Raw genomic sequence first — 108,345 nt, forward strand, 5'->3', positions numbered from 1 at the left:
TCATCCGCTCGCTCGCGGGCTCCGGCGCGACCCTCGTCGTCGTCACCCACGAGATCGGCTTCGCCCGCGAGGTCGCGGACCGCGTCGTGTTCCTCGACGACGGCCGGATCGTCGAGCAGGGGAGGCCCGCCGACGTGCTCGACAACCCGCGCGAGGAGCGCACCCGAGAGTTCCTGAGCCGCGTCCTGTGAGGGCGCGGTCTCTGAACGCAATCGCACCATCCCACCCACCAAGGAGAACCCGCATGTCATCCCATCGTTCGCTCCGACGCCGGCTCGGCGTCCCGGGCGCGGTCCTCGCGTCGGCCGCCCTCGTCGTCTCTCTCGCGGCCTGCTCGGGGCAGGCGTCAGCCGAAGACGGCACATCCACCTCCGGCAACGTGACCATCGCCGCGCACACCAATGGCGCCGGCACCGAGACCGCCATCCAGGTCGACAAGGTCGACTCCATCGCTGCCGAACTGCCCGACGCGGTGAAGAAGAGCGGCAAGCTCGTCATCGGCGTGGGCGCCCTGCCCGCCGGCTTCCCGCCTCTCGCGTTCACCGGCGACGACCAGAAGACCCTGACCGGCTCCGAGCCCGACCTCGGCCGTCTCGTCGCCGCCGTGCTCGGCCTCAAGCCCGAGGTCAAGAACGCGACCTGGGACAACCTCTTCGTCGGGATCGACACCGGCGCGACCGACGTCGGCTTCTCGAACATCACCGACACCGAGCAGCGCAAGGAGAAGTACGACTTCGCCTCGTACCGCAAGGACGAGCTCGCCTTCACCGTGCTCAAGAAGGACAAGTGGGAGTTCGACGGCGACTACAAGAACCTCGCAGGCAAGACCGTCGCGGTGAGCGCCGGTACGAACCAGGAGAAGATCCTGCTCGAGTGGAAGTCGAAGCTCGAGGCCGCAGGCAAGACGCTCGAACTCAAGTACTACCCGGACGCCAACTCCGTCTGGCTGGCTCTGAACTCCGGCAAGATCGAGGCCTACTTCGGCCCGAACCCGACCGCCGCGTACCAGAACACGCAGAGCGCGTCGTCCGCCAACCCGACCCGCACCGCGGGCACCTTCTCGGGAGCCGGCGAGACCCTTCAGGGCCTGATCGCCGCCACCGTCAAGAAGGACAGCGGCCTGGACAAGCCGATCGCGGACGCCATCAACCACCTGATCGAAGGCGGCCAGTACGCCACATGGCTGAAGGCCTACAACCTCACCAACGAGGGTCTGCCGAAGTCGGAGATCAACCCGCCCGGGCTCCCGCTCGACAACCAGTGACCGACGAGACGAACGGCTGAGAACATGACCATCGCATCCGACACGACAGCGCCCGCCTTCGCGGCGGAGTGGCAGGCCTGGCACGAGGCGCACGAGGCCGACCGCGCCTCCGCGCACGGCTTCCTCGCCATCACGGCCCAGCACTGGCTGACCGCGGAGCCCACGCGCTTCGACGGCCTGCCCGGCCGCTGGTCCACCGGCGAGGAGGGCGTCGCCGTCCTGCTCGACCAGGGCGAGACGCTGCTCGTGGACGGGGCGGAGGTCACCGGCCGGGTCGTCTTCGGCGCGATCCCCGAACGCGGCGGACTCACCGCCGCGTTCGGGGACACCCTCATCGAGATCGCCAAGCGCGGCGGGTACGACCTGCTGCGGCCGCGCCATCCCGGGCATCCCACCCGCGCCGGGTACCGCGGCACCCCCGCCTACGAGCCGTCGGAGAGCTGGGTGATCGAGGGACGCTTCGCGCCCTACGACGCGCCCGTCCAGGTGACCGTCGGCTCGGTCGCCGAGGGCCTGCAGCACGTCTACGCGGCTCCTGGCGAGGTCGAGTTCCGCCACGACGGCGACGTGCACCGGCTGATCGCCTTCAACGGCTCCGCGCCGGGGTCGCTGCTGGTGCTCTTCACGGACGCGACCAGCGGCGTGACCACCTACCCGGCGAACCGTTCGCTGTCGGTCGGAGCCCCGGACGCCGACGGTCGCGTCGTCCTCGACTTCACCCGGGCGGTCAACCTGCCCTGCGCCTACACCGAGTTCGCCACCTGCCCATTGCCGCCCGCCGGCAACCGGCTTCCCTTCGCCGTCGAGGCCGGGGAGCGCCTGCCCTACGAGAGGACCGCACGATGACCGGCTTCATCCTCGGAATCGAGCTCGACGGCGACGGCGCGCACCCCGCCGCCTGGCGGGCCGCGAGGCACGCACCCTCCGCCCTCCTCACCGGGCGCCTGCACGCCGAACGTTCGCAGGCCGCTGAGCGCGCCGGGTTCGTCTTCGCCACCTTCGCCGACGCGGCCGTGCCGCCGTCCGAGCCGGGCGGTATCCGCGCGCGGCTGGACGGCATCCAGCGCGCCGCCTTCGCCGCGCCGCTCACGGGAAGCATCGGCCTGGTGCCCGAGGCGGGGACCGTCTACACCGAGCCCTTCCACGTCGCGACGCAGCTCGCTTCGCTCGACTATGCAGCGCGCGGCCGCGCCGGCTGGGTCGCGACCGCCGCCGACGACGCGGGCACCGCGTCCCTTTACGGACGCGCCGGCAACCCGGGCTGCCCCGCCGACGCCATCGAGGTGGCGCGCCGCCTCTGGGACTCGTGGGAGACGGACGCGGTCATCCGCGACGTGCCGACGGGCCGCTACCTCGACCGCGACCGGGTGCACCACATCCGCTTCCAGGGCGACGACTACTCCGTGGTCGGGCCGTCGATCGTACCGCGGCCGCCGCAGGGTGCTCTTCCGGTGTTCGGGTCGTCGGCGCTCGCCGGAGACGCCGAGCTCGACGTCTCGTTCTTCGACGCGGTGGGCGGCGACCTCGTCGCGCGCGCCGCGTCCGAGGCGTCCCGCCTCCGCGGGCTCGGGCTGCTCGCCGTGCTCGACCTCGAGGTGGCACTCGACGCCGTGGGCGTCCCTGCCGCGGATCGGATCGCCACGCTCGACGCGCACACGCCGTGGACCGGCTCCCGCGCCCGCTACGCCGGCGCAGCCGGACCGCTCGCCGCCCTCCTCGCGGAGCTCGCCGGCGTGACCGACGGCGTCCGCCTCCACCCTGCCGTCCTCGACGTCGACCTGCCCGAGCTGGCCTTCGCCGTCCTCCCACTGCTGCGCGAGACCACCGCGCTCGCCGCATCCCACCCTGGAGGCACGTTGCGCGATGCGCTCGGCCTCCCCGCCGCCGTCAACCGCTATCAGGAGTCCGCATGACCGGCCCGACCGTCCTCCGCTTCGGCGTCTTCTTCCAGGGCGTCAACTTCTCGACCGTCTGGACCGAGCCGGAGAGCGGTTCGCAGACCGACTTCGAGTCGTTCCGCCGCGTCGCCCAGACCGCCGAGCGCGGCCTGTTCTCGGCGTTCTTCCTCGGCGAGGGCCTGCGCCTGCGGGAACACCTCGGCGCGCTGCACCAGCTGGATGTCGCCGGCCGCCCCGACGCGCAGACGCAGCTCGCCGCGCTCGCCGCCGTGACCGAGCGCATCGGCCTCGTCGCGACCCAGAACACCACGTACAACGACCCGCTCGACCTCGCGCACCGGCTGGCGAGCCTGGACCTGCTCTCCGGCGGCCGTGCGGCGTGGAACGTGGTGACCACCGACAACGCGTGGACCGGCGAGAACTTCCGCCGCGGCGGGTACCTCGACCACGCCGACCGCTACCGGCACGCCGAGGCCGTCGTCGTGGCCGCGAAGAGGCTCTGGGACGCGTGGGATGCGGAGATCGCCGACTCCACCGCCGCGGACGCCTGGACCGCAGGCACCCCATCGGAGGTGGTGGAGGTCGACACCGGCCACTACAGCGCGACCGGCCGCAGCCGCCTCCCGCAGAGCCCGCAGGGGCGCCCGGTCATCTTCCAGGCCGGGGACTCCGCCGAGGGCCGCGACTTCGCCGCACGGCAGGCCGACGTGATCTTCTCCGCGCACAGCGCCTTCGATGACGCCAAGGCTTTCGCCGACGACATCCGTCAGCGCACGCTCAAGGCGGGACGCCCGGCGGGTGACGTGAAGATCTTCCCCGGTCAGGAGTTCATCCTCGCCGACACGGACGCCGACGCTGAGGAAAAGGCGCGCTGGGTGCGCCGCAAGCAGGTCACCCCGCAGACCGCGATCGCGTTCCTTGAGAACATCTGGGGCACGGACCTCTCCGCCTACGACCCCGACGGCCCGCTGCCGGAGATCGATCCGGTGCAGGAGGTCTCCGGCGAGACCCGCGGCGCCGGCTTCCGCGCGGCCCAGGCGAAGACCACGGCCGACGCCTGGCGCGAACGCGCGGCGGCCGAGAACCTGAGCATCCGGGAGCTGGTCATCCGCCTGAACTCAGGCCGCGGCTTCGTAGGCAGCCCGTCGAGCGTCGCCGCCACCCTGCAGCGGTACGCCGACGCGCACGTGGTCGACGGCTTCAACATCACGCCGTGGCTGATCCCCGCCGGGCTCGACGACATCGTGGACACGCTGGTGCCCCTGCTGCAGGAGCGCGGCATCTACCCGACCGGGTACGCGGGCGACACGCTGCGCGAGAACCTGGGGCTCGCACCCGTCGCGCGGACGGAGGAGGCGCGTCGCACGGCGTGACGGGCCTTGGTCGGCCGCTTCGGGGAGGTTCAGCTCTCGCGTGAGCCGTGAGACTCGGTGGATGAAGCCCTGGCGGCAAAAATCGCAATCCGAACTCCCTTGCTTCCAGCCTGGGCCGCGCGCATTTGCATGCATACGGTCCAGCGCGGCGTCACGGTCGCATGGCTCCTTCGTCCTCATTAGTGGAGAGCATTCTGCTCGCCCGCTAGTGGAAGGGAGACCTCAGTGAAGAAGTCTCGGACTTTGGTGTCAGCCGCAACGCTCGCAGGAATCTGTGTTATCGGGGCAAGTCTGACCGGTTTCGCCTCGCTAGACGCAGCGGAAGTCAACGCGGCCGATGCGGTGGCCGCGATCCAAGGCGTCGCGCCGGAGTCGCTTTCCGATCTTGCGGCGGTGAGCCGCGATAGCGACACCGCCGCCGCGGCCACCGTCGAGGGCGGCAGGGTGGAAGTCCCCGTTGACCCTGCCGACGGGCTTTCGCTCGGGAATTCGGTTCAGATCGGGCTGCCGTTCGCTCAGCAGGCGTCCGACGCAACGGATTCGCAGTTGCCGGGCGTGGTGGCGTATGACAACAAGAACGGTTCGACCACCGTCCCGCTCATCAAGGCGGATGGTGCCGTGCAGATCAACACCGTCATCGACAACGCGAGCGCTCCAAAGCGGTACGACTACCCGATTGACGTGCCCGACTGGGCATCACTCACCCAGGACGCGAACGGCACGGTTGCGATTGTTGAAGCAGACGGGTCGCCGCTTCGGGTGCTCGGGGAGGCGTGGGCGAAGGACGCCGACGGCGAAGCCGTGCCGACCCACTATGAGGTGCGTGGCAACACGCTCACGCAGGTTGTCGACTTCACGGACCACACCGCCTTCCCTGTCGTCGCCGGTCACCTGGAAGAGCGGATGCATCCTCACCCTGGGCTCGATCGGCGCCGGACTGGTGTTCAGCCCACCCACTGGCGGTCTCGCCTGGTTCGTGACTGGTGCAATCGCTGCGGCGGGTATCTCGCAAAGTTGTAAAGGGTTCTGATGGCAGGGCGGCCCCGACGCCTGGCGTACTTCGCCACCCTGGCTCTCATCGTGGGAGCCACATTGCTCGGCACCTCGCTTCTCCCGCAGCCGCCGAGAGGGGTTGCGCTGACGGTGGGAGCGCTTGTCTGCGCGACCTTTGATCGACTGTGGAGTCGCGTCAGGGGTCCCGTCTTCCCGCCACCGCTGACAGCTGCCGTTCGCGTATACGTCGCCATCGTGGCGGTCGTCTTGCTCTCCACGCTGACTATGGTCGTGTTCGTACCCGGGAGCGGTCTGCTGACGTGGGCGATGTCCGTAGCCACAATGCTGGTTCTCTTGGCCGGGAGCTGGGTTCCGGACAGGGGGCTCCGATCCCCAAGACCTTCCCCACGGAGCGAGGACTAGACAGGCATCTGCAGCGATGTGCTCGCACGGCGTGACGGCGGTCAGCTGCTGAGGAAGATCACCGACAGCAGCATCGCGATCACGAACGTGCTGAACACGAACGCGATGATCGTCTGCCCGGTCACCACGCTGCGGCCGACCGTGGTGAGGATGGTCACATCCGACGACGAGAACGTCGTGGCGACCTGGGCGGACAGGTAGAAGTAGTCGAGGAAGATCGGGGGAGCGGTCCCCGGGAAGCCCAGGCTCTCTGCGGTCGCGTTCAGCCGTGCGTAGTGCACGGCGTAGGAGTACACGGTCACGATCCACGAGCATCCGACGACGAGGAACGCGAGCACGTTCGCGACGACGCTGTCGAGCAGGCCGGGCGTGAGCCAGACGGCGGCGACGGCGATCATCGCGAGGATCGACCAGTGCGCATTGGCGCTCGGGCCGCCCCCGCCGAGCGACGCCTCGATCCGCTGCGCCCGCCGCGTCGGCGTCGTCACCCGGAGCCAGTCCCGGAGTTCGGCGGCCGTCGCGTGCCGGAACGTGACGTGCGTCAACACCAAATAGGCGAGCGAGTAGAAGATCCAGAACGCGAACGAGGTGACGACGACCGATCCCCAGGTGAAGCCGAAGGGCCGAACCGCGTGGTAGACGACGAACGCGATGAGCGTCGGCACGACCGCGATCCCGAGCGCGACGAGGTTGCGTCGCGCGTCCCACGCCAGGGGAGGGTGCGAGACGCGACCGCGCCGACCGGGTCTACGGTCACGTCATCGTCGCCGAGAGGCGGTCGAGGCAGTCGTTCCAGCCGTCGACATGGTTCGCCGCCGCCTCCTCGTCGGGGAAGCCGTCGTGCTGCACCGTCAGGAGCGTGCCGTCACCCTCCGCGTCGAACCGGAGCGTCGCCTCCGTCTCGCCGTCCTCGCCGTCCCACCGCCAGGTGAAGGCGAGCAGTCGGGGTGCGTCCACGTCGGTGACCCGGCCGGCTACACCGAGGTCCGCGACGGCCGAGCGGATGCGAACGGCGCCGCCCGGGACCGCGTCGATGCGCGCCGTCGACTCCATCCGCGGCGGCCAGAACCACGCGCTCAGCTCCCGCGGATCCGTGAACCCGCGCCACACGCGCTGCGGCGGGACGGGGAAGGTGCGCTCGACGGTGAGGGAGACCATGCGCACATCCTGCACCGGGGGGCGGAGGGTGCACCACCAGTGCCGGGAGGTCGCCGTCCCTCCTGAGAGTGCTCTCACGTTAGCGCGTGGCTCGCCGCAGCGCGTGGCCCAGCGGGTCTCCGCCTGCCATACTCGCACTCGGCTCGCTGACGAGCTCGGAGATTCCTTGGGGGGACTGTGCTGTTGAAGAACAGTGTGAAATCCGTGCGGCTCGGTGCCGTGCTCGCGACCACCGCCGTAGTCGTCGCTGCCATGATCGGGTCGGCTCCGGCCGTCGCCGCGCCGGCGACGACGCTTGTGCTGGCGATCACAGGCTCGGTCACCGCGCCGAACGGCGGCGACGACGGCGCGACGGTGCCGTCGATGACCGTGGATGCGTCGCACCACACGCTCTACGCACTCGCGGGAGGCAGCGAGCACAGCAGCCTCGCCATCGTCGACGCCGCGACGAACGCCGTGACGGGAACGATCGGCCTGCCGAAGCTTCCGGAGGGCGTCGCGGCCGACCCGGCGCGAGGATTCCTCTACGTCACCGTGAGCGACATCAACGCCGGCACCTCCGTGCTGTGGGTGATCGACATCGCCTCCAAGAGCCACGTCGGGACCATCGACCTGGGCTCGTTCACGACGATCGGCTCCAGCGGCAACAGCGGCATCGCCGTCGACACGGCGACCGGTTCCGTCTACATCGGCGGTGCCGTGTCACACCCAGGGACCTCGACCCCGTCCATCCAGGTCGTCACGACGGCCCAGATCACGGATGCCGTGGGCGGCACTCCGGTCACGCCGACGGTCATCTCGCTGCCGAATCAGTACCAGGGCCTCAGTTACATCGGGGTCGACGCCGGCGCAGGCCTCGTGTACGCCGCGGCCCAGGGCCTGTCCGGCAGCTCCCTCTACGCGTACGACGTGGCGTCGAACACGCTCGCCTCGACCATCCCGCTGGCCGGTCTGCCCGACGTCCTGACGGTGGATCCCTCGAACGGCACCGTCTACGTCTCGCAGCGCTCGCTCGGTGGCGGTGGTTCGTCCCTCGCCGTCGTGCCGCGGGGTTCCTCCGCTCCGAGCGCGACCATCCCTCTTCCGGCGGGCCCCGAGTCGCTTGCGGTCGACGACAACGCGTCAATCCTCTATGCGGCGGTCGCCCAGCCTTTCGAGGGCGGCACGATCAACGAGCTTGTCGCCATCGCCACCGGCACGAACGCCGTCCTCGCGAGCACGGCGCTGCCCACCCCCGCCGACGTCGCCGTGGACACCACGACCCACACCGCGTACGTCTCGGGTGCGATGTCCGGCAACACCACCATCCAGGTGCTCCGCCTGCTGCAGTCCGGCCGGACGTACGGCGACGACCGCTACGCGACCTCGGTCGCCGTCTCGCAGCGTGAATTCCCCGGCACGGCACCCGTCGTCTACATCGCCTCCGGCGCCAATTACCCCGACGCCCTGTCGGCCGGTCCGGCAGCCGCCAAGCGCGGCGGCCCGCTGCTCCTCTCGACCCCGAGCGGCCTCACCGCGCCGGTCGCCGCAGAGGTGAAGCGTCTGAAGCCGGCGACCGTCGTCATCGTCGGCGGACCCAACTCGATCTCGGACGCCGTCCTCGGCCAGCTCCACTCGGCGGCGCCCGGTGCGACCGTCTCCCGCGCCGCCGGGAGCGACCGCTTCCTCACCTCGCGGACGGTCGTCTCCGGCGCGTTCACGACGGCCGACACGGTCTATCTCGCCGCCGGCGCGAACTTCCCGGACGCGCTCGCCGCCGGCGGTGCCGCCGGAGCACAGGGGGCGCCCCTGCTGCTGGTGGACGGGTACGCGAGCTCGGTCGACGCGCCCACCGCCGCGCTGCTGTCCTCGCTGAAGGCCAAGAACGTGGAGCTCGTCGGAGGGCCGACCGTGCTCTCCGCCGGCATCGCGACCTCGCTGACCCAGAAGGGCTACACGGTCGGCCGGCTCGCCGGATCCGACCGCTACGCCACCGCCGAGGCCGTGAACCAGCACGCCTACACGCACGCGACGACCGCGATCCTGGCCACCGGATTCGGCTTCCCGGACGCCCTCTCGGCGACCACCCTCGCCGCCACCACGTCCGCCCCGCTCTACCTCGCCCCGGGCACGTGCGTGCCGCGCGGGGTGCTCGCCGACCTCGGCCGGCTCGGGGTCGGGACGGTCACCCTGATCGGCGGCCCGAACGTGCTCACCGCCGGCGTTGCATCCCTCACGGCCTGCGCCTGGTAGCCGCCGCGGAACGGTGTCTTCCCGACCCCTCCCCTCGAGTGCGATAGTCCGACCGATCGCAGATGCGGTCGAGCGAGAGGAGAGGGAGATGGCTGACAAGAATCTGGTGCTCGTGGTCGGCGCCTACGACGACGAGAGCGCGGCGGAGTCCGACTACCAGTCCCTGAAGGAGGACCAGGCCGCGGGGCAGTTCGACATCGTCGGGGCCGTCGTGATGAGCAGAGACGACGACGGCAAGGTGGAGGTCAAGGAGCACGAGACCGGGACCGTCGGGAAGGGCGCGGCCTGGGGAGCCGGAGCGGGCGTCGTAGTCGGGCTGTTCGCGCCTCCGCTGTTGGCGGCGACCGCGGTCGGGGCCGGCATCGGAGCGGTGATCGGCGCCTTCCGCAAGCGCCACGACGAGAAGCAGATCGGGGTCGACGTCGACGAGTACCTGCCCAAGGGCTCGTCCGCCGTGATCGCGGTGGTGGATGACCAGTGGGCGGACCGTGTCGAGAACGCGCTGGTGAAGGCCGAGAAGCGCATCTCGAAGGCGATCGACTCCGGCGACTACGAGGAGCTGCAGAAGGCCATCCAGAAGTCGCAGGAGGACCTGGACAAGGCGTCCTCCTGAGCCGGTCGGGCCGCTGAGCGGGGAGGGCGGTCGTCAGGCGGCGACGACCGCCTCCTCCTCCGCAGGCGTCGCCGCGACCGTGTCGTCGGCCGCGCGGCGGCGGCGGACGGTCAGGAGGTGGCTCACGCCGATCAGGCCGAGTCCGACCGTCGCCCAGAGGGCGAGACGCAGTCCGTCGAAACCGAAGGCCTGGCCGGGGAAGTACGTGAGCGCCCGGACGGCGTCGAGCCAGGCAGCGCCGTTCCAGAACGTATTGAGCCCGGCGAAGAACCACGGCATCAGGTTCTGCGGGAAGATGCCGCCGCTGCTGGTCACGTTGAGCATCACGAACAGGAGCGTCAACGCGGGCGTCGTCCACCGTCCGATCAGGGGATGCAGCCCCACGCCGATCGTGACGATGCCGAACACGTAGAGCGACGCGAGCAGCCAGATGCTCCACTCGTTGCCGTTCAGCACGTGGAAGATCGGACCGGCGACCACCGCGCAGAGCCCGGCGACGAGGAGGGAGGCGGCGGTCGACACCGCGATGCGCCACCCGATCGCGAGCTTCGCGGTGACGGCCGCGATGGCGATCGCGCTCGAATAGCCGCCGACACTCAGCGCCACCATGAGGAAGAAGAGCCCCTGCCCGGTGCCGTCGTCCGCCGGGACCGGCCGCACGTCGTCGATCGTGACCGGCAGGTGCTGCACCTGCGTCTGCACATCCTGCGGCAGCTCGCTCGCGGCCACGTTCGCGGCGAACGAGGTGGACAGCGCGGCGATCATCACGGATCCGACCAGGGCTGTTCCGAGCGACGAACCCAGGTTCTGGAACACCCCCTGGATGCCCCCGGCCTCGCTGAGCTGGTCGGGCCCCACCGACGACATCGTCACGTTCCCGAGCTGCGACGCGAGAAGACCGAGCGCGGCGCCGGCGATGAACATGCCCGCGCCGAACTGCCAGGTGTTGAGGTCCGGGGTCACCGCGGCGAGGAGGACGAGGCTGGCGCCGACCAGGGCGAGCTGCCCGATCCGGGCGATGCGTCGCGGCGGCATCCGCCGCGCCAGCGCCGTCCCCACGATCGAGAACAGCACCAGCGCGACGGAGAGCGGGAAGATCCGCAGCCCGGTCGTGAGCGCATCGAGGCCGAGGGTGAGCTGCAGGTAGATCGGCACGACGAAGAACAGACCGGCCGTCACGGTGTACTGCAGGCCGAGGCTGCCCACTCCGGCGCGGAGGGTGCGGATGCGCAGGAGCGCCGGATCGAGCAGCGCAGGCCGCCCGCGCGCGAGAAGGGAGCGCTGCCGCAGGAAGAACAACCAGAGCACCACCGCTCCTCCGGCCACCAGGAAGGGGACGGGGGAGAGCCCCAGCAGGGACACGTCGGTCGTCGGAAGCAGCCAGCCCCAGGTCTTCGTCTGGAGCATGCCCCAGACGATCAGGACGAGGCCGACCGCCGACAGCACCACGGACAGCACGTCGACGGAGATCTTCTCGCGCTCGCCGCTGTCACGCACCACTCGGCTGAACAGGAGCACGACGGCCATGATGACGACCTCGCCGGCGAACACGTAGCGCCAGCTCGCGTAGGTGGTGAGGAAGCCTCCGATGAGCGGGCCCACCGCGACCGCCACCCCGGAGGCGGCGCCGATCACGGCGAACGCCGTCACGCGTGCGTGCCCCGAGTAGTTGTCCGCGATGAGGGCGGCGATCGCCGGGATCACCAGGACGGCGCCGAGCCCTTCCACGATCGACCAGCCGATGAACAGCACCGCGATGTTCGGACTGATCGCCGTGGTCCCCGACCCGATCGCGTAGACGATGGATCCGATCACCAGGGCACGTCGCCTGCCCCAGATGTCGCCGAGCTTGGCGCCGAGCAGCATGAAGGCCGCCATGGTCAGCGTGTAGAACGTGATGGCCGACTGCATGGCGGCGATCGTGGTGTCCAGGTCCTTCACGACCGTCGAGATCGACACGTTCATCACCGTGCTGTCGAGGACCATCACGAACTGGGCGGCGCCCAGCACCGTCACCGCGCCCCATCGTTCAGACATCCTGTCTCCCTCCGACCCGTTCGCCCGCCGACCAGGCGGCGATCTCCGACCTTCGCGTCGCGCCCAGCTTCGCGAGGATGTGCTCGACGTGGGTCGCGACAGTCCGGGACGAGATGTGGAGGGCGTCCCCGATCTCGCGGTTGGTCGCCCCCGTGGCGACGAGCGTCGCCACCTCGCGCTCCCGCGCGCTCAGCACGGTCGTCTCCGCGCCCTCCGCCAGCCGCGCCTCCAGCGCCGCCACCCGGGAGAGCACCGCGCCCGCGCCCGATGCCTCCGCGCGGCGACGCGCCTCGGCGACGAGTGCCGCCGCCTCTGCGGGACCACGGCTGCGGCGGGCGCACTCGGCGAGGTCGAGCAGCGCCTGCGTCCCCTCCCACCAGCGGCCGAGCGCGTCCCATCCGGCGGAGGCCGAGCCCAGCAGCTCCTTCGCGCGGCTGATCCCGCGTTCGGACAGCGCCACCAGGCCCTGCGCGTGCGCGACCGCGTGCTCAGTGCCCGGGATGCCGCGCTCGCCCAGCCGCGCCCCCGCCCGCTCCACCCACTCCCGCGCTCCCGTGACGTCTCCCGCGACGATCCGGGCACGTGTCGCCGTGACGAGGAAGGGGAACAGGTACGCGGCGTCGGCGACGCGCGCGGACTCCCGGTAGCCCCGTTCGGAGAGCTCGATGGCGGTATCGAGCTCACCGCGCGCCAGGGCGACCTCCGCCAGCCCCCAGAGCGCGGGCGAGAGCCGCTGCAGTTCGCGCATCCGTTCGCCGATCGCCGCCGCCTCGCCGAGCAGTTCGTGGGCCGTCACCAGCTCGCCGCGGCCCAGGGCGACGTAACCGAGGACGTGGAGTGCGGTCACCTCGGTCGTGATGCCGCCGCGGCCGTCGGCACGTGCCCGCTCCGCCCGCGTCCCTGCCGTGTCGAGCTGTCCGGTCGCCCACTCGACGTGGGCGAGGTGCGCCTGGAGGTAGTGGGCGTCGTTCCATCGCTCGATCCGCGAGGCATAGGCGATGCCCTCGTGCAGCCACTCCATCCCGCGGTCGTACACCAGGAGGACGGACGCGCTCGAACCCGCCATCCGGTAGGCGCGCGCAGCCGTCGCCTCCAGCCCGAGGGATGCGGCCTCGCGTGCGGAGGAGTCCAGGAGGTCCCAGCCCTCGTCCCCGCGGCCGGCGAACACGAGGACGGCGCCGCGGGTCACATCCACCGCCAGGCGCTCCGCCACGTCTCCCTCGAGCAGCGGTCGCGCCTCCGTGGCGAAGGCGAGCGATTCGTCGAGACGCCGGTCGAGCATGGCGGCTGCCGCGAGCGCGGCGAGCAGGGCCCCGCGGGCGAGCGCGGCGTGGCCTCCCGCACCCGGGTCCAGGCGTGCGAGCGCATCCTCCAGCGTCGCCGCGCGGGACGCGTAATCGGCGCCGAGCAGATGGCGCGCGGCCACGAGCGCCGGGACGACGGTCGCCGCCTCCACCTCGTCCCCGGCCTGGCGGAACAGCTCGACCGCCCGGGCGAACTCGCGCTCCGCATCCTCGTTGGCATCGGAGGCGGCCAGCTCCGACCCGAGGAGCCGGTGGAGCTCGGCGCGCTCGGCCACGGGGGTGCCCGACGGCACGGTCCGCTCGGCACGGCGGTACAGGCCGACCGCCTCGCGGTGGGCGGACAGCGCGGAGGCCCGCTGAGCGGCGGTGCGGGCGGCGCGGTAGGCCTGGTCGGCCCGGCCGGCCCGCTCCAGATGGGCGGACCGTACCGCCTCGGACAGCCCGGGCACAGCGTCGACGACGCGCGCGTGAAGCATCCGCCGCTGCGGTGCGGACAGGTCGGCGTACACCGCGTCGCGGATCAGGGCGTGGCGGAAGTCGTAGCCCGACGCCACCGGGACCACGAAGTGGCCGCGGACCAACTCGTCGAGGGCCGCCTCCACATCCCCGCGGGTCCCGTCCTCACCCGCGACGACCGCAGACAGCGTCTCCGCGTCGAACTCGCGGCCGATGACCGCCGCCGCCGCGATCGCCGCGCGCGCGTGCGGATCGAGGGTCGAGGTCCGCGCGACCACCGCATCGCCGACCGTGTCGGGCACCGTGTCCACCCCCACCGCCACCAGCTCCTCGACGTGCAACGGGATGCCGTCGGCGGCCGCGAACAGCCGGTCCACGTCCTCCTCGGAGGGCTGCTCACCGGTGATCGACACGAGCATCGAGCGGGTGCCCTCGCGACCGAGCCGGGTCAGCAGCAACTCCTCGGCCTGCCGCTGGGCAAGCAGTTCCAGCCGCCAGGAGGTGAAGGCGGCGTCGGCCGCGGGGTCGTCGGTCCGGTGGGTCGCCACGACGAGGGACGGCAGGCGGTCGAGGGCGGCGGCGGCCCGGCGCAGCGCGTCGAGACTCAGTTGGTCGGCCCAGTGGAGGTCTTCCAGGCGCACGAGGAAAGGCGTGGCGAGCGCACGCGTCAGCGCGTCGGCGAGTTCGGCCACCAGGAGCCGGCGGCGGGCGGAATCGGTCGTCGTGGCCGACACCGCCTCCGCCACCAGTTCGTGCAGTCGCCCGGCCGTCTTGTCGTCACCCGCCGCGCGGAACCCGGCGGCCAGACCGCCCAGCAACAGACCCGGGGTATCCCGGTCGCCGGCGAACGCCTCCGCCCGCACGACCCGGCCGCCGGCACGGGTGGTCAGCTCGTCGAGCAGCCGGGACTTGCCGATCCCCGCCTCCCCGCCGAGCAGCAGGAGCCCGCCGCGCCCGGCCGCGGCGTCGTCGCGCCGCCGCACGGCGAACGTCAGCTCGTCGTCGCGGCCGACGAGAAGCGGACACACCCGGGCCGTTCCACCCGGCGGCGACGCCGCGCGCATGGCCGCAGCCTAGCCGCGCACCGGCGTTCCCGGGCCTCCCGGGATCGGCAGGATGACGGATGCCGTGCGCCGCCTCCACGGGCACAGTGGAGACAAGGAAAGGAGCCGATCATGGCACAGTTCATCGACGTCCACGACGGATTCGTCGGCGTCACCCGGGATCAACTGCAGGAGGCGCACGACGCCGACGCCGCCATCGAGGGGGAGGAGGGGGTGCACATCGAGCGGGCCTGGCTCGACCCGGTCAGCGGCAAGGTCTTCTGCCTCTCCACCGGTCCGTCGAAGGAGGCGCTGATGCGCATCCACGAGCGCGCGGGCCACCCCACCGACCAGGTCTACGAGGTCAGCATCGAGGTGTGAGGGCGGATGCGCGGCGCGGACCGGTCCACGGGATGCGGATTGGCCCGCGACGCGCCCTAGCCGCCGCCGCTACAACGGGACGATGAGGATCCTGCGCTTCCGCGCCTTCACCCGCCCCGGAGACCGGGCCTCCGGCAATCCCGCCGGGGTGGTCCTGGATGCCAACCCGCTGTCGGACCCGGAGATGCTGGCCATCGCCGCGGACCTCGGCTTCAGCGAGACCGCGTTCCTGTCGTCGATCACGCCGGACGGCGCGCGGGTGCGCTACTTCACCCCGCGGGCGGAGATCGCCTTCTGCGGACACGCGACCATCGCGTCCGGCGTCGCGCTCGCCCGCGAGGGCGCGGGCGACACCGTCTCGTTCGCGACGAACGCCGGCGTCGTCCCGGTCGCCGTCTCACCGCAGCGGGCGACGCTGACGGCGGTGGAGACCTCCGTCGCGCCCCTGGACGGCGATCTGCTCGGCGAGCTCCTGGACGCGCTCCGGTTGGACCCGACGGACCTCGACCCGCTGCTGCCTCCCGCCTTCATCCGCGGCGGCAACCCGCATCCGCTCGTCCCGGTCGCGGCCGGCGTGCTGCAGCGGCTCGATCACGACGCCGACGCCGTCCTCCGCCTGCAGGACCGCGAGGGCTGGGACGGGACCGTCCCCGTCGTCCACCGTGTCTCGGCCGACCGCTTCGCGAGCCGCAATCCCTTCCCGCGCGGCGGCATCCGCGAGGACCCGGCGACCGGCTCGGCCGCGGCCGGGCTCGGCGCGTACCTGCGCCAGGGCGGCCACGTTGCGACGCCCGCGGAGGTGACCGTCGAGCAGGGGGCGGAAACCGGGCATCCGTCGTCGATCGTCGTCAGCATCCCGTCGGAGGGCCGGATCCGGGTCACCGGCACGGCGGACGTCCTCTGAACTTGGCGGCATCCCCTCAATCGCACCGTCGACGCGGCCGGAATTGGCGGGAAACCGGCGCGCGGCGGAGCCCGGCGGGCGCTACCGTCAGGCCTCATGAGCATCATCGATGAGGCGCTGGCCGCGAACCGGACCCTGGCGGACGGCTACGATCCGGCACACAGCGGCCGACCGGCGCCGAAGATCGCGATCGTCACCTGCGCCGACCCGAGACTGAGCGGCGTCGTCCGTCTCCTGGGGCTCCCGGACGCGGATGTGGACCTCATCCGCAACGTCGGCACGGTCGCGACCAGCGATGTGGTGCGATCGCTGATCATCTCCACCCGAGTCCTCGGCACCCGGGAGATCATGATCATCAATCACAACGAGTGCGGGCTCTCCGCGTTCTCGGGAGACGAGCTGGCGGAGAGCCTGCGTCGCGAGACCGGCCGGGTGACGGTGGCGCCAGAATCCTTCTTCAGCTTCACCGACGTGGAGGACAACACGCGCCTGCAGACGCAGAAGGTCCGGTCGCACCCGTGGATCGCTGCGGACATCCCCGTCCGCGGCTTCGTCTTCGACGTGCACACCGGCCGGCTGGCCGAGGTGACGAGCGACTGAGGCGGTCGTGCCGAGCCGGCAGATGGAGGCGGTCCTCGCGACGCTGTGGGAGCGGCGGCGAGCAGAGGCCGGTCGACCGCCCCGGCCGCTCGCCGAGGTGCGCGCGGGGTTCGTCCCCGCGGATGCGCTCCACCCCATCCCGGACGATGTCCGCGTCAGCGAGGTGGATGCAGGAGGTGCGCGCGCCTTCTGGCTCGACGCACCCGGAGCAGAGGACGGCCGGGCGCTGTTGTTCCTGCACGGCGGGGGCTTCCAGCTCGGCTCCCTGGCCAGCGACGGAGAGCTCGCGGCCCGCATCGGACGGGCAGCGGGGATGTGCGTGCTCTTCCTCGAGTACCGGCTGGCGCCGGAGAACGCGTTCCCCGCAGCCCTCGACGACGTCCGCGCAGCGTGGCGGTGGCTGACCTCGGACGTGGGTCTCGCTCCCTCGTCGCTCGCCGTCGCCGGGGACTCGGCCGGCGGGGGACTGGCCGTCTCTCTCCTCGTGTCCCTCCGGGACTCGGGCGCCGACCTCCCCGCCGCCGCGGCGCTGATGTCACCGACGGTCGACCTGACGAGCTCCGGCGCCTCCATGACCGAGCGCGTCGACCAGGACCCGATCTCGACGCCCGAACTGCTCCGCTCGCTGGCCGCCGACTATCTCCAGGGCGCCGACCCGCGCGACCCGCTGGCCTCGCCGCTGTTCGCCTCCCTCGTGGGCCTCCCGCCCCTGCTCATCCAGGTGGGCACCGCCGACCTGCTGCTCAGCGACGCCGAACGCCTCGCAGCGGCAGCCGGTGACGCGGGCGTGGACGTGACGCTCGAGGTCGGCGACGGGCTTCCGCACGTGTACCAGCTGAACGCGGGAACGCCGGAGGCTGTGGACGCCACCGACCGGATCGGGGCCTTCCTGCGTGCCAGAGTGAGGGCATGACCTTCACCCGCGATCAGCTCGCCGCGTTCACCGGCGCAACGCTGCCGGATCTGATCCCGCACCCGACGCGCCTGCTGATCGTCGGTATCAACCCCGGGCTCCTCACGGTGGCGGTGCAGGCGCACTTCGCGCGCCGAGGCAACCGTTTCTACAAGGCGCTCTACCTCGGCGGGATCACCGACCACGTGATCGACGCCTCGAACGGCTTCGACCCGGCCGACGTGCGCCAGCTGGAGGAGCTGGGCATCGGGATCACGTGCATCGTGCCGGAGGCCACGGCGCGCGCCGCCGAACTCCCGCCCGCGCGGCTGAAGGAGGGAGGCGTCGCGCTGCGGGATCGGGTCGCCGACCTCCGCCCGACCGTGGTCGCCATCCTCGGGATCAGCGCCTACCGCGTCGCCTTCGACGCGCCCACGGCGACGGTCGGACGACAGGCGGACTGGGGCGCTTCGCAGGTCTGGGTCGTCCCGAATCCGAGCGGCCTCAACGCCCACTCCACGCTCGACGACCTCGCGTCGGCCTACCGCGAGGTCGCGGTGGTGGCCGGCATCCCGGTGCGTCCCGAGCTCACCCGCCGATGACCGGTTCGGGATGGAAGAACGGCAACCACACGAGGCACAGCACCACACTGGCGCACATCCCGGCTACCGGTGCCACCCAGACGTAGCGAGCCCGAACCAGACGAAGGATCCACACGGCGAGTGCAGCGAGCGGCAGCGGGAGGAACGCGCCGGCCATCGCCCAGCGGAACGCCGGACCGAGCCGGTAGAGCTCGTCCCGCCCGATAGTGTCGTCGAGGCTCAGGGCGTACGCCAAAGTGATCACCATCAGCGCGAATGCGACGACGCCGTGCAGCAGGAGGAGCAGTACGGCCACCACCACCGGGCGCCACTGCCGAAGCGGCGCGTCCCCGGCATCCATCCCCACGCTCCGACGCTAGGAGCGGCCGGCATCCCGGTGCGTCCCTCCAACGGATGACCCGCGTGCGACGTCAGTCGCCCTCGCTCGCCGCCGTCGGGATCACCAGCGTGCGGTCGACGATTGCGGCCGCCACCGTGGTCAGACCCAGCTGGTTGCGACGCGCGTAGGCCCGGATCACGGAGAACGCGTCGTCGATGCTGACCTTGTGGAGCTGGGCGACGACGCCCTTGGCCTGCTCGATCACGATGCGGCTGGTCAGGGCGCTCTGCAGCTGCTCGCGGATGGTCTCGCTCTCGTGAAGGGTCCGCTGGTGCAGGATGCCGATGGTCGCGACGTCCGCGAACGCCTGGGCTGCCACCAGGTCGTTGTCCGGGAGCTCGCCCCGGGTGTCGCGAAGCAGGTTCAGTGTCCCGATCGTCGTTTCGCGGAGCCTCAGCGGGATGGCGGTGATGGACGCGAAGCCCTGCCCCAGTGCCTTGTCCCGGAACTGCTGCCAGCGCTTTGGAGCCGCGGCGATGTCCGGAACGGAGACGACCTCTCCCGTGGTGAAGCTCTCGATGCACGGGCCCGAGTACGCGCTCAGCTGGAAGACCTCCACCAGCCGGCTGGCCTCGCTCGTCGAGGCCAGGAGGTCGAGTTCGCCGGACTCATCCGCGAGCAGCACGCCGGAGGCGGAGACCTCGAGCAGATCGCTGCAGGTGTCCACGAGCCGCTGCATGAGGTCGACCACGTCGTAGCCCGCGACGAGGGTGTCGGCGAGGCCCGCGAAGGCCTTGAGCAGTTCGAGTTCGCGCGTCTCGTTCATCGGGCGTCGTCCTTCCCTTGCTCGTCCAGACTGAAGTCGAGGACTCCGTCGACGACGTCGCGGGAGACGTCCATCATCGAGCGACCGGTCGCGAAGGCGTGACCCTGGATGACGAGTCGCGCGTCGTCGGCGCTGATGTCCAGCTGGGCCAGGACCATCCCGCTCGCCTGGTGGACGAGCCGTCGCGAGAACGGGCTCTCGGGTTCCTCGGGGTCTTCGACGGCGGCGCGGATGAGCGCGCGGCGCAGCACCTGGCGTCCGACCAGATCCGCGAGGGAGGCGGCCTGACGGGTCTGAACGCGGGTCAACTCGAGGGCGTGCCGCGCGTAGAGGTCGACGGCGCCGATGCGGAGCGATCCGACGAGCATCGGGAAGGCGAACAACGCTCCCACGCCGTCGGCGGCGGCTGCTTCGCTGAAGACGGGCCACGTGTTGCGGGGATCGCCGCGCAGATCGGGCTCGAGCACGGGCCGCGCCGTGCGGAGGGCGTCCCAGCACGGTCCGATCCCGAGGTCGAACTGCAGTTCGTCGAGGCGCGCCGCCTGAGCGTCCGTGGCGTATACGGTCTCGGTTCCGAGCAGGTCGCCGATCGTGGAGATCGCCGTGCCCGCGATCGGGAAGAGGTCGACGAAGGGGAGGCCGAGCTGCCGGTCCGAGGGCAGATCGCCGCGGAGCTCCCGCATCGCCCGCGTGAAGCGCTCGTCCTGAGTGGCCATCATCTCGATTATGGCGGCATCCTGAGCGGACGGAGTGGAACCGTCATGCGGGGGCGACAGAAGCCCCTGATCTTCGTGCATCTCGACGCCTCCGATCCCGGCGCGCGCCGGGTCCACCCGAAACTGTGGACTGACGGGGACGGGATTTCAAGCGGGTGCGACCGACCTATCTGCGGAGCGTGTCCCGCGGGTTCTCGCCGAACTGCTCCCGGTAGGACGCGGCGAACCGCGGCACGTGCTCGAATCCCCAGCGGCGGGCGATCCCGGCGACCGTCGCGCCCTCGGCGGGATCGGAACGGAGCAGTTCGTCGCGCGCTGCCTCCAGGCGCAGCAGACGGAAGTGGTGCGTGGGCGTGCGACCCAGGAGCCGGCGGAAAGCGTCCTGCAGGCCGCGGGGCGACAGCCGTGCCGCGGCGGCGATGTCGGCGATCCGCACCGGCTCGGACAGGTGCTCCTCCATGTACGCGACGGCGCGCCGGATGGTGGATGGGAGCGCGCGGTCGCTGCGGTCCGACCCGGTGGCGCCGAGCGTCGAGTTGGGGAACGCCGTGAGCATCGCCGCGATGAGATGGCGTGCAGTCGCATCCCAGATCAGATCGTTGTGGAGCAGTTTGGGATCGGCGGCGACGTCCGTCCGTGCATGCCGTTCGATCGTCCGCCACAGCTGCTCGTGGCGTTGGTCGACCGGACGGGCCTCCGAGAACGACACCGGCGCCGCATGCGGGCCGATGACGTCGAGGGCGTAGGCGTCGATGGCGGAGCGGGCGAAGCGCACGACCCGCGCGCCGTGCGCTCCATCCCATGACGCCTCCAGACCCCCCAGCGGGAGGAGCACCAGCCCGGACACGTCGAGACGTCGGCCGCCCGCCTGGACCGCGAGGGATCCGGCGTACACGTCGCCGACGATCAGGAGGTCATCCGCTTCGGTGCGTGCACGGCCGCTTCCGCGCCAGGCGGTGCGCACGAGGGCGACTGCTTCGTCGCCCCGCTCGTCCGCCCGGACCCCGAAGCGCCCACGGTCGTCCGTCTCGATCGCGACCTTCCGGAGGGTCGCGCTCAGGCGCTCTGCGGCGTCCTCCGGGCGGTCGGCGGCCCACGTGAGGCTGTACTGCATGACCTTCGCCCCTTCCGGCCGGCAGGTCTGTTCGCGTGCCGCCGGGGTCTGGGGTGGTACGGACGATGCTAGGGCCGCACAGGCGTGGTGGAGAAGAGTTCGCGCTCGCTGCTCGGATTCACCGTGCCGCGGATGAAGATCAGCAGGATCAAGCCGGCAGCGATGACGGCGGGGTTGCCGAGGCCGCCGAGCGTCGCCGCGGCGCCCTGCGTGGGATAGAGCGTGGAGAGGAAGATCGACGGGTCCGTCGACGCGTGCAGCAGGATCGGCCAGATCAGGTTGCCCGTGACGCGCAGCGCCAGGTACATCAGGATGCCGAACGCGAACGTGTAGACGAGCTGGAACGCCGTCGCGAACAGTGATTGCCCGGTCAGCAGGTTGCCGGCGTGCAGCAGGGCGAACAGGGCGGCCGAGACGGAGGCGACGGCGATCTCCCGATAGCCGTGCTTGCGCATGAGGTTCACGACGAATCCGCGGGTCAGCGTCTCCTCGGCGAAGCCGATGCACAGTCCCGCGACCAGCCAGGCGATGACGACGCCGGCCCCGGCTTCGGCGTAGTCCACCGCCGCGAAGCGCACGACATTGAAGATCAGGACGACGGCGACGGCGATCCACATCCAGCCGCGGCCGCGGATCGGCTGGGGCCCGAACAGCTCGGTCAGCCACCCCAGCGACCAGGCGAAGACCACCAGCACCAGACCGCCGAAGGCGATCGGGATGATGGTGAAGAGCCAGACCGTGGCCGCCGGGTCGTGCGTTGTCGGGAAGAGGGGAGCGAACAGCAGCGGTACGCCCTGGTAGATCGCGAAGTAGGCGACGACGACGAGAAGCGACCGCCACCAGCCGCCCTTCTCCCAGAACCGGCGCCAGCCCGTGAACGACTCGTGTGCGGAGGTCATGCCCCAACGCTAGGGGACGCGATCCACCGGTGACTACGTAAGTGCATATCGCGGACGCTCGGCCGCGTCCTACCCTGTGGCCGAATCGCACGATGCGAAGAAGGTGTCTGCCATGACCGGTAACAAGCTCGCCGTTCTGCTGGCCTGCTTCTCGAGGACGGACGAGGCGGGGAAGGCCCGCAAGCAACTCGATTCCGAACTCCGCTCCACGGGCGCCCCGGTGCTCGACGCCGTGGTCCTCTCCGTCGACAAGCGGCACCGGGCGAAGGTCCACGACCCGGGCAGGCTCCTCGCCGGAACGCTGGTCCCCTTGGTCACCTGGGGGCTCTTCGGCCTGGTCGCCAACGGCTGGGTCGGGGTGGTCATCTGGGCTCCGCTGGGGGCGCTGTGCGGTTTCCTCAACACGTACTACAGCGTCCATCACGCCTCCAAGGCGGAGCTCGCGACGATCGGCAAGGAACTGCCGCCGGAATCCTCCGCTCTGTTGCTCTTCTCCGAGGTGGGCGACCCCGGGGACCTCCTCGCCGGCGCCGCGAAACTCTCGCCCACCACGGCCAGCGTCGTCGGTGTCGCGGACGACCTCAGCGTCGCCGGGTCGACCTGGGCCTCCGGTGCCGCGGTGCCGGAGGCGGGCCCTGTCCCTCGGGATGCGGCGGCCGCGCTGGCGAGCATGATCGTGGTGCGCTACCGCAGCCCCGGGACCGCCCGCACCATCGCCACGAAGGTGAAGTCGAACCACGCCGTGGCGACGGCGGTGCAGATCGAGCTCGTGGTCCGGACCGATCCGCGAGGGCGCAGGCACGTGGCCGATCCGACGTTCGGGGCCGCCGCCATGGTGCGGAGCAACATCGTCAGCTGGGGGCTGTTCGGGCTCGTGGTGGGAGCGATCTCCGGCGCGTTCGGCGGCGGCATCCTCCGGGTCGGCCTTCTCACGGGGATCGGCTGGGCCGTCTTCGGCATCTTCGCGGGCGCCCTCTACGGACTCTGGGCGGGGCGCAGCATCTCGGGCCGCCGCCTGCGCAGCGTCTCCTCGCTGCTTCCCGACGGGACGTCCGCGATCCTGGCGTGGACGTCCGGCCCTCCACCGGGCCCGGTCCTCGACGCACTGTCCGACATCACATCCGAGCACGCCATCGTCGCCTTCGTCCCGTCGGGATCGGGCGCCGTGGTCCGCAGCGGCGGGCTGTGAGGGAGTCCAGCGGGGTGACTATCGGAACCGCTCGTCGCGGTGCCATAGTCCGGCTGTTTCGAATTTCAAACGATCACACGAGCGATGAGAGTGAGGCGATGACATGGCTGACAAGCAGCCCAACATCGTGGTTTTCTTCTGGGACAACTTCGGCTGGGGAGAGCTCGGCTGCTACGGAGGCGGAGTGCTGCGCGGCGCGCCCACTCCACGCATCGACCAGTTCGCCTCCGAGGGGTTGAAGCTGCTCAACTTCAACGTGGAGGCGCAGTGCACCCCGTCGCGATCCTCCCTGCTGACCGGGCGCCACGCCATCCGCTCGGGCACCGGCGCCGTGTCGATCGGCCCGGACGGCCTGACCCAGTGGGAGATCACGATGGCTCGCGCCCTCTCCGACGCCGGCTACGCGACGGGCATGTGGGGCAAGTGGCATCTCGGATCCGACCCGGCGCACCGGAGCCCGATCGACTTCGGCTTCGACGAGGCCGTGTGGTCCCCCGGACGGCCGATGAAGTGTTCTGGCCGCACCAGTCCTACTTCCCGAAAGGGACGGTGACGGCGAAGCCGTACGCGGGGGACACGCAGGTGCCGATGGAGTACGAGACGATCTACTCGCGCAAGAAGGGCGAAGACCCACAACCGGTGTCCGTCTACGACAAGGACTTCCGGGCCGGATTCGACCGCAAGATCACCGAGTGGGCGATCGACTTCATGCGGCGCTCGAATGACGACGGCAAGCCGTTCTTCATGTACTTGCCGTACACGCAGACGCACATCCCGATCGCGCCGGACCCGGAGTACGCGGGCAAGACGAAGCGCGGGAACTGGGCCGACGTCCTGACCCAGATGGACGACTTCACGGGCATGATCCTCGATGAGCTCGACAGCCTGGGCCTGGCAGAGGACACCATCGTCGTGTGGGCGTCCGACAACGGCGCCGACTCCACGTACCATTTCCCGCACAGCGACCCCGATCCTCTGGGCGGCGTCTGGAACGGCTTCAACGGCCCCTGGCGCGGCTCCCTGTTCACCTCGCTGGAGGGATCGAACCGCACACCCTGCATGATCCGGTGGCCCGGGCACATCCCAGCCGGGCGCGTCAGCAACGAGATGGTGCACGAGGTGGACCTCTTCACCACCCTGGTGACGGCCGGGGGCGGCACGGTGCCCACCGACCGCCTGGTGGACGGGATGCTGATGACCGACTTCCTCCTCGGCGACGCGGAGGAATCCGGGCGCGAAACGGTGCTGTGCATCAACGGCACCCGACTGCAGGCCGTCAAGTGGCACCAGTGGAAGGCGCACCTGTTCCAGCAGGACGACTTCTACTCCACCTGGACGGCGTACAGCATCCCGCACATCTTCAACCTCGAATGGGATCCACGCGAAGAGAACCAAGTCGACTTCGCGCACTTCTGGGTCACCCACGTGATGGCGGCGGCGGTCGGAGCGTTCCTGAAGTCGCTGGTGATGGAACCGCCGATCAAACCGGGCACTCCGGATCCGTACACACCGCCCAAGCCCGGTGAGCTGCTGCCGCAGGAGCATCTGCAGATCGGGCCGATCATCCAATACGTCACGACGCTGCATCAAGCCAACCCGCCGCAGATGGACGTCAAGGACCACCAGCCCGACCATGGCCTGAGCCACCACGCGGGGGCGTGAGTGTCATGCTCGAGCAGGTAGTGGCCGCGTCGACGATCAACGTCGGCGGATGGAAATGGACAGGGGACTTCACTTCCCTCGATCTGATCGCCGCGTCCACCAACGCCCTCAACGGCGCCCTGCTCGCCCGGCGCCCCGATCACTACAAGAACTTCACGGTGATCGGGGTGCTCGGGATGGCGCTGCTGATGGGCCTCGGCGGCGGGATCACGCGCGACATCATCGTCAACCAGGTGCCCGGCGCGCTCAGCAACCCTGCGTACATCACGCTCGCGCTCATCTTCGGCATCATCGGGTACCTGATCGCCTACGGCCAGGGGCAGCTGTTCCGTGAGGGCATCTTCCAGTTCTTCACCTCGTTCTCCTTGCCGCTCTACGCGATCGTCGGGGCGCAGAAGGGGGAGTCGGTCGGGCTGCCGATCCTGGGCGTCCTCGCGCTCGCCGTGATCGGCCCGACAGCCGGGCGCTGGTACGTGGATGTGTCGAGCGGCGTGACGCCGAAGCACTTCATCCAGGGGGAGTGGTTCGTCAGCATCGCGGCCCTCACCGGCATCGTCTGGATCATCTGCACCGCGCTGGGCTTGAACACCTGGTGGGCGGCGGGGATCTCCTTCGTGATCGGGTACGTGCTGCGCATGATGGCGCTCTACTTCGGCTGGGAGGAGCCGTTGGCCAAGGAGCCCGCAGGCGTCTACAAGCACAGCGACGGCCGGCCGCTGCTCGGCCGGAAGATCGCCGGCAAGTCGGAACGGGAGCTGCGCGACCTCGGCCTGCTGGTCTAAGCCGACGGCCCCAAGGCCGGGCGAGGGGCCTGAACGCCGAGCCGGCTCGGAAGGACAGGACACGAGATGTCGAACAGCACTCTCAACACCCTGATCATCGCGTTCGGAATGCTGTTCGTCGTGACGAACAGCCTGGCTCTGGGCATGCGCGTCCACGTCGGCCAGGTGCTGGTCCACTTCGCGAAGAACTGGCGGTTCGCCGTGGTGGTCCTCCTGATCAACTTCGTGGTGCTGCCCATCCTGGTCGTCGGCTTCGCCGCGCTGGTGGACATCCCGCCCGACATCAAGATCGGATACTGCATCGTCGCTTTCGCCGCGGGGGCTCCTTTCGCCCCGCTGCTCACCGGCCTCGCGAAGGGCGACGTGGCGACGTCGACGACGTTGTTCGTCGCCCTCGTCGTCGGCACCGTCATCGTGGTGCCGCTCGCCCTGCCGGTCACGGTGCGTGCGATCGTCCCGAGTGCCGCCGACGTCTCCGCCTGGGCCGTCGCGTGGCCTCTGCTGGCCTTCTTGGCCGCACCCTTGGCCCTCGGCTGCGTCATCCGCCTGCGCTACCCGCGCATATCCGTGGGGGCGGCGAAGTGGCTGCAATGGTTCTCCATCGCGGCGCTGCTGCTGTACGTGAACGTCTTCATCGTCGGCTACCTTCAGCTCTTCGGCCAGGCGTGGGGCTCCGGCGCCTACATCGCGGCGTTCGCCGTGCCCATCCTCGGGATCCTGTTGGGCAGCCTCCTGTCGCGTCGGGACAGGAGGCGGCGGCACGCCGGCATCATCACCACCGCACAGCGCAGTGTCGGCGGCGCCATCGTCGTGACGGTGTTCGCGTACACCCAGCCGCTGGCGAACGTGTCGGTGACCATCATCAACACGGTCGGCATCCTCATCCTGCTCGTCTTCAGCCTGGAATGGGGGCGCGCTGCGACGGGAGCCCTCGCGAAGGCGCCCGCCGCAGAGCCGGGCAGCCCGCAGCGGAAGCCGGCCTGACGCGGGTCACCGGTCGCCTGGTCCCTTCCCCTTCCCGGGTGACGCCGCTCCTCGCGCCATCCCGATGCCCTGGCTGTCGGCCACCAGGGCGTCGGCGCGCTGAGAGAGCGGATAGGCGGCGGCGACGGCGTCGTCGAGCAGGGCGAGCTGCCGACGGAGTGCCGGCCGCCGCCGCTCGGGAAGGTCGTCCAGGAGGGCGTCGAGCATCGCGCGCAGCCGGCGCGCGATCTGATACTGCCCGGTGCCGAACTGGCGGATCTCATCCAGTGCCAGCTCGACCAGGTCGTCCCAGGTCGGCGTCGGGTACACGAGGCGGAGGGTGCCCGACCGGTCGGCGACGGCACCCGCGGACAGGTGCTTGGCGGCGGCGTACCGCAGCAGGTCCTCGATCCGGTCGATCGACTGGACCGCCGTCGTCGGGTCGTTCACGGCAGGCGACAGCGCCTTGATCGCGATGTCGACGAGCACCCGGAACGCGAAGGCGGGGTCGAAGTCGATGGTGCGCTCGTCGTCCAGAATCACGCAACGCCGCAGTCGCGCCTCCGGAAGCTTCGTCGGGCCGTAGACGTCGAGCAGCGGGGCGTTCGCCGGGATGTGATCGCCGACCGCGCGCCGCATCCGGATCAGCGCCCCGCGTTGGTGGGCGAGCGCCACCAGCGCGTCCTGGTCGAGCGTTGCCAGGACCGCGCCGACGTCACCCGAGTACAGCGTCTGGACCGGCGCGTCCTGGGGCTCGACGGTCGTTCCTTCGGACTCGGCGCCAGGCCGTGTGGACGGGTACACCGTGTCGAATACCTGCCGCGCCGCCGAGTCCACGCCCTGGACCACCTTGGCGACGCGCAGGCCGTTCTGCGTACGGGCGATGAGAAGGAGGAACATGAGGACGCTGAGCAGCGCGAGCACGGTGGCCGCGATCACCGATCGGGTCGGCGGGGGCGCCCCGCTGGACGTGTCGATCTGCGCGGTCGTGACCAGGGCGAAGAGGAAGGTCGCGATGAAGGTGCTCAGCGCGAGGTTCAACGTGCGGTCGCTGTTGAACCAGCGCACCAGCCGCGGCGAGAACTCGCTCGTGCCGAACTGGACGATGAGGAGCACGACCGAGGTCACGAAGCCGGTGAAGGCCAGCATCCCACTGGTGAGGGCCGACATCGCCGACTGGGCGCTGGCCGCGTCGATGTGCAGCCCGAGGGTCGTCGGCGCCGTCGCATCCCAGCGGACCAGCGTGAAGGAGGCGACCAGCGCCACGATCGCGTACAGCGTGGGGAAGAAGAGCGCGCTGACGAACAGGCGTCGCGCCAGCCGCCGGACCCTGATGTTGCCTGGGATGTTCACGCCGCAGAAGTTACTCGCCACGAGCCTCTGTGCGCGGGACAGCAGTTCGCCGTGCAAGTACTGCCTGTAGCGAGCCCCGACCGGCCTGCCATCATGTCACCGCGAGGAAGGAGAGAACGATGTCCGACGGCGCGACCGGGTCGACCCGCACGTTCGGCTACGGCCGCGACTTCTGGCGCCTGATGGCGTTCGCCTGCGTGCTCGGAGTGTTCGGGGGCGCGTTCTCCCTGATCCTGCTCGGCGTCCTCCATCTCGGCGAGTTCTGGTACCACTACTCGAGCCCGGGCTGGCTCGGCGGGGAATGGTGGTGGATCGCCGTCACCGCGGGGGCCGGCCTGCTGGTCGGGCTGCTGCGCGCGCTCACCCGGCTCCCCGAGAAGACGCCCGGCCTGATCGCCGACATCGAGACGGCGGAGGTCGAGCCGAAACTGGTGCCGGGCATCCTGCTCGTCTCCACGGCGTCGCTCCTGGGCGGTGCCAGCCTCGGGCCGGAGAAGGCCCTCGGCTCGGTCGGCGGAGGGGCCGGCTACTGGTGGGCGAAGCGCAGCCGGTTCAGCGCAGACGACCGCGCCGCCGCCACGCTGAGCGGGATGTCCGGGGCCTACGGGGGCCTCTTCTCCAGCCCGCTGATCGTGGTGGCGATGATGCTGGAGGTGAACCGGCCGGGCGGCGAGAGGCTGAGCAAAGTGCTCGTGTCGACGGTGTTGTCCTCGAGCATCAGCTTCGGCATCTACTTCGGGGTCGCGGGCTCGATCTTCGTCGGCGCCTACGACGTTCCGAGCTACACCTATCAGGACTGGTACCTGCTCGCAGGAATCGGGATGGGGGTGTTGGCCGCCATCATCAGCGTGGTGTTCGGTCTCGTCGTCCGGGGCTGCATGGGACTGTTCGGAAGGCTGCGCATCCCCATGATCGTGAAGTCGGTGATCGGCGGCGTGATCTTCGGCACCATCGGGGTGCTCCTCCCGCTGACGATGTTCACCGGCACCGACCAGCTCGACGTCATCCTGAAGGACGGCTCGTCGCTCGGTCTCGGACTGGTCGCCCTGCTGATGGTCGCGAAGATGGTGACGATGGGCGTGGGCCTCGGCACGGGTTTCGTGGGCGGACCGATCCTGCCGGCCCTCTTCATCGGAGGCTCGGCGGGCGTGGCGCTGCACCTCGCCATCCCCGCTATCCCGCTGGGTCTCGCCTTCGCGGGCATGCTCGCCTCCGTGGTCGGCGGCTTCGTGTCGGCCCCGTTCGCGATGGTCCTCTTCGTCGCCCTGACGACGCAGCTCGGAGCGCTGAACACCGCACCGGTGCTGCTCGCCGTGATCACGGCGTTCCTCGTGGTGCAGATCGTCATCCACCTGCGGACGCGGCGGCGCTCGCCGCAGCCGGCCTAGAGGCGATCGACGCTCGCACGCTGGCCCAGCGGCAATAGCACCGAATCGCGTTCGAGTGAACGGTCTATCCCTCACGCCGCGCGCGGGTACGTTTCCCGTCGTCAACGCGCAGCGGGCCGCTGCGCTCGGAGGGCGCGCACCGCGCCGGAAACGGAGCCGTAGATGAACGACGAGACCGCCAACGACCTCCAGCCGCTCTCCGCGGACGAACTCGCGGCCGAGGGCGTCACGCCTCTGCCGGACAAGGAGGTGGCCTCCATCCTCGATTTGAACGCCGACCTCAACCTCGGGCTCGGCCTGGTCGCGCCGGTCGACCTCGGCGTCGCCGCGAACGCGAACGTCGCCGCCCCGATCGAGGCGTCCGCGGGCGCCAACGTCCTCTCGGCCGGATCGACCGCCGTCGCGGGCGCCGACCAGTCGGCGGCCATCCAGCAGGGCATCGACGCCGACGCCGTGGCCAACTCCCACCAGGTCAGCGACATGGCGCCCGCCGCCGACACGACCTCGGCGCCGGCCCCGAGCGCCGGGGCGGCCGTGCCGGGTTCGATCACCGACGGCAGCCTCCTCAACGTGGACATCAACGCTGCTGCCGATGCCCACATCGCGGCACCGATCAACGGTGCCGTCGCGGCGAACGCGAACGTCGCGGCGCCGATCGACGCGAGCGTGGCGGCGAACATCGGCTCCATCGACAGTCAGGCCGCCGCCGTCTCCCACCAGGATGCGATCATCAACCAGAACATCACCGGTTCGGCGGATGCCACGGCGGGCCAGGAGTCGTCCATCGGCGAGGCGTCGGCCCCGGCCGGCGACGCGCCGGCCCAGACGCCGACGCAGCCGTAACCGAGGGTGACCGTCACACCGGACTCCCCTGCCGCAGCGGGGGAGGCACAACAGCCTGTCGGCCCCGCCGGACCGGCGCGGCTCTCCGAGGTCCCGGTCCGCGCATCGGGCGTCGAGCTCATCGGCGCGATGCGCGGCTCCGGGTACCGGGAGCCGCCCTCGCTTGCGCGACGCGGCGACGGGCAGACGCTCCAGCTGACTCCACTGCTGTTCGCCGTCCTGGACGAGGTGGATGGGCGGAGCGACCTGCGCGCGATCGCCGACCGCGTCACCGCGCGGACCGGCAGACTGGTGCGTCCGGAGGACGTCGCACAGTTGATCGACGCCTCCCTGAGGCCGCTCGGTCTGCTGACGCGCGCCGACGGCACAGAACCGGAGGTGAAACGGTCGAACCCGCTTCTCGGGTTGCGGTTCCGCAAGGAGATCGCCGACCCGGCGGTCACCCGACGCGTGACCACGCCGTTCTCGCGGCTGTTCCATCCGCTCGTCGTCATCCCGGTGGTCGCGCTGTTCGTCGCCGCGTGCTGGTGGCTTCTGATGGTGGAGGGACTGGCCGCGGCCACCTACCACGCGTTCCAGGACCCCGGCGTCCTCCTTCTCGTGGTCGCCGTGACCGTGCTCTCGGCCGCCTTCCACGAGTTCGGCCACGCGGCCGCCGCCCGGTACGGCGGTGCCACGCCGGGCCGGATGGGCGCCGGTCTCTACCTGTTCTGGCCGGCGTTCTTCACCGACGTGACGGACTCCTACCGGCTGGGACGCGCCGGGCGCGTGCGGACCGACCTCGGCGGGCTGTACTTCAACGCCATCGTCGCCGTCGTCATCGTCGGGATCTGGTGGGCGACCCGGTGGGATGCGCTCCTGTTGGTCGTCCTCACCCAACTGCTGCAGATGGTCCATCAACTGCTGCCGATGGTGCGTTTCGACGGGTACCACGTGCTCGCGGACATCACCGGGGTCCCGGACCTGTTCCAGCACATCAAGCCGACGCTCCTCGGCCTGCTGCCGTGGCGGTGGGGGCGGGCCGAGTCGCGGACGCTGCGGCCGTGGGTGCGCGCGGTCGTCTGCGTCTGGGTGCTCGTCGTGGTCCCGCTCCTGCTGTTCTCGCTCGTCATGATGGTGCTCACCCTTCCGCGGGTCATCGCCACCGCGGCCGTGGCGATCGCCGAGCGGGCCCAGCTGCTGACCGGTGCGTTCGGGCGGGGCGACGTCGGCGCCGGGATGGCCCAGGTCGTGCTCATGGCGGCCGTCGCACTTCCCGTCCTCGGGACCCTGTACATCCTCTTCCGACTCTCCCGCTCCGGTCTGACGCGACTCTGGACCGGGACGCGCGGGCGGCCGGCCCGCCGCGCCGCCGCGGGAGCGCTCGTGCTCGCCATGGTCGGCGGCCTGGCGTTCGCCTGGTGGCCGTCTCCGCAGGCGTACCGCCCGATCCAGTCGTACGAGCGCGGGACGATCTCCGACATCCTGACCCCCGCCTCCCGATCGGAGCGGATCTCCGCCGGCTCGACGGGTGAGCTGCAGACCATCTGGCCCGCAGGCGCGGCCCGCCCGACCGCGGACCATCCGCAGCTCGCGACCGTGCTCATCCCCCGGGACGGGAAGTCGCCGTCCTGGGTGTTCCCCTTCAACAAGCCGGCGCCGCCGAAACCCGGCGACAACCAGGCGCTCGCGGTCAACACCACGGACGGCTCGGTGCTCTACGACGTCGCCTTCGCTCTGGTCTGGGTGACCGGAGGCCAATCCGCCCTGAACACCAACTCGGCGTACGCCTTCGCCGACTGCGCGAGTTGCACCACCGTCGCGGTGGGGTTCCAAGTCGTGCTGATCGTCGGCCAATCCGACGTGATCATCCCGCAGAACCTCGCCGTCGCCGCGAACTCCGGCTGCGTGGACTGCGTGACGGCGGCCGTCGCCCATCAGCTCGTTCTGACGCTCGCCGCCGCACCGGACGCGCAGACGCTCGCCAAGCTGAACGCGCTCTGGGCCGAGATCATGGCCTACTCGAAGACGATCGAGGGTCAAGCGCTCTCGGATGTGCAGGCGAAGCTCCTGGCGTTCGAGCAGCAACTCAAGGAGATCGTCGGTCAGGATCCGTCTGCAACGCCCGTCGGAGGCTCGCCGGCAGCGCCGGATCCGACGGCCACTCCGCAGCCGACGTCAACGGGTCAGCCACGGCCAGAGGACGGCTCGACGCCGGGGCCGACGGCCACACCGCTGCCCGCGCCCATCCAGACGACGGCACCGACGGCTGCACCGACTCCCGAGCCTTCGACCCAGCCGACCGAGACGCCGACTCCGATCCCGACTCCGTAGGGGTGGCCCGCGTCACGCCGCCGGACGCAACCTCTCGACGAGCTCGCCCCGGCCGTGGACGCCGACCTTGGTGAACACCGACTTCAGGTGGTCCTGCACGGTGAAGGACGAGATGTAGAGTCGACGGCCGATCTCCGCGGTCGACAGGCCGAGGATCACCTGGCGGCATACCTCCCGCTCCCGGGGCGTCAGTCCGTAGGCCGCCTGCAGCAGCGTCCCCAGGTCGTCGGCCGCGGCGGGGGAGAGGAGCACGGCGACCTGGTCTTCCTCCGCGCCCACCAGCGGACTCGCCTCGAGCACCGCCCAGCGTGCGCGGCCGTCCCGGACGCGGGTGCGGAAGACGTGCGATGGCGACGACCGTGCCCCGATCCACATCAGGTGCAGCAGCAGCTCGAACCGTTCGGGGGCGATGTCGTCGAAGCGCTGCCGCCACTCCTGGACGCCCGGCGTCGCGGTCCGCACCTCGCCCGTCCCCCCGAGCACCACGATCGCGGGGACCGTCCCAGCCAGCAGCGACGACGCCTCGGACCGCACCGCGAGCCGGGCTGCGGAGGCGATGGCCGGGGCGACGGCGGTCAGGAACTCGACCTCCCGCTCGTCGAAGTCGTGACCGGACCGCACCATCCCGGCCGCTCCCCAGGACACCCCGTCGACGGTGAACAGCGTCCGCACCTCCTGGTCGAGCCCGAGCGGGCGCCACACGGTCCGCGCCCGGACACTGGCGTCCCGTTCGGCGGCGGACAACTCCGACAGCCGCGCCGACACCCGGCCCGACCGCGACAGGCCGGCGAAGGTGTGTGGCTCCGCCTGCCGGTATTCGGCGTCCGCCAGCAGCGGCTCGTATTCCGGCGGGATGCGGTCCTCGCCGCTGATCATCGTGCTGATCACGAGGGTGTCGGGATCGAGCGCCGCCCAGCACATCAACTCCGCGCCGACCGACCGCCCGACGACCGCGATGGCATGCTCGTACAGCTCGCTGAGGCCGTTGCCGTCGCCGGCGAGGGACAGGATCTCCTGACGTGCGTGGTGGGCGCGTTCCTCCCACATACCTTCAGTATGCGAGCCGTTTCGCCGGGCGAGAATCCCAGATTCACGGGATGGGTCCGGGTCGGCGGTCGTTCTAGCATCCTGAGCGTCGGGAGGAGGCGATCATGACCGTCGTGGTCTGGATCTTCGCGTTGCTCACCGCCGCCATCCACATCATGGTGTTCGTCTGGGAGGCGTTCCTGATCGGACGGCCGGCGATCCACCAGGGGATCTTCGGCGTGCCCACCGAGGACGTCGCGGCCGTGCGCCTGTGGGCCTTCGGCGTCGGGTTCTACAACCTGTTCCTCGGGTGCGGCCTGATCATCGGCGTCGTCGCCTGGTGGATGGGCGACGTCATCGTCGGCCGCACCCTGGTGACCTACCTCTGCTGGTTGCTGTTCCTCGCCGGCGTCGTGCTGTTCGTCGCCGACCGGATGGGTCTCAGCCGAGAACGCGGCAAGGGCGTCGGTGGGGCGATCGGCCAGGCGGGGCCGCCGCTGGTCGCGCTGATCGCGCTGGCGTTCGTCTGAGGCGTCCGAGACCCGGCCCGACGCGTAACCTGCTCCGGGTCCGCCCCCGCCCCCGGCAGACTGTCATCCATGCAACTCGCCGACGCCTTTCCGCCCTTCGGTCTGATCATCCGGTCCGGTCCGATCGTGCTGCGCCCGATCACCGACGATGTCCTGCCGCCCCTGATCGAGGTGGCGGCCGCCGGCGTGCACGATCCGGCGCTCATGCCCTTCTACTATCCGTGGACCGACGCGTCGCCAGACCGGCTGCCCGTGAAGTTCGCGCAGCATCACTGGCGGACGCGCGCCGGCTGGTCCCAGGATGCGTGGACCCTGGAGTTCGCGGTCGAGTACGAGGGCGTGATCGTCGGATGCCAGGGTTTCAGCACGCGGGACTACCTGGTCACTCGCACGGGCGAGACGGGCTCGTGGCTCGGACGCGCGCACCACGGGCGCGGCATCGGCACGCGGATGCGCCAGGCCATCTGCGCGTTCGTCTTCGACGAGCTCGAGGCCGACGAGATCACCTCGGGCGCCTTCACGGACAACCCGGCGTCTATCGGTGTGAGCCGCAAAGTCGGCTATCGGGACAACGGCACGACGCGCCTCGCGCGCCGCGGGGAACCGGCCGTGAATCAGCGCCTGGTCCTCACACGGGATGACTTCGTGCGGGGCGAGCCGATCGCGGTATCCGGCGCCGACGCGTTCCGTCGTTTCATCGGGTTGGTTTGAGGCCCGCAGGTGCCGTCGCTCACACGTCCCGCGCGAACAGGTCCGCCCACGTCTCGCGCCGGATGACCGCCCGGGCCTCCCGGTCGCGGGCGAAGACCACGGGCGGCCGGCGGTACCCGTTGTAGTTGTTCGCCATGGTGTGCGTGTACGCGCCGGTGGCCGGGACGGCGAGGAGGTCGCCGACCCGTGCGGGCGGGAGCCGGAGCGGGTCGATGAGCACGTCGCCCGACTCGCAGTGGCGTCCGACGACAACCACTTCCTCGGCGTCATCCTCGTGGAGCCGGCCGGCGAGGATCGCTTCGTAGCGCTGCTGGAAGAGGGCGGCCTCCAGGTTGTCGCCCATGCCGCCGTCGACGGCGACGAAGTTGCGGGCGTCGCGTTTCACCGTGGTGACCGTGTAGAGGGTGAAGGCCGAGCCGTTCACCATGCTGCGGCCCGGCTCGATGATGATCTCCGCCTCTGCCGGCAGGTGCTCGTCAGCCGCCGCGAGCAGCGCCTCGACGTATTCGTCGACCGAGGCCGGGTGGTCGGTCGTCGTGTAGCGGGCGCCGAGGCCGCCGCCGAGGTCGTAGACCGGGAAGGTCCCGAGGGCCGCGAGGGGGCGACGGCCGCCGCGAGCTCCGCCGGGTCCATGATCTGGGAGCCGACGTGGGCGTGCACACCCCGCAGGTCGAGGAGCGGGCTCGCCTCGATCCGCGCGATGACCCGGCGGGCGGCATCCGATGTCAGCCCGAACTTGGAGCCCACCTGGCCGGTCTGCACGTGCGGGTGCGTCGACGACTGCACGCCCGGGATGACGCGCACGAGCACGCCTTGGGGGCGTCCCGGCGCGACCAGCTGCTCGAGGCGGTCGACGTCGTCCTCGTTGTCCACCACGACGAGCCCGGCGCCGGCCTCGACGGCGAGCTGCAGCTCCTCGGTGGTCTTGGCGTTGCCGTGGACGACGATGAGCGCAGGGTCGACCCCGGCGCGCAGGGCGCTCAAGATCTCACCGCCGCCGGCGACGTCCAGCCCGAGCCCTTCCTCCACCATGACCCGCTGCACGGCGGTCGCGGGGAAGGCCTTCGACGCGAAGACGACCCGCGCGTTCGGTCGGTGCGATGTCAATGCCTCGCGATACTCCCGCGCCCGCATCCGGAGCGAGCCCTCGTCGACCACGATCGCGGGCGTGCCGAAGTCGCGCGCGAGGTCGTCGACGCGGCACCCCGCGATCACGAGGGTGCCGTCGGGGTCGACGGTCGCCCCGGCCGGGAACAGGTCGAGGAGGGGATGGGGCATGGTCACTCTCTTCCGTGTGGGACGACCACGACCGGCACGGGGGAGTGACGGACGATCTTGGCGGCGTGGGAGCCGAGGAACACGCGGGCGATCGCGCCGAGCGTGCTCGAGCCGACCACCAGCACCTCCTCCGGCTCCCAGTCGATGTCCGCGAGCGCCGACTCCCAGCTCTCCCCGATCCCCACCGCCACGCCGGACACGGCAGGCGCGTCCGGCAGCTCGGTGACCTGGCTCACCACGGCGGCGGCGTGCCGCTCGATGTCCGCCGCCCAGGCGTCGGCGATCGGGAGTTCGGCGTCCAGTCCGGCGCCGGACGTGCCGGAGTCGCGCGGGACCACGGCGAAGGAGGCGATGCGCAGTTCTGCGTCCAGCATGGCCGCCACCTTCGCTGCCCCGAGCACCAGCCCGGTCGAGGCGCCGGTTCCGCGGTAGGCGGCCGTCACCCGGCCGATGCGCGCGTCGTCCTCGGTGCGGTACCCGCTCGGCGCGATGGCGACGGGGATGGGGGAGGCGTGCAGGAGCGCGTCGCTCTCGGAGCCGAGCGCGATGCGGCCGGGATGCCCGGACACCCCCGAGCCGACGACGATGAGCGACGCCTCGCGCTGCTCCGCCAGTTCCACGAGTCCGCGCCGCGCGGACGGCGCCTCCTGCAGCAGGTATTCGGCACGGGCCTGGCCGCCGAGCACCGCCGCGGCGTGGTCGAGCGCGCCGTTCGCGGTGTCCCGGGTGTAGCCGCGCCACTCCGCGTCCGCTCCGCCCGCAGATGCAGGCCAGGCAGGCGGGACGACGGCGGCGACGAGGAGGTCCTGGCCGGAGGATCGGGCGAGCATCGCTGCGAGGTGCAGCGCGGACGCCGAGCGGTGGGCGGGGTCGACCCCGACGAGGATGGTCATCTGCGGTTCGCCTTCCTGCGCTCGGCCGCTTCGCGGATCTCGCTCTTGCTCGGGTGACCGAAGTTGCTCGTGTAGGGCGCCTCCGCGTCGGCGACCGGGGCTCCTGCCTGCAGGGCGGAGTGCTTGCGCCCGTAGAACCAGTAGAAGACGAGGAAGACCGCGGTCCAGATGAGGAACACCACGATCGTGATGACGCGCAGCTGCGTGATGATGGCGATGCAGCCGGCGATCGACAGGATGGGGATCGTCCAGCCGAAGGGCAGGCGGAAGCCGCGCTCGAGCTCCGGCTCGCGCACACGCAGGATGATGACGCCGAGCGACACCACGAGGAAGGCGACGAGCGTGCCGATGCTGGTCATCTCGGCGAGGAAGTCGATCGGGACGACGGCAGCGAGGATGCTCGTGGCGATCATCACGATGACCGTGTTCCGCACGGGGGTCATCGAGCGCGGGTTCACCTTCGCGAACACCGGCGGGATCATCCCGTCCCGCGACATCGCGAACAGGATGCGCGTCTGCCCGTAGAGCACGACGAGGGTCACCGAGAAGATGGAGATGATCGCGCCGATGGCCACGATGGTGCCCGGCCAGCTTGAGCCGATGATGTTCTGCAGGATCGCCGCGAGGCCCGCATCCTGGTTCTCGAACTTGTCGGGAGCCTGCGCGCCCAGCGCGGCGAGGCTCGTGGCCACGTAGAGCAGGATGATGATCACCAGCGCGAAGATGATGGCGAGCGGCAGATTGCGCTTGGGGTTCTTCGCCTCCTCACCGGCCGTCGACACGGCGTCCAGCCCGACGAACGAGAAGAAGATGATGCCGGCGCCGCCGACGATGCCCGCGAAGCCGGCGGGCGCGAAGTTGTGGAAGTGATCGGCGTTCCACCCGGTGAACGCCACCGCGCAGAAGAACACGACGACGGCGATCTTGATGACCACCATGATGCTGTTGACCGTCGTGGACTCGCGCGCCCCGCGGAGGAGCAGCAGCGAGCAGAGCACGATGACGATCACCGCGGGCACGTTGACGATGCCGCCCTGCTCGGGCGCCTGCGAGAGCTGCACGGGCAGCTGCCACCCGAAGAGGTTCTGAAGCAGCTGGTTCACGTACTGCGACCATCCGACCGCGACGGCAGCCGTCGAGACGCCGTACTCCAGCAGCAGACAGGCGCCGACGGCCATCGCCGTGCCCTCGCCGAGCGTCGCGTAGGCGTACGAGTACGTCGAGCCCGAGACCGGCACGGCGCCCGCCATCTCGGCGTAGCAGAGCGCGGTGAGCCCGGCGACGACGCCGCCGATGACGAACGACCAGATCACCGCGGGGCCGGCCACGGGGACCGCCTGGGACAGGATGAAGAAGATTCCGGTGCCGAGCGTGCCGCCGACGCCGATCATGGTGAGCGAGAAGAGGCCGATGCTGCGTTTCAGCTGCGCCTCACCGGCCGCGGGCGGCGTCGTGGGCTTTCTGCGCAGCAGCTGCTGGGCGATGGTGGGCATGTACCAGTCTCCTTCGAATGGTGGGGGGATGTGTCAGCTCGCGAGGGTCACCCGGAAGCGCGCGACTCCCGGGTCGACGGCCCCGCGGACGTAGCCGGAGGGGGATGCGGCGACCGCCTGCAGGAATGCGGCGGTCTGCGCCGTGATCTCCTCGCCCGGGATGAGGTTCGGGATGCCGGGCGGGTAGGCGGCGAGGGTGTCGGCGGAGACGCGTCCGACCGCGTCGGCCGCCGTCACGAGTTCGGTTCCGGCGAAGAACGCGTCCCGGGGCAGCATCCGCAGAGGGCCCGGTTCGGGCAGGGCCGGGAACGGGTGCGTGTCGGCGCTCGATCGCTCGGCGTGGGCGTCTGCGGAGTCGACGGCTGCGGCGAGAGCCCGGTGTGCACGCTCGAGGTCGGGCGTCTTGCCGGCGCCGATGAGGGCGACGAGCGTGGTCGCGGTCGACATCTCGAAGAAGATGCCGTCGGCATCGGCAAGGCGCTGCCGCAGCCAGTGGCCGCTCACCCCGGTGCGTGAGACGTCGACGACGACCCGCAACGGGTCGACCGCCGCGATGTCATCGAACGCGCCGAACCCGTCGCTGAGCACACCGAACCGCGGGTCGGTGCGCAGGGCGGCGCGGAAGGCGTCGGCGGCCGCGATCGACCGGCCGATCAGCTCCGCTCCGGTGGCGAGGGAGTGCCGCGCGATGTCGAGCGACGCCTGCAGCAGCGCCGAGGTGGAGGTTGAAGCGGTGATGGAGACGGCCCGCTCCACCAGCGGCTCCAGCGCCTCGGCGAACGGGCCGTCGCCGAGGTGCAGCATGGCCGACTGCGTGAGGGAACCGCCCAGCTTGTGCGTGCTGGAGACGACCAGGTCGGCGCCCAGCCGCGCGGGCGACTCCGGGAGGCCGGGGTGGAAGCCGAAGTGCGGGCCCCACGCGCCGTCGACGATCAGCGGAGCGCCATGAGCGTGCGCCACGCGCGCGAGTCCGGCGACGTCGGCGACCGCGCCGAAGTAGCTGGGCGTGACGACGTACACGGCGTCGGCCGGGCGCCCCGCGCTCGCCGCGGCGGTGAGCGCGGCGTCGAGGGAGTCCGGAGACACGCCGTGTGCGACGCCGTGCGCCGTGTCGAGGGACGGCATCACGAACGAGGGCGCGAGACCGGCGGAGAGCACGCCGTCGCTGAAGCTGGAGTGCGCGCTGCGCTGCGACAGGATGTTCTCCCCGAGGCCGCGGACAGCGAGAGCAGCGATGCGGTTGGCCTGGGATGCGCCGCCGGTCAGGAACCAGGTGCGGCGAGCGCCCCAGGCGTCAGCGGCGAGCTCCAGGGACCTGCTCAGGGGCGAGTCGTCGCCGAGGTCGACCCCGTCGACGAGCATCGGAAGGTCGAGCTGAAGCGGTCGCGTCCCGAAGAACTCCGCCAGCCGCGCGCTGAGTCCGAGCTCGTCGCCACCGTGCCCCGGAACCATCAGCGTGAGAGGTTCGCGAGCGGCATGCCGTTCCAGCGCGTCCGCATACGGCGTCTCCCACTGACGCAGGTCGGCCATCGACGGCAGCGGCTGCACGCTGTCGGCGGCGGAGAGGGGAGTGGAGGCCATTGCTCCATGGTGGGGCCCCCGCCGCGTGACCAGAACCCCCGAACTCCGCGTTGCTCACATAGAGTGTATGTGGCTCGACTCCCGATCGAGCCAGAGCAGGACAGAAAGACGATGGCGGATCTACGGCAGTTCGAGGCGTTGCGGGCCGTCCACGCCGAGGGTTCGGTCACGGCGGCTGCCCGGCGCCTCGGCTGGGGCCAGCCGACGGTCGACTACCACCTGAAGAACCTCGAACAGCTGGTCGGCTCCCCGGTGCTCGTGCGAACCCCGCGCGGCAGCAGACTCACCCCGGTCGGCATGCTCCTGCTCGAGCGAGCGCAGCAGATCCTGACGCTCAGCGAGCGCGCGATCGGGGATGCGCGCGAGTTCAGCCAGCTGGGGAGGGTGCGGCTGCGGTTCGGTACGTTCGCCACGGCTGCGGCGACCATCCTGCCGTTCGTCGCCGGTTCGGTCGGCGACCTCGGGATCGAGATCGACGCCACGGTGGAGGAGGTGCCTGCGCTCGTCGACCGGGTCAACCGCCACGCGCTCGACGCCGCGCTCGTCTACACGGTTCCGGGTTACGAGCTGCCGTTCCGTCCGGGCGTGGAGGCGATGGAGGTGTACCGCGACCCCCTGATGCTGGCGCTGCCCGCCGGACACCCGCTCGCCTCCCGCCCGGTGATCGACCTCGCCGCCCTGCTCTCGCTCCGCGACGAGCGCTGGCTGTTCGCGACCTCGGTCGACGACGCGATCGACCGGGTCGTCGCCGATACGTTCGCGGCGGACGGGCATGCGCTCGACGTCGCGATCCGGTCCGACGACTTCCAGGTCCTCCTCGGGATGACGGCCGCCCGCATGGTGGTGGGCATCATCCCCCGCCTCGCGACGACCGCCGAGCATCCCGGCATCGTGCTGCGGCCGATCGACGACCCGTCGTTCGTGCGAACGGTCCTCGTGGCGACGTCGTCACCGGAGGACGCGGGACGCCGTCCGCCGGCCGCTGTCCGTCAGCTCGTCGCGGCGGTGCGAGACGGGTTCGCGGCGGTTCGGGTGGGGCGCGGTCCCGCGTTGTGAGCGGGCGGCCTGGCTCACCGGCAACGAGAAACCCCGGGCTCCAGTGGCTCCGGGGGTTTCTCTCTAGCGGAGACTCACCACGTGCAGGGGGTCAGGGACTCCGCGGATTCGGAGAGCATCGCCGGGCCGCCGACGAGCGTGACCGTCGTGACGCCGAGACGGGTGAAGTCGGCGAGCACACCCTGCGGCACGCAGTCGTAGGGCGCCAGGTACAGCGGTGACGAGGTCGAGCCGGCGAGGGTCGTCGCCGACAGGGCGTCCGGGAAGCCGAAACCGGTCGCGAGGAGGGCGGTGGTCGCGTGCGCGTACGCGTCCGCGTTGACGGCCAGTGCCGTTCCATAGCGGTCCGCGCCGGCGAGCCGGGTGACGGTGTAGCCCTCCTGGGTCAGCGAGGAGACGATACCGGTCGACATTGCGTCTGTGCCGCCGACCACCTTGACGTTCTTCGCCTTCAGGGACGACAGGAGCGACGCGGTCGCCGAGTCGACACTCGGTGCGTTGCCGTCGACCAGGAGGATCGGCGCGTCTTTGGACCCTGCGGCGCCTCCAGCGGTCAGAGCGTCGGGGAAGGTATTGCCTGAAGCCAGGTACACCGTGTCCGCGGTGGTGAAGGCGCCGGAGACGACCACGCGGGACGTCGCGAAGCGGTCATCACCGGCCGCACGGGACACTGTCGCCCCGGGAACCGCTGCCTGCAGCTGGGTGAGCACCGACTCCTCGATGGGGAACGGACCGCCCACGACCAGGACCGACGAGGGGTGGAGGCGTTGCACCTCGGCGATCACGTCGCCGGGCACGATGTCGGGCGCCGTCAGCAGGAGCGGGCCACCGCTCTTGGCGGCGGCAGGTCCGGCCGCGAGCGCGTCCGGGTAGTTGATGCCCGAGGCGATGTAGACGACGGGCGCGGTCGTGGGGAACTCCGCCTTCGACACGGCGACGGACGTCGCGTAGCGGTCGCCGCCGGCGATACGGTCGACGCTGATTGTGGGACCGCCGGCCGTGGTCGCGGTGCCGAACATGGCCTCCTGGACCTGGACAGTACTGGATCGCACCTGCGCCCCGGCGTGCACTGCCGAGCATCCGGTGATCGCCACCGCCAGTGCCGCCGCGATGAGCAGCCCGATTTCCTTCTTCATGGTGTTCCTTCCCCCTGCCGGCCCATCCGGCTTCACTCCTGAGTGTCCGGATGGGTCGGAATGGTTCCAGGGGGAGAGGGAAAAGAAAAACCCCGGGGTGACCGGGGGTTGTCTCTGGTGGCTCCGACCGGCATCGATCCGGTGACCTTTCGATTTTCAGTCGAACGCTCTACCAACTGAGCTACAGAGCCAGGGGATGCTCTCGCATCCACCTAGACGGAAGCCCTTCCGAGTGGAAGGGCTTGTCGCCGTGGCGACCCTGACGGGACTTGAACCCGCGACCTCCGCCGTGACAGGGCGGCACGCTAACCAACTGCGCTACAGGGCCTCGATGTGTTGCTTTTTGAATTGTAGTGGACGAGCCGTTGGACCGTGACCCCAACGGGATTCGAACCCGTGCTACCGCCGTGAAAGGGCGGCGTCCTAGGCCGCTAAACGATGGGGCCGGATCGTCTCGGAGGGCTTTCGCTCCCGTTGACCACCGACGCACAAGCATACGGAAGGTTCATCGTTAATGCGAATCGGGGTCGGATCCCGGGCGGGTCGGCGGCGAACGGCCGTATTCCGGCCGCTTGCAGGTTCGCGCAACGCCACCGGGAAATCCCGCGGACGCCTCCGCTCTCCACGTAGTCTGCGGCCCAAGCGGTCCCCCCGGCCGCCCGCGTGAGCGCACGCCCCGACCACCGTCCGAGCGCCTTTCCCCGGGGCGTTCAGACCCCATGTTGCTAGAGTGGCGCATGTTGACAGCGGGACCCGTGTGACTTGTGCGACCAGAGTGGATGCGGAAGCGAGCGGGTCGGTAACCCTATGAGACGCGAAACGAGCCCCCCGATCTCCCCGAGCGGCCCCCGCCGCCGGGCGGTCCGCGCTGCCCTCGCAGGCCTGGTCGTGGCGGTGGTCACCGCCGTCGGGTCCGTCGCCGCCCCCGCCTACGCCGACAACTACCCGTCCTGGCAGGACGTCCAGAACGCCAAGGCGAACGAGTCGGCCGCGTCCGCGCAAGTGAACCGCATCAACGGCCTGATCGCGCAACTCAAGCAGGGGGTCGCGGACACGCAGGCCGCCGCCATCAAGCGCGGTGAAGAGCTCGAGGCCGCGCAGGCCGCACTCGACAAGGCGACGATCGAGCTCCTGAACCTCGAGACGCAAGCCGCCGCGAGCAAGAAGAAGGCGGACGACGCGAGCACCCAGGCGGGCAAGCTCGCCGCTCAGCTCTACCGCACCGGTGGCCGCAATCTGACCGCGAACCTCTTCCTCAGCGGCAACCACGCGACCTCGACCAGCCCCGAGAAGCTGCTCAACGACCTGGGCAGCATGTCCAAGCTGGTGGAGCAGTCCAACAAGGTCTACACGGACGCCAAGTCCGCGCAGAACACCGCCAAGGCGCTGGCCCAGCAGGCGGACGAGAAGAAGGCGGAGCGCGAGAAGCTGCGCGTCGCCGCCGAGGCCGCCATGCAGGCTGCGATCGCGGCCGCGAAGGCGGCGCAGGACAAGCTCGCCGAGCAGCAGAAGCAGATCGTCGTCATGCAGGCCCAGCTCGCCGCGCTCCGGGACGCCACCGCCAAGACGGTCGCCGGGTACGAAGCCGGCGTCGCCGCCGCGGCTGCCGCGGCCGCCGCGCGCGGTTCGGGCGGCCTGCCCGGCGGGTACGTCGGGCCACAGGGGTGGGCGGTCCCCGCCGCCGGCCCCATCACGGACGGCTTCGGCGCGCGTCCGTCGCCGGGCGGCGTCGGCAGCACCTACCACCTCGGCATCGACATCGGCGCCTCCTGCAACGCACCTATCTACGCGGCCCACGAGGGCACCGTGATCTACGCGGGCCCGAACGGCAGCTACGGCAACTTCGTGCTGCTCGACAACGGCAGCGCCGTCAAGACGGGCTACGCGCACATCCGCAACGGCGGCATCCTCGTCGGCATCGGCCAGCACGTCGGGGCCGGACAGCCCATCGCCCGCGTCGGCACGACCGGCGCCTCGACCGGCTGTCACCTGCACTACGAGGTCCGCGTCAACGACGTCAAGATCGACGGCATCCCGTTCATGAGAGATCGGCAGGCACCCCTTGGCTAGCGACAACGAGAAGATCAGCCGGGTGCGCCCGGGTCTCGCGATCGGCGCGGGCGTGATGGGCGCGGTCACCGCATCCATCGGCATCGTCGCGCCGGCGCAGGCGGTCGACTACCCGTCGTGGAACGACGTGCAGCAGGCGAAGAACAATGTCGCCAACCAGCAGGCGATGATCGACAACATCACCCAGCTGATCAGCGGTCTCCAGTCGAGCGTGGATGCGGCGCGCGTCGCGTCGGAGAAGGCGGCGGAGGCCTACTTCCAGGCCAAGGACGCGCTGGCCGAGGCGACCGCGAAGGCCGACGACCTGCAGAAGCAGGCCTCCGAGGCGGCTGCGAAGGCGAAGACCTCGAAGATGCGCGCGGGCCTCCTCGCCTCGCACCTGGCGAAGTCCGGCGGCGGAGACGTCACCACCGACCTCATGCTCAAGGGCGGCGGTTCGGGATCGGCGGCGGACAAGCTGCTGTTCCAGCTCGGCACGATGAGCAAGCTCACGGAGCAGTCGAAGGCCGTCTACGACCAGGCCACCAAGGACAAGAACACCGCCGACGCGCTGACCGCGCAGGCCAAGTCCGCCAAGACCGAGCGTACGAAGCTCGCCGACGAGGCCGACAAGGCGCTCGCCGCGGCTCAGGATGCGCAGGCCAAGGCGCAGGCGGCTCTGGCCACCCAGCAGCAGAAGTCCACCGAGCTCGTCGCTCAGCTGGCGACGCTGAAGAACACGTCGGCGCAGACGGAGGCCGCATACCTCCAGGGCGAGCAGGTCAAGGCGCAGCAGGAGGCGGCGCGCAAGGCCGCCGAGGCCGCGGCTGCTGCGGCGGCCGCCGCCGCTGCGGCTGCGAACCATCCTCCCGCGTCCTCCGGCGGTGGCGGCTCGGCGCCCGCGTCCGGCGGCGGAGCGGCCCCGGCGGCCCCCGCGGCACCGCCGGCGCCGAACGGGAACGTGGTCGACACCGCGATCGCCTACGCCCGCGCCCAGCTGGGCAAGCCGTACATCTTCGGCGGCGAGGGTCCCGTCGGCTACGACTGCTCGGGCCTCACGATGAAGGCGTACGCGTACGCCGGCCTCTACATCGGGTCCCACTCGGTCAACAACCAGTACTACACGGCCGCGAACCGCGGTCAGCTGGTCTCGTACGGTGCCAAGCAGCCGGGCGACCTCATCTTCTGGGGCGACGGCCCCGGCGACTTCTACCACGTGGGCATCTACATCGGCGGCGGCAAGATGATCGCCGCCCCCACCGAGGGCGACGTGGTCAAGATCCAGTACGTCTGGGGCTCTCCGTGGGGCCTCGTCGCGCGACCCAGCGCCTGACCAGCCCGCGAGCACAGCAAAAACGCTCCCGATCGAGGTGATCGGGAGCGTTTTTGCTGTGCTCGGCGGCTGAGGGTCAGTGGCCCTCGGCGGCCAGCTTGGCGATGGCCTTCTGGACGAGCGAGTCCGCCTCCGCGGCGTCGCCCCAGCCCTCGATGTTGACGAACTTGCCCGGCTCGAGGTCCTTGTAGCGGGCGAAGAAGTGCTCGATCTCCTTGCGGGTCTGCTCCGGGATGTCGTTCACATCCTGGATGTGCTGCCAGCGCGGGTCCTTGTAGGGCACGGCGATGATCTTCGCGTCGCCGCCGGCCTCGTCGCTCATGTTCAGGACCGCGACCGGGCGGACCTTGACGCCGACACCCGGGAACACCGGGTACTCGAGCAGCACCAGGGCGTCCAGCGGGTCGCCGTCGTCGCCCAGGGTGTTCTCGAAGAAGCCGTAGTCGGTCGGGTACACGAAGCTGGTGAACAGCACGCGGTCGAGGTACACGCGACCCGTCTCGTGGTCCACCTCGTACTTGTTGCGGCTCCCCTTGGGGATCTCGATGACGACGTCGTATTCGGCCATGCCGTGCTCCTTTGTGGTCGTGATTCCGCACTAACGTTACTAGGTGCCCCTCAACGGTTCGCCCGGTTCTCCGGGCTCCCCGGCCGATCAGCGCCGCCCCCGACTCACCCCGGCGATCGCGGATGCGCGCCGCGCCGTCCGCACGGCGCTCGCGGCCGCCGCATCCCTCCCGCCCGTCGACCCGCACGACGGCCACGGCCCTGCGCGTCCTGCCCCCTCGGCGACGACGCCCTCGTGCTGGTGGGTCTGAGCGGCGGAGCCGACTCGCTCGCGCTCGCCGCCGCGACCGCGTTCGAGGCCCCGCGCAACGGCGTCCGCGCCGGCGCGATCATCGTCGACCACGGCCTCCAGGCGGGCTCCGACGCGGTCGCCGCGCGTGCCGCCGAGCAGGCGACCGCGCTCGGGCTGGATCCGGTGCTGGTCCGCCGCGTCGAGGTCCCGGCCGAGGGCGGCCCCGAGGGCGCGGCACGCTCCGCCCGCCACGCCGCCTTCGAGCGCGCGCTCGCCGAGACCGGCGCCGAGCGAATCCTGCTCGCCCACACCCTCGACGACCAGGCCGAGACGGTGCTGCTCGGCCTCGCCCGCGGCTCCGGCCCGTCGAGCCTGCAGGGGATGCGCCCGGACACCGGCCGCCTGTTGCGCCCCTTCCTCGGCCTGCGGCGCTCCGAGACGCGCGCCTTCTGCGCCGACAGCCGCCTCGAACCGTGGGACGACCCGCACAACGACGACCCCTCCTACACGCGCGTGCGCGTGCGGAACGCCTTGCTGCCCGTACTGGAGCGCGAACTCGGGCCCGGCGTCGCCGAGGCGCTGGCCCGCACCGCCGAGCAGCTGCGCGAGGACGACGACGCCCTCGACGGCCTCGCGCTGGAGTGGGCGCAAGAGCTGGTCGGACAGGCCGACGACGGCGCCGTCACGCTCGACGTCCGCGGCCTCGCCGCCGACCCGGCCGCCCTGCGTCAGCGCATCATCCGCCTGGTCGTCTCCGCCGAGTTCGGCGTCTCGCTCACCCGTGCCCATACGCTCGCCGTCGCCGCCCTGATCACCGACTGGCACGGGCAGGGTCCGCTCGATCTGCCAGGCGTTAGAGTGGTCAGGCAGAACGGGCTGCTCAGTTTCCACCCCACCACCTGAAGGACAGCGCCTCCCCCATGGAACTCACGGACGTCGAGACCGACCTGACCGAGATTCTGATCACCGAGGAGCAGATCCGCTCCCGCATCGCCGAGCTGGCTCGCGACGTGGAGCGCGATTACGCGGGCAAGGACGTCCTGCTGATCGGCGTGCTCAAGGGCGCCGTCATGATCATGGCCGACCTGTCCCGTGAGCTCCGCATCCCGGTCACCATGGATTGGATGGCGGTCAGCTCCTACGGCAGCGGCACCCAGTCGAGCGGCGTGGTGCGCATCCTCAAAGACCTCGACACCGACCTCGGCGGCAAGACGGTGCTCATCGTCGAGGACATCATCGACTCCGGCCTGACGCTGTCCTGGCTGCTCTCGAACCTCCGCAGCCGCGGCCCCGAGTCGATCGAGATCTTCACCCTCCTGCGCAAGCCGGACGCGGCGCGCGTCGAGATCGACGTGAAGTACGTCGGCTTCGACATCCCGAACCAGTTCGTCGTCGGCTACGGGCTCGACTACGACGAGCGGTACCGCACGCTGCGCGGCGTGGGCATCCTGGCGCCGGCCGTCTACAGCTGACGCCCCAGGGCGCGCACCGTCCGCTCGATCGTCGGACGGACGGCGAGCTCCGGGTCGACCGTGAGCCGGTGCAGGATGAGTCCGTCACCGAGCGCCATGAGCGCCCGCGTCGCGGGGGTGGGGTCCGGGATGCCGGCCTGGGCGACCAGCTGCTCGGTGAAGCCCTCGAACTCCCGCCGTTGACTCCGTAGGGTTGCTCCCAGCTCGGGATCGGCGGCCAGTTCGAGGAAGAGCGCGTAGCGAGCGCGGGTGCGCACGGCGAACGGACCGGTCAGCAGCTCGATCAGGGCGGAGAGCCCGTCGATCAGGCCGGCCTCGCCCGGAGCGAGGGGGACGTCGGAGGCGGAGTAGTCCGCGCGCTCGCTCTCGGCGATCCAGTCGACGACCCCGCCGAGCAGAGCCCGCCGCGTGCGGAACCAGTTCGACGTCGACCCGGCGGGAAGGCCGGCGGCGGCATCCACGCGCGCGTGGCTGAGGGCGCGAACGCCCTCGGTGCCCAGCACCTCGACCGCAGCGTCGAGCGCACGTTCCCTGGTTCCGGCCATTCCCTTTCCTCTCGTGTCGATCTACTATGAACCTAGTGTTACTACGAACGTAGTACCCCGACGGAGGGAGCCGTCATGGACACGCCCAGCATCTACGAGGTGGCCTCGGAGTCGTCCACTTGGTCTCCACCGCTGCCGGCGGCTCCCGGGTTCGAACACCTCGTCGTCGAGACGCCCGGTCTGCGGATGCACGTGGCTGCGCTGGGGGAGGGCGAGCCGGTCGTCCTGCTGCACGGGTTCCCGGCGCACTGGTGGCAGTGGCGCGAGATCGCGCCGGTCATCGCGCGCGCCGGTTATCGCGTCCTCTGCCCGGACCTTCGCGGCACCGGCTGGACCACCGCCGATGATCCGCACATCGACGCGGAGTCGCATCTCCGCGATCTGGTCGCGCTCCTGGACGCACTCGGGATCCAGCGGGCGCACCTCCTCGCACACGACCTCGGCGCGATCGGAGCGAACCAGCTCGCCTACGCGCATCCCGAGCGGGTGCGGTCGCTGGTGCAGCTCTCCGTCCCTCCCTTCTTCATGCGCATGAGTCCGAAGGTCGCCTCGGGGTTCCGGCACATGCCGCGGCTGATCTGGCACCGCCGGGGGCGATCGCTGGCCGGGCTGTTCGATCCCACTCACATCGCGCATCCGTTGTCCGCGGAGACGATGGAGGCGTACCTCGCGCCGCTGAGCCGGCCCGAGGTCGACGATGCGGTGCGGCGGCTGTTCCGCGGCATCGCCGTCCCTCTGTCCGGCCGGCTCGCCCGCCGGTACTACGCCCGGCAGCGGCTGCACCCGTCGAACCTCACCGTCTTCGGCCGGCTCGACCATCCCTGGGACGAGGAGCAGATCCGCCGGCTGAGCGGCGATGTGTCGCGCTACGCCGACCGCTACGAGTTCGCCTTCGTCGACGACGCCGCGCACTTCATCACCGATGACGCGCCGGACGAGGTCGCCGCCCTCGCGCTGGACTGGTTCGGAGCGAACCGATAGCGGTCGCAGACCGGCGGGAATCGGCCTCCCGCACCCCCAGAGCGCCCAGAGCGAACACGCAGGCGGCCCACAGCGGCCAGGCGGTACTGTGGTCGCACCATGAACGTCAAGAAGATCTTCCGCGGCCCGATCCTGTACGTCGTGCTCGCGATCGTCGCGGTGTGGATCGGCTCGAGCCTGATCACGATGTCCGGGTTCAAGAGCGTGTCCACCCAGAAGGGCCTGGAATACCTCTCCCAGGACAAGGTGGCCAGCGCGAAGATCGTCGACGGTGAGAACCGCGTCGACCTCACGCTGAAGGAGCCGGACGGCAACCTCGGCGACCAGGTGCAGTTCTACTACGTCACGCCGCGCGGCCAGGACATCGTCAAGGCGGTCGACGACGCGAACCTTCCCAAGGGCTACGACGACGAGGTGCCCCAGCCGAACTGGTTCGTCAACATCCTCGGCTTCCTGATCCCGGCGCTGCTGATCGGCGTGTTCTTCTGGATCATGATCTCGGGCATGCAGGGCGGCGGCAACAAGGTCATGCAGTTCGGCAAGTCGCGGGCGAAGCTCGTCACGAAGGAGACCCCGAAGGTCACCTTCGACGACGTCGCGGGCTCCGACGAGGCCATCGAGGAGCTGCAGGAGATCAAGGACTTCCTGAAGGAGCCGGCCAAGTTCCAGGCGGTCGGCGCCCGCATCCCGAAGGGCGTGCTGCTGTACGGCCCTCCCGGAACGGGCAAGACGCTGCTGGCCCGCGCCGTCGCGGGTGAGGCGGGCGTTCCGTTCTACTCGATCTCGGGTTCGGACTTCGTCGAGATGTTCGTCGGCGTCGGCGCGAGCCGCGTCCGCGACCTCTTCCAGCAGGCCAAGGAGAACTCGCCGGCCATCATCTTCATCGACGAGATCGACGCCGTCGGCCGCCACCGCGGCGCCGGCCTGGGCGGCGGTCACGACGAGCGCGAGCAGACGCTGAACCAGCTCCTCGTGGAGATGGACGGCTTCGACCCGAAGACCAACGTCATCCTGATCGCGGCGACCAACCGTCCCGACATCCTCGACCCCGCGCTGCTGCGCCCGGGCCGCTTCGACCGCCAGATCGGCGTGGACGCGCCCGACCTGCTCGGCCGCAAGAAGATCCTCGAGGTGCACGGCCGCGGCAAGCCGCTGGCGGCATCCGTCGACCTCGAGGTGCTGGCGCGCAAGACGCCGGGGTTCACCGGCGCCGACCTGGCGAACGTCCTCAATGAGGCCGCATTGCTCACCGCGCGTTCCAACGCGCAGCTGATCGACAACCGCGCGCTGGACGAGGCCGTGGACCGCGTGATCGCGGGTCCGCAGAAGCGCACCCGGGTCATGAAGGACCAGGAGAAGCTGATCACCGCCTACCACGAGGGCGGCCACGCTCTCGCGGCTGCGGCCATGCGCCACACCGACCCCGTGACGAAGATCACGATCCTCCCGCGCGGTCGCGCCCTCGGCTACACGATGGTGATGCCGCTGGAGGACAAGTACTCCGTCACCCGCAACGAACTGCTCGACCAGCTGGCGTACGCCATGGGCGGCCGCGTCGCCGAGGAGATCGTGTTCCACGACCCGACCACCGGCGCCTCGAACGACATCGAGAAGGCGACCTCCATCGCCCGCAAGATGGTCACCGAGTACGGCATGAGCTCCGACATCGGATCGGTCAAGCTGGGCCAGGCGAACGGCGAGATGTTCCTCGGCCGCGACATGGGCCACCAGCGCGACTACTCCGAGCGGATCGCCGAGCGCGTCGACGCCGAGGTGCGAGAGCTCATCGAGAAGGCGCACGACGAGGCGTGGGAGGTGCTGAACGACAACCGCGCGGTCCTCGACCGTCTCGCAGCCGCGCTGCTCGAGCACGAGACCCTGGACCACAACCAGATCGCCGAGATCTTCGCCGACGTGAAGAAGCTGCCCGAGCGCCCGCAGTGGCTCTCCAGCGACAAGCGTCCGATCTCGGACGTTCCGCCCATCCCGTTCCCCAAGGCCCCGATCGACGCGGGCGCGGTGGACGGCGGCGTCGACTCCGAGCCGCCGGCGGCCAAGCCGAAGCGCTCGCCCGCCATCAAGCCGCGGCCGGCCACCGCCTAGGGCCGCCGCGCGCATGGCCGGAATCGATCGTCCGCGCATCGAAGCGGCCGTCGCCGAGATCCTCGCCGCCATCGGCGAGGATCCGGCGCGTCCGGGGTTGCAGAGCACGCCGTCGCGCGTGGCCGACGCGTACGCGGAGTTCTTCGCCGGCGTCGGCCGTGACGCGGCCGGCGAGCTCGGCGAAGCGGTCCCGCTCGAGGACGGTCGCACCGCCGAGACGGTCCTGATGAGGGACATCGCCTTCCGCTCGGTCTGCGAGCACCACCTGCTCCCGTTCACCGGCGTCGCGCACGTCGCGTATCTTCCCGGCGAGACGGTGGTCGGGCTCGGGCGCATCCCGCGCGTCGTCGAGACCTTGGCCGCGCGCCCGCAATTGCAGGAGCGGCTGACCGAGCAGATCGCCGACACGATCGAGCAGGGCGCCGGCGCTCGCGGTGTGCTGGTGGTCCTGGATGCGTCGCAAAGCTGCGTGACCACCCGTGGCCCGCGGCAGACCGGCAGCACGACGGTCACGGTCGCCGCACGCGGCACGTACGCCGACCCCACGGCGCGCGCCGAGCTCATGGCGCTGATCGGGCGTGGCGTCGCGTGACCCTGATCATGGGCGTCCTCAACGTGACGCCGGACTCGTTCAGCGACGGCGGGCTCTGGCTGGAGCCGGAGGCTGCGATCGCGCACGGGCTGGAGCTCGTCGCCCAGGGGGCCGACATGGTCGACGTGGGTGGCGAGTCCACCCGGCCCGGGGCCGTGCGCGTGGCGCCTGCGGAGGAGCGGGCGCGTGTCGTGCCGGTCATCCGCGAGCTCGCCCGGCATGGCGTGACGGTGAGCGTCGACACGCTCAACGCCTCCACCGCGCGCGCCGCCGTCGAGGCCGGTGCCGCGATCATCAACGACGTCTCGGGCGGCCTCGCCGACCCGGGGATGCCGGACGCCGTGCTCGAGACGGACGCACAGTACGTCGTCATGCACTGGCGCGGCCGGCTCGACGCCGCCGACTCCCGCGCGGTGTACCAGCACACGGTCGCCGAGGTGCGGTCGGAGCTGTCGGCGCGCGTGACCGACCTGGTGCGGCGCGGCGTCGACCCCGCGAAGCTCATCCTGGACCCCGGTCTCGGCTTCTCGAAGAACGCCCGCCACAACTGGCAGGTGCTCGCCGGGCTGCACGAGATCGAGACGCTGGGCTACCCCGTGCTCATCGGGGCCTCCCGCAAGCGGTTCCTCGGCGCGCTGCTGCCCGAGGGCGCTCCGGCTGAAGACCGCGACGCGCCCACCGCCGTCATCTCGGCGCTGGCCGCGCAGGCGGGAGCGTGGGCGGTGCGCGTGCACGACGTGCCGTCGACCCGGATCGCTCTCGACGTGGTGCGCTCGTGGCAAGCTGGACGCGATGAATAGCATCCAGTCGCGGCCGACGGACTCGATCATCCTGACCGGGTTGCGCGTGCGCGCCCATCACGGCGTCTTCGACTTCGAGCGCGAGCAGGGCCAGGAGTTCGTCGTCGACGTGACGGCGTGGCTCGACCTGTCGCAGGCGTCCGCCGGCGACGACCTGGGGGCGACCGTCCACTACGGCGAGCTGGCCGAAGAGGTCGTGGGGGCCGTCGAGCGCGACCCGGTCGACCTCATCGAGACCGTCGCCGAGCGCGTCGCCGCGACCGTGCTGGCCCATGAGCCGGTCGACGCGGTCGAGGTCACGGTGCACAAGCCGCAGGCGCCCATCACCGTGCCCTTCGGCGACGTCGCCGTACGCATCCTGAGGAGCCGGCCGTGAACGCGGCACCGATCGGGAAGCCGGTCCGGATGCGTGTCGGCGTGCCGGCGGTGCTCGCCTTCGGCAGCAATCTCGGGGATCGCGCGGCGACCATCCAGGCCGCCGTGGACGCGGTGCGCGGCGAGCCGGGCATCGACGTGCAGTCCGTGTCCCGCCTCTACGAGACGCCCGCCCTGAAGCTCGACGGCATCGACGAGGAGGCGCCCGCCTACCTCAACGCCGTCGCCGTGGTCCGGACACTGCTGGAGCCGCTGGACCTGCTCGGCGTGGTCAATGCGATCGAGGACGGTCTCGGTCGCGTCCGCGAGGAGCGCTGGGGCGACCGCACCATCGATATCGACGTCGTCGACTACGACCGCATCGTCTCGGACGACGACCCGCGGATCGTCCTCCCGCATCCCCGAGCGCACGAGCGGGCGTTCGTGCTCGTCCCGTGGCTGGACGCCGACCCGGAGGCGTACCTGGTCGGGTACGGGCCGGTCGCCGACCTCGTGAAGACCGTCGACGACCCTGTGACCGTGTGGACCGAGCCCGGATCGGACGTGTCGTGAAGCGCACTCGCCCCACCACGCTGATCGGTCTCGGTGTCGCCGGCATCGTCGTCGGCTTCCTTGCGGAGCTGGCGGCCGCGAGCATGGGTGCACCCGTTTTCATCCCGCCGCTGACCCTGCCGATCACCATGCTGGCGGTGGCGATCATCGTGGTCGCCTTCGCGGTACCGATCCGTCGCGCCGTTCGCGGGCGCAACGTCAGCCGGATCGACCCGTTCCAGGCGACGCGGATCGTGGTGCTGGCCAAGGCGTGCGCTCTGAGCGGCGCGCTGCTCGTCGGAGCCGGCGTCGGGATCGGCGCCTACCTCCTGACCCGTGATGTGCTGCCCGGGAACAACAGCATCCTCCTGACGGCACTGGCGACTGCCGGAGCGGTGGTGCTGCTCGTGGCCGGGCTGATCGCCGAGCTGTTCTGCACCCTCCCGCCCGGCGACGACGACGAGCGTACGGAGAGCGTCCATGCCCGAACGGATTGATCTCAGCGTCGGCGAGTGGCGCCGCGTCTCGCCGAAGTACGTGCTCGTCGTGATCGCGAGCACGGTGATCACCGGGCTGGTGCTGTCCGCCGCGAGCCTGTTCCTGTGGCTGGTCGGCGGGTGGCCGTTCGGATGGGTGGCGCTGACCGTGGTGGTCGTCGTCAGCATCATCGCCTTGATCATCGCGCCGCGCCGCGCCCGCTCGATCGGCTACCGGCTGCGCGAGGACGACCTGCTGTTCCGTCGGGGCATCATGTTCCAGCGGTTCGTGTCAGTGCCGTACGGCCGGATGCAGCTGATCGACATCAACCGCGGCCCGGTCAGTCGCGTGCTCGGCCTCGCGGACCTGAAGTTCGTGACCGCTGCCGCCTCGACCGGGGTCATGGTGCCGGGGCTGCCCGAACCCGAGGCGGCCGAGCTGCGCGACCGGCTGGTGGAGCTGGCGGAGAGCAGGCGGGCGGGGCTGTGAGCGCGCCCCACCCGCCCGGACCCGACCCGGCGCCGACACCACCGGAGTCGACCCCGTCGGCGTCGACTCCGTCGGCGCCGCTGCCGGGCCCGGCGCTGTCGTCGGCGGAGCGCGCCGCCGAACGGTACACGGACGGCGAATGGCATCGCCTCCATCCGGCGACACCCCTGCTGCGCGGCGGCATCGTGTTCATCGCCATCTTCGGTTTCGTGCTGTCGAATCTGCGCGAGCGTCTGATCGGCTTCTTCGTCGGCACGCCCGAGTACGGCGGCGACCCGCTGGATGCGATCTACAACCACGGCTGGGAGGGCTGGGCGCTGCTCGGCGTCGCGGTGGTGCTCCTGCTCTGCCTGGGCGCTTTCTACCTGTCGTGGCGCATGCACAGCTTCCGCATCACCGGCGACGCGGTCGAGGTGCGCAGCGGCCTGCTGTTCAGGACGCAGCGCAAGGCGCGGCTGGACCGCATCCAGGGCATCAACATCGTCCGGCCCCTGTTCGCCCGGCTGTTCGGCGCGGCGAAACTGGACATCTCGGTCGCCGGCCATGACGCGAACGTTCAGTTGGCGTACCTCGGTTCGGCGCGCGCGGACGGCCTGCGCGGCGACGTGCTGCGGCTCGCGTCGGGGGTGCGCGCCGCGGAGGCGGAGGCGGCCGCCGGGGCCGCCGGGGCCGCGGCGACCGTGCAGGCGTCTGCCGGTTCCGCCACGGCCGCGGGCGCGCCCGCGTCGCGCACGGCGGCCGTTAGCGATCTCGTGGGACGCCGGGTCAACGAACTCCTCGCACCCGAGCTCGACCCGAACGCCGCGCCGCCGGAGTCGGTCGTCAAGATCCCGCCGCTGCGGCTGTTCGGCTCGCTGGTGCTGAGCGGCTTCACCGTCTTCGTGCTGGTCGTCGTCGCCTTCCTGATCTGGGGAGCCTCCACGGGCTCCGCCTGGTTGCTGATCGTCGTGCTGCCCGGCCTGATCGGGTCCGCGAGCTTCTACATCCGCCGTTTCACCAAGTCCCTCCGCTATTCGATCGCCGGAACGCCGGACGGCGTCCGCGTCGGTTTCGGCCTGCTGACCACCAGCAACGAGACGCTGCCGCCTGGTCGCATCCACGCGGTGGAGGTGCTGCAGCCACTCCTGTGGCGTCCGTTCGGCTGGTGGCAGATCCGGATCGACACGGCCGGCCATTCGCGCGAGAAGGGCGCGGCGGGTCAGTCGAACACGACCATGCTGCCCGTCGGCGACGCGGCCGATGTCTCCCGCGTGCTGTCGCTCGTGCTCCCTGGCTTCGCGACCGAAGAGCATCGAGCCCTCATCGAAGCCGGCATGACCTCGCGCGGCGACGACGACTACACCGGGAGCCCACACCGTGCCGTGTGGATCCGCCCGCTGTCGTGGCGGCGCACCGGCTTTCGGGTGGTGGACGACGCGATCGTCCTCCGCCGCGGCTTCGTCTGGCGCAGCCTCGCCGTCGTGCCGCTCGCGCGCCTACAGAGCCTCGAGCTGCAGCAGGGTCCGCTGGACGCCGCCCTCCGCCTCGCGAAGGCCCGGTTCCACACGGTCTCCGGCCCCGTCCACCCGCGCCTCGGCGCCATCGACGCCGCAACCGGCGTCCGCCTATTCGAGGATGTCTCCGCCCGCGCGGTCGCGGCCGCCGCGGCCGACCGCACGCACCGTTGGGGCGACGGCGGCCCGCGCGACCTCCCGTCCGACGGCCTCGCGCCGTCCGACGGCCGCGCGTCGTCCGACGGCCGCGCGTCGTCCGACGGCCACGTGCTGTCCGACGGCCACGCGTCGTCCGACGGCCAGGTCCCGTCCGGCATGGCGGGCGCGCTCGATGGACCTGCCCCATCCGACCTCCCGGCGCGGTCCGACCCCTCCGCCCCGTCCACCATCCCCACCCAACACGAGGAGGAACGCTGATGCTTCCGTCCGCCCGTCCGCCGTCGCAGCGTTCCGGCCGACTCGGACTCGGCATCGTGGGGGCGGGGCGGGTCGGACCCGTGCTCGGCTCGGCGCTCGCCGGCGCGGGGCACGCGATCGTCGGCATCTCCGCGGTGTCGGAGGCCAGCCGGGAGCGCGCGCAGGCCATGCTGCCCCGTGTGCCGATCTTGGACATCCCGACCATCGTCGAGAGGAGCGAGCTCGTCATCCTCGCCGTCCCCGATGCCGAGCTGCCGCAGCTCGTGGCAGGTCTGGCCGCGACCGGCACCTGGCAGCCGGGGCAGATCGTGCTCCACACAGCTCCCGGCTTCGGAATCGGCGTGCTGCAACCCGCCGCTGCCGCGGGCGCCATCCCGCTCGCCGTCCATCCCGCTCTCGAGTTCACGGGAACCAGCCTCGACCTGACGCGACTCGGCGAGAGCTATTTCGCCGTGACCGCACCCGCGCCGGTACTGCCGATCGCGCAGGCGTTGGTGGTCGAGATGGGCGGCGAACCGGTCGTCGTCGCCGAAGCCGATCGGCCGGCGTACGCGGAGGCGATCGCCACGGCCACCTCGTTCTCGCGCTCGATCGTCGAGCAGTCGACCGGCCTGCTGCAGGGGATCGGCGTGGAGAACCCCGGGTCGTTCCTCAGCTCGCTCGTCCGCTCGTCGGTGGACAACGCCCTCACCCGCGCGGGCGCGCCGACGCGCCTGGACCTCGACGAGGTGCTGGACGCCCTCGCGGACGAGGACCGTCCCGGTGCCGGCAGACCGGGTGCCGGCGGCCCGGACACCCGCGGTCCCGGCACCGGCGACCCCGGCGACGACGGGCGCGGCTGGTACCTGCGCGGCGAGTAGCCTGGTCGGGGCCGGCGAGGACCGGCCGGAGGGACGCGAATGCCTGAGATCATCACCACCATCGCCGCGCTGCGGGAGCGCATCGCCGACGTCCGCCGGATCGCCCGGCAGGAGGGCCCCGCCGACGCGCCGACCGGACGGGTCGTGCTCGTGCCGACGATGGGAGCTCTCCACGAGGGCCACCTCCGGCTGGTGTCCCATGCCCGTGACCTCGGTGGATTCGTCGTCGTCTCCATCTTCGTGAACCCGCTGCAGTTCGGAGCGGGCGAAGACCTCGACCGCTACCCGCGGACCCTCGACGCCGACGTGGCGGCCCTCGAGGGCCTGGCCGATGTCGTCTTCGCCCCGACCGCCGCCGAGATGTACCCGAACGGGCCGAGCGAGACCCGGGTGACCGCGGGGGAGTCGGGCACGCTCTTCGAGGGCGCGTCCCGCCCCGGGCATTTCGACGGCGTACTGACCGTGGTCAGCAAGCTCTTCCACATCGTCCAGCCGGACGTCGCGGTGTTCGGTCAGAAGGACGCCCAGCAGGTGCACGTCATCGGCCGCATGGTGGACGACCTCGACCTGCCGGTGCGCATCGCCGTCGTCGACACCGTGCGCGAGGAGGACGGTCTGGCGCTCTCGAGCCGCAACCGCTACCTCGGCGAGGACGACCGGATCGCGGCGGTCACCCTGTCGCAGGCGCTCGCGGCAGCCGCTGAGGCCTCCGCCGACGGCATTCCGGCCGCGCTCGAGGCGGCCCACGCGCGCATCGAGGCCGAGCCTGCCGTTAAGCTGGACTATCTCGCGATCGTCGACCCGGAGTCCTTCCGGGAGGCGTCGCCGGACCACCACGGCCCCGCACTGATGCTGATCGCCGCGCGGGTCGGAACGACCCGGCTGATCGACAACAAGCGCATCACGACGTGACCTGAGAAGCACGACCCCGCCACCCGGAACGGAAAGACAGCGATGACCGACGCGCAGACCACCGCCGACGACCTGGCCCTCGACCCGACGGACGAGGACGTCAGCGAGCAGAAGGCGGTCCGGCTGAGCAAGCGCGACCGCCTGCTGGCCGAGGCGGAGGACGCGGGCGGCGGCGCCTACCCCGTGCACGTCCCGGTCACCACGACGATCCCCGCGGTCCGCGCGAAGTGGGACCACCTCGAGCCCGACCAGGGCTCCGGCGAGGTCGTCGGCATCGCGGGCCGTGTCGTCCACCTGCGCAACACCGGCAAGCTCTGCTTCGCCGTTCTGCAGGCCGGCGACGGCTCCCGCATCCAGGTCATGGTCTCGCTGGCCGCCGTCGGCGAGGAATCGCTCGTGGCGTGGAAGGAGCTCGTCGACCTGGGAGACCACGTCTTCGTCTCGGGCGAGGTCGTGTCGAGCCGCCGCGGCGAGCTGTCGGTGATGGCGCAGGAGTGGCGCATCGCCGCCAAGGCCCTGCTCCCGCTCCCGAACCTGCACAATGAGCTCAGCGAGGAGACGCGCGTGCGTGCGCGCTACCTCGACCTGATCGCCCGCGAGCAGGCGCGCAAGACGGTCCTCGACCGCGCGGCCGCCGTCGCGAGCCTGCGTCGCACCTTCGCCGACCGCGAGTTCGTCGAGGTGGAGACCCCGATGCTCCAGGTGATGCACGGCGGCGCCTCCGCCCGCCCGTTCGTCACGCACTCCAATGCCTTCGACACCGACCTCTACCTGCGGATCGCCCCGGAGCTCTACCTCAAGCGGGCGGTCGTGGGCGGCATCGACCGGGTCTTCGAGATCAACCGGAACTTCCGCAACGAGGGCGCCGACTCGACGCACTCGCCGGAGTTCGCCATGCTCGAGGCCTACCAGGCGTACGGCGACTACAACTCGATCGCCGACCTGACCCAGACGCTCATCCAGGATGCAGCGCTCGCCATCTCGGGCTCGCACGTCGTCACCTGGGCCGACGGCACGGAGTACGACCTCGGCGGCGAGTGGGACCGCATCCGGATGTACGACAGTCTGTCGGAGGCGATCAACGAGGAGATCACCCCCGAGACCCCGATCGAGCGCCTGCGCGAGCTGGCGGCCGAGGCCGGCATCGAGATCGAGCACCCGCTCGCCGGCAAGTACGTCGAGGAGCTGTGGGAGCACTACGTCAAGACCGACCTCGTGCGCCCGACCTTCGTGATGGACTTCCCGGTCGACACGAGCCCGCTCGTCCGCGCCCACCGTTCCCGCGACGGCGTGGTGGAGAAGTGGGACCTGTACACGCGCGGTTTTGAGCTGGCGACCGGCTACTCCGAGCTGGTCGACCCCGTCGTCCAGCGCGAGCGGTTCGTCGAGCAGGCGAAGCTCGCCGCGGCGGGCGACAACGAGGCCATGCGCCTCGACGAGGAGTTCCTGCGCGCGCTGGAGTTCGGCATGCCGCCGACCGGTGGCATGGGCATGGGCATCGACCGCCTGCTGATGGCGCTCACCGGCCTGGGAATCCGGGAGACCATCCTCTTCCCGCTGGTCAAGTAGCTCCCAGCGGGCGCGGGATAGCATGGAAGCGTTATGAACGACGTCATCGGCGGTATCGTCTGGGCACTCGCACCCACCGTTCTGGTCGGGCTGCTGTTCTGGGCGATCATGCGCGCGATCGTGCGGGCTGACCGCAATGAGCGCAAGGCGTACTCCCGCCTGGAGGCGGAAGAGCGGGCCCGACGCGGTCTCGCGCCGAAGCCGTAACCGACCCCGGGCGGCACATTCCGCTACGGTGAACCTGAAGGGCGTGCACGCGACCCTTGCGGTTTCGGAGGGATCTGCGCGCGGATGGAGACGGGCTTCTGGCTCACGGTCGGCTTCTGGCTGGCCCTGTCCATCGACTTCATCATCCGTGTGCTCGCGATCATCATCGTTCCTCGCAACCGCAAGCCGACGTCGGCGACCGCCTGGCTGCTCGCGATCTTCCTCATCCCGTACATCGGCATCCTGTTCTTCCTGCTCATCGGCAGCTATAAGCTCCCGAAGCGGCGCCGCCAGAAGCAGGACGAGATCAACCGGTTCATCATCGACAGCACCGAGGGCATCGAGCGGGTGCGCCGCGACCACCCGTGGCCGCCGTGGCTCGAGGGCGTCGTCGAGCTCAATCGGAAGCTCGGCGCCATGCCGCTGGTGGGCGGCAACCGCGCCTCTCTGAACGGCGACTACCAGGGCTCGCTCGATGCGATGGCTGCCGAGATCGCCAAGGCCCGCCGGTACGTGCACGTCGAGTTCTACATCCTGACGCTGGACAAGACGACCGCCCCGCTGTTCGACGAGCTGGAGGCCGCCGTGAAGCGCGGCGTGATCGTGCGCGTGCTGCTCGACCACATCGCGTCCCTGCGGACCCCCGACTACAAGAAGACCATCAAGAGGCTGACGGCCATGGGCGCCAAGTGGCAGCTGATGCTGCCGGTGCAGCCGTTCAAGGGCAAGTACCAGCGGCCCGACCTGCGCAACCACCGCAAGCTGCTGATCGTCGACGGCCGCGTGGCGTTCATGGGCTCGCAGAACATCATCGACCGCAGCTACAACAAGAAGTCGAACATCCGGCGTGGGCTGAAGTGGAAGGAACTGATCGTCCGGCTGGAGGGCCCGATCGTCGCCGGTCTGAACGCCATCTTCATCACCGACTGGTACAGCGAGACCGACGAACTGCTGCGCCGTGAGACCGAGCCGATCACCGACGAGATCGACGACAACGAGTTGGACGCCCAGGTCGTGCCCTCCGGGCCCGGATTCGCCGGCGAGAACAACCTCCGGCTCTTCCTGGCGCTGCTGTACTACGCCCAGGAGCGCATCGTCATCACGTCGCCGTACTTCGTGCCCGACGAGTCGATGCTCATGGCCATCACCTCCGCCGTGCAGCGCGGGATCAAGGTGGATCTGTTCGTGTCGGAGATCGGCGACCAGGCGCTCGTCTACCACGCGCAGCGCTCGTACTACGAGGCGCTGCTGCGGGCGGGCGTCCGCATCTGGATGTACAAGGCCCCGTACATCCTTCATGCGAAGCACTTCACGATCGACGACGACGTTGCGGTCATCGGTTCGAGCAACATGGACATGCGCTCCTTCCAGCTCAACATGGAGGTCTCGTTGATGGTGCGCGGACGCTCGTTCGTCGAGGAGATGCGCAGGGTCGAGGACGGCTACCGAAACGACAGCCGCGAGCTCACGCTCGAGGAATGGATGAAGCAGCCGTTGCGCTCCACCGTGCTGGACAATCTCGCGCGCCTCACCTCCGCCCTGCAGTAGGGCGGAGTCTGGGCACGGTCAGGCGGCCGACAGCTCCTCGAGCAGCCGCACGTCGCACGTTCCGCGAGCCGCGCGCGCGAGCCTTCTGTCTGAGGTGATCAGCGGTACGCCGAGATCGGCGGCAAGAGCGACATACATGCCGTCATACGCTGTCACTCGATCGCGCAGCCGCCAGGCCTCCCAGGTCAACGGGGCGTGCTCGAAGCGCGTGAGGTCGAGGCGATGGAATTCGACCAGCAACTGTTCGAATCGGTCGACGAGCTCGGGGTTCCGGCGTGCGAGCTGCCTGACGGCGTTCACGAACTCTGCGTCGACCAGATGTGGTGCCCCGAGCAGGCATTCGGAGAGTTCCGGGTGGGCACGGACCGCAGCAAGTCCTCCCTTCGACATCAGCTCGACGAGCGCGCTGCAGTCGATCACCGCGGCGATCATCGTCCCTTCCGCCCTTCGTGAATCGCGTGAATGATCTCGTCGGTGGTGAAGTCGAAGCGGGGAAGCGGCTCTGCGGACTGCGAGACAGCGGCGACGCGCGCCTCGTGCGCTGCCTTCAGCTCGTTCCACCGGTCTTCGATTCGAAGCTTCTCAGCCATCCGGGTGAGCTCCCGCCGAAGGAACTCCGAATAGGACAGTCCCTTCTCTGCGGCTGCCCGCTTCAGGCGGTCGTCGACGGTCGGGTCCAGGTCTCTTACTTGCACGGTGACTCCCATGGGTCGAGGATAGGTGATTGGTGCATGCGAATGCAACGGATCTGCATGCAATGGAAATCCTCGCAGGCTGAGCGACCGAGCAGGCCGCCCCTGGGAAATCTGTGGAGAACTAGCGCGAATCGAAACCTGTGGACGACGTCAGCCGCGCGGCCGCAAACGCACCGTCGGCAGCTCGGGCGCAGGCAGCGGCGACCCGTCGTATCCCTCGACCGTGCCGAATCGGCCGTCCGCGTCCGCACCGGCGATCACGTCGCCCTGCCAGTCGGCACGGAACGCGACGATCTCATCGTGGCTGCGCCCGATGAAGTTCCACCACATGACGATCTGCTCGCCGAGCGGTTCGCCGCCCAGCAGCACGACCCGCGCGTCCGACGACGCGTGCAGCGTCAGCACGCTGCGGCCGGGCGCGAGATACGCCAGGTGCGACAGCGGCACCTCCACGTCGTCCACGATCACGTCCCCGGTGTCGACCAGCACGCCGTGCTCGAACGACTCCGTCACCGGCACCTCGATCGTCGCCCCGGCCGGCACCACGATCTCGGCCCCGACAAGGGGCGAGAACACCGTGGCCGAGGTGCCGCTCCCGGCCAGCGAGCCGACGAAAGTCCGCACCGTCGCCGCACCGAGGGCCACCGCGACCGGCGCGTGGTGCTCGAAGAAGGGCGCCACATCCCGCGATGCCGCCGGAAGCGCGACCCACAGCTGGACGCCGTGAAGCCGCTCCGTGCCGGGTGTCGACACCTCCGAATGGCTGATCCCATGTCCCGCAGTCATCAGGTTGAGTTCGCCCGGACGCACGAGCGCGTGGCTGCCGACGCTGTCCCGGTGGTCGATCTCACCCTCGAAGAGCCAGCTCACAGTCTGCAAACCGGTGTGAGGATGCGGCGGGACGCGCATCCCGCCCGACGCGGCGACGTCATCCGGGCCGTAGTGGTCCACGAAGCACCAGCCGCCGATCAGCGAGCGACGGCGCTGCGGGAGCGTGCGGCGGACCGTCATCGCGCGCGGACCGCCGAGCGGCACGTCCCGCGGCTCCAGGATCTCGACCCGCGCGTCCTCGAGCACGGCGGTGTCCGCGACGACTTCCGCCGGGTCGCGCTCGAGGTTGCTCATAGCGGCATCCTAGGCGTCGTGCGCGGATCCGCAGCGGGCCTTCCTAGAATGGTTCCGTGCCCCGGACCGCCGCCCGCCTCCTTCCCGCCATCGCAGCGGTCGCGGCCGTCGCAGCGCTCGCCGGATGCACAGGCTCTCCGAGCCGCCCGGTGGAGGACTACGCGGGCGAGCCGAAGGGCGTTCAGCCGCCCGCGAGCAGCGCAGGCGGGGCCTCCTGGGCGGTCTGGCTGGAGGACGGCGACCAGCTCGCCATCGTTCTCTACGGCAGTTCGACCTGCCCGCCGAAGGTGCAGAACGTCACGGCCAGCAGCGCCACCGAGATCACGGCGACGCTCGCACCGGCTCCCGGCGGGATCTGCACCCGCGATTTCGTGCCGCACACCACCGTCTTCAGCACCCCCGATCGCATCACGAAGACCGGCGAGGTCAGCGTCCTCCTCCCGGACACGACGCTCAAACTGCCTGCCCGCCAGGGCTGATCCCGGACGATCCGCCCAGCCCACGCAACCGCGTCACGCCCACGGCGAACAGCGCCACGAAGGCGGGGGAGCGGTGGTTACTCTCTTTGTATCGACGCCGAACCTGCCCGGTGTCGTACGAGGAGTAGACATGTTCGAGAGATTCACCGACCGCGCCCGTCGCGTTGTCGTCCTGGCCCAGGAAGAGGCCAAGATGCTCAACCACAACTACATCGGCACCGAGCACATCCTGCTCGGCCTGATCCACGAGGGTGAGGGCGTCGCCGCCAAGGCGCTCGAGTCGCTCGGCATCTCGCTCGACGCCGTGCGCGAGCAGGTGCAGGACATCATCGGCCAGGGCCAGCAGCAGCCGACCGGCCACATCCCCTTCACCCCGCGCGCCAAGAAGGTGCTCGAGCTGAGCCTCCGCGAGGCGCTCCAGCTCGGCCACAACTACATCGGCACCGAGCACATCCTGCTCGGCCTCATCCGCGAGGGCGAGGGCGTCGCCGCCCAGGTCCTCGTGAAGCTGGGCGCCGACCTCAACCGCGTCCGCCAGCAGGTCATCCAGCTCCTCTCTGGGTACCAGGGCAAGGAGCAGGTCCAGGTCGGCGGCAACGATCAGACCACCGCGCAGGCCGGTAGCCAGATCCTCGACCAGTTCGGCCGCAACCTCACGCAGGCCGCGCGCGACAACAAGCTCGACCCGGTGATCGGACGCGAGAAGGAGATCGAGCGCGTCATGCAGATCCTGTCGCGCCGCTCCAAGAACAACCCCGTGCTGATCGGCGAGCCCGGCGTCGGCAAGACCGCCGTCGTCGAGGGCCTGGCGCAGGCCATCGTCCGCGGCGACGTGCCGGAGACGCTGAAGGACAAGCAGCTCTACACGCTCGACCTCGGTTCGCTCATCGCCGGCTCCCGCTACCGCGGTGACTTCGAGGAGCGCCTGAAGAAGGTCACCAAGGAGATCCGCACCCGCGGCGACATCATCACCTTCATCGACGAGATCCACACCCTCGTCGGCGCGGGTGCCGCCGAGGGCGCGATCGACGCGGCCAGCATCCTCAAGCCGCTGCTCGCCCGCGGTGAGCTGCAGACCATCGGCGCCACCACGCTCGACGAGTACCGCAAGCACTTCGAGAAGGATGCGGCCCTCGAGCGCCGCTTCCAGCCCATCCAGGTGGCCGAGCCCTCCCTGCCCCACGCGATCAACATCCTCAAGGGTCTGCGCGACCGCTACGAGGCGCACCACAAGGTGTCCATCACCGACGGCGCGATCGTGGCCGCGGCCAACCTGGCCGACCGCTACATCCAGGACCGCTTCCTCCCTGACAAGGCCATCGACCTGATCGACGAGGCCGGCGCCCGCCTGCGCCTGTCGATCCTGTCGGCGCCGCCGGAGCTGCGCGAGTTCGACGACAAGATCGCCGCCGTGCGCTCCCAGAAGGAGGCCGCGATCGAGGACCAGGACTTCGAGAAGGCCGCCAGCCTGCGCGACGAGGAGAAGAACCTCCTCGGCGAGCGTCTACGCCTCGAGAAGCAGTGGCGCTCGGGTGAGGTCAAGACCACGGCCGAGGTCGACGAGGGCCTGATCGCCGAGGTGCTGGCCCAGGCGACCGGCATCCCGGTGTTCAAGCTCACCGAGGAGGAGTCGGCTCGACTCGTCTACATGGAGAAGGCGCTGCACGAGCGCGTCATCGGCCAGGAGGAGGCCATTGCGGCCCTCTCGCGGACGATCCGCCGCACCCGTGCCGGTCTGAAGGACCCGAAGCGTCCCTCCGGTTCGTTCATCTTCGCCGGTCCGACCGGTGTGGGTAAGACCGAGCTGGCCAAGGCGCTCGCCGAGTTCCTGTTCGACGACGAGTCGGCGATGATCTCGCTCGACATGTCGGAGTACGGCGAGAAGCACACGGTCTCCCGACTGTTCGGCGCCCCTCCCGGGTTCGTCGGCTTCGAGGAGGGCGGCCAGCTCACCGAGAAGGTCCGCCGCAAGCCGTTCAGCGTGGTGCTGTTCGACGAGATCGAGAAGGCGCACCCCGACATCTTCAACTCGCTGCTCCAGATCCTGGAGGAGGGACGTCTGACGGATGGCCAGGGCCGCGTCGTCGACTTCAAGAACACCGTGATCATCATGACCACGAACCTCGGTACAAAGGACATCTCGGGCGGCCCCGTCGGGTTCCAGATCGAGGGCGACCCGCAGACCGGCTACGACCGGATGCGCGGCAAGGTCTACGAGGAGCTGAAGAAGAACTTCAAGCCCGAGTTCCTGAACCGCGTGGACGAGATCATCGTCTTCCCGCAGCTGGACAAGAGCGAGCTCCTGCAGATCGTCGACCTGTTCATCAAGCGCCTGTCGACCCGCCTGCTCGACCGCGACATGACCATCGAGCTGACCGTCCCGGCCAAGGAGCGGCTGATCGAGGTCGGGTTCGACCCGACGCTCGGCGCCCGCCCGCTGCGCCGCGCTGTGCAGCACGAGATCGAGGACCGGCTGAGCGAGAAGATCCTGCACGGCGAGCTGAACGCGGGCGACCACGTCCACGTCGACTTCGCCGACGGTGACTTCGTGTTCACGACGACGGCCCGCAAGGAGCCGATCGGCGCCGGCATCAACTCCGCTGCCGCGATCGGCACCGGGCCTGCGACCCCGGATCTCGCCGCGAACGACTGACGTCCGTCTCCATCGAACGGCCGGCACCCCTCGGGGTGCCGGCCGTTCGGCGTTCCCGTCGGGGACGCGATCGGGACTCCCCACGCGGCGGCCCAGCGGCTAGCCTGCCGCCGAGTCCGCCGTACAGGGCGGCGGCGAAGGGGGACGAACGATGTCGGATGCGGACGAGACCACGCCGAAGGACGCGACCGAGCACACGCGGGCGACTAATCGTGCGGCCCGGGAGACCCTGCCCCTCGGCGATCGACGCGATTACGAGGACGCGGCCCGGGGATTCATCGGCGGGCTCGACGACCCCGTCGTCGTGCGTGACGGCAGGCCTGTGGTGGACATCCGCTCCCACGACTTCGTCAACGAGTCGGAGGACGCTCCCGACACGGTTCACCCGAGTCTCTGGCGTCACGCGCAGGTCAACAACCATCACGGCCTCTTCGAGGTGACCGACGGGGTCTACCAGCTGCGCGGGATCGACATCGCGAATATCACGATCATCGAGGGCGAGACCGGGATCATCGTCATCGACCCGCTCAGCTTCGCGGAGACGGCGCGTGCGGCGCTGGCGCTCTACCGGCAGCACCGTGGCGACCGGCCGGTCACCGGACTGATCTACACCCACAGCCATGTCGACCACTTCAGCGGTTCTCGCGCGATCATCGAGGACGCGCACGGCGGGCCGTTCCCCGTCATCGCGCCCGACGGCTTCCTCTACGAGGCCGCCGCAGAGAACGTGTACGCCGGCACCGCCATGACTCGCCGTGCGCTCTACCAGTACGGGCCGCTCCTGGCCCCTGGGCCGCGCGGCCAGGTGGACGCCGGACTCGCCAACACCCTGGGCAACGGCGGCAGTGCCACACTGGTCCCTCCCACCGATCTCGTCCGCGAGACGGGCGAGACGCGCACTGTGGACGGTGTCGAGATGGTCTTCCAGATGGCCCCCGGCACGGAGGCGCCCGCGGAATTCCTCATCCACTTCCCGAAACTGCGGCTGCTGTGCGCCGCCGAGGACCTCAACCACCTGATGCACAACCTCTACACGCTCCGCGGAGCGCAGGTACGCGATGCCGCGACCTGGTGGAAGACCCTCAACGACACCATCCGCCTGTTCGGAGACGACACGGACGTCGTGGTCGGGCAGCACGGCTGGCCACGCTGGGGCACCGCCGACATCCGCGAGTACCTGGCGAACCAGCGAGATCTGTATAAGTTCATCCACGACGAGACGCTGAGGCTCGCCAACCGCGGCCTCACCATGACGGAGATCGCGGAGGAGTTGCGGCTTCCGGCAGGCCTCGACCGTGAGTGGTACAGCCACGGCTACTACGGCTCGCTGAGCCACAACGCCAAGGCCGTCTACCAGCGCTACCTCGGCTGGTACGACTCGCACCCGGCCCACCTGAACCCGTTGCCGCCGACCGAGGTGGGCTCGCGATACGTGGAGTTCATGGGTGGCGCGGACGCTGTCGTCGAGAAGGCGCGCGCCGCCTTCGACGAGGGGACTACCGCTGGGTGGCGGAGGTGCTGACCCACGTGGTCTTCGCCGATCCGGGCAACCGTGCCGCGGCCCTCCTGCAGGCGGACGCCCTCGAGCAGCTGGGCTACCAATGCGAGAACCCGACCTGGCGCAACGAGTACCTGATGGGGGCGCTCGAACTCCGCAATGGCGTGCACGACCTGGGTGACATCCAGCTGGCCACGGCTGACGTCTTCGCCGCGATGACGCCGGAGATGATCCTCGACTTCGCGGGGATCAAGCTCAACGGCACCGAGGCCGCTGAGCTGACCGGCCGGATCGGCTGGACGGTCGCCGATGGCGCCGACACCGTCGATCTTCTGCTGGAGCTGAGGAACGGCGTGCTGGTGTACACGCAGGGTGCGGCGTTCGACGATGTGCAGGCGACGGCGAGGTCGACCAAGACCGCACTGGCGGCCGCGCTGTTCGGCGGAACCTCGCTGGACGATGCGATCGCGAGCGGCGACATCGAGATCTCGGGCGACGACGCCGTGGTGAAGAGGATGTTCGCCCTGCTCGACGACTTCCCGCTCTGGTTCCCGATCGTGCAGCCCTGAGTCAGGGCGGCCGCCGCCCACTCGGTAGGGTGGAACGGTGACCGACAGCGCACCAGCCTTCACCATCCGGCCCGCGCGCACGGGCGACGTGCAGCGCATCCAGGAGCTCGTGGAGCCGCTGGTGCAGCGACGAATCCTGCTCGGCAAGGAGACGGTCACCTTCTACGAGGCGGTGCAGGAGTTCCGGGTCGCCGAGGATACGGACGGCCGGCTGATCGGCTGCGGCGCCCTTCACGTGATGTGGAGCGACCTCGGCGAGGTGCGCACGCTGGCGGTGGCCGACGAGTGGCTGGGCCGCGGGGTCGGCCGCGCGCTGCTCGGGCGGCTGGAGGCGGACGCGCGCGATCTCGGACTGAGCCGCCTCTTCTGCCTGACCTTCGAGGTCGGGTTCTTCGCCCGCAACGGCTTCGAGGACATGGGAGCCGAGACGGTCGACCCGCAGCTGTACGCCGAGCTCGTGCGCTCCCACGACGAGGGCGTCGCGGAGTTCCTGGACCTCGCTCGCGTGAAGCCGAACACCCTCGGCAACACGCGGATGCTCAAGCGTCTCTGAGCGCCGCCTGACCACCGGGCGCGCCTGTCCGGTGGGCGACCGGCCCCTGGCTATCATGCGGGCATGTCGACGTTCAAGAACCCGGTCGGCCCCCAGCCGAGCAGCGTCTACTGGCGTCGCCGGCTCATCGTCCTCCTGGGCGTGATCGCCGTCGTGGTGGTCGTGGTTCTGATCGTGGTCCGACCCGGCTCAGCGGGCGGCGAGCCCGCTAAGAAGCAGCCGGTCCCCGCCGCGACGAACAGCCCCGCGGCCGTGTCCACGAGCATCCCGACCAGCAGCGCGTCGGCGGAGGGGCAGCCGTGCAAGCCCGCGGATGTGCGGGTCGAGGCCGTCACCGACAAGGAGCAGTACGCGGCCGGCGAGCTGCCGCAACTCTCCGTGGCCCTGACCAACACCGGCTCCGCCGCCTGCACCATCGACGCCGGAACGGCGCAGCAGGTCTTCACGATCACCAGCGGCTCGGAGGTCTACTGGAAGTCGACGGATTGCCAGAGCGACAAGGTGGATGCGGAGGTGCTGCTGCAGCCCGGCAAGACCATCTCATCCCAGGCTCCGATCACCTGGGACCGGACCCGCTCCGACCCGTCGACCTGTCAGGCGACGCGCGAGCAGGTGCCCGCGGCGGGCGCCTCGTACCACCTGGAGACCAGCGTCTCGGGCGTGAAGAGCTCCGAGACGAAGCAGTTCATCCTGCAGTGACGGCGGTGACGCCTTCTCCGCTGCCGCCGTCGGCGCGCGTGTAGGCGCCGACGATCTCGCGCACCTCGACGCCGGCGCCGTGCCGGATGGCCGGGTTCTGCCGGGCGAGGACGAGCGCCGCCGCGAGGTCGTCCGCCTCGACGATGCCGAGGCCGGCGATGAACTCCTTGGTCTCTGTGTACGGCCCGTCCGTCTCGCCGCTGCCGCGGATCGAGGTGGCGGCCGCCGGCTCGCTCAGGGCGTAGGCGGCGGTGAGCGCTCCTGCCGCGATGAGGTCGTCGGAGTGCTTCTCGTGCTCGGCGAGCTCGGCGTCGTCGTGCTCGGCCGTCGGGTCGGAGTAGATGAAGATCGCGTACTGCGGCATGGTCGGCTCTCCTGTCTCTGTCGAAATGCTCTCACCCGTGCGTCGAACGGCGAGGGCCGCGATCGACATCGTCAGAACGCCGAGTCGAGCTCCCGCTCGCGCTCGGTGGACGCCGCGCTGAACGCCAGCCGCAGGGCCTCGCGGATGGACGCGCTGCGATCGTCCACGCGTGTCGCGAAGCCGAGCCGAGCCGCCTCCGACGTGCGCTGCTTGCCGCTGACCACCGGCCGGATCTCGCCGGCCAGGCTGATCTCGCCGAACGCGGCCAGCGTGTGCGGGATGGCCCGGTCCGTCGCGGCGGAGGCGATCGCCAGCGCGATCGCGAGGTCTGCTCCTGGCTCGGTGAGCCGCACCCCGCCGACGGTCGAGACGTAGACGTCCTTGTCGCCCAGCTTGATGCCCGCCCGGCGCTCCAGCACCGCCAGCAGCATCGCGACGCGGGACGCATCCACCCCGTTGGTGACTCGGCGCGGGTTCGGCGCCGTCGTGCCGACGACGAGTGCCTGCACCTCGACGGGCAGCGGCCGGCGGCCCTCCATGGCGACGGTCACACACGTGCCGGACACCGGCGTCGTGGTGCGGCTGAGGAATAGTCCGCTCGGGTCGGGAACCTCGGCGATGCCGTCGCCGGCCATCTCGAAGCAGCCGACCTCGTCCGTCGGCCCGAACCGGTTCTTCAGCGCCCGGACGAACCGCAGGGCGGTCTGCCGGTCGCCCTCGAACTGGCACACCACATCCACCAGGTGTTCGAGCAGCCGGGGTCCGGCGATGGAGCCGTCCTTGGTGACGTGGCCGACGATCAGCACGGGGAGGTCGCGCTCCTTGGCCACCCGGATGAGCGTGCTGGCGACCTCGCGCACCTGGCTCGGGCCGCCCGCGATACCCTCCGCCGAGCTGCTGGACACCGTCTGCACGGAGTCGACGATGACGAGCGACGGCTGCACCGCGTCGATCTGCGCGATGATGGTTGCGAGGTCGGTTTCGGACGCGAGGTAGAGCTCGTCGTGCACCGCCCCCGTGCGCTCGGCGCGCATCCTGACCTGGCTCACCGACTCCTCGGCGCTGACGTACAGCACGCGGTTGCGCGCGCGTGCCGCCCGGGAGGCCACCTCGAGCAGAAGCGTGGACTTGCCGACCCCGGGCTCTCCGCTCAGCAGGATGGCCGCGCCCGGCACGATCCCGCCGCCGAGCACGCGGTCGAACTCCCCGATGCCGCTCGGCCGCCGCGGGACCCGATCGGTCTCGATATCGGTGATCGCGCGCGCCTCCCGCCCCGCCGCGATGCTCACCGGCTTGAGCGCCCGGAGCACGCCCGTGGGCTGGGCGGCCTCCTCGACCGTGCCCCACGCCTCGCAGTTGGAGCAGCGCCCCACCCACTTGGCCGTGCTCCAGCCGCACTCGGAGCAGCGGTAGGTGACTGACGCTTTGGGCACGGAACCTCCTGGATCGTGCTCAACCCTACGGCGAGCCACCGTCATCGTAGGAAGGATCGCGGCGACCTGTGCACATCCGCCCGCGCCCAGGGATGTGACCACTTCTGCCCGGCTCCGCCCGAGAGCACAATGGGCCGCATGGCTGACCGCATGTTCACTCTCCGTTCCGGCCGGAAGGTCGGCGTCACCGGTCTCGGAGACCCGGATGCCGAACGCATCGTGGTCTTCTGCCACGCCGCCCCGGGGTCCTCGATCTTCGACCCGGACCCGGACGCGTCCAGCGAGCGCAACGCCCACATCGTCGCCCTCGACCGCCCCGGCTACGGCTCGAGCGATCCCTGGCCGGCCGGGAGGTGGCCCAGCATCGTGCAGGCCGCGGACGACATCGCCGAATACCTGCGCTCGGTCGTCGTCGCCGAGTCGGTCATCGGGGTGAGCCGTCCGCGCACCGTCGGCGTGGCCGGCTGGTCTGCGGGTGGACGCGTCGCGCTCGCCGTCGCCGCACGCCATCCGCAGCTCGTCGACCGCGTCGCCATCGTCGGCACGCCCGCGCCGAACGAGGCGGTGCCGTGGATCGCGCCCGCCCAGCAGGAGCTCTCAGACCAGCTCGCCGCGATGTCCCCGACCGAGGCGATGGCGACGCTCAGCGGGATGCTGCAGCCGCAGGCGGACGCCGTGGCCGCCGCAGATGAGCCCGGAGGCGTGCCGCTCGACATGCTCGGCATCGGCGCCGCCGACGCGCAGGCACTCGGCGGCCCGGGAGTGCACGACCGCCTCGGGATGATGCTGAAGGACGCGTTCCGCCAGGGCACCGGGGAGTGGCCGGCGACATCCTCAGCTACACCGCCCGGCCGTGGGGCTTCGACCTCGGCGACGTCGCGGCGAAGACGCTCATCCTCGCCGGCCAGGCCGACCCGCTGGCCGGGCACGCGCACGCCGCCTGGTACAAGAATGCACTGCCGGACGCGCGAATGGAGATGGTCCCAGGCGCGGGTCACCTGGCCCTCGTGCCGATGTGGGGACGCATCCTCTCCCACCTGGCGCCGGCGACCGTCAGGCGCTGAGCGCTTCCTCCTGCTCCGCCGCCTCGCCGGTGCGTGGGAACAGCGAACGCGCCCGTGCGGTGACCGCGGGGAGGAAGGCGGACGCCCAGACCCGGTAGCCGCGGTCGTTGGGGTGGAAGAGATCTTCGGCGAACTGCGTGAAGGCGCCGCGCAGCCCCTCCCGCCGCATCGTCTCGTGCAGCGGGACGACCGTGAGCCCGCGCGAGGCCGCCTCCTCCTCGAGGATGCGGTTGCCCTCCGCGACCTTCCGCTCGTTCCACGGCAGGTAGAAGTACGGAAGGTCGGCCACGATCGTGTGGTCGGGCACGGCGGCGAACACCTTCCGCATCCCCTCCCGGAACCGCGCCGGGTCGAACGCGGCGATGTCATTGGCGCCGATGGACACGGTCACGATGTCCGGCTGCAGGCTGGCGAAGCGCGGGAGCTGGTCCGCGACCGCGAGCGCGACCGTCGCGCCCGAGACGGAGAGGTTGACGACGCGGACGGTGCGCCCGGTCACCGCGCGCAGATGGTCGGCGATGACGCCGACGTAGCTGTTCTTGGGCGCCGAGGCACCGATCCCCTGCGCGGCGCTGTCCCCGATGGCGACGTAGAGGAGTTCGCCGGGATCCTTCGCCGCGTCCCGCCACCACTTCGAGTGCACGGGCAGCAGCTCGTTGAGCCGGACGCGGCCCTCCGCGACGGCGACCCGCTTCGCCTGGATGCGCTGCCATCCGACGGCGGCCAGCGCGGCGGTGACGCCCAGGCTCGCGACGGCGACAAGGAGGCGGCGGAGAGCTCTCATGGACCGAACAGTAACCCCCGACCACCGGCGCGGAAAGCGGGCCCCGCTCGATTGGAGTCGCCGTGCGGAATCGCGTACGATAGTCCGCGGTACCGTGTCCGAGCGGCCGAAGGTGCAACTCTCGAAAAGTTGTGTGGGTGAAAGCCCACCGTGGGTTCAAATCCCACCGGTACCGCCATAGAAAACCCCTGGTTAGCCGGGGTTTTCTCGTTCCACTGCATGCGCGTGGTGCGCGCGTGGTGCGAATTCCGCCACGCATCGGAGGGAAGGCTATTTCCGAACCAGCGCATCCTCGCTGACACGAAGGAGCACCATGGGCAACGACGCTAGATCGCCGATCGACAACCCGATCGTTTCCGCCGGAGAAGATGTTCTGGGTCGTGCAGACGTCGCCCGGCGTTTTGCTAAAGGGCTCAGGGAGTTGGACCTGTCGGCCGGACTCGTCGTGGGCGTTCTTGGCGCATGGGGGTCCGGCAAGAGTTCCTTCGTGAACTTGATGCGCGAAGAGTTCGAGTCTGAGCCCAAGCTCGCCGTCGTGGATTTCAATCCCTGGATGTTCTCGGGGGCGCAGCAACTCGTCGATGTGTTCTTCAAAGAGCTCGCGGTAGAGCTTAGGCTCGAGAATCCGAGCCGGTTTGGGGCGATCGCGGATGGCCTCGATGAGTACGGCGACGTATTGAGTCCCATCTCAATGATCCCGGGTGTCGGCGCGCGGTGGGACCGCGCTTTCCGCTCGTACCAGACCGCGCGAAGGTGGTGGAAGGACCGCGGCGCACAGCCGATGCGAAAGAAAGTAGCGGACGCGCTGGGCGTATTGGATCAACCCGTCGTAGTAGTAATTGACGACATTGACCGGCTCTCCACGGGCGAAATCAGAGACATCTTCAAGCTCGTGCGTCTCACAGCGAGTTTTCCGAACGTGATCTACGTACTCGCGTTCGATCGCAAGCGAGTCGAGTTGGCGCTGGAAGAGGTCAATGTTCCGGGCAGGGCATACCTCGAGAAGATCGTTCAGCTAACCTTCGACCTGCCCGGGATTCCGCGTGAGAAGCTTCGTTCGCAACTCCTCGATGCACTAAGCCCGATGGTAGATGATGTCGAAAATGTGCGCTTTGATCCGGACAGATGGCCGGATGTCTTCTACGAGGTTGTGGAGCCATCTCTTTAATAGTCTTCGCGACGTCACCCGCTTTGTCGTATCCGCGCGCCCCACACTGGAAGCGTTGGGCGGGGAAATTGAGGTCGTGGATCTAATCGCGGTGGAGGCTGTCCGCGTATTTCATCCGGAGGTGTTCGATGAGCTGCAGCGCGCGCGTTCAGCTCTGACGGAAACGACTCGGCTCTCTGGCGGACCGGAGCAGTCGGCCCACAAAAGTGCCATCGAACGCCTCATGGGCGCGGCCGATGAGGCCGGCGTGCGGGAGCAGATGACGGCTCTCTTGCGACGGGTCTTCCCGGCTGGCCTTCGTTACGTGGAGAACAACAACTACGGGTCAGAGTGGGTAGCAGCATGGAAGCGAGCGCACCGGCTCGCTCATCTTGATTTCCTCAACCTTTATCTCGAAAGGACCGCGCCAAGCGGCCTGACGGCGTTCAGGCACGCCGAAACGGCGGTAAGCCTGATGCCTGATGGCGCCGCTTTTGGCTCTTACCTTGACTCGCTGGATCCCGCCGATCTCGAGGACGTGGTGTCGAATCTCCAGGCCTACGAGGAGACGTATCCTCGTGAGGCTGTCGTGCCTGCCTCAATCCAATTGCTCAACCGGATCGCGGCCATCCCAGAGCGAGCTCAACGCGGCATGCTCGATTTCAACCGTCCCGACCTCGTCATGGAGCGGGTCGTGCTGAGGCTTCTACGGCGCATTGAGTCCCGAGAGCGACCGTGAGGAGGTGACACAAGCCATCTACGACGGCATCACAACATACTCTTCCAGGCACGCCTTGGTTCAGCTCGTCGGGTACCGGGACGGCGCCGGCCAAAAGCTCGTCAGTCAGCCCTTTGCGCAGAGGTTGGAGGAGAGGCTGATCGGGGACATGCTGTCAACACACTCAAGTAACCCCGCAAACGAATGGGCACTTCTTCGCTGTTACTGGTTGGCGGCCGAAAGCCTCGGCGAGAGCTTCACACCTGTCGGGTTCGAGCAACCGGATGAGATCCGATCGCTCTTCCACTCCGCTCGTTCAGTAGCACGAGCGCAATCAATGGACTCGCGCGTGGTGCGCCAGGAGGAGCGCCTTTTTTGGGACGGACTAGTTCGAGTTCTTGGTTCTGAACAAGCAATCCACGACGCGAATACGATCTTGCGTGGTGTGGACGGCGAGAGCTCGCTCGTTGGATTAGTCGATCTCTACCTCAGTGGTTGGCGTCCCAAAGAGTTCTGAAATCCGACGGAGGGGCTGCCGCCTTCTTCCTGAACGCCGGTTTCAAGGGCTGGCCAGTAGCTACAGGAGCGAGAACGCAGCGAACTGTTGGAGACCAGTGATCTTCGCCTTCAGCAGTTCGTCATCGACGATGCGCGCGTAGATTTCCAAAGCGCCAGGCACGATTGTTGCCAGCACGTACACCGGGTTGACGCCAGCGTCGTTGTCGCTGTCGAGGTAAAGCTCGAGCGCGATGCCATTGCCCGAGTCCACGGACGACACATAGGCGTCGGCCAGTCGCATGCTCGGCTTGGATAACGGAGTGGTTTCGAGCCACATCTCGTAGATGGACGCCGCGAAGGTGCCATGCTCGTTGCCGGCGCGATACGTGGCGATCGCTCCTTCTGCAGCCTTGCCTTCCTTCGTCAATGTGATTGAGTCACTGAGACCGACGAACTTGTCGATGTAGTCCTCGTTCACCTTCCCCAGCGGAAAGCCCTTCTCGGCGGCGGCACGAAGCTTCGCGTAGTTGTATGCGAGCTGCTTTCCGTATGCATTTACGGCGTGGACGCCATGGGTCTCGAGTGAGTGGAGACAGAGGATCTGGTCGAGGACGGACCGAAAGATCGGTCGCGATTCGATCGCGAACCCTTCGTCTACGAGGTTACGAATGGCGCGCGTCGACCGGATGATGCAAGCCATGATTCCGAACGCGAATGGGTAAAGCGCGGCCTTATCGGCGGGGTCCTCGCCCTCGGGTACTTCAGCGACCAGTTGATGCCGCGAGTAATGACCGCGCCACAACTCTTCAGCGAGTTCCAGAAGGTCAGCATGGGGGTCGTCGTGTTCGTCGATCACAGTCGATAGCCTGCCGTACTCCTGAGGCGTCTACCAGTCCGGCGAGGCCATTGCACCTGGGGCGGCCTGGAATCGGTGGAATGCCAGTCGGGACCCACCGGCACCGACCCGATGCAGCGGCTGACGCCAGCGTCCCATCAGTCCCCGATACGATGCAGACAACAGCAGGCGACAAGTGCGGTGAAGGGTATGCGCTGATGAGCTACGAGCTGCAGGCACGAGGCCTCGACGGTAAATCGATCAGGGTTGAGGTGGGGCCGGGACCGGTCGCGCCGCGCGTGACTGCCGTCCAAGTCGAGCCGTGGAACGAAGAGACAGCAGAACCGAACTACTTGGAGTTTGTCCTCTGGCTTCCGGACTACGGGCGCCGTGTAGACGACGATTTGGTCATTGCGGTTCGACTCAGCGCGCTGATCGACGGCACACGCAGGTGGACGACCGAAGGCGTGAAGATTTGGGAGGGAGAAACTGTCCCCACCGAATTGCGCGTTGGCAGCTCGTGGCGCAAGACGTCCACCGTCGAGGATGTGTTCATTGACGTTCGATTCGTCCGAGACGGCGTAGACGTTATCGACAATCATGATGACGAGGAGGGTCCCCGGGACGGGACTTAACCGTGACGTTTTCGCCCGGCACGCGTAGGGCGGAGTCGCCGCCGACTACAGCTCTTGAGGGATGCGCGCGTTGAGGATGAGCGCCAGCTATTATGCGCCGAGGCTCCTTCGGCAGTGATTGCTGGGGCTGGGCTGGCACCGGATAGCCGGGATAACTGCAATTGTCGGGGCCCAATACCTTCGCGAACCAATGGCGGTCAGGCGCTGTTGTCCAGCACTACGCGAGGAAAGAGCGCTCCTTGATCTTGGTCGCGGCTAGAGCGCAAGCTCAGACGCGGCGTGCAAGAAGTACAACCGGTGCTTCTGTGCATCGGCGTTTGACTTGCGCGTTCCGTTCAATGCGCGGACAAAAGGGGTAGGCCGCACTGATGCCTGCAGGCATAAGCGACGCTAATCCGGCGAATACTGTCCCAACTCCCGCGGCTAGGGTCACCGCGCCGGCAATCGCCGTTCCCTTGTCCGCGACAAGCGCATTCATGAGGCTTCTTCCGTACGAACCCTGTGCAATGTCTTTGGTGGTGACGCTGGTGTCGGCCACGATCCGATCCCGAGTTCCGTCGAGTGACCCCTCACGATCTCAGGCACACCGCGGCATCCCTTGCGATCAGCTCAGGTGCGAACGTCAAGGTGGTGCAGCGAATGCTCGGTCACAAGTCGGCGAAGGTGACCTTGGACACCTACGCGGCGCTGTTCCCGGACGACCTCGACAACGTAACGGTGGCACTCAGTCGACAGCGTGCAGAGTCGTTGTAGCAGGGACGTCGTGGTGCATTTTGGTGCAGGAAGCGTGTGCAGCGATGTGAGCAGCCGTGATCTGACAGTCGCATTATCCGCAGAATCACGGCGATCTGCCTTCCGTTTCAACCAGTGCCTGGGCCTCGGAATGGGTTCAAATCCCACCGGTACCGCCAATGAAAGGCTCCGCCTCCCGCGTAGACACCGGGAAGTCGGCGCCTTTCGCATGTGGGTCGGCCAGCGGCGCTGCCCGCAGGCACGAGCCGTGCAGGACCGCGAGGCTCCCGATCGTCTTGTCTACGGCGTAGAAACGGTGCATCGTTCCGGGAGGAGAGTGCATCGTGACATCTGCGTCGAGCGCGGCCCGTGAGGGGCAACGGTGAAGCCCCGCGCTGCGGGCGTCCTGGCGGTCATCGGTGCCCTTCTGCTCGCCGTCGCCGGCGGGTTCCTCATCGCCCGGCCGCCCTGGAGCATCCTGGGTGCCATCGTCTTGGTCGGGGCGAGCATCCTCTTGTCTATCGGAGCGGTCTGGCTGCTCCGTCGCTCGTGGTCCGATCCCTGGCCGCCCTACGTCGAGCCATCGCTGGAGAAACGGCTACGACGATTTCGCGTGTTGGTGGTGCTGAACTGCGTTCTGCTCGTCGCTGTGGTCGCGCTGACCGTCTACGTCGTCGCGAGCCAGGACTGGCCGAGGCTCATCTTCTCCGCGTTCCTCTTCCTCATGGTTCTGAGCAACCTCAGCCTCAATCAGCGCACCCTGCGGTACCTGCGCCGAGCTCAGTCCAGCGAGTCGACCTCAGCGCCAGAACACCCCGCGTAGCGGCGAGTGCGGGGTTGCGCTTCAGCGTCTGCCACCCTGCGTCGTCCTCCTCCGGGGATTTCCCTCGGAACGCAGCGCCATCCCCGGCCTCACCAACCCCACGGCCGCCGCGCTGTTCAACACCAGCGCCTCCGCCGCGCTCTCGTACCACGCACCCGCGGCCGGCCCGCCATTGCAGGGCCCGTCGCTCGCCCCCGGATGCTTCACCCAGAGCAGCGCATCCAGCTTGGTCGAGGCCGACTCGGTGATCTGCGGGTTCTGGCCCAGCGCCGCTCCGGGCGGATTGCACCAGGTGCCGGTCCAGCCGTTGCCGTTGCGGGAGACGTCGATCACGAAGTGCTTCCAGCCGACGCGGGAGGAGACCTTGCCGGCGTAGTCTCGCTCGTTCTGGGTGGTGTCGAAGTTGGAGACGTTGGTGAAGAAGCCGCGCGCACCGGCGATGCCGGCGGCCTTCAGGTAGGCGGCCTGGGCGTCCGGAGTCAGCCAGCGGGCGTTGCCGCCGTCGAGGTAGGTCGACAGCCCGGCGCCCGCGAGGATCCCGACCGCGGACTGCAGCAGCGGGAGCCGCGTCGCGGCCACGCCGGCGCATTTGGCGCTGGAGAGCATGGCGAGGGAGTCCGGTTCGATCAGGACGACGGCACGGCTGCCCGCCAGTGCGGCCGCCACCTGACGGGTCCAGTCGAGGTACTGGTCGGGCGTGTAACCGCCGGCCGAGAACCCGCCGCAGTCCCGGTCCGGGATGGCGTACGTGACGAACACCGGTGTCGCTCCGTGGGCGGCGGCCGCGCGCAGGTGGCGCTGGATCACGCTGACCAGCAGCGTCGGCGTGTACCAGTCGCCCAGCCAGACCGCCGTCGGCTGGGCGGCGATGCGGCCGATGAGCGCCGCCCTGGTCGTGTCGCCCTGGGCGACGAACGACTCGTACATCCGCTGGGCGTCGCTGGTCGGGTCGACGTACAGGCGGCTGCCGAAGGCGGGAAGGTCGTCGGCGCGGGCGGCCGATGCCGTCGGCGCCCACACGAGCGCAGCCGACACGAGGGCTGCGCCGATCAGGGAGGCGATCGTTCTGCGCATACCGGAACTATCGGCCGGAATGCGGAGGTGGTCAGCGGGTCCCGCTGGACGCCCGCCCCGCCTGCAGCTCGAGCCCGGCAAGCAGGAGGTCGAGCCCTGCGCGGAACTGGTCGCGGTCGTCGTGCACGGCGAACTCGTCGACGATGTGGTGGATGAACGGGTACTGCGCGGGGTCGAGCGCACGCCATTGCCTCGTCGCCTCCGCGAGGTACTGCTTCTGGTCGAGCTCGCCCGAGATGACGGAATCCGGCAGCTCCTGGCCCATGTCGGCGGCGGTGCCGATCACGAAGCCGACGATCGCGGAGGCGGCGTAGAAGCTCTGGCGCGGGGTGAGTCCGAGACGCATCACCTGTTCGCCGATTCGCTCGTAGAGCATGAGCGAGTGGACTTGGCGTCCGGTGTCGCGCATGGCGTACGCGCCCAGCCACGGGCGGTCCACGATGGCGTCGAAGAGCGTGCGGGCGATGGTGCGCAGTTCGGTTATCGGATCCTCTGACGCCACATCGTGCACGTCCTCCAGCACGCCGGCGAGCACGGAGTCCGCCGCGAGGTCCAGGAGCTCATCGCGTCCCGACACGTACCAGTACACGCTGGCCGGGCCTCCGCCCAGCCGAGTGGCCAGGGCGCGGATGGTGAGCCCTTGCGCGCCGGACTCATCCAGGATCGCCACCGCCTCGGCCAGGACGGACTCCAGGGACAGCGAAGCGCGCGGACGCTCCGGCGTCGTACGCCGTCGTGCCCGCGGCTGCGCGTCTCGCTGTGCACTCATGGCACCCATCCCATCACAGTCCGACCGGTCCCTTGCAGTTTATCGAACGCTGTTCTATTCTATCGAACGTTGTTCGAGACTCGAACACTGTTCGATTCAGGAGGCATCATGATCGCCGGACCCGCCACCCGTCCCCGCACGTACCTGTCGATGAAGGCGGCGTGGATGCCCCTCGCCGCTCTCTGCCTCGCGTTCTTCGTCGAGATGGTCGACAACACCCTGCTGTCCGTCGCGCTCCCGACCATCGGGCGCAGCCTCGGCGGCGACACGACGTCCCTGCAGTGGATCACAGGTGCGTACTCGCTCACCTTCGGCGGCCTGCTCCTGACCGCCGGATCCATCGCCGACCGGTTCGGCCGACGTCGGGTGCTCCAGATCGGCCTGGGATTGTTCGGTCTGCTGAGCCTCGGCGTGCTGCTGGTCACGACGACCGGTGAGCTCATCGCGCTGCGCGCGCTGCTCGGCGTCGCCGCTGCCGCGATGGCGCCCATCACGAACTCCCTCGTCTTCCGGCTGTTCGACGACGACAAGCTGCGGATGCGCGCGATCACCCTGATGATGGTCGTCGGCATGTCGGGCTTCGTCCTCGGTCCCCTGCTCGCCGGCACCGTGCTCGCACACCTCTCCTGGCAGTGGCTCCTGCTCGTCAACGCGCCGATCGCTCTCATCGCCTGCCTCGGCGTGCACTTCGGCGTCGCGCCCGACACGGCCGACGGTCTGACGAAGGACCGGCTCGATCTCCCCGGCGCCGTGCTCAGCATCCTGACCATCGGCCTCGCCTGCTACTCCCTCACCAGCGGGGTGCAGAACGGATGGACCTCTCCGCTGACGATCGCGGTCGCGCTCGGCGCCGTGGCCTCCCTGGTCCTCTTCATCGTGCGCGAACGGCGGGCGGCCTCCCCCATGCTCGACCTCCGGCTGTTCCGCCGCGGCACGGTGCGCGGAGCCGCCATCGCTCAGATCGGCACCTCTATCGCGATGGCCGGCGTGATGTTCGCGCTCGTGCTCCACTTCCAGTACGCCTGGGGGTGGACGCCGCTGATGGCCGGGCTCGCGAACCTCCCGATCATCGTGACGATGATCTGCGCGACTCCGCTGACCGAGTGGATGGTGCGTCGCTTCGGGCACCGGATCGCGTGTTTCGTGGGCGCCCTGGTTCTCGCGGCCGGACTCGGCATGATGGCGTGGAGCGTGCAGCAGAACTACGTGGCCATCGCACTCTCCATGATCGTGATGACGATCGGCCTGCGCACCGTCATGACGATCTGCGCGGTCGCGCTCGTCGGGGCGATGCCCGAGAACCGGACGTCCATGGGCGCCGCGATGAACGACGCGGCGCAGGAGGTCGGGACCAGCATCGGCACCGCGGTGGTCGGAACGCTCATCGCCGTGCTCGTCACCACCGTTCTGCCGAACGGCACGTGGAGCCACGAGCTCGTCGCGTCGTTCTTCCACGGCGAGCAGGTGATCTTCGGCATCCTGGCCCTGGCGGTCGGCCTGATCGCGGGCTTCGGGGCGCTCACGCTGACGAACGCGCGCACCGTCGAGGAGCACGCGCCCGCGGACGCCGAGACGCTGGCCTGACCAGGGATGACCTGCCCCCGTGGGTGAATTCGTCGGGCGGCTTTGGGCATGGCAGCACATAGTCCGGGGTCGGGGCGCCGCGTAGCGTCCAGCGATACCACCCCCAGGCTACGGAAAGGAGCCATCATGGCCGACGAGAGAAAGGGCGAGGACAGGACTCCCGCGCAGGACGACTTCGTCCTCACCATCGAGAGCGGTCCGCTCACCGAAGTGGACGTCATCGAGACCGATGACGGGTCGCACGTCGACCTCGCGATCGAGGCCGTGGCCGTCGACCCGGACACGGGGATACCGTACCGGTGAGCATCGCGTTGAACGCGGACGACTCCGCCTACGTCGTGACCATCGCGGGCGATGAGATCGTGGTCCCGCTCGAGGAGACCGCCGAGGAGTCGAGCCACCGGCGGTCGGCCCTCATCCGTCCGCTCCGCAAGCTTCAGCAGCTGGCGCAGCGCGTGGAGCAGGAGACCAAGGGCGCGGCCAAGCGGCTGGCGGAGAAGTTCAAGCGCCAGGGAAAGCGTTGACGGCGTCATGGAACTTCTCGGTGTCTCGGCGTTCGAACGCTTCTTCCGCGAGGCCGCGAGCCTCGATGTGGACAAGGACGATCTGCGGCGCTTCGGCGATTTCGTGAACGACAGGCTCTACGATCTTCTTCTCCGCGGCATGGCGAATGCGAAGGCCAACGGCCGCGACGTCATCGAGCCGCAGGATCTTCCGATCACCAAGGGGCTGCAGGAGTCCATCCAGGCGTTCGAAGCGATCGATGAGGAACTGTCGCTGGAGGCGCTGCTCGACCAGCTGACCCGGCGCCCACCACTCGACCTCGTCTACAGCGACGAGCTGAGCGATCGGCTTCCGCAGATCGCGGGCGGACTCGGCGTGGCGGTGGCGCGGACGTTCAGGATCCTCGACGGGAATGTGAAGAACCCGCAGACGCGGCATTGGGAGGAGGCCGGCCGCGTCTTCGACCTGCTGCTCTAGGAGGGTCGGCTCACACGACGAAAAGGGCGCAGCGGATGCTGCGCCCTTTTTCCGTGTCGTCGGGTGAGTCGCTGGATCAGCGGCTGACGTACCCGCCGTCGGTGCCGTGCTCGAGCGTGTAGTAACGCGTGGTGCTGGTCTGTGCCGAGAGGGTCCACGCCCGCTCGGACCACCCTGCGGCCGAGCCGTACTCGATGACGATGCGCTGGGCGGCGGTGGGGAACTGCGAGGTCCACTGCTGGGGTGAACCAAGACCCTCCGCCTGGAGCACCACCTGCGGGCCGCTGCCCGGGCGGCGGGCGCTCAGCCGGGCCACCTCGGCGGCGTCGAGCCGGGCCTCGGTGATGGTGCGTGCGGTGAGTTGGGTGTTCATTCCGATTCCAATATAACTAAACGGTTAGTTATATAGTAGCACTATGGCGAGACGATACGACCGGGACGAGAGCATCCGCCTGCTGCTGGAGGCCAGCGCCGAGGAATTCGCGCGCCACGGGGTCGGAGGTGCGCGGGTCGATCGCATCGCGGAGCGCGCGGAGGTCAACAAGGCGTCGATCTACTCGTACATCGGCAACAAGGATGAGCTGTTCCAGGCGGCGTTGCAGAGCAAGCTCGGCGAGCTGGCCGACCGGGTGGCGATCGAGTCGGACGACCTCGCCGCCTACGCCGGCGACCTCTTCGACTTCCTCACCGCGGAGCCGGTGGTGGCGTGGCTGTTCGAGCAGGAAGGGCTGCACTACGGCTCGGCCGACGTGCCCGGGCTCGCGGAGCGGTCCGGGTACTTCCAGTCACGGGTCGCCGCGGTGCGCGACGCGCTCGGCGACGGCGATGCCGAGGCGATCTACTTCTCCATCATCGCCATGTGCTACTGGTACGTGGCCGCGCCGCAGCTGGTCCGGATGGTCTTCGGAGACGTCGCCCCGGACGAGGCGAAGAGGCGCTACCGCCGCCACGTCGTCGCGACGGCCGCGGCGATGATCATGCGATGAGGCCATAGCAGCGCCGTCCATCGAGGCGTACCGTCCGGGCTGACACCTCCCGGGCGGGCGATGGGGCGTCACGACCTCGAAGGAGACGGACATGGATCTCAAGCTCGGCGTACTGGCACTGCTCGAAGCGAAGCCCGAGAAGGCCGCGGAGGTGAAGGAGTTCCTGATCGGCGGAAAGGACATCGTGGACCGCGAGCCCGGGACGCGCACCTGGTACGCGTTCCAGATCGACGACACCCACTTCGGCATCTTCGATTCCTTCGCCGACGAGGACGGGCGCAACGCCCACCTCGGCGGCGAGATCCCGAAGGCTCTCGGCCAGGTCGGCCCGGACCTGCTGGCGAAGGACCCCGACCTGCGGACGGTCGACCTCCTCGCGGTCAAGCACGAGGAGGACGACGCGAACTCCTAGAGCGCGTCCGCGTCGCGACGGTCGTCGTGCGATTTGTCGGCGGTGTCCTTCAGGTGCGCCTTGGCGTCGGCGACGGTGTCCTTGATGCTGCCCTCCACTTGCTCCGCCTTGCCTTTCACGACGCGTGACTCGTCATCGGTGGCCTTGCCGATGAGCTCGTCGACCTTGCCCTTCAGCTTGTCGCCCTTTGCTTCGGCCTTGTCGTCGAGACCCATGATGTCCTCCTCGATCGGTGCGGATGCTTCCGCGATTGCCGCATACGGTACGCGGATCTGGAGGCGGAAGAAGGGGGAGGCAGGATCGCGTCTCGTGGGTACTGTCGAGTCATGCGCGAGAAGCGTGGCGGGGCGGACACACCCGCCAAAGCGTGGTGGCGGGAACTCACGATCGTGGCGTGCGCACTGCTCGTCAGCGTGGTGCTGCTCGTCATCTTCCACGCCGCCGGCGATCCCGGCTGGGTGCGGCGGGTGCTGCCCCCAGCACCGGGCTCCGCCGAGTCCATCTGGCAGGTGCAGACCACCTTCCTGTCGGTGGGGTTCGCCGGGCTGACGATCGCGGCCCAGCTGTTCGCGGAGGCTCCCCTCGCGATCGGCACATCGCGGAAGCGCGTCCTGTCGTACATCGGCGCGAGCTGGTTCGTGACCGTCGGGCTGGCCGGGAACGCCGTCATGGGCCTCGCGTCCATCTGGCTGCCGAGCGCGACGGGCGTCGTCATCGCGTTCGCGTGGCTCACCGCGACCGCCGTGTTGCTGATGGTCTCGACCTCCCGACTCACCCAGCTCTTCGGTCACCCCTCGCGCCTCGACGACGTGGTGCGGACGTCCTTGATCGAGACGCTGTCCGACCGCTTCGACCGGATGGCACGCCGGTACTCCGACGCGCGGAGCGGTCTGGAGGATCTTCTGACGGCGGATTCGACGCGCACTTCGACGCGCGCCGTCTCGACGCTTCATGTCCCGGCCCCGCAGGCCGGGCGCGTCATCCGGGCCATCGACCCCGACAGCGTCCGGCAGGCGATCGCATCGCTCGGTCCGTCGGCCGGCGCTCCCGACGAAGACCCGCCCCGGATCCTGCTTGACATCCGCCCTGGTGACCGCACCCGCCTCGGCGCGACGGCCTTCCGGATCGAGACGTCGGCCAGGCTCGACGAGGACGCGGCCCGCCGCCTGATGGAGCTCCTGCAATCCAGCATCGAGCTGGAGTCGCCGGAAGCGGTCACCGCCTATGAGGAGACCGAGCACGAGATCTCCACGCTCGTGGATGCGATCGGCACGAATCTGCGGTCCGGTGCGCTGGCCACTGCCGAACGCGCGCTCGAACTCCTCGGCGAGATCGTGCAGGGCGTGTGGATGGCCGGGCTCGAGCGGGCGGACGCGTCCGAGGGAGCGTCGCTCAGCCGGGGGAGCGGGCTGCTCGAGAGCATCGACGACGTGGAGCAGGACGTGCTGCTCTCGCCGCAGGTCGCCCAGGTCTTCGTCACCGCGACGACGACGCGCACCCTCGAAGCCGCGAGGTCGGGTTCGGCTGACTACATCGACGAGTGCCTGCGGAGCTTCATGCGGCAGTGGTCCGAGATCCTGAACCACGGAGGACCGGAGTTCGACCCGCTGCCCGGGCGCATCGTCGCGAGCGTCCGCAACCTCACCCTGTACGCGGACGCCTCCGCGAACGAGCCCCACCCGCTGCAGTCGCGCGGCACCTGGGCGATGGTCGAGCTGGTCAAGCTCGCCCTGGATGCCGAGCGGCAGGACGCGGCGAAGCTCGCAGCGGGCGAGCTGCGCCGCCTCTTCGAACTGGATCCGGACGGGCGCGCTCGCTCCGAGGTCCGCGCGGGCCTCCTGGTGCTCGCTGGATGGCTCCGCTACCTCGGCGACACGGGCGACCGGCGCTACACCTCCGATCCCGACCTCGCGGCCGCCCTGGTCGCGGACGGGTCCCGGGACGACATCCTCGAGGCGCGGGAGGTCGTCGAGGGGGAACGCCGTTCAGCCGATGGGACCGGTGGGAGACGAAGAGCACGGCGTCGGGCAGCGTCCGGTCCTCGCAGCTCCCCGACTTCATCGATCGCGCTCAGGCGGAGCTCGGCGGGGAGGTTCAGCCGAAATAGTCCGAGAGGGCCGCTCGCGCCCGGAGCGCTATGTGCATGTTCAAGCGGACGTCGGGGTCGTTCAGCTCCAGCCCGCTCAACTCCCGGATCCGGTGCAAGCGGTAGCGCAGCGTGCTCCGGTGGATGACGAGAAGTGCGGACGTACGGTCGTAGTTCCCTCCCGAGTCGAAGTAGGCGGCGAGGGTCTGCACCAGGTCGGTGCGGTGCTGCGCGTCGTTCTCGATGAGCACGCCCAGCCACTCGTGGATGTACCTCGTGAGCCGGACTCCGTCCTCCGAGGTGTCGAGGATGCGCAGGAGGCCGAGGTCGTCGTGGTTCGAGAGCCCGAGCGGCTGCCGGGAATCCGCGCGGATGCGGAGCGCGCGCCGCTTCCGCGAACGAGCGGGGGAGATCGCCGACGACGCAGCGGCCGCCGATGCCGATCGTTCCCCGCGGGCTCGCGAGAGCGGCGGACACTCTGTCGTAGAGCGGGGAGAGATCGTGGCCGTCCGCGACGATGGCGAGCGTCGCCTCCGGGCGCCGGGAGACCAGGGCGGGGATGCGCATCGCAGCGAGCTGGTAGCGGACGGCAGCGCTGATGTCGACGCCGTTCGGCGCGGGCGATTCCCAGGCGACGAGCACCACGCGGTGGAGGCCTCCCAGATCGAAGCCGAGGGCGCCGGCCCGGGAGAGGGCGTCGACCACCTCGGGACCGGAGACCAGGTCGTCCGCGAGATCGCGACCGAGCCGAAGCTCGACCTCCGCGACGCTCCGACGATGCGCGAGTTCGACGGCCAGCGTCGCGCTCGTGTAGTCCAGCGCGAACCGGACGTCGTCGCTCCGCGTGTCGTCCGGATCGTAGATGCCGAGGATGCCCAGGGTCTCCCCCGCGAGCGGATCGGGGAGGCGCGCCATCCCGGGGCGGGGCCGGCGCTTGCGGAGAGGTTGCCGACCGGACCGACGGCCGGATCGGCAGCGCCCGAGAGCGCGAGGTCGTTACCGAAGGGATCCTGGAGCACGACCGGACGCCCGCTGACGGTGCTGGCCGTCTCCACGATCCGTGCCTCACCGCCACCCGAGCCCGCCGCGACGACGATCGCTTCACGGATCGACTGCTGCGCATTGAGTCGCACGATCGTGGCGGCCATCATCTGGCTGGAGGACTCGTTGGCCTTGCCCAGCCGGCGCAGCTCCTTCGTCTGACGTCGCTGCCGGTCGATGAGCTCGGCAGCGGCGAGGGCCGCTCCGGTCGGCTCCGCCAGCGCGAGGAGGAGGGCCATCGTCTCCGTCGACGGTTCCGCGTCGGCGTGCAGAGCGAACGCACCTTTCACCTTGCCGTTCCCGCGGAAGAAGAGCGCGAAGCTCCACGAGTCGTCGCGGGCGAGGACGCCGTGGACCCCGCTCCTGGCCTCGACGAGGAGATCGAGCCGGCGGTCCTCCTTGCCGGAATACCGGACCAGGTGTCCGCTCGACATGACGTAGGTCGCTTGGACGATGCATCCGGCGAACTCGTGCGCAGCCGTCTCGGCGAGCCGGAACGTGCGACGAGTGGACGGGCGCTCGAACATGGCAGAGCCCACCCGGAAGATGTCGTATAACCCGGGAGAGTCAGTTGCGTCCATAGGGCTGAAGATAATCCCCCACCGATTGCCCTGACAGGGCTACCGCAAATCGGAATTCCTGCTCCGGGGGACCGAGGTGGAAACTGGGGAGCGGGCGCACGCTGTCCACATCATGAGTCTGTCGGAGGTCGATCCGCCGCAGGACGTCGAGCGCGCGATCGAGCGGGCGCGCGGCGCCAACCGGCGCACCTACGCGGTGCCGCTGGAGGTCTACCGCCGCGGCGATCAGTACGTGCTCATCGCGGACGCGCCAGGGGTCGACATCCGCGACATCGACGTGCGGGTCGAACGCAACGTCGTCACCATCACCGTCCAGCGCCGGCCCAAGTTCGCGCCGGATGACGTCGTCCTGGTCGACGAGCGGCCGCGCGGTGAGTTCGTTCGACGGCTCTTCGTCGGCGAAACGCTCGACAGTTCGAAACTCACGGCGCACCTCGGCAGCGGTGTGCTGACGGTGCTCGTCCCGGCGGACCACGAAGAAGGAGGAGTCCATGGCTAAGGCAGTCGGCATCGATCTCGGCACCACCAATTCGGTGATCGCGGTGTGGGAGGGCGGTGAGGCGAGAGTTATCCCGAACAGCGAGGGCGCCCGCACGACACCCTCGGTCGTCGCCTTCACCGACACCGGCGAGAGGCTGGTCGGTCAGCTCGCGCGACGGCAGGCGATCCTGAACCCGAAGGGCACGATCTCCTCGGCCAAGCGCTTCATCGGGCGCTCCTTCGACGAGATCGGGGAGGAGGCCAAGGCGGTCGGCTTCGACGTCGTGCCCGGTCCGAACGGCGAAGCCCGGTTCGACGTCCGGGGAAAGCTGTACGCGCCGGAGGAGATCAGCGCGCTCGTGCTGCGGAAGCTCGCCGACGACGCCGCCAAGTTCCTCGGCGAGAAGGTGACGGAGGCGGTCATCACCGTCCCGGCGTACTTCAACGACGCCCAGCGCACCGCGACGCGGGATGCCGGACGGATCGCGGGTCTCGAAGTGCTCCGCATCATCAACGAGCCGACGGCGGCCGCTCTGGCTTACGGGCTGGACAAGAAGGAGCACGAGACGGTCCTGGTGTTCGACCTCGGCGGCGGCACCTTCGACGTCAGCCTGCTCGACGTCGGCGACGGCGTCGTCGAGGTGCGTTCGACGGCAGGCGACACGCACCTCGGCGGCGACGACTTCGACCGTCGCATCGTCGACTATCTCGCCGACGAGTTCCAGAAGGAGAACGGGATCGACCTGCGCAACGATCCGCAGGCGCTCCAGCGGCTCTTCGAAGCTGCGGAGAAGGCGAAGGTCGAGCTCAGCTCGGTGAGCCAGACGCAGGTGAGCCTGCCGTTCATCACGGCGGACGCCTCCGGCCCGAAGCACCTCACGACAACGCTCAAGCGCGCCACCTTCGAGAACATCACCGCCGATCTGGTCGAGCGCTGCCTCGGCCCGGTGCGGCAGGCGATGCAGGACGCGAAGGTCACCGAGAACGACATCGACGAGGTCATCCTCGTCGGCGGTTCGACGAGGATCCCGGCGGTTCAGGAGCTCGTCAAGCGCCTCACCGGGGGCAAGGACCCCAACATGACGGTGAACCCGGACGAAGTGGTCGCCATCGGCGCGGCCATCCAGGCGGGGGTGCTGAAGGGCGAGGTCAACGACGTCCTCCTGCTCGACGTGACGCCGCTCTCGCTGGGCGTCGAGACGCGCGGTGGGGTGATGACGCCGATCATCGAACGCAACACGACCATTCCCGCGCGCCGGAGCGAGGTGTTCTCCACCGCGCAGGACAACCAGGACTCGGTCGAGATCGTCGTGCTGCAGGGCGAGCGGGAGCGCGCGGCGGACAACCGCGTCCTCGGCCGGTTCTCGCTGACCGGCATCCGGCCGGCGCCACGGGGTGAGCCGCAGATCGAGGTCACGTTCGACATCGACGCCAACGGCATCCTCAACGTCACCGCCCGCGACAAGGACACGGGTGCCGAGCAGGGCATCACCATCAGCGGCACCACGAACCTCGACCAGGCGGAGATCGACCGGATGGTGCGTGAGGCCGAGCAGCATCGCGCCGAGGATCAGCGGCTGCGCGAGGACATCGACGCACGCAACGAGCTGGACGCCGCCGCCTACCGGGTCGAGCGGGCGCTCGCCGAGCACGGCGACTCCGCGCCCGCCCACGAGCGGTCGCGTGCCGAGATGCTGGTGCAGCAGGCGAGGGAGGCCGTCGAGCGGGAGGTTCCCGCCGCCGAGGCGCGAGAGCTGACGAGCGAACTGCGGCAGGTGGACGCGGCCCTGTCCGTCGCCCGCCCGGCCGACGGGGCGAGCTCGTCGGACGGCAGTGCCCCTGCGGACGACGCCGACGACGATGTGGTCGACGCCGACTTCGACCGGAACTGAAGGACCAGGACATGGACACCTCGGACGAGCCGACGGTCGAGCAGGACGCCCCGGCAGCGGAGGCACCGGACGAACGGGACGCCCGGATCACGGAGCTCGACGACCGGTGGCGTCGCGCGGCCGCGGATCTGGACAATGTGCGGAAGCGGACCGCCCGCGAGCTCGCTCTGGTGGCCGAGGGGAGCGCGCCCGCGCCGCGTCCGTCTTCCTTCCCGTCGTGGACGGGTTGACGGATGCCGTCGTCTACGCGAAACAGGTGAACGATCCGCTCGCCGAGGGCGTGGAGTCGGTCCGCGAACAGGCCGTCACCGCGCTGGAGCGCCTCGGCTACCCGCGCATCGACGGCGTGGGAGTGCCGTTCGACCCGCGCATCCACGAGGTCGTGTCGGTCGTCGAGAGCGACGAGCTGCCGCCGCAGACCGTCGTAGCGGTCGCCCGGTTGGGATTCGGGAACCCCGAGCGGCTGCTGCGGCCCGCGAGCGTCGTCGTCACCCCGGCGCGGGAGTGAGCCGTGGCAGACGACTACTACCAGCTGCTGGGCGTCCCGCGATCGGCCGACTCCCACGAGATCCAGCGGGCCTACCGCACGCTCGCGCGGAAGTACCACCCGGACGTGAACAAGCAGCCCGGCGCGGAGGACACCTTCAAGAAGATCAGCGAGGCGTACCACGTGCTGAACGACCCCGAGTCGCGCGCGCAGTACGACCGGTACGGGCCCGAGTTCCGCCGCTACGCGGAGGCCGAACGCGAGTACGCGTCGCAGCCGTCCGGTGGTCCGCGCCCGGGAGGCCGCACCCGCGCACGGCCGGGACCGTCGGGGTTCAGCTGGTCGAGCGCGCAGGCCGGAGCGGGTCCGGGCGGCACATCGGTCGACTGGGACGACCTGTTCGGCGACGTCTTCGGCTCGCGGCGCGGGATGGACTCCGAGGCCGAACTCGAGCTGACGGTCGAGGAGGCCTACCGCGGCGGCCCCCGGACGGTGATCCTCACGGGGCCGGACGGCGAGCGCGAGTCGTTCGACATCCAGATCCCGCCCGGCGCGCTCGACGGGCAGCGCATCCGCGTCTCCGGCGGCGGGCAGCCGGGGCGCCAGGACGGCGGGGCCGGCGACCTGGTCATCACACTCCGGGTCAAGCCCGACCGGCGGCTCCGTCTCGACGGCAAGAACATCGAGATGGACCTGCTGATCTCACCGTGGGAGGCCGCGCTCGGCGCGAGCGTGTCGACGCGCGCTCCCGGCGGAACCATCACGGTGCGCGTCCCACCGGGCTCGTCCAGCGGACGCCGGCTGCGGTTGAAGGGCCAGGGGATGCCGCAGCCCGGAGGGAAGCCGGGCGACCTGTTCGCGAAGGTGAAGATCATGGTCCCCCCGCACCCCAGCCCCCGTGAGCGCGAGCTCTTCGAGCAGCTGCAGCGCGAATCCCGCTTCGATCCGAGGTCGTCGTCATGAGCTCCCCTCTGCTTCCGGTGATCCCGCCCCGCCTCGACCTCGGGATGGTCGCTCTGGCGGCGCGCGTGCATCCCGAGCTGGTCCGTCGGTTCGTCGAGCTCGGGCTCGTTCCCGCCGCCGCCGACGCATCGGGGCGGCTGTGGTTCACGCCGGATGCGCCGGAGCAGGTGCGGCGGATCGTGCGGCTGCACGCCGACCTCTCGCTCAACTACGCCGCTGTCGCCCTGGTCATCGATCTGCTCGCCCGGATCGACGTGCTCGAGGCCCAGCGATCGGTCATCCGTCCCAGAAGGGAGACTCCGCCATGGAGATGAACAAGCTGACCCAGAAGTCCCAGGAGGCGCTGCAGGAGGCCCAGAGCATCGCGACCAGGAACGGGCACACCGAGACCGAGAACGAGCACCTTCTGCTCGCGCTGCTCACCCAGGAGGGCGGCCTGATCCCGCGGCTGCTCGAAGCGGCCGGCGTCGACGTCGCGACCCTCCTCACCGAGGTGCAGCAGGCGATCGAGCGGAAACCGCGGACGACCGGGCCCGGCGCGACTCCCGGTCAGGTATTCCTCTCCCGCACGCTGTCCGCCACCCTCGACCGCGCCGAGAGGGAGGCGAACCGCCTCAAGGACTCGTACGTCTCGGTCGAGCACCTGCTGCTCGCGCTCGCCGACGATCCCGGTGGGGGACAGGCCGCGCGCCTCCTGCAGAGCAACGGCGTGACGAGGGAGTCCTTCCTTCAGGCGCTGACGGCCGTTCGCGGCAATCAGCACGTGAACTCCGCGACCCCGGAGCAGACCTACGAGGCGCTGGAGAAGTACGGGCGCGATCTGGTCGCCGACGCGCGGGCCGGCCGGCTCGACCCGGTCATCGGACGCGACACCGAGATCCGTCGCGTCATCCAGATCCTGTCGCGCAAGACGAAGAACAACCCGGTCCTGATCGGCGAGCCCGGCGTCGGCAAGACGGCGATCGTGGAGGGGCTGGCACAGCGGATCGTCAACACCGACGTCCCCGAAGGGCTCCGCGACAAGACGGTCTTCCAGCTCGACCTCGCGGCCCTCGTCGCCGGCGCGAAGTACCGCGGCGAGTTCGAGGAGCGGATGAAGGCGGTGCTGGCGGAGGTGGTGGCCGCCGAGGGACGCATCCTGTTGTTCATCGACGAACTCCACACCCTTGTGGGCGCTGGGGCGACCGAGGGGGCGATGGATGCGGGGAACATGCTCAAGCCCATGCTCGCCCGCGGAGAGCTGCACCTCATCGGTGCGACCACCTTGGACGAGTACCGGCAGCACATCGAGAAGGACGCGGCTCTCGAACGGCGCTTCCAGACCGTCCTGGTGGACGAGCCGAGCGTCGAGGACGCCATCTCGATCCTCCGCGGGCTGCGCGAACGTCTCGAGGTCTTCCACGGGGTGCGGATCCAGGACAACGCGCTCGTGGCCGCCGTCACGCTGTCGCACCGCTACATCACGGACCGGTTCCTGCCGGACAAGGCCATCGACCTCGTCGACGAGGCCTGCGCCCGGCTGCGCACCGAGATCGACTCGATGCCCGCCGACCTCGACGAGCTCACCCGCCGCGTGACCCGGCTCGAGATCGAGGAGGCCGCACTGGAGAAGGAGACGGACCAGCCGAGCCGAATCCGCCTCGAGGAGCTGCGGCGCGAGCTCGCCGACCTTCGGGCCGAGGCGAACGCCAAACGCGCCCAGTGGGAGGCGGAGCGGCAGGCCATCCGCAAGGTGCAGGAGCTCCGGAGCGAGCTCGAGCAGGTGCGGCGCGAGGCCGAGGACGCCGAGCGGCGCTACGACCTCAACCGCGCGGCCGAGCTGCGCTACGGCCGGCTCGCCGACCTGGAACGGCAGCTCGCCGCGGAGGAGCAGCGGCTGCAGGAGAAGCAGGGCCGCCAGCGACTCCTGCGCGAGGTGGTGACCGAGGAGGAGATCGCCGAGATCGTCGCCGCCTGGACCGGCATCCCGGTCGCCCGGCTGCAGGAGGGCGAGCGCGCGAAAGTGCTGAAGCTCGACGAGATCCTGCACGAACGGGTCGTCGGGCAGGAGGAGGCCGTGCGGCTGGTCACCGACGCGATCATCCGAGCGCGCTCGGGCATCCGGGACGCCCGGCGACCGATCGGCTCCTTCATCTTCCTGGGGCCGACGGGCGTCGGGAAGACGGAACTGGCGAAGGCTCTCGCCGGAGCGCTGTTCGACAGCGAGTCGGCGATGATCCGGCTCGACATGAGCGAGTACCAGGAGCGGCACACGGTCAGCCGTCTGGTCGGCGCCCCTCCCGGGTACGTCGGCTACGACGAGGGCGGCCAGCTCACCGAAGCCGTGCGGCGCCGGCCGTACTGCGTCGTCCTCTTCGACGAGATCGAGAAGGCGCATCCCGACGTCTTCAACACGCTGCTGCAGGTGCTCGACGACGGACGGATCACCGACAGCCAGGGACGCACCGTCGACTTCCGCAACACCATCGTGATCATGACGTCCAACATCGGCGCGGAGCACCTGCTGACCGGTGCCCGCGACAGCTCCGGGGCGATCCCGCAGGACGTCAAGGATCTGGTGCTCGCCGAACTGCGCGGCCGCTTCCGGCCGGAATTCCTCAACCGCGTCGACGACATCATCGTCTTCGCGCCTCTCGGCCTCGAGCAGATCGAGGAGATCGTGGACCTGCTGATGAACGACCTGGCGCGCCGCCTCGCCGAACGCCAGATCCGGCTCAAGGTGACACCCGAGGCCCGGCGCCTTATCGCCGAGCGCGGCTACGACCCGCTCTACGGCGCGAGGCCCCTGCGCAGGTACATCTCGCACGACATCGAGACCCGCTTGGGTCGGGCGCTGCTCTCGGGGGCGGTCCAGGACGGCTCCACCGTGCGCATCGACGTCCGGGACGGCGACATCGTCGTCGACGCGGTCGATGCGCCGGCCGAATTCGACGCCGAAGCGCAGGCGACGGTATGAGCGCCGTCGCGACGAGGGTCATCCGGTGTCCGAACTGCGGGCGCAAGAACCGGGTGCCGGCAGCAGCCAGCGGACGTCCTCGCTGCGCGAACTGCCACAAGCCGCTCCCGTGGATCGCCGATGCCCTCGACGACACGTTCGCCGAGGTCGCCGAGAAGGCGGACCCGCCCGTGATCGTGGACCTGTGGGCGGCGTGGTGCGGCCCGTGCCGTGCGGTCAGTCCGGTTTTGGAGGAACTGGCCGCCGAGCGCGCGGGGAGGTGAAGCTCGTCAAAGTGGATGTCGACCGGGCGCCGCGGTTATCGTCGCGCTTCTCCGTGCAGGCCGTCCCAACCCTGATGATCCTCGACCACGGAGAGGTCATCGCCCGTCAGGCCGGAGCGGCCCCGGCCGCCGTGCTGCGCCGCTGGTTCGACGACGCGATCGCGGGGCGCCGACAGCCGAAGGAGAGCGCCCGCGACGGCGAGGAAGGAGGGTCGCCCCGTGACCGATCGTAGGGATCCCCATATCGTCTACATCCGCCCGGTGAGCCCGCGAACGCCCGGAGCGTGCGAGGACTGCCTGGCACTCGGCACGCCCTGGGTGCACCTGCGGATGTGCCTGACGTGCGGGAAGGTGGGCTGTTGCGATGCGTCGCCGATGAGGCACGCGCGGGCGCACGCCCTGCACGACGGGCATCCCATCGTCCAGTCGCACGAGCCGGGCGAGAGCTGGCGCTGGTGCTACATCGACGAGGACTACGTGTGATGACCGACTCCCGCACCGGCCGTCGAGCGGTGGAGACCGCGGACGCGTTCGGCGCGTACCCGCGGCTCACGCCCGCCCAGTTGCAGGTGCTGAGCGAACACGGCACGACCGAACCCGTCGCGGAGGGCCAGGTGCTCGCGCGCGCCGGCGAACCGCTCGGCTCGTTCTTCGCCGTGATCGAGGGTCGCGTCGCCGTCGAGGCCGGTGGTGTCGACGACGACGAGATGCGGATCGAGGTGCACGGCCCCGGCCGGTTCGTCGGCGACATCGGACTGCTGGAGGGGGAGCCCTCGTTCGCCACGATCACGGCGCTCGAACGCGGCACGGTGCTCGCCGTTCCCATACCGGCGTTGGAGCGGATCGTCACCACCGACCCGGTGCTCGGAGACCTCATCCTGCGCGCCTACCTGATCCGGCGTTCGCTGGCGATCGGGTCCGGCGCCGGGCTCCGCATCGTCGGCTCGCGCTTCTCGCCGGACACGCGGCGATTGCTCGACTTCGCCGCGCGGAACCGGATACCGCACCGGCTGCTCGACCTGGACGGCGATCACTCGGCCGAGGTCATCGTCCGACGGCTGCGTCTCGATGTCGCCGACCTCCCCGTCGTCATCGTCGGCGGCTCCCAGATCCTCCGCAACCCGTCCACCACGCAGCTCTCGCAGGCGCTCGGGATCGGGAGGGGACTGCCCCCGCCCACGTGCGACCTGCTGGTGGTGGGCGCGGGACCGGCGGGCCTGGCCGCGACGGTGTATGCGGCCTCCGACGGGCTGTCGGTCGTCCTCTGCGACGCGGTCGCCACCGGCGGCCAGGCCGCGCGGTCCGCCCGGATCGAGAATTATCTCGGGTTCCCGGCGGGCATCTCGGGCGCCGAACTCGCGGAACGCGCCCGGCTGCAGGCCGTCAAGTTCGGGGCGACCGTCGTCGCGCCGGCCGGCGCCGCAGGGCTCGACCGCACGGGCGGTTCGCTCGCCGTCCGCTTCTCCGACGGCACGACTGTCACCCCGGGCGCGCTCGTGGTCGCGTCCGGGATGGCGTACCGCCGTCTGGAGGCGAAGGACCTCGATCGGTTCGAATACACGAGCGTCTACTACGCGGCGACGGTCAATGAAGCGCGGGAGTGCGGAACCGATCCGGTCGTCGTGGTGGGCGGAGGCAACTCGGCCGGGCAGGCGGCAGTGTTCCTCGCGGGAACGGCGTCTCACGTCCACCTCGTCGTGCGCGGGGCCGACCTCGGCCGGGACATGTCGCGGTACCTGGTCGTCCAGATCGAGGGTCACCCGCGGATCACGGTCCACACGCGGTCCGAGGTGGTCGAAGCGAGAGGAGACGACCGCCTCGAATCCGTCATCGTCGAGCACCGGCCCTCCGGTGAACGAGAAGAACTCGACACGTCGCATCTGTTCGTCTTCATCGGGGCGGTTCCGGCGACGGCGTGGCTCGGTCGCGACGTCGACCGCGACGAGAGGGGTTCCTGCGCACGGGACCGCGGTCTGCCGACGTCGGGTCGGGTGTCCCGCCGTTCGAGACGTCGGTTCCCGGCGTCTTCGCAGTGGGCGACGTGCGCAGCGGATCGGTCAAGCGGATGTCCGCAGCCGTCGGCGAAGGAGCGAGCGTCGTGAAGATGGTCCACGATTTCCTGGCGACCGGAGGCTCGCGGCACTGACCGGCTGGGCGCGCGGAGGCCTCTCGCCGAGCGGACGAAGAATTGCGCTTCCCGGATATCCCGCGCGCGCGTGTCCCTTCTAACGTGGTGGGCGTTGTCACCGTGCTAGGGGTCGACGAACCGCGGTGGCCCTCCCCTTCGGGTGGGGAGGGCCACCGCATCCCTCGCCCGCACATCGGAGGACGCACGCCGGTCCCGCTACGCTCGTGCGCATGCGCGCCTTCCTGATCCTGCACGGCTGGGACAACTTCCGGCCGCCCGGCCACTGGCAGCGTGAGCTCGCCACCGCACTGGAGCAGCGGGACGAGCGGGTCGTCTACCCGCAGCTGCCGGATGCGGCACGCCGCGGCTCGACGCGTGGCGGGAGGCGGCCGACGCAGCCGTGCGCGAAGCGGCCGAGGGCGGCGCACGGGTGACCGTGATCGCGCACAGCCTCGGGGCGGCGCTCTGGCTGGGAGCGCGACCGACGGACCCCGCGGTGGAGTCGTCGGTGGACCGCGTACTGCTGGCCGCGCCGCCGTCCCCGAGCTTTCTGCGCCAGAACCCGGAGGTGGCGGAGTTCGCCGAGCTGACCCTCAGCCGCCCGGCGGCCGACACCCTGATCGTCGCCTCGGATGCGGACCCGTGCAACCAGGAGGGAGCGGAGGCGACTCACGGCCGCCCCCTCGGCATCCCGGTCGTCACCATCCCCGGCGGCGGCCACCTCACCCCGACCTCCGGCTACGGCGAGTGGCCGTCGATGCTGGAGTGGTGCCTCGACCCGTCGGCGGTCATCCGTCCGCGTTGAGATCCCGCGGGTCGGCGTCACCGGCCGTGGCCGCCGCCGACGATGCGGGACCTTCGACCCGGAGGAGGCGCGGCCACCGGACGTAGCGTTACGGCGTCGGTTCTGCGGGAGGAGAAAGCCATGTCAACGAAATCGACGACAGTCGCCGTCGCCACCTACGCGTCGAGGGACGCTGCGGTGGAGGACTACGAGATCATCCGGGGCGCCAAGCACCAGGGGGAGCTCGATCACCTCGCGATCGCGGTGATCGCCAAGGACGCTGACGGATCCTTGGTCGTGGACCGCCACGACTCCACCGCGAAGCACTTCGCCTGGGGAGGCGCGATCATCGGGGCGTCTCTGCTCGTGCTCGTCCCGCCGCTCGGAATCACCACCCTCGCTGCGGGCGCCGCGGGCGCGGGCGCGGTCGCGGGTGCCGGTGCGCTGGCGGGTGCTGGAGGCATCATCGGGCACTTCTACAGGAACATCCCCAAGGAGACGGTCGAGCGGATGGGCGCGACGCTCTCGTCCGGTCAGGCCGGACTGCTCATCATCGCGGTGGACCCGAAGGGCATCGACGTCGGCGCGCTTCTCACGAACGCCGAGAGCAAAGTCGTCACGACGGGCATCCAGGACGAGAAGGACGCAGAGGAGGACGCGCTCGAGTCGGCCTTCGAACAGATGAAGGAAGCAGCCGCGACCACGGCTGCCTGACCCCGTCCGACCGCGCCCCGCGGCGTCAGCGGTGTCGCGGCTTGCGCGGCGGCCGATCGTCGCGCGGCGGCCGGTCGTCGCGGCGCGGTCGGTCATCCCGGCGGGCCCGTGCCCCGCGGTCGGGTCGCAGCTCGATCAGCTTGCCGCTGATCCGCGTGCCCGAGAGCCGGGAGAGCGTGTCCGGCGGGAGGTCGGCCGGCAGTTCGACGATGGAGAAGTCCGGCATGATGCGGATGTGCCCGAAGTCGTCGCGGCTGAGTCCGCCCTCGTTGGCCAGGGCGCCGACGATCTGACGCGGCTCCACGTGCTGTCTCCTGCCGACCTCGATCCGGTACGGCGCCATCGGCGTGCTGTTCCGCTCGCGACGCGCGGGCCGGTCGGCGCGGCCGCCCGCCCGCTCCGAGCGGGAGTCGCGGGAGTCGCGCTCGACGCTCCGTGAGAGAGCGTCGTCGTCGGAGAGCAGGAGCGGTTCGTCGCCCTGCGCCACGACCGCCAGCGCCGCTGCGACATCCGCCTCGGGCACGTCGTGATGTTCCACGTAATGGCCGATGATGTCGCGGAACCGCGCGATCCGATCCTCCTGGCCCAGCGCCTCCGTGATCGCGTCGTCGAAGCGGGCGAGACGCGTGACGTTCACGTCCTCGACGCTCGGGAGCTGCATCTGGGTGAGCGGCTGCCGCGTGGCCTTCTCGATCGCGGTGAGCAGGCGCCGCTCGCGCGGGGTGACGAAGCTGATCGCTGCGCCGCTCCGGCCCGCGCGGCCGGTGCGGCCGATGCGGTGCACGTACGACTCGGTGTCGACCGGGATGTCGAAGTTGACCACGTGGGTGATGCGCTCGACGTCGAGGCCGCGCGCCGCCACATCCGTGGCCACCAGGATGTCGAGCTTGCCGGACTTCAGCTGGTCGACCGTGCGCTCGCGCTGGGCTTGCGCGACGTCGCCGTTGATCGCGGCGGCCGAGTAGCCGCGGGCCCGCAGCCGCTCGGCCAGGGTCTCGGTCTCGTTCTTGGTGCGGACGAAGACGATCATGCCCTCGAAGTTCTCCACCTCGAGGATGCGCGTGAGCGCATCGACTTTCTGGGCGTACGACACCACGAGGTAGCGCTGCGTCGTGTTCGCCGACGTGGTGGTCTTGGTCTTGACCGTGATCTCTTCGGGATCGTGCAGGTAGTTCTTGGAGATGCGACGGATCTGCGCCGGCATCGTCGCCGAGAACAGGGCGACCTGCTTGTCGTCCGGAGTGTCGGCGAGGATGGTCTCCACATCCTCCGCGAACCCCATCTTCAGCATCTCGTCCGCCTCGTCGAGCACGAGGTACTTGAGCTCGGAGAGGTCCAGCGTCCCCTTGTCTAGGTGGTCCATGATGCGCCCCGGCGTGCCGACGACGATGTGCACGCCCCTCCGCAGGGCCGACAGCTGGACGCCGTAGCCCTGGCCGCCGTAGACCGGCAGCAGGTGGACGCCCTTCATGTGGGTCGCGTAGCTCTCGAACGCCTCCGCCACCTGCAGCGCGAGCTCGCGGGTGGGCGCCAGCACGAGCGCCTGGGGCGACTTCTGCGACAGGTCCAGGCGGGACAGGATGGGCAACGCGAACGCGGCCGTCTTTCCCGTTCCGGTCTGGGCGAGCCCCACGACGTCCCGACCCTCCATGAGGAGGGGGATCGTTGCGGCCTGGATGGCCGACGGGGTTTCGTAGCCGACGTCCTTCAGAGCCTTCAGCACGGCGCCGTCGAGCCCGAGGTCGGAGAAGGTCAGGGCTTCGTCGGCGGTGTCGTCATCGCTGGGCGAGTCTCCGTGCATGGTCATCGTCCAACGGTAGCCCGGCTGCGGTCACTCCGCACACCGCTCGTCTCGACTAGCATGCGGGGATGACGAAGCCTGCTCCGATCGCCGACGTCTCGATCGGCGGCACGTCGATCCGTCTGGGCCAGTTCCTGAAGTTCGCCGGACTCTTCGATTCCGGGGGAGACGTCAAGGAGGCGATCGCGGACGGCCTCGTCACCGTGAACGGCGAGGTCGACCTCCGGCGCGGACGGCAGCTGCAGCTCGGCGACGTCGTCGCCTTCGAGGGGCGCCGGGTGCGGGTCAGCGCCTGATGCGACGCGTCCTGGTACTGGGCGGCACCGGCTGGCTGGGGCGCACCATCGTCGGTGCTTTGCTGGCGACCGGTGCAGAGGTCACCTGCCTGGCGCGAGGGGAGTCGGGCGCGGTCCCGGAGGGAGCGCGACTGATCCGTGCCGACCGCCGGGATCCGGCCGTGTACGAACAGGTACTCGGCGACTGGGACGAGGTCGTCGAGCTGGCCTACGCCCCCGACCTCGTCGAGCCCGCACTCGACGCCCTCGCCGATCGCGCCGGCCATTGGACGCTGGTGTCGACCGTCTCCGTCTATGCCCGCAACGACGAGCCCGGCGCCGACGAGTCCGCGGCCGTCGTGGAGCCGACCGACCTCGACCAGTACCCGGACGCGAAGGTCGCGGCCGAGCGGGCGAGCGCCATGCGGCTCGGCGACCGCCTCCTCATCGCGCGGCCGGGGTTGATCGTCGGCCCCGGCGATCCGACGGACAGGTTCGGATACTGGCCCGCACGCTTCAGCCGGCCCGGCGCGGTGCTTGCGCCGACTCCTGTCAGCCGTTTCGTGCAGGTGATCGATGTGGCGGATCTGGCTGCCTGGATCGCGCACGCGGGCATCCAACGGACGGTCGGTACCGCCAATGCGGTCGGGGAGCCCGTGCCGATGGCCGACTTCCTCCGGCTGGCCGCCTCGATCGCAGGCTACGAGGGCGGCCTGATCGAGCTCGGCGATGACGCGCTGCTCGCTCAGGGCGTGAACTACTGGGCCGGCCCGCGGTCCCTGCCGCTGTGGCTCCCGCTCGCGGATGTGGGGTTCGCGCAGCGCGCCGCCGTGCCGTTCCGCGAGTCCGGGGGACGGCTCACTCCTCTCGAGGAGACGGTGCAGCGCGTTCTCGCGGACGAGCTCGCACGCGGCGTCGACCGGGAGCGACGCTCGGGGCTGACGGCGGAGGAGGAACGCGCGGTCATCCTGGGCGCGGAGTCGGGCGCCGACCGCCAGGCGTGACCGCCGCGGCACACCCCCGTGGCGCGGACCGGCGGTCACGACCCGTGCCGCCCGCATCATGAGGTCGGCCATCAGCAGACGCTCCACCCCTGCGAAGCGGCTCCTGCCGGTCCACGGAGTATGGCAGTCGAGGGTAAACGCAGGGGAAATCACGCGGTTGCGGTGAAAGGTGCTGGAACGGTCAGCGGTCGCCGTCAGGCGCGATGGTGGTCAGCCGTCCGGTGCCGTCCATCCGAAGCCAGACGCCCTCCTGACCGCACTGGTCGTGCACCAGGGGTGCGCTCGTCCTGAACGGATCCCCGGCGGTGAAACCATGGATGGGCGCCGCGGTGATCTCGAGGCGGTCGCCGTCGTGTGGAGGCGTGGTGGGCTCCGCGGCATTGACGGCCACGATGCCGGAGCCGGCCCTGCAGTCGCCGTCGACGCAGACGCGGACGTTCGTGTCGGGATGGGCCGTGACCCACTCCTTCACATCCACGGTGACAAGCGGTGCGACGCGGATGTCGTACCCGCAGCCTCCCGCCTGGCTGCAGCCGGTCAGCGCGGCTGCGAGGGCGAGAGCGGCGGCGGCGAGGGAAGCCCCGATGGCGGATGGTCTCACCGTCGACGCAGCGCCCGGAGGTAGCGCCGCTTCGCCACCCGCTGTGCGACGAGCAGTAGTGGGAACAGAAGGCGCCACGGCTGCTGGGGCGCTCGCCGCGTCAGCGAGCGGACGGTGAGCGCGATCGTCCCGTCGGCGGCGCGGTCGAGGATGAACGCCTCCTCGCCGTCGACCGGATGCCCGGGCAGCGTCCGGTACGCGAAACCCACCCGGCTCGGCTCCTCCACGACGGAGACCACCTCCACCGGCTCCACGATCGTGATGCCCGGCAGGCGCACGCGGATGCGCTCGTGCCGTCCGGCCTGCACCGGCCCAGCCGAGTCGACCCGGAAGCCGCTTCGGGTCTTCACCGCCCAGCGGAGCAGGTCGTGCGTCGCCCGCGTCCAGTAGTCATCACCTCGGCCGACGACGGCGGACACCTCCACGCGCCGGTACGCAGGGTCGGTCGGCTCCCAGCTGCGCGCCTCCGGCATCGTCACCGCGTGCGTCTCGCGCGTGCCATGAGGGCGCCGACCACCAGTGCGACCACCCCGAGGAGCGCGAGGCCGAGGCCCAGCCAGACCTCCAGATAGTCCGGGGCGTGCCCGACCTGTGTGTACTGCCGGTACACGTGGACCGGAAGAACCGGAAGGGTGCCGGACGTCATCGACGACTGGTCGGCGGTGACCTTGGCGACCCAGCTCCACGTCGCGCCGGCCACGAGCGCGACGGCGCCGACCACGAGGATCGTGATGACGGATGACCGTCGGGCGGGCGCCGACGCCGAGGCGGCCGTCACTCCCACACCTTCCGGCTGTCGGCGGCACGCGCCCGCAGAGCCCCGCCGTCGAGGACGACCCGCGACTCCGGGATGCCCTCGGCCGGCCACTGCGTCACGATCTCGAGCGGGCCCTCGGGCGGGAGCGGCCAGAGCCACATACCGTCGAGGTGCACGGTGTAGTCGGGGCCGCCCGCGCCGCCGCCGCCGCCGGAGGCGAACAGCGAGTGCGCGTCCCCGCGGTCCTCGTCGGGGGTCCACCCGGGGCGGTCGAGGAGGAGGTGCTGGCCGTCGCCGAGAGCCATGCCGTAGCGCAGCCGGTCCGCGCCCATTCCGGGGAAGGACGCGTGGGCCGACCACTGCACCGTCTCCCATTCCCGCCGGTTGCGGCTGCCGCGCCGGGAGCGGCGATCGATCACGATGTCGACGCCGTTCCGGAAGACGCGCGCGTGCGACACGACGATGGCGACGGTGTCGGTCACCGCGAGCGCTTCGCCGATCGGGACGATCGCGGGCACCTCGTCGGCGGGTGGGTTCCAGCGCGGGTCCTGCTCCATCTCGGGCGGCTCGACGTCGTCCTCGGGTGGATCGGGTGGGAAGAAGTTCATGTCGTCCTCTCTGTCAGGGTGGATGCGTCGGGGTGGATGCGCGGTCAGCCGTCCGACGCGGCGGACCCGGGCATCGCACTGCCGGTGAGCTCGTGCCGGGAGTACGTGTAGACGAAGCAGTCGAAGCGACGGTCGCCGCTGTCCCACGCGGCGGCGGTCGCCGGGTAGCGGAGGTCGGTCATGACGTCCTCGCCCCAGATCGCGACCCAGTGCCAGTTGAGCCCCGGGGCCGCGCAGAGGTCGCCGACCTGGGTGTCGAGCGCTGCGGTCCCGGGGAAGGGCGCGCCCGCCGGCTGCGGCAGCACCCCTTTCGACGTGAGCTGTGCGATGTGCCGGGCCGAGCAGTCCACCACCGGGTAGGCGTCCGCCCACTTCGACGGGTACACCTGCAGGCAGTCGCCGGGCTGGAGCGTGTCGACCGGCTGCGACGGCACGGTCGCGACCTGCGTCGGCGTGGGCCGCGGTGGGAGACCGAGCGGCGCGGGCCGCGACGAGGCGCGCGGGATGGCTGGCACATGCGCGGCCGACGCGTCGGCCGCGGGATCCCCGAACACCGTGCCGACCGCGACCGCGCCGACGACGCCGAGAGCAATCATCGCAGCCACGGTGATCGCGGCCAGGATGCCCCACCCGCGTCGCGACAGACCGCTCGGCTCGGCGTCCGCTGAGACGTCGACGCTCGCTCCCCCGCGGTCGTCCTTCACGCGGTCATCCTACGGCTCGGGTGCCCGACGCGCCCTGCGAACCCGCTGGGCCACCGGATGACGCGGGCACTGCATCCATGTCAGGATGGCGGCATCGAACCGAGGGGGAGTCGATGGAAGCGGAATCGCGGACGGCACCGGCGGGGAGGCCGCGCGTCCGGCGCTCGTGGACCGGCCGATCCTCCGGCGCGCACGCGCCCTGGTGCTGTGGGCGCTGGGAGCCGCCATCCTGTATTCGGCGCTGGTCGCGTCCAAGGGGAGCTGCCCGGGCGGCTTCGCCATGGACGGCGGGTTCCTGGACGCGAACGGCGACCCGACCAGCGTGCAGCCGCAGTGCATCCAGCTCACGCTGCAGCCGAGCCCGGTCGTCTACCTGGCGATCGCGCTGACCGTCGTGATCGCGCTCGGCCGGGCCGCGCGAGCCGTCGGCGTGGATGCGGCCTTGCGCACGCTGAATCGGGCGGCGATCGTCGCGGTGGGGATCGCAGTCGTCTCGATGGTCGTCGCGATCCTGTGGTTCCGGGCGATCCCGACGCCGGCCGAACACGGGACCATCCTGTTCCCCTTCCCGTTCGGCGGAGGGACGATGACCATCACGCCGCAGGAGCCGGGGTCTGGCGGCTGAGCCGGGTTCACCGCCGCAGGTCGACACCCGTCACGTCGGCAAGCCGCTCGACGAGCCGTGCCTGGAACGCCGGATCGGTCGTCGCGGGATGCGGCGCCCGCGCCTGCCGGTGGTACCAGTATCCGCCGGTGACCGGGTCGATCGACGCCGTATCCGCGGTGGCCAGCCACTCCTGGGTGCGGTGTCCCTCCTCCAGGCTGTCGGGGGCGCCCCGGCCGCCCATCCGCGTGGGCACCCACCCCGGGTCGACCGCGTGCGACAGCGTGTCGGTGTTGTCGGCGAGCCACATCGCGAGGGCAGTGACGAGGAGCTTGCTGGTCGAGTAGTCGCCGCGGCCGGAGAAGGCGCGGTCCAGGTCCGGCGAACCGGAGCGGTGCATTCCGCTGCTCAGCACGATCGACCGGGCCGGGGGAGCGAGCGACGCCATCAGGAGGTACGGCGCGATCACGTTGACGGCTGTCACCGGGCCGTCGATCACACCCGCGTTGTGGATGACGGCGTCGAAGCGGCCGAGGTCGTTCGCCTGGCGTGCCACGTCGAGCACGGCGGAGGAATCCGCGAGGTCGCCGAACACCAGCGCGTGCATCCGGTCGGCGACGTCCGGATCCGTCAGGCGGTCCGGCCGTCGCGCGTGGAGGACGACCCGATGGCCGGCGCGGGCGAGGGCGTCGGCGGTCGCCAGGCCGAGGCCGGTGGACGCGCCCGTCACGAGGATCATCATGGTCACCCATGATCGGCCCGATGATCTCCGAAAGGAAGCGTCGGGGCCCTCTCGACGCGCGTTCGGATGCTCGGGCAGGATGTGCGCATGGCGACCCTCAGCAACATCGTGTTCTACGCGAACGATCCGCAGCGACTGGCCGACTTCTGGTCGGGTGTGTTCCGCTACCCGCCGCAGCGCATCGATGGGGAGTTCCGCGACCAACTGCTTGCGGGCGGCCTGACCGAGGCCGACCTCGCGAAACGCGCGATGGCCGAGAGCGAAGACGGCAGCGGTCCGCGGCTGTTCTTCCATCACGCGAGCGGGCCGAAGACCGGCCGCAATCGCCTCCACATCGACGTGCGCGCCGTGGAGGGGCGACCCCCGACGGACGAAGAGCTCGACGCCGAGAAGGACCGGCTCGTCGAGCTCGGCGCCTCGGTCTTCCGGCTGATCGACCAGGACTGGGGGCCGTTCCACGAGCGGTACTACCAGATGCTCGATCCGGAGGGCAACGAGTTCGACCTGCAGTGACGGCCGGGCGATGTCGAAGACGAGGCTGGAGGCGTTCAGCGACGGCGTGCTCGCCGTGGCGATCACGCTGCTCGTCCTCGACCTGCACTTGGAGCCCGGGAACGGCGAGAGCCTGCTCGACCAGCTCGCGGCCGCGTGGCCGTCGTTCGCGGCGTACCTCGTCAGCTTCCTCGTCATCGGCGTGATCTGGGTGAACCACCATTCCATCCTCCGGCTGGTCCTGTCCGTCGACCGGGTGCTGCTGTTCTGGAACCTCGTCCTCCTGATGTTCGTGACGACCATCCCGTTCACGACCGCCACCCTCGCGGGTGCGATCGCCGACGGCAGCGCGGAGGACATCCGTGTCGCGGCGGTGCTCTACGGCGGGGCGTCGACGGGGTTCGCGATCGCGTTCACGTTCCTCTACGCGCGCATCCTGCTCACGCAGGTGCAGGCCGGGGCGATGGATGCGGCGCAGCGCGGCGCGGCGCTGCGGCGGTTCGGCATCGGCACGCTGTTCTACCCCGCGCTGACCGTCGTAGGGGCGCTGTACGCGCCGGCGATGCTCGTCGGATTCACCGCCCTCAGCTTCTACTACCTCTTCAACCAGACCGGGCTCACTGAGGAGTGAAGTCCGTTCACCCGGGCTGGACCTCGGCGCGCTACTATGAAAGTAAGCTAGCTGATTGGTTTCTTAGCGAGGGAGTATTGTGTCGTCTCGGAAGCGCTGGGCAGGGCTCGTCTTCATCAGCATCGCCGTCGCCCTGATCATCGTCGACTCCACGATCGTCAACGTCGCCATCCCGTCGATCGTGGACGAGCTCCACATCGGCTCGACCGGCGTGCAGTGGGTGCAGGAGTCCTACACGCTCGTCTTCGCCGCACTGCTGCTGGTCTTCGGGACGCTGGCCGACCGCTGGGGGAGGCGGCGGATGCTGCTGGTCGGCGTCGCGATCTTCACACTCGCCTCCGTCGCCGCAGCGTTCGCCCCGACGGGGGCATTCCTCATCGGTGCCCGGCTGATCCAGGGCGTCGGCGGCGCGATGATCCTGCCGACCACCCTCTCGCTCATCAACGCGACCTTCCGTGGTCGCGAGCGGGCCCTGGCGTTCGCCGTCTGGGGCTCGACCATCGGCGGGATGACGGCACTCGGGCCGCTCCTCGGCGGCTGGCTGACCACGGCGTTCTCGTGGCGCTGGGCGTTCGGCATCAACATCCCGCTCGGCGTCCTGATCGTCGTCGGCGTGCTGGCGACGGTGCAGGAGTCGCGCGACACCCGGCATGCGGGGGGCGTCGACTGGATCGGCGCGCTGCTGTCGGTCGTGACCAGTGCGTCCCTCGTCTTCGGGCTGATCGAGGGGCGCACGTACGGCTGGTGGCTGGTCGACACCCGGCCGGCCGTCGGGGACTGGACGTGGCCCTGGGCGCTCTCGCCGGTGCCGATCGCGTTCGGGGTGGCGATCCTCGGCGGCGTGC

At 70.0% G+C, this 108,345-nt stretch carries 114 protein-coding genes, 4 tRNA genes and 8 pseudogenes (2 of these 126 cut by a window edge); 83 read left to right on the forward strand and 43 right to left on the reverse strand.

Annotation, left to right across the window (positions count from 1 at the left end; genetic code table 11):
* The 6 genes from ACRAWB_RS16640 to ACRAWB_RS16665 form a co-directional block, all read left to right on the forward strand.
* Positions 1–191 carry the final stretch of an amino acid ABC transporter ATP-binding protein gene (locus ACRAWB_RS16640; protein WP_431354338.1) on the forward strand. The gene continues 568 nt to the left of window position 1, outside the view, so 191 of the gene's 759 nt are visible here — the last part of the coding sequence; the start codon falls outside the window, past its left edge; it ends in the stop codon at positions 189–191.
* 53 nt (positions 192–244) lie between these two features.
* Entirely contained in the window at positions 245–1,264 is a 1,020-nt protein-coding gene (locus ACRAWB_RS16645) for a transporter substrate-binding domain-containing protein (protein WP_431354339.1), read from the forward strand.
* Between the two features lie 24 nt (positions 1,265–1,288).
* Entirely contained in the window at positions 1,289–2,110 is an 822-nt protein-coding gene (locus ACRAWB_RS16650; RefSeq protein WP_431354340.1) for a DUF1684 domain-containing protein, read from the forward strand.
* Entirely contained in the window at positions 2,107–3,177 is a 1,071-nt protein-coding gene (locus tag ACRAWB_RS16655) for an LLM class flavin-dependent oxidoreductase (RefSeq protein ID WP_431354341.1), read from the forward strand. Before ACRAWB_RS16650 ends, ACRAWB_RS16655 begins: the two co-directional genes overlap by 4 nt.
* On the forward strand, positions 3,174–4,535 hold the full coding sequence (locus tag ACRAWB_RS16660; protein WP_431354342.1) for an NtaA/DmoA family FMN-dependent monooxygenase: 1,362 nt from the start codon (positions 3,174–3,176) through the stop codon (positions 4,533–4,535). The genes ACRAWB_RS16655 and ACRAWB_RS16660 overlap by 4 nt, the downstream gene beginning before the upstream one ends.
* A 225-nt stretch (positions 4,536–4,760) precedes the next feature.
* Positions 4,761–5,555, forward strand: a complete 795-nt coding sequence (locus ACRAWB_RS16665) for a hypothetical protein (protein ID WP_431354343.1) — start codon at positions 4,761–4,763, stop codon at positions 5,553–5,555.
* Positions 5,556–5,992: 437 nt separating this feature from the next.
* On the opposite strand, the gene ACRAWB_RS16670 is transcribed toward ACRAWB_RS16665, so the two are convergent.
* Positions 5,993–6,616, reverse strand: coding sequence for a DUF1345 domain-containing protein (locus ACRAWB_RS16670; RefSeq protein ID WP_431354344.1), 624 nt, complete (start codon positions 6,614–6,616; stop codon positions 5,993–5,995).
* An 88-nt stretch (positions 6,617–6,704) separates the two neighbouring features.
* Complete coding sequence (locus ACRAWB_RS16675; RefSeq protein WP_431354345.1) at positions 6,705–7,109, reverse strand: SRPBCC family protein; 405 nt, start codon at positions 7,107–7,109, stop codon at positions 6,705–6,707.
* 204 nt (positions 7,110–7,313) lie between these two features.
* Between ACRAWB_RS16675 and ACRAWB_RS16680 the strand changes: the two genes are divergently transcribed.
* Together ACRAWB_RS16680 and ACRAWB_RS16685 are read left to right on the forward strand one after the other, a co-directional pair.
* On the forward strand, positions 7,314–9,341 hold the full coding sequence (locus tag ACRAWB_RS16680) for a cell wall-binding repeat-containing protein (RefSeq protein WP_431354346.1): 2,028 nt from the start codon (positions 7,314–7,316) through the stop codon (positions 9,339–9,341).
* Positions 9,342–9,429: 88 nt separating this feature from the next.
* Positions 9,430–9,954: a DUF1269 domain-containing protein gene (locus ACRAWB_RS16685; protein ID WP_431354347.1), complete on the forward strand. Its 525-nt coding sequence runs from the start codon at positions 9,430–9,432 to the stop codon at positions 9,952–9,954.
* A gap of 33 nt (positions 9,955–9,987) precedes the next feature.
* Here the strand turns inward: ACRAWB_RS16685 and ACRAWB_RS16690 are convergent, their stop codons facing one another.
* Together ACRAWB_RS16690 and ACRAWB_RS16695 are read right to left on the reverse strand one after the other, a co-directional pair.
* The gene (locus ACRAWB_RS16690) at positions 9,988–11,991 is read right to left on the reverse strand and encodes an MFS transporter (RefSeq protein ID WP_431354348.1); all 2,004 of its coding nucleotides are present in this window, start codon (positions 11,989–11,991) and stop codon (positions 9,988–9,990) included.
* Positions 11,984–14,815, reverse strand: coding sequence for an ATP-binding protein (locus tag ACRAWB_RS16695; protein WP_431354349.1), 2,832 nt, complete (start codon positions 14,813–14,815; stop codon positions 11,984–11,986). Before ACRAWB_RS16695 ends, ACRAWB_RS16690 begins: the two co-directional genes overlap by 8 nt.
* 111 nt (positions 14,816–14,926) lie before the next feature.
* Between ACRAWB_RS16695 and ACRAWB_RS16700 the strand changes: the two genes are divergently transcribed.
* The 5 genes from ACRAWB_RS16700 (at position 14,927) to ACRAWB_RS16720 (ending at position 18,173) form a co-directional block, all read left to right on the forward strand.
* Positions 14,927–15,175, forward strand: coding sequence for an SCO4226 family nickel-binding protein (locus ACRAWB_RS16700; protein ID WP_363805629.1), 249 nt, complete (start codon positions 14,927–14,929; stop codon positions 15,173–15,175).
* A gap of 82 nt (positions 15,176–15,257) precedes the next feature.
* Positions 15,258–16,079, forward strand: a complete 822-nt coding sequence (locus ACRAWB_RS16705) for a PhzF family phenazine biosynthesis protein (protein WP_431354350.1) — start codon at positions 15,258–15,260, stop codon at positions 16,077–16,079.
* A 96-nt stretch (positions 16,080–16,175) separates the two neighbouring features.
* On the forward strand, positions 16,176–16,679 hold the full coding sequence (locus tag ACRAWB_RS16710) for a beta-class carbonic anhydrase (RefSeq protein ID WP_431354351.1): 504 nt from the start codon (positions 16,176–16,178) through the stop codon (positions 16,677–16,679).
* 7 nt (positions 16,680–16,686) lie between these two features.
* Positions 16,687–17,592: an alpha/beta hydrolase gene (locus ACRAWB_RS16715; RefSeq protein ID WP_431354352.1), complete on the forward strand. Its 906-nt coding sequence runs from the start codon at positions 16,687–16,689 to the stop codon at positions 17,590–17,592.
* On the forward strand, positions 17,589–18,173 hold the full coding sequence (locus ACRAWB_RS16720) for a mismatch-specific DNA-glycosylase (protein ID WP_431354353.1): 585 nt from the start codon (positions 17,589–17,591) through the stop codon (positions 18,171–18,173). The genes ACRAWB_RS16715 and ACRAWB_RS16720 overlap by 4 nt, the downstream gene beginning before the upstream one ends.
* Here the strand turns inward: ACRAWB_RS16720 and ACRAWB_RS16725 are convergent.
* From ACRAWB_RS16725 to ACRAWB_RS16745, 5 genes are all read right to left on the reverse strand, one after another.
* Positions 18,160–18,519 (reverse strand): hypothetical protein, encoded by a 360-nt coding sequence (locus ACRAWB_RS16725; protein ID WP_431354354.1) that lies wholly within the window; start codon positions 18,517–18,519, stop codon positions 18,160–18,162. The two genes, ACRAWB_RS16720 and ACRAWB_RS16725, sit on opposite strands and share 14 nt — an antisense overlap.
* Positions 18,520–18,583: 64 nt before the next feature.
* Entirely contained in the window at positions 18,584–19,318 is a 735-nt protein-coding gene (locus ACRAWB_RS16730; protein ID WP_431354355.1) for a GAF and ANTAR domain-containing protein, read from the reverse strand.
* Positions 19,315–20,034: a GAF and ANTAR domain-containing protein gene (locus ACRAWB_RS16735; protein ID WP_431354356.1), complete on the reverse strand. Its 720-nt coding sequence runs from the start codon at positions 20,032–20,034 to the stop codon at positions 19,315–19,317. Before ACRAWB_RS16735 ends, ACRAWB_RS16730 begins: the two co-directional genes overlap by 4 nt.
* 166 nt (positions 20,035–20,200) lie before the next feature.
* Complete coding sequence (locus tag ACRAWB_RS16740; protein WP_431354357.1) at positions 20,201–21,148, reverse strand: helix-turn-helix domain-containing protein; 948 nt, start codon at positions 21,146–21,148, stop codon at positions 20,201–20,203.
* Positions 21,149–21,216: 68 nt separating this feature from the next.
* Positions 21,217–22,047: a CPBP family glutamic-type intramembrane protease gene (locus ACRAWB_RS16745; protein WP_431354358.1), complete on the reverse strand. Its 831-nt coding sequence runs from the start codon at positions 22,045–22,047 to the stop codon at positions 21,217–21,219.
* Between the two features lie 112 nt (positions 22,048–22,159).
* Here ACRAWB_RS16745 and ACRAWB_RS16750 point away from each other — a divergent pair, with 112 nt between their 5' ends.
* From ACRAWB_RS16750 to ACRAWB_RS16770, 5 genes are all read left to right on the forward strand, one after another.
* Positions 22,160–23,236 (forward strand): hypothetical protein, encoded by a 1,077-nt coding sequence (locus ACRAWB_RS16750; protein ID WP_431354359.1) that lies wholly within the window; start codon positions 22,160–22,162, stop codon positions 23,234–23,236.
* A gap of 103 nt (positions 23,237–23,339) precedes the next feature.
* On the forward strand, positions 23,340–23,789 hold the full coding sequence (locus ACRAWB_RS16755) for a sulfatase-like hydrolase/transferase (RefSeq protein ID WP_431354360.1): 450 nt from the start codon (positions 23,340–23,342) through the stop codon (positions 23,787–23,789).
* Complete coding sequence (locus ACRAWB_RS16760) at positions 23,786–24,898, forward strand: sulfatase-like hydrolase/transferase (RefSeq protein WP_431354361.1); 1,113 nt, start codon at positions 23,786–23,788, stop codon at positions 24,896–24,898. Before ACRAWB_RS16755 ends, ACRAWB_RS16760 begins: the two co-directional genes overlap by 4 nt.
* A 5-nt stretch (positions 24,899–24,903) precedes the next feature.
* Positions 24,904–25,680, forward strand: a complete 777-nt coding sequence (locus tag ACRAWB_RS16765; RefSeq protein WP_431354362.1) for a trimeric intracellular cation channel family protein — start codon at positions 24,904–24,906, stop codon at positions 25,678–25,680.
* A 66-nt stretch (positions 25,681–25,746) separates the two neighbouring features.
* Positions 25,747–26,664, forward strand: a complete 918-nt coding sequence (locus ACRAWB_RS16770) for a hypothetical protein (protein ID WP_431354363.1) — start codon at positions 25,747–25,749, stop codon at positions 26,662–26,664.
* A gap of 6 nt (positions 26,665–26,670) precedes the next feature.
* Here the strand turns inward: ACRAWB_RS16770 and ACRAWB_RS16775 are convergent, their stop codons facing one another.
* A complete protein-coding gene (locus tag ACRAWB_RS16775; RefSeq protein ID WP_431354364.1) occupies positions 26,671–27,996 on the reverse strand; it encodes a DUF2254 domain-containing protein in 1,326 nt (441 codons plus the stop codon).
* Between the two features lie 119 nt (positions 27,997–28,115).
* Between ACRAWB_RS16775 and ACRAWB_RS16780 the strand changes: the two genes are divergently transcribed.
* From ACRAWB_RS16780 to ACRAWB_RS16790, 3 genes are all read left to right on the forward strand, one after another.
* Entirely contained in the window at positions 28,116–29,384 is a 1,269-nt protein-coding gene (locus ACRAWB_RS16780) for a chloride channel protein (protein ID WP_431354365.1), read from the forward strand.
* Between the two features lie 162 nt (positions 29,385–29,546).
* Entirely contained in the window at positions 29,547–30,227 is a 681-nt protein-coding gene (locus tag ACRAWB_RS16785) for a peptidoglycan-binding protein (RefSeq protein ID WP_431354366.1), read from the forward strand.
* A 6-nt stretch (positions 30,228–30,233) separates the two neighbouring features.
* A complete protein-coding gene (locus tag ACRAWB_RS16790; RefSeq protein WP_431354367.1) occupies positions 30,234–32,540 on the forward strand; it encodes a hypothetical protein in 2,307 nt (768 codons plus the stop codon).
* A 12-nt stretch (positions 32,541–32,552) separates the two neighbouring features.
* Here the strand turns inward: ACRAWB_RS16790 and ACRAWB_RS16795 are convergent, their stop codons facing one another.
* Positions 32,553–33,587: a helix-turn-helix transcriptional regulator gene (locus ACRAWB_RS16795; protein WP_431354368.1), complete on the reverse strand. Its 1,035-nt coding sequence runs from the start codon at positions 33,585–33,587 to the stop codon at positions 32,553–32,555.
* Between the two features lie 104 nt (positions 33,588–33,691).
* On the opposite strand from ACRAWB_RS16795, the gene ACRAWB_RS16800 reads away from it, so the two are divergent.
* Together ACRAWB_RS16800 and ACRAWB_RS16805 are read left to right on the forward strand one after the other, a co-directional pair.
* Positions 33,692–34,096, forward strand: a complete 405-nt coding sequence (locus ACRAWB_RS16800) for a DUF1304 domain-containing protein (protein WP_431354369.1) — start codon at positions 33,692–33,694, stop codon at positions 34,094–34,096.
* Between the two features lie 69 nt (positions 34,097–34,165).
* Positions 34,166–34,807: a GNAT family N-acetyltransferase gene (locus ACRAWB_RS16805; protein WP_431354370.1), complete on the forward strand. Its 642-nt coding sequence runs from the start codon at positions 34,166–34,168 to the stop codon at positions 34,805–34,807.
* Positions 34,808–34,826: 19 nt separating this feature from the next.
* Here ACRAWB_RS16805 and ACRAWB_RS16810 read toward each other — a convergent pair whose 3' ends face one another.
* The 6 genes and pseudogenes from ACRAWB_RS16810 to ACRAWB_RS16835 all read right to left on the reverse strand — a co-directional run bounded on the left by ACRAWB_RS16810 (position 34,827) and on the right by ACRAWB_RS16835 (position 40,052).
* Positions 34,827–35,234, reverse strand: a complete 408-nt coding sequence (locus ACRAWB_RS16810) for a diaminopimelate decarboxylase family protein (protein WP_431354371.1) — start codon at positions 35,232–35,234, stop codon at positions 34,827–34,829.
* 54 nt (positions 35,235–35,288) lie between these two features.
* Positions 35,289–35,531, reverse strand: a pseudogene (locus ACRAWB_RS16815) (hypothetical protein); the annotation flags it as partial.
* Positions 35,468–36,085: pseudogene (locus tag ACRAWB_RS16820) on the reverse strand (diaminopimelate decarboxylase family protein); the annotation flags it as partial. The pseudogenes ACRAWB_RS16815 and ACRAWB_RS16820, both read right to left, overlap by 64 nt.
* Positions 36,086–36,087: 2 nt before the next feature.
* On the reverse strand, positions 36,088–36,978 hold the full coding sequence (locus tag ACRAWB_RS16825) for a universal stress protein (protein WP_431354372.1): 891 nt from the start codon (positions 36,976–36,978) through the stop codon (positions 36,088–36,090).
* Complete coding sequence (locus ACRAWB_RS16830) at positions 36,975–38,471, reverse strand: amino acid permease (protein ID WP_431354373.1); 1,497 nt, start codon at positions 38,469–38,471, stop codon at positions 36,975–36,977. Before ACRAWB_RS16830 ends, ACRAWB_RS16825 begins: the two co-directional genes overlap by 4 nt.
* Before the next feature lie 33 nt (positions 38,472–38,504).
* Positions 38,505–40,052, reverse strand: coding sequence for an aminotransferase class I/II-fold pyridoxal phosphate-dependent enzyme (locus ACRAWB_RS16835; RefSeq protein ID WP_431354374.1), 1,548 nt, complete (start codon positions 40,050–40,052; stop codon positions 38,505–38,507).
* 111 nt (positions 40,053–40,163) lie between these two features.
* Here ACRAWB_RS16835 and ACRAWB_RS16840 point away from each other — a divergent pair, with 111 nt between their 5' ends.
* The gene (locus ACRAWB_RS16840) at positions 40,164–41,108 is read left to right on the forward strand and encodes a LysR family transcriptional regulator (protein WP_431354375.1); all 945 of its coding nucleotides are present in this window, start codon (positions 40,164–40,166) and stop codon (positions 41,106–41,108) included.
* Between the two features lie 74 nt (positions 41,109–41,182).
* Here ACRAWB_RS16840 and ACRAWB_RS16845 read toward each other — a convergent pair whose 3' ends face one another.
* From ACRAWB_RS16845 to ACRAWB_RS16860, 4 genes are all read right to left on the reverse strand, one after another.
* A complete protein-coding gene (locus ACRAWB_RS16845; protein WP_431354376.1) occupies positions 41,183–42,244 on the reverse strand; it encodes a cell wall-binding repeat-containing protein in 1,062 nt (353 codons plus the stop codon).
* A gap of 115 nt (positions 42,245–42,359) precedes the next feature.
* Positions 42,360–42,435: transfer RNA gene (locus ACRAWB_RS16850), tRNA-Phe, on the reverse strand.
* Between the two features lie 60 nt (positions 42,436–42,495).
* Positions 42,496–42,572 (reverse strand) — tRNA-Asp (locus tag ACRAWB_RS16855).
* Between the two features lie 45 nt (positions 42,573–42,617).
* Positions 42,618–42,690 (reverse strand) — tRNA-Glu (locus ACRAWB_RS16860).
* A 361-nt stretch (positions 42,691–43,051) separates the two neighbouring features.
* Between ACRAWB_RS16860 and ACRAWB_RS16865 the strand changes: the two genes are divergently transcribed.
* Together ACRAWB_RS16865 and ACRAWB_RS16870 are read left to right on the forward strand one after the other, a co-directional pair.
* Entirely contained in the window at positions 43,052–44,314 is a 1,263-nt protein-coding gene (locus ACRAWB_RS16865; RefSeq protein WP_431354377.1) for a peptidoglycan DD-metalloendopeptidase family protein, read from the forward strand.
* Positions 44,307–45,626, forward strand: coding sequence for an NlpC/P60 family protein (locus tag ACRAWB_RS16870; RefSeq protein ID WP_431354378.1), 1,320 nt, complete (start codon positions 44,307–44,309; stop codon positions 45,624–45,626). Before ACRAWB_RS16865 ends, ACRAWB_RS16870 begins: the two co-directional genes overlap by 8 nt.
* A 76-nt stretch (positions 45,627–45,702) precedes the next feature.
* Here the strand turns inward: ACRAWB_RS16870 and ACRAWB_RS16875 are convergent, their stop codons facing one another.
* Complete coding sequence (locus ACRAWB_RS16875) at positions 45,703–46,194, reverse strand: inorganic diphosphatase (RefSeq protein ID WP_064109921.1); 492 nt, start codon at positions 46,192–46,194, stop codon at positions 45,703–45,705.
* A gap of 43 nt (positions 46,195–46,237) precedes the next feature.
* On the opposite strand from ACRAWB_RS16875, the gene ACRAWB_RS16880 reads away from it, so the two are divergent.
* Genes ACRAWB_RS16880 through hpt form a run of 3 tightly spaced genes read left to right on the forward strand, consistent with a single transcriptional unit; the run spans position 46,238 to position 47,897 of the window.
* Positions 46,238–46,444 (forward strand): hypothetical protein, encoded by a 207-nt coding sequence (locus tag ACRAWB_RS16880; protein ID WP_431354379.1) that lies wholly within the window; start codon positions 46,238–46,240, stop codon positions 46,442–46,444.
* Complete coding sequence (tilS, locus tag ACRAWB_RS16885) at positions 46,429–47,328, forward strand: tRNA lysidine(34) synthetase TilS (protein ID WP_431354380.1); 900 nt, start codon at positions 46,429–46,431, stop codon at positions 47,326–47,328. The genes ACRAWB_RS16880 and tilS overlap by 16 nt, the downstream gene beginning before the upstream one ends.
* 17 nt (positions 47,329–47,345) lie before the next feature.
* On the forward strand, positions 47,346–47,897 hold the full coding sequence (hpt, locus tag ACRAWB_RS16890) for a hypoxanthine phosphoribosyltransferase (protein ID WP_431354381.1): 552 nt from the start codon (positions 47,346–47,348) through the stop codon (positions 47,895–47,897).
* Here hpt and ACRAWB_RS16895 read toward each other — a convergent pair.
* Complete coding sequence (locus tag ACRAWB_RS16895; protein WP_431354382.1) at positions 47,888–48,442, reverse strand: TetR/AcrR family transcriptional regulator; 555 nt, start codon at positions 48,440–48,442, stop codon at positions 47,888–47,890. The two genes, hpt and ACRAWB_RS16895, sit on opposite strands and share 10 nt — an antisense overlap.
* 75 nt (positions 48,443–48,517) lie before the next feature.
* Here ACRAWB_RS16895 and ACRAWB_RS16900 point away from each other — a divergent pair, with 75 nt between their 5' ends.
* The 14 genes from ACRAWB_RS16900 (at position 48,518) to cls (ending at position 61,796) form a co-directional block, all read left to right on the forward strand.
* Positions 48,518–49,423: an alpha/beta fold hydrolase gene (locus ACRAWB_RS16900; RefSeq protein WP_431354383.1), complete on the forward strand. Its 906-nt coding sequence runs from the start codon at positions 48,518–48,520 to the stop codon at positions 49,421–49,423.
* Between the two features lie 99 nt (positions 49,424–49,522).
* Positions 49,523–51,526, forward strand: coding sequence for an ATP-dependent zinc metalloprotease FtsH (gene ftsH / locus ACRAWB_RS16905; protein WP_431354384.1), 2,004 nt, complete (start codon positions 49,523–49,525; stop codon positions 51,524–51,526).
* A 13-nt stretch (positions 51,527–51,539) separates the two neighbouring features.
* The gene (gene folE / locus ACRAWB_RS16910; RefSeq protein ID WP_431354385.1) at positions 51,540–52,118 is read left to right on the forward strand and encodes a GTP cyclohydrolase I; all 579 of its coding nucleotides are present in this window, start codon (positions 51,540–51,542) and stop codon (positions 52,116–52,118) included.
* Entirely contained in the window at positions 52,115–52,918 is an 804-nt protein-coding gene (gene folP / locus ACRAWB_RS16915; RefSeq protein WP_431354386.1) for a dihydropteroate synthase, read from the forward strand. The genes folE and folP overlap by 4 nt, the downstream gene beginning before the upstream one ends.
* Positions 52,911–53,294, forward strand: a complete 384-nt coding sequence (gene folB / locus ACRAWB_RS16920) for a dihydroneopterin aldolase (protein WP_431354387.1) — start codon at positions 52,911–52,913, stop codon at positions 53,292–53,294. The genes folP and folB overlap by 8 nt, the downstream gene beginning before the upstream one ends.
* Positions 53,291–53,845, forward strand: a complete 555-nt coding sequence (folK, locus tag ACRAWB_RS16925) for a 2-amino-4-hydroxy-6-hydroxymethyldihydropteridine diphosphokinase (protein ID WP_431354388.1) — start codon at positions 53,291–53,293, stop codon at positions 53,843–53,845. The genes folB and folK overlap by 4 nt, the downstream gene beginning before the upstream one ends.
* Complete coding sequence (locus ACRAWB_RS16930) at positions 53,842–54,321, forward strand: DUF3180 domain-containing protein (RefSeq protein WP_431354389.1); 480 nt, start codon at positions 53,842–53,844, stop codon at positions 54,319–54,321. Before folK ends, ACRAWB_RS16930 begins: the two co-directional genes overlap by 4 nt.
* On the forward strand, positions 54,305–54,790 hold the full coding sequence (locus ACRAWB_RS16935) for a PH domain-containing protein (protein WP_431354390.1): 486 nt from the start codon (positions 54,305–54,307) through the stop codon (positions 54,788–54,790). The genes ACRAWB_RS16930 and ACRAWB_RS16935 overlap by 17 nt, the downstream gene beginning before the upstream one ends.
* Positions 54,787–56,700 (forward strand): PH domain-containing protein, encoded by a 1,914-nt coding sequence (locus tag ACRAWB_RS16940; protein WP_431354391.1) that lies wholly within the window; start codon positions 54,787–54,789, stop codon positions 56,698–56,700. Before ACRAWB_RS16935 ends, ACRAWB_RS16940 begins: the two co-directional genes overlap by 4 nt.
* Entirely contained in the window at positions 56,700–57,560 is an 861-nt protein-coding gene (locus tag ACRAWB_RS16945; RefSeq protein WP_431354392.1) for a Rossmann-like and DUF2520 domain-containing protein, read from the forward strand. Before ACRAWB_RS16940 ends, ACRAWB_RS16945 begins: the two co-directional genes overlap by 1 nt.
* A gap of 39 nt (positions 57,561–57,599) precedes the next feature.
* Positions 57,600–58,472, forward strand: a complete 873-nt coding sequence (gene panC / locus ACRAWB_RS16950) for a pantoate--beta-alanine ligase (RefSeq protein WP_431354393.1) — start codon at positions 57,600–57,602, stop codon at positions 58,470–58,472.
* Positions 58,473–58,514: 42 nt separating this feature from the next.
* Complete coding sequence (lysS, locus tag ACRAWB_RS16955) at positions 58,515–60,041, forward strand: lysine--tRNA ligase (RefSeq protein ID WP_431354394.1); 1,527 nt, start codon at positions 58,515–58,517, stop codon at positions 60,039–60,041.
* A 33-nt stretch (positions 60,042–60,074) separates the two neighbouring features.
* Positions 60,075–60,248, forward strand: coding sequence for a hypothetical protein (locus tag ACRAWB_RS16960; RefSeq protein WP_167552369.1), 174 nt, complete (start codon positions 60,075–60,077; stop codon positions 60,246–60,248).
* An 84-nt stretch (positions 60,249–60,332) separates the two neighbouring features.
* Positions 60,333–61,796 (forward strand): cardiolipin synthase, encoded by a 1,464-nt coding sequence (cls, locus tag ACRAWB_RS16965; RefSeq protein ID WP_431354395.1) that lies wholly within the window; start codon positions 60,333–60,335, stop codon positions 61,794–61,796.
* An 18-nt stretch (positions 61,797–61,814) separates the two neighbouring features.
* Here the strand turns inward: cls and ACRAWB_RS16970 are convergent, their stop codons facing one another.
* From ACRAWB_RS16970 to ACRAWB_RS16980, 3 genes are all read right to left on the reverse strand, one after another.
* Complete coding sequence (locus ACRAWB_RS16970; RefSeq protein ID WP_431354396.1) at positions 61,815–62,228, reverse strand: type II toxin-antitoxin system VapC family toxin; 414 nt, start codon at positions 62,226–62,228, stop codon at positions 61,815–61,817.
* Positions 62,225–62,503 carry a FitA-like ribbon-helix-helix domain-containing protein gene (locus tag ACRAWB_RS16975; RefSeq protein ID WP_431354397.1) on the reverse strand — a complete coding sequence of 93 codons (279 nt, stop codon included), beginning with the start codon at positions 62,501–62,503 and terminating at the stop codon, positions 62,225–62,227. The genes ACRAWB_RS16970 and ACRAWB_RS16975 overlap by 4 nt, the downstream gene beginning before the upstream one ends.
* A 138-nt stretch (positions 62,504–62,641) precedes the next feature.
* On the reverse strand, positions 62,642–63,616 hold the full coding sequence (locus tag ACRAWB_RS16980) for a pirin family protein (protein ID WP_431354398.1): 975 nt from the start codon (positions 63,614–63,616) through the stop codon (positions 62,642–62,644).
* 56 nt (positions 63,617–63,672) lie between these two features.
* Between ACRAWB_RS16980 and ACRAWB_RS16985 the strand changes: the two genes are divergently transcribed.
* The 6 genes and pseudogenes from ACRAWB_RS16985 (at position 63,673) to ACRAWB_RS17010 (ending at position 70,067) form a co-directional block, all read left to right on the forward strand.
* A complete protein-coding gene (locus ACRAWB_RS16985) occupies positions 63,673–64,095 on the forward strand; it encodes a hypothetical protein (RefSeq protein ID WP_431354399.1) in 423 nt (140 codons plus the stop codon).
* Positions 64,096–64,225: 130 nt separating this feature from the next.
* Positions 64,226–66,748, forward strand: a complete 2,523-nt coding sequence (locus tag ACRAWB_RS16990) for an ATP-dependent Clp protease ATP-binding subunit (protein ID WP_431354400.1) — start codon at positions 64,226–64,228, stop codon at positions 66,746–66,748.
* 151 nt (positions 66,749–66,899) lie between these two features.
* A pseudogene (locus ACRAWB_RS16995) lies at positions 66,900–68,350 on the forward strand (alkyl/aryl-sulfatase); the annotation flags it as partial.
* A 123-nt stretch (positions 68,351–68,473) separates the two neighbouring features.
* The gene (locus ACRAWB_RS17000) at positions 68,474–68,815 is read left to right on the forward strand and encodes an alkyl sulfatase C-terminal domain-containing protein (RefSeq protein WP_431354536.1); all 342 of its coding nucleotides are present in this window, start codon (positions 68,474–68,476) and stop codon (positions 68,813–68,815) included.
* Between the two features lie 37 nt (positions 68,816–68,852).
* A complete protein-coding gene (locus tag ACRAWB_RS17005; RefSeq protein ID WP_431354401.1) occupies positions 68,853–69,368 on the forward strand; it encodes an amino-acid N-acetyltransferase in 516 nt (171 codons plus the stop codon).
* Between the two features lie 63 nt (positions 69,369–69,431).
* Complete coding sequence (locus ACRAWB_RS17010; RefSeq protein WP_431354402.1) at positions 69,432–70,067, forward strand: hypothetical protein; 636 nt, start codon at positions 69,432–69,434, stop codon at positions 70,065–70,067.
* On the opposite strand, the gene ACRAWB_RS17015 is transcribed toward ACRAWB_RS17010, so the two are convergent.
* Positions 70,054–70,431 carry a YciI family protein gene (locus tag ACRAWB_RS17015; protein WP_431354403.1) on the reverse strand — a complete coding sequence of 126 codons (378 nt, stop codon included), beginning with the start codon at positions 70,429–70,431 and terminating at the stop codon, positions 70,054–70,056. The two genes, ACRAWB_RS17010 and ACRAWB_RS17015, sit on opposite strands and share 14 nt — an antisense overlap.
* A 71-nt stretch (positions 70,432–70,502) precedes the next feature.
* Positions 70,503–71,864 (reverse strand): DNA repair protein RadA, encoded by a 1,362-nt coding sequence (gene radA / locus ACRAWB_RS17020; protein WP_431354404.1) that lies wholly within the window; start codon positions 71,862–71,864, stop codon positions 70,503–70,505.
* Between the two features lie 150 nt (positions 71,865–72,014).
* Between radA and ACRAWB_RS17025 the strand changes: the two are divergent.
* Together ACRAWB_RS17025 and ACRAWB_RS17030 are read left to right on the forward strand one after the other, a co-directional pair.
* Positions 72,015–72,431: pseudogene (locus tag ACRAWB_RS17025) on the forward strand (alpha/beta fold hydrolase); the annotation flags it as partial.
* 245 nt (positions 72,432–72,676) lie between these two features.
* Positions 72,677–72,928: pseudogene (locus tag ACRAWB_RS17030) on the forward strand (alpha/beta fold hydrolase); the annotation flags it as partial.
* Here ACRAWB_RS17030 and ACRAWB_RS17035 read toward each other — a convergent pair.
* Positions 72,918–73,712, reverse strand: coding sequence for an SGNH/GDSL hydrolase family protein (locus ACRAWB_RS17035; protein WP_431354405.1), 795 nt, complete (start codon positions 73,710–73,712; stop codon positions 72,918–72,920). The pseudogene ACRAWB_RS17030 and the gene ACRAWB_RS17035 overlap by 11 nt on opposite strands.
* 88 nt (positions 73,713–73,800) lie before the next feature.
* On the opposite strand from ACRAWB_RS17035, the gene ACRAWB_RS17040 reads away from it, so the two are divergent.
* From ACRAWB_RS17040 to ACRAWB_RS17055, 4 genes are all read left to right on the forward strand, one after another.
* Positions 73,801–73,890, forward strand: a tRNA-Ser gene (locus ACRAWB_RS17040).
* Between the two features lie 135 nt (positions 73,891–74,025).
* On the forward strand, positions 74,026–74,880 hold the full coding sequence (locus ACRAWB_RS17045; protein ID WP_431354406.1) for a KAP family P-loop NTPase fold protein: 855 nt from the start codon (positions 74,026–74,028) through the stop codon (positions 74,878–74,880).
* A gap of 76 nt (positions 74,881–74,956) precedes the next feature.
* A complete protein-coding gene (locus ACRAWB_RS17050) occupies positions 74,957–75,598 on the forward strand; it encodes a hypothetical protein (protein ID WP_431354407.1) in 642 nt (213 codons plus the stop codon).
* A gap of 4 nt (positions 75,599–75,602) precedes the next feature.
* Positions 75,603–76,094, forward strand: a complete 492-nt coding sequence (locus ACRAWB_RS17055; RefSeq protein WP_431354408.1) for a hypothetical protein — start codon at positions 75,603–75,605, stop codon at positions 76,092–76,094.
* A 60-nt stretch (positions 76,095–76,154) separates the two neighbouring features.
* On the opposite strand, the gene ACRAWB_RS17060 is transcribed toward ACRAWB_RS17055, so the two are convergent.
* Positions 76,155–76,931: a hypothetical protein gene (locus tag ACRAWB_RS17060; protein ID WP_431354409.1), complete on the reverse strand. Its 777-nt coding sequence runs from the start codon at positions 76,929–76,931 to the stop codon at positions 76,155–76,157.
* A gap of 197 nt (positions 76,932–77,128) precedes the next feature.
* On the opposite strand from ACRAWB_RS17060, the gene ACRAWB_RS17065 reads away from it, so the two are divergent.
* From ACRAWB_RS17065 to ACRAWB_RS17075, 3 genes and pseudogenes are all read left to right on the forward strand, one after another.
* On the forward strand, positions 77,129–77,545 hold the full coding sequence (locus ACRAWB_RS17065) for a hypothetical protein (protein WP_431354410.1): 417 nt from the start codon (positions 77,129–77,131) through the stop codon (positions 77,543–77,545).
* 552 nt (positions 77,546–78,097) lie between these two features.
* A pseudogene (locus ACRAWB_RS17070) lies at positions 78,098–78,298 on the forward strand (tyrosine-type recombinase/integrase); the annotation flags it as partial.
* Positions 78,299–78,659: 361 nt separating this feature from the next.
* The gene (locus tag ACRAWB_RS17075; RefSeq protein ID WP_431354411.1) at positions 78,660–79,100 is read left to right on the forward strand and encodes a hypothetical protein; all 441 of its coding nucleotides are present in this window, start codon (positions 78,660–78,662) and stop codon (positions 79,098–79,100) included.
* A gap of 21 nt (positions 79,101–79,121) precedes the next feature.
* On the opposite strand, the gene ACRAWB_RS17080 is transcribed toward ACRAWB_RS17075, so the two are convergent.
* Positions 79,122–80,174 (reverse strand): glycoside hydrolase family 6 protein, encoded by a 1,053-nt coding sequence (locus ACRAWB_RS17080; protein WP_431354412.1) that lies wholly within the window; start codon positions 80,172–80,174, stop codon positions 79,122–79,124.
* Positions 80,175–80,205: 31 nt separating this feature from the next.
* Positions 80,206–80,943, reverse strand: a complete 738-nt coding sequence (locus ACRAWB_RS17085; protein WP_431354413.1) for a TetR/AcrR family transcriptional regulator C-terminal domain-containing protein — start codon at positions 80,941–80,943, stop codon at positions 80,206–80,208.
* Positions 80,944–81,051: 108 nt separating this feature from the next.
* Between ACRAWB_RS17085 and ACRAWB_RS17090 the strand changes: the two genes are divergently transcribed.
* From ACRAWB_RS17090 to ACRAWB_RS17105, 4 genes are all read left to right on the forward strand, one after another.
* Positions 81,052–82,527, forward strand: a complete 1,476-nt coding sequence (locus tag ACRAWB_RS17090) for an MFS transporter (RefSeq protein ID WP_431354414.1) — start codon at positions 81,052–81,054, stop codon at positions 82,525–82,527.
* Positions 82,528–82,653: 126 nt separating this feature from the next.
* Entirely contained in the window at positions 82,654–82,830 is a 177-nt protein-coding gene (locus tag ACRAWB_RS17095) for a hypothetical protein (protein WP_431354415.1), read from the forward strand.
* Entirely contained in the window at positions 82,827–83,051 is a 225-nt protein-coding gene (locus tag ACRAWB_RS17100; protein WP_431354416.1) for a hypothetical protein, read from the forward strand. The genes ACRAWB_RS17095 and ACRAWB_RS17100 overlap by 4 nt, the downstream gene beginning before the upstream one ends.
* A 7-nt stretch (positions 83,052–83,058) precedes the next feature.
* Positions 83,059–83,508, forward strand: coding sequence for a DUF1931 family protein (locus ACRAWB_RS17105; protein ID WP_431354417.1), 450 nt, complete (start codon positions 83,059–83,061; stop codon positions 83,506–83,508).
* A gap of 76 nt (positions 83,509–83,584) precedes the next feature.
* Here the strand turns inward: ACRAWB_RS17105 and ACRAWB_RS17110 are convergent, their stop codons facing one another.
* The gene (locus ACRAWB_RS17110) at positions 83,585–83,881 is read right to left on the reverse strand and encodes a hypothetical protein (protein ID WP_431354418.1); all 297 of its coding nucleotides are present in this window, start codon (positions 83,879–83,881) and stop codon (positions 83,585–83,587) included.
* A 43-nt stretch (positions 83,882–83,924) separates the two neighbouring features.
* Between ACRAWB_RS17110 and ACRAWB_RS17115 the strand changes: the two genes are divergently transcribed.
* A complete protein-coding gene (locus ACRAWB_RS17115) occupies positions 83,925–84,494 on the forward strand; it encodes a TetR family transcriptional regulator (protein WP_431354419.1) in 570 nt (189 codons plus the stop codon).
* A gap of 91 nt (positions 84,495–84,585) precedes the next feature.
* On the forward strand, positions 84,586–84,906 hold the full coding sequence (locus ACRAWB_RS17120) for a putative quinol monooxygenase (protein ID WP_431354420.1): 321 nt from the start codon (positions 84,586–84,588) through the stop codon (positions 84,904–84,906).
* On the opposite strand, the gene ACRAWB_RS17125 is transcribed toward ACRAWB_RS17120, so the two are convergent.
* The 3 genes and pseudogenes from ACRAWB_RS17125 to ACRAWB_RS17135 form a co-directional block, all read right to left on the reverse strand.
* Positions 84,903–85,121 (reverse strand): CsbD family protein, encoded by a 219-nt coding sequence (locus ACRAWB_RS17125; RefSeq protein ID WP_431354421.1) that lies wholly within the window; start codon positions 85,119–85,121, stop codon positions 84,903–84,905. The two genes, ACRAWB_RS17120 and ACRAWB_RS17125, sit on opposite strands and share 4 nt — an antisense overlap.
* A gap of 1,879 nt (positions 85,122–87,000) precedes the next feature.
* Positions 87,001–87,243 carry a PucR family transcriptional regulator gene (locus ACRAWB_RS17130; protein WP_431354537.1) on the reverse strand — a complete coding sequence of 81 codons (243 nt, stop codon included), beginning with the start codon at positions 87,241–87,243 and terminating at the stop codon, positions 87,001–87,003.
* A gap of 187 nt (positions 87,244–87,430) precedes the next feature.
* Positions 87,431–87,907 (reverse strand): annotated as a pseudogene (locus ACRAWB_RS17135) (PucR family transcriptional regulator); the annotation flags it as partial.
* 819 nt (positions 87,908–88,726) lie between these two features.
* On the opposite strand from ACRAWB_RS17135, the gene ACRAWB_RS17140 reads away from it, so the two are divergent.
* The 13 genes and pseudogenes from ACRAWB_RS17140 to ACRAWB_RS17200 all read left to right on the forward strand — a co-directional run bounded on the left by ACRAWB_RS17140 (position 88,727) and on the right by ACRAWB_RS17200 (position 99,281).
* Positions 88,727–89,113, forward strand: coding sequence for an Hsp20/alpha crystallin family protein (locus ACRAWB_RS17140; RefSeq protein WP_431354422.1), 387 nt, complete (start codon positions 88,727–88,729; stop codon positions 89,111–89,113).
* On the forward strand, positions 89,106–90,986 hold the full coding sequence (gene dnaK / locus ACRAWB_RS17145; protein ID WP_431354423.1) for a molecular chaperone DnaK: 1,881 nt from the start codon (positions 89,106–89,108) through the stop codon (positions 90,984–90,986). Before ACRAWB_RS17140 ends, dnaK begins: the two co-directional genes overlap by 8 nt.
* An 11-nt stretch (positions 90,987–90,997) precedes the next feature.
* A complete protein-coding gene (locus tag ACRAWB_RS17150; RefSeq protein ID WP_431354424.1) occupies positions 90,998–91,216 on the forward strand; it encodes a hypothetical protein in 219 nt (72 codons plus the stop codon).
* Entirely contained in the window at positions 91,204–91,494 is a 291-nt protein-coding gene (locus ACRAWB_RS17155; RefSeq protein ID WP_431354425.1) for a nucleotide exchange factor GrpE, read from the forward strand. The genes ACRAWB_RS17150 and ACRAWB_RS17155 overlap by 13 nt, the downstream gene beginning before the upstream one ends.
* 3 nt (positions 91,495–91,497) lie before the next feature.
* Entirely contained in the window at positions 91,498–92,436 is a 939-nt protein-coding gene (locus tag ACRAWB_RS17160; protein WP_431354426.1) for a DnaJ C-terminal domain-containing protein, read from the forward strand.
* A complete protein-coding gene (locus ACRAWB_RS17165) occupies positions 92,433–92,750 on the forward strand; it encodes a chaperone modulator CbpM (protein ID WP_431354427.1) in 318 nt (105 codons plus the stop codon). Before ACRAWB_RS17160 ends, ACRAWB_RS17165 begins: the two co-directional genes overlap by 4 nt.
* Positions 92,741–95,392, forward strand: a complete 2,652-nt coding sequence (clpB, locus tag ACRAWB_RS17170) for an ATP-dependent chaperone ClpB (RefSeq protein WP_431354428.1) — start codon at positions 92,741–92,743, stop codon at positions 95,390–95,392. Before ACRAWB_RS17165 ends, clpB begins: the two co-directional genes overlap by 10 nt.
* Positions 95,389–95,888: pseudogene (trxA, locus tag ACRAWB_RS17175) on the forward strand (thioredoxin). The gene clpB and the pseudogene trxA overlap by 4 nt, the downstream one beginning before the upstream one ends.
* 28 nt (positions 95,889–95,916) lie before the next feature.
* Entirely contained in the window at positions 95,917–96,138 is a 222-nt protein-coding gene (locus ACRAWB_RS17180) for a UBP-type zinc finger domain-containing protein (protein WP_431354538.1), read from the forward strand.
* The gene (locus ACRAWB_RS17185) at positions 96,138–97,757 is read left to right on the forward strand and encodes an FAD-dependent oxidoreductase (protein ID WP_431354429.1); all 1,620 of its coding nucleotides are present in this window, start codon (positions 96,138–96,140) and stop codon (positions 97,755–97,757) included. The genes ACRAWB_RS17180 and ACRAWB_RS17185 overlap by 1 nt, the downstream gene beginning before the upstream one ends.
* 256 nt (positions 97,758–98,013) lie before the next feature.
* Positions 98,014–98,217: a hypothetical protein gene (locus ACRAWB_RS17190; RefSeq protein WP_431354430.1), complete on the forward strand. Its 204-nt coding sequence runs from the start codon at positions 98,014–98,016 to the stop codon at positions 98,215–98,217.
* Positions 98,184–98,588, forward strand: a complete 405-nt coding sequence (locus ACRAWB_RS17195) for an alpha/beta hydrolase (protein WP_431354431.1) — start codon at positions 98,184–98,186, stop codon at positions 98,586–98,588. The genes ACRAWB_RS17190 and ACRAWB_RS17195 overlap by 34 nt, the downstream gene beginning before the upstream one ends.
* 120 nt (positions 98,589–98,708) lie before the next feature.
* Entirely contained in the window at positions 98,709–99,281 is a 573-nt protein-coding gene (locus tag ACRAWB_RS17200) for a hypothetical protein (protein WP_431354432.1), read from the forward strand.
* A 25-nt stretch (positions 99,282–99,306) separates the two neighbouring features.
* Here ACRAWB_RS17200 and ACRAWB_RS17205 read toward each other — a convergent pair whose 3' ends face one another.
* Entirely contained in the window at positions 99,307–101,082 is a 1,776-nt protein-coding gene (locus tag ACRAWB_RS17205; protein ID WP_431354539.1) for a DEAD/DEAH box helicase, read from the reverse strand.
* A gap of 68 nt (positions 101,083–101,150) precedes the next feature.
* Here ACRAWB_RS17205 and ACRAWB_RS17210 point away from each other — a divergent pair, with 68 nt between their 5' ends.
* Together ACRAWB_RS17210 and ACRAWB_RS17215 are read left to right on the forward strand one after the other, a co-directional pair.
* Entirely contained in the window at positions 101,151–101,378 is a 228-nt protein-coding gene (locus ACRAWB_RS17210) for an RNA-binding S4 domain-containing protein (RefSeq protein WP_431354433.1), read from the forward strand.
* Complete coding sequence (locus ACRAWB_RS17215) at positions 101,378–102,361, forward strand: NAD-dependent epimerase/dehydratase family protein (protein ID WP_431354434.1); 984 nt, start codon at positions 101,378–101,380, stop codon at positions 102,359–102,361. The genes ACRAWB_RS17210 and ACRAWB_RS17215 overlap by 1 nt, the downstream gene beginning before the upstream one ends.
* Positions 102,362–102,542: 181 nt before the next feature.
* Here ACRAWB_RS17215 and ACRAWB_RS17220 read toward each other — a convergent pair whose 3' ends face one another.
* From ACRAWB_RS17220 to ACRAWB_RS17240, 5 genes are read right to left on the reverse strand one after another with little or no spacing between them, the layout of a single operon-like run.
* Complete coding sequence (locus tag ACRAWB_RS17220; RefSeq protein ID WP_431354435.1) at positions 102,543–102,962, reverse strand: hypothetical protein; 420 nt, start codon at positions 102,960–102,962, stop codon at positions 102,543–102,545.
* Complete coding sequence (locus tag ACRAWB_RS17225; protein WP_431354540.1) at positions 102,959–103,435, reverse strand: DUF1990 family protein; 477 nt, start codon at positions 103,433–103,435, stop codon at positions 102,959–102,961. The genes ACRAWB_RS17220 and ACRAWB_RS17225 overlap by 4 nt, the downstream gene beginning before the upstream one ends.
* A gap of 2 nt (positions 103,436–103,437) precedes the next feature.
* Positions 103,438–103,740 (reverse strand): hypothetical protein, encoded by a 303-nt coding sequence (locus ACRAWB_RS17230; protein ID WP_431354436.1) that lies wholly within the window; start codon positions 103,738–103,740, stop codon positions 103,438–103,440.
* Complete coding sequence (locus ACRAWB_RS17235) at positions 103,737–104,327, reverse strand: hypothetical protein (protein ID WP_431354437.1); 591 nt, start codon at positions 104,325–104,327, stop codon at positions 103,737–103,739. The genes ACRAWB_RS17230 and ACRAWB_RS17235 overlap by 4 nt, the downstream gene beginning before the upstream one ends.
* Positions 104,328–104,371: 44 nt before the next feature.
* Positions 104,372–105,031: a septum formation family protein gene (locus ACRAWB_RS17240; RefSeq protein ID WP_431354438.1), complete on the reverse strand. Its 660-nt coding sequence runs from the start codon at positions 105,029–105,031 to the stop codon at positions 104,372–104,374.
* An 85-nt stretch (positions 105,032–105,116) separates the two neighbouring features.
* Here ACRAWB_RS17240 and ACRAWB_RS17245 point away from each other — a divergent pair, with 85 nt between their 5' ends.
* Positions 105,117–105,656: a hypothetical protein gene (locus ACRAWB_RS17245; RefSeq protein ID WP_431354439.1), complete on the forward strand. Its 540-nt coding sequence runs from the start codon at positions 105,117–105,119 to the stop codon at positions 105,654–105,656.
* Between the two features lie 7 nt (positions 105,657–105,663).
* Here ACRAWB_RS17245 and ACRAWB_RS17250 read toward each other — a convergent pair whose 3' ends face one another.
* A complete protein-coding gene (locus ACRAWB_RS17250) occupies positions 105,664–106,377 on the reverse strand; it encodes an SDR family NAD(P)-dependent oxidoreductase (RefSeq protein WP_431354541.1) in 714 nt (237 codons plus the stop codon).
* A gap of 87 nt (positions 106,378–106,464) precedes the next feature.
* Here ACRAWB_RS17250 and ACRAWB_RS17255 point away from each other — a divergent pair, with 87 nt between their 5' ends.
* From ACRAWB_RS17255 to ACRAWB_RS17265, 3 genes are all read left to right on the forward strand, one after another.
* On the forward strand, positions 106,465–106,890 hold the full coding sequence (locus ACRAWB_RS17255; protein ID WP_431354440.1) for a VOC family protein: 426 nt from the start codon (positions 106,465–106,467) through the stop codon (positions 106,888–106,890).
* Positions 106,891–106,900: 10 nt separating this feature from the next.
* The gene (locus tag ACRAWB_RS17260) at positions 106,901–107,500 is read left to right on the forward strand and encodes a TMEM175 family protein (protein WP_431354441.1); all 600 of its coding nucleotides are present in this window, start codon (positions 106,901–106,903) and stop codon (positions 107,498–107,500) included.
* Positions 107,501–107,579: 79 nt separating this feature from the next.
* A protein-coding gene (locus ACRAWB_RS17265; protein ID WP_431354442.1) for an MFS transporter crosses the window boundary here: on the forward strand, positions 107,580–108,345 show its start. It continues 872 nt past the right edge of the window; 766 of the gene's 1,638 nt are visible here — the first part of the coding sequence; its start codon is at positions 107,580–107,582; the stop codon falls past the right edge of the window.

It is taken from the genome of Leifsonia poae (assembly GCF_050632865.1).
Lineage (GTDB): Bacteria > Actinomycetota > Actinomycetes > Actinomycetales > Microbacteriaceae > Leifsonia > Leifsonia poae_B.

Excerpts from the sequence above, each read along its gene's own strand:
- ACRAWB_RS16865 (WP_431354377.1), top strand. The coding sequence starts at position 43,052 with ATGAGACGCGAAACGAGCCCCCCGATCTCCCCGAGCGGCCCCCGCCGC.
- ACRAWB_RS17215 (WP_431354434.1), top strand. The coding sequence starts at position 101,378 with ATGCGACGCGTCCTGGTACTGGGCGGCACCGGCTGGCTGGGGCGCACC.
- ACRAWB_RS16695 (WP_431354349.1), bottom strand. The coding sequence starts at position 14,815 with ATGCGCGCGGCGTCGCCGCCGGGTGGAACGGCCCGGGTGTGTCCGCTT.
- folB (WP_431354387.1), top strand. The coding sequence starts at position 52,911 with ATGAATAGCATCCAGTCGCGGCCGACGGACTCGATCATCCTGACCGGG.
- ACRAWB_RS17140 (WP_431354422.1), top strand. The coding sequence starts at position 88,727 with ATGAGTCTGTCGGAGGTCGATCCGCCGCAGGACGTCGAGCGCGCGATC.
- ACRAWB_RS16835 (WP_431354374.1), bottom strand. The coding sequence starts at position 40,052 with ATGGCCTCCACTCCCCTCTCCGCCGCCGACAGCGTGCAGCCGCTGCCG.
- ACRAWB_RS16740 (WP_431354357.1), bottom strand. The coding sequence starts at position 21,148 with ATGCAGTACAGCCTCACGTGGGCCGCCGACCGCCCGGAGGACGCCGCA.
- ACRAWB_RS16800 (WP_431354369.1), top strand. The coding sequence starts at position 33,692 with ATGACCGTCGTGGTCTGGATCTTCGCGTTGCTCACCGCCGCCATCCAC.
- ACRAWB_RS16705 (WP_431354350.1), top strand. The coding sequence starts at position 15,258 with ATGAGGATCCTGCGCTTCCGCGCCTTCACCCGCCCCGGAGACCGGGCC.
- ACRAWB_RS16805 (WP_431354370.1), top strand. The coding sequence starts at position 34,166 with ATGCAACTCGCCGACGCCTTTCCGCCCTTCGGTCTGATCATCCGGTCC.
- ACRAWB_RS17250 (WP_431354541.1), bottom strand. The coding sequence starts at position 106,377 with ATGATGATCCTCGTGACGGGCGCGTCCACCGGCCTCGGCCTGGCGACC.
- ACRAWB_RS16750 (WP_431354359.1), top strand. The coding sequence starts at position 22,160 with ATGACCGGTAACAAGCTCGCCGTTCTGCTGGCCTGCTTCTCGAGGACG.
- ACRAWB_RS16990 (WP_431354400.1), top strand. The coding sequence starts at position 64,226 with ATGTTCGAGAGATTCACCGACCGCGCCCGTCGCGTTGTCGTCCTGGCC.
- ACRAWB_RS16730 (WP_431354355.1), bottom strand. The coding sequence starts at position 19,318 with ATGAACGAGACGCGCGAACTCGAACTGCTCAAGGCCTTCGCGGGCCTC.
- ACRAWB_RS17035 (WP_431354405.1), bottom strand. The coding sequence starts at position 73,712 with ATGAGAGCTCTCCGCCGCCTCCTTGTCGCCGTCGCGAGCCTGGGCGTC.
- ACRAWB_RS16655 (WP_431354341.1), top strand. The coding sequence starts at position 2,107 with ATGACCGGCTTCATCCTCGGAATCGAGCTCGACGGCGACGGCGCGCAC.
- ACRAWB_RS17085 (WP_431354413.1), bottom strand. The coding sequence starts at position 80,943 with ATGAGTGCACAGCGAGACGCGCAGCCGCGGGCACGACGGCGTACGACG.
- ACRAWB_RS17260 (WP_431354441.1), top strand. The coding sequence starts at position 106,901 with ATGTCGAAGACGAGGCTGGAGGCGTTCAGCGACGGCGTGCTCGCCGTG.
- ACRAWB_RS16825 (WP_431354372.1), bottom strand. The coding sequence starts at position 36,978 with ATGACCATCCTCGTCGGGGTCGACCCCGCCCACCGCTCGGCGTCCGCG.
- ACRAWB_RS17015 (WP_431354403.1), bottom strand. The coding sequence starts at position 70,431 with ATGCCGCAGTACGCGATCTTCATCTACTCCGACCCGACGGCCGAGCAC.
- ACRAWB_RS17090 (WP_431354414.1), top strand. The coding sequence starts at position 81,052 with ATGATCGCCGGACCCGCCACCCGTCCCCGCACGTACCTGTCGATGAAG.
- ACRAWB_RS17245 (WP_431354439.1), top strand. The coding sequence starts at position 105,117 with ATGGCGGCATCGAACCGAGGGGGAGTCGATGGAAGCGGAATCGCGGAC.
- ACRAWB_RS17225 (WP_431354540.1), bottom strand. The coding sequence starts at position 103,435 with ATGCCGGAGGCGCGCAGCTGGGAGCCGACCGACCCTGCGTACCGGCGC.
- ACRAWB_RS16765 (WP_431354362.1), top strand. The coding sequence starts at position 24,904 with ATGCTCGAGCAGGTAGTGGCCGCGTCGACGATCAACGTCGGCGGATGG.
- ACRAWB_RS17045 (WP_431354406.1), top strand. The coding sequence starts at position 74,026 with ATGGGCAACGACGCTAGATCGCCGATCGACAACCCGATCGTTTCCGCC.
- ACRAWB_RS16900 (WP_431354383.1), top strand. The coding sequence starts at position 48,518 with ATGGACACGCCCAGCATCTACGAGGTGGCCTCGGAGTCGTCCACTTGG.
- cls (WP_431354395.1), top strand. The coding sequence starts at position 60,333 with ATGGAGACGGGCTTCTGGCTCACGGTCGGCTTCTGGCTGGCCCTGTCC.
- ACRAWB_RS16685 (WP_431354347.1), top strand. The coding sequence starts at position 9,430 with ATGGCTGACAAGAATCTGGTGCTCGTGGTCGGCGCCTACGACGACGAG.
- ACRAWB_RS16975 (WP_431354397.1), bottom strand. The coding sequence starts at position 62,503 with ATGGGAGTCACCGTGCAAGTAAGAGACCTGGACCCGACCGTCGACGAC.
- ACRAWB_RS16700 (WP_363805629.1), top strand. The coding sequence starts at position 14,927 with ATGGCACAGTTCATCGACGTCCACGACGGATTCGTCGGCGTCACCCGG.
- ACRAWB_RS16945 (WP_431354392.1), top strand. The coding sequence starts at position 56,700 with ATGCTTCCGTCCGCCCGTCCGCCGTCGCAGCGTTCCGGCCGACTCGGA.
- ACRAWB_RS16785 (WP_431354366.1), top strand. The coding sequence starts at position 29,547 with ATGAACGACGAGACCGCCAACGACCTCCAGCCGCTCTCCGCGGACGAA.
- dnaK (WP_431354423.1), top strand. The coding sequence starts at position 89,106 with ATGGCTAAGGCAGTCGGCATCGATCTCGGCACCACCAATTCGGTGATC.
- ACRAWB_RS17095 (WP_431354415.1), top strand. The coding sequence starts at position 82,654 with ATGGCCGACGAGAGAAAGGGCGAGGACAGGACTCCCGCGCAGGACGAC.
- ACRAWB_RS16745 (WP_431354358.1), bottom strand. The coding sequence starts at position 22,047 with ATGACCTCCGCACACGAGTCGTTCACGGGCTGGCGCCGGTTCTGGGAG.
- ACRAWB_RS16780 (WP_431354365.1), top strand. The coding sequence starts at position 28,116 with ATGTCCGACGGCGCGACCGGGTCGACCCGCACGTTCGGCTACGGCCGC.
- ACRAWB_RS16935 (WP_431354390.1), top strand. The coding sequence starts at position 54,305 with ATGCCCGAACGGATTGATCTCAGCGTCGGCGAGTGGCGCCGCGTCTCG.
- ACRAWB_RS17185 (WP_431354429.1), top strand. The coding sequence starts at position 96,138 with ATGACCGACTCCCGCACCGGCCGTCGAGCGGTGGAGACCGCGGACGCG.
- ACRAWB_RS17190 (WP_431354430.1), top strand. The coding sequence starts at position 98,014 with ATGCGCGCCTTCCTGATCCTGCACGGCTGGGACAACTTCCGGCCGCCC.
- panC (WP_431354393.1), top strand. The coding sequence starts at position 57,600 with ATGCCTGAGATCATCACCACCATCGCCGCGCTGCGGGAGCGCATCGCC.
- ACRAWB_RS17210 (WP_431354433.1), top strand. The coding sequence starts at position 101,151 with ATGACGAAGCCTGCTCCGATCGCCGACGTCTCGATCGGCGGCACGTCG.
- ACRAWB_RS17255 (WP_431354440.1), top strand. The coding sequence starts at position 106,465 with ATGGCGACCCTCAGCAACATCGTGTTCTACGCGAACGATCCGCAGCGA.
- ACRAWB_RS16830 (WP_431354373.1), bottom strand. The coding sequence starts at position 38,471 with ATGCCCACCATCGCCCAGCAGCTGCTGCGCAGAAAGCCCACGACGCCG.
- ACRAWB_RS16960 (WP_167552369.1), top strand. The coding sequence starts at position 60,075 with ATGAACGACGTCATCGGCGGTATCGTCTGGGCACTCGCACCCACCGTT.
- ACRAWB_RS16810 (WP_431354371.1), bottom strand. The coding sequence starts at position 35,234 with ATGGTGAACGGCTCGGCCTTCACCCTCTACACGGTCACCACGGTGAAA.
- ACRAWB_RS17115 (WP_431354419.1), top strand. The coding sequence starts at position 83,925 with ATGGCGAGACGATACGACCGGGACGAGAGCATCCGCCTGCTGCTGGAG.
- ACRAWB_RS16735 (WP_431354356.1), bottom strand. The coding sequence starts at position 20,034 with ATGGCCACTCAGGACGAGCGCTTCACGCGGGCGATGCGGGAGCTCCGC.
- ACRAWB_RS17200 (WP_431354432.1), top strand. The coding sequence starts at position 98,709 with ATGTCAACGAAATCGACGACAGTCGCCGTCGCCACCTACGCGTCGAGG.
- ACRAWB_RS16770 (WP_431354363.1), top strand. The coding sequence starts at position 25,747 with ATGTCGAACAGCACTCTCAACACCCTGATCATCGCGTTCGGAATGCTG.
- ACRAWB_RS17150 (WP_431354424.1), top strand. The coding sequence starts at position 90,998 with ATGGACACCTCGGACGAGCCGACGGTCGAGCAGGACGCCCCGGCAGCG.
- ACRAWB_RS16970 (WP_431354396.1), bottom strand. The coding sequence starts at position 62,228 with ATGATCGCCGCGGTGATCGACTGCAGCGCGCTCGTCGAGCTGATGTCG.
- ACRAWB_RS16840 (WP_431354375.1), top strand. The coding sequence starts at position 40,164 with ATGGCGGATCTACGGCAGTTCGAGGCGTTGCGGGCCGTCCACGCCGAG.
- ACRAWB_RS16895 (WP_431354382.1), bottom strand. The coding sequence starts at position 48,442 with ATGGCCGGAACCAGGGAACGTGCGCTCGACGCTGCGGTCGAGGTGCTG.
- hpt (WP_431354381.1), top strand. The coding sequence starts at position 47,346 with ATGGAACTCACGGACGTCGAGACCGACCTGACCGAGATTCTGATCACC.
- ACRAWB_RS17165 (WP_431354427.1), top strand. The coding sequence starts at position 92,433 with ATGAGCTCCCCTCTGCTTCCGGTGATCCCGCCCCGCCTCGACCTCGGG.
- ACRAWB_RS17120 (WP_431354420.1), top strand. The coding sequence starts at position 84,586 with ATGGATCTCAAGCTCGGCGTACTGGCACTGCTCGAAGCGAAGCCCGAG.
- ACRAWB_RS17125 (WP_431354421.1), bottom strand. The coding sequence starts at position 85,121 with ATGGGTCTCGACGACAAGGCCGAAGCAAAGGGCGACAAGCTGAAGGGC.
- ACRAWB_RS17000 (WP_431354536.1), top strand. The coding sequence starts at position 68,474 with ATGATCCTCGACTTCGCGGGGATCAAGCTCAACGGCACCGAGGCCGCT.
- lysS (WP_431354394.1), top strand. The coding sequence starts at position 58,515 with ATGACCGACGCGCAGACCACCGCCGACGACCTGGCCCTCGACCCGACG.
- ACRAWB_RS16875 (WP_064109921.1), bottom strand. The coding sequence starts at position 46,194 with ATGGCCGAATACGACGTCGTCATCGAGATCCCCAAGGGGAGCCGCAAC.
- ftsH (WP_431354384.1), top strand. The coding sequence starts at position 49,523 with ATGAACGTCAAGAAGATCTTCCGCGGCCCGATCCTGTACGTCGTGCTC.
- ACRAWB_RS17205 (WP_431354539.1), bottom strand. The coding sequence starts at position 101,082 with ATGCACGGAGACTCGCCCAGCGATGACGACACCGCCGACGAAGCCCTG.
- ACRAWB_RS16690 (WP_431354348.1), bottom strand. The coding sequence starts at position 11,991 with ATGTCTGAACGATGGGGCGCGGTGACGGTGCTGGGCGCCGCCCAGTTC.
- ACRAWB_RS16645 (WP_431354339.1), top strand. The coding sequence starts at position 245 with ATGTCATCCCATCGTTCGCTCCGACGCCGGCTCGGCGTCCCGGGCGCG.
- ACRAWB_RS16650 (WP_431354340.1), top strand. The coding sequence starts at position 1,289 with ATGACCATCGCATCCGACACGACAGCGCCCGCCTTCGCGGCGGAGTGG.
- ACRAWB_RS16720 (WP_431354353.1), top strand. The coding sequence starts at position 17,589 with ATGACCTTCACCCGCGATCAGCTCGCCGCGTTCACCGGCGCAACGCTG.
- folE (WP_431354385.1), top strand. The coding sequence starts at position 51,540 with ATGGCCGGAATCGATCGTCCGCGCATCGAAGCGGCCGTCGCCGAGATC.
- ACRAWB_RS16710 (WP_431354351.1), top strand. The coding sequence starts at position 16,176 with ATGAGCATCATCGATGAGGCGCTGGCCGCGAACCGGACCCTGGCGGAC.
- ACRAWB_RS16675 (WP_431354345.1), bottom strand. The coding sequence starts at position 7,109 with ATGGTCTCCCTCACCGTCGAGCGCACCTTCCCCGTCCCGCCGCAGCGC.
- ACRAWB_RS17065 (WP_431354410.1), top strand. The coding sequence starts at position 77,129 with ATGAGCTACGAGCTGCAGGCACGAGGCCTCGACGGTAAATCGATCAGG.
- ACRAWB_RS16845 (WP_431354376.1), bottom strand. The coding sequence starts at position 42,244 with ATGAAGAAGGAAATCGGGCTGCTCATCGCGGCGGCACTGGCGGTGGCG.
- ACRAWB_RS16755 (WP_431354360.1), top strand. The coding sequence starts at position 23,340 with ATGGCTGACAAGCAGCCCAACATCGTGGTTTTCTTCTGGGACAACTTC.
- ACRAWB_RS17235 (WP_431354437.1), bottom strand. The coding sequence starts at position 104,327 with ATGAACTTCTTCCCACCCGATCCACCCGAGGACGACGTCGAGCCGCCC.
- ACRAWB_RS17110 (WP_431354418.1), bottom strand. The coding sequence starts at position 83,881 with ATGAACACCCAACTCACCGCACGCACCATCACCGAGGCCCGGCTCGAC.
- ACRAWB_RS16980 (WP_431354398.1), bottom strand. The coding sequence starts at position 63,616 with ATGAGCAACCTCGAGCGCGACCCGGCGGAAGTCGTCGCGGACACCGCC.
- ACRAWB_RS17010 (WP_431354402.1), top strand. The coding sequence starts at position 69,432 with ATGTCGACGTTCAAGAACCCGGTCGGCCCCCAGCCGAGCAGCGTCTAC.
- clpB (WP_431354428.1), top strand. The coding sequence starts at position 92,741 with ATGGAGATGAACAAGCTGACCCAGAAGTCCCAGGAGGCGCTGCAGGAG.
- ACRAWB_RS17080 (WP_431354412.1), bottom strand. The coding sequence starts at position 80,174 with ATGCGCAGAACGATCGCCTCCCTGATCGGCGCAGCCCTCGTGTCGGCT.
- ACRAWB_RS16660 (WP_431354342.1), top strand. The coding sequence starts at position 3,174 with ATGACCGGCCCGACCGTCCTCCGCTTCGGCGTCTTCTTCCAGGGCGTC.
- ACRAWB_RS16795 (WP_431354368.1), bottom strand. The coding sequence starts at position 33,587 with ATGTGGGAGGAACGCGCCCACCACGCACGTCAGGAGATCCTGTCCCTC.
- ACRAWB_RS17105 (WP_431354417.1), top strand. The coding sequence starts at position 83,059 with ATGGAACTTCTCGGTGTCTCGGCGTTCGAACGCTTCTTCCGCGAGGCC.